The sequence below is a fragment of the Actinomadura sp. WMMA1423 genome (genome assembly GCF_006547145.1).
In the GTDB taxonomy this organism is placed as follows: domain Bacteria; phylum Actinomycetota; class Actinomycetes; order Streptosporangiales; family Streptosporangiaceae; genus Spirillospora.
Genome location: NZ_CP041244.1, coordinates 5,514,697 through 5,628,775, shown reverse-complemented (window position 1 = coordinate 5,628,775; position 114,079 = coordinate 5,514,697). Strand labels below are relative to the sequence as shown.

The window sequence follows — 114,079 nt, the reverse complement described above, 5'->3', positions numbered from 1 at the left end:
AGGTGGTGGTGCGGGCGGGTGCCGTCCGGGGCGCGGAACCGCCTGCCGCCGCCGAGCAGGGTCCCGGCGCCGTTGGCCTGGGCGCCCGGCCCGCACAGGGCGGGACGCCCCGCGACGCAGCGCTCGCAGTGCCCGCAGGCCGGGACGAACGCGAGGACGACATGGTCGCCCGGAGCGAACTCGGTGCCGGGCCCGGTCTCCACGACCTCCCCCGCGGCCTCGTGCCCGAGGGCCATCGGGAGCGGGCGCGGCCGGGACCCGTTGATGACCGACAGATCGGAGTGGCAGAGCCCGGCGGCACCGATTCGCACCAGCAGCTCGCCGTGGCCGGGCGGGTCGAGGCGCAGCTCGGCGATCTCCAGCGGGCGGGACGCCGCATAGGGGGCGGGGCGTCCCGGCTCCACGAGGACGGCGGCGCGGGTCCCGGTCATGCGGCGAGCAGCTTCTGCATCTCGGTGCGGACCGCTCCGGTGATCTCGACCGGGCGGCGGGTGTCCCGGTCGACGAAGACGTGCACGAAGTGGCCCTCGGCCACGAGCGCGCCGTCCGAACCGCGCAGCATGCCGACCTCCCACCGGACGCTGGAACGGCCGAGCTTCCCGACGCGCAGCCCGACGCGGATCATGTCGGGGAACGCCACCTCGGCCTTGTACTCGCAGTGGGACTCCACGCAGAGCGCGATCGAACCGGACGACGCCGGGTCGAAACCGGCGGTCCGGATCATCCACTCGTTGATGACGGTGTCCATCAGCGAGTAGTGGACGACGTTGTTGACGTGCCCGTAGACGTCGTTGTCCTTCCACCGCGTCGGGACGTTCTCCCAGTACAGGTACTCGCCGGTCATGAGGAGCAGCGTAGGGGCGGTGTCCTGGCGTCGCCGCATCGGCCGGGCACAACGGTGCCCCCGCAAAATGTCACCCGCCCGCGCAAGTGCCCCCGCCCAACAGGCGCGCGGCCGGAGAGGGGGAAGCGGCGTTCACCAGGCCGCGAGGAAAGGTTCTGAGCACGATCCCGGCCAGGTGAACGCCGCCCCTCAGCGGTGCCGCACGGACGCCGCCGTCTATCGGGCCGCAGCGGTACCGGACGGGGTGCGGGCCGCGTCGAAGCGGGCCTTCACGTCCGTCCAGTTCACGAGCGACCAGAGCTTCTCCACGTAGTCCGGGCGGACGTTGCGGTATTGGAGGTAGTAGGCGTGCTCCCAGGCGTCGAAGACCAGCAGCGGGGTCGCGCCCATGCCGACGTTGCCGTGGTGGTCGTAGACCTGCTCGACGACGAGGCGCCCGCCCAGCGGCTCCCATGCGAGGACGCCCCAGCCGGAGCCCTGCACGGTGGAGGTCGCGGTAGTGAGCTGCTTCTGGAAGGCCTCGAACGTCCCGAAGTGCTCGTCGATGGCCGCCGCGAGCTCCCCGTCCGGGCGGTCGCCGCCGTCCGGTGACAGGTTGTCCCAGAAGATCGAGTGCAGGACGTGGCCGGAGAGGTTGAACGCGAACGTCTTCTCCAGGCCGACCAGCCCGCCGAACTGCTCCTTCTCGCGCGCCTCGGCGAGCCTCTCCAGCGTGTCGTTGGCGCCCTTGACGTAGGCGGCGTGGTGCCTGGAGTGGTGCAGCTCCAGGATCTCGCCGGTGATCGCCGGCTCCAGGGCGGCGTAGTCGTAGGGCAGGTCGGGAAGCGTGTAGTCGGCCATGCGGCCACTATTGCAAATAAGTTGCAGTTACGTCCAGTGCGCAACACGAGGCGGACCCGCCCCCGGGGCGGGGACGGGTCCGGTGCTCGGTGTCAGATTTCGGGGTCGGGTCGGTCGGGGCCGGGAGGCCGGTCGTCCTCGGTCAGTAGCGGCGGCCGCCGCCCCGGCCGCGGCCGCGTGACAGCAGTCCCCGGACCTTCGCCTGCGTGCGGGGGTCCCGGGCGAGCCGTTCCGCCCGCGCCCGCGCCTTGCGCCCCTGCGGGCTCCGGGCGAATCGCATGATCTTGTCCATGAGCGGCACGTGCTTCCTCCTTGGGCTGGCCTTTACCGTCCAACGACTGCCCGTTCTGGAAGGTTCAGAACGCCTCGTCGAGCGCCACCGTCCCCTCGACCCCGATCTGGTAGGCCGAAACGCGCCTTTCGAAGAAGTTCGACAGCTCCTGGACGTCCTGCAACTCCATGAACGCGAACGGGTTCGCGGTGCCGTAGCGCGCCGGCAGCCCGAGCCGGACGAGCCGCTGGTCCGCGACGTACTCGAGGTAGGCGCGCATGTCGTCCGCGCTCATTCCGGGCAGGCCCTCCCCGCACAGGTCGCGGGCGAAGGCGAGTTCCGCCTGGACGGCCTCCTCCACCATCGTGGCGACCTGCGCCGTCAGCTCGGCGTCGAACAGCGCGGGCTCCTCCGCCCGGACGGTGTCGACCACGGAGAACGCGAACTCCATGTGCATGGACTCGTCCCGGAACACCCAGTTGGTCCCGGACGCGAGGCCGTTCAGCAGACCCCGCGACCGGAGCCAGTACACGTAGGCGAACGCACCGTAGAAGAACAACCCCTCGATGCACGCCGCGAAGCAGATGAGGTTCAGCAGGAACGCCCGGCGGTCGGCGGCGGTGCGGAGCTCGTCCAGGGAGCCGAGCGAGTCGATCCAGCGGAAGCAGAACTCCGCCTTGGCCCGGATGGACGGGATGTGCTCGATCGCCGCGAACGCCTTGGCGCGCTCGTCCGAATCGGGCAGATAGGTGTCCAGGAGGGTGAGATAGAACTGTACGTGCACGGCCTCCTCATATAGCTGCCTCGACAGGTAGAGCCGGGCCTCCGGCGCGTTCACGTGCCTGTAGAGGTTGAGCACGAGGTTGTTCGCCACGATCGAGTCGCCGGTGGCGAAGAACGCGACGAGCCGGTTGACCAGGTGCAGCTCGGCGGGGGTGAGCCGCGCGAGGTCCGCCATGTCGGAGGCGAGGTCGACCTCCTCGACCGTCCAGGTGTTGCGGATCGCCGCCCGGTACCGCTCGTAGAAGTCGGGGTAGCGCATCGGCCGCAGCGTCAGGTCCATGCCGGGGTCGAGGAGCATGCCCCGCCCCTCCGATCGCTCGTTCACTGGCACGCCTCGCAGGTCTCGGGGTTCTCCAGGGAGCAGACGGCAGCGGCGACCGTCGTCTGCGCGATCCGCGTCGCCGGACGGGACCGCAGGTAGTACGTCGTCTTGAGCCCGGCCCGCCACGCGTAGGCGTACATCGAGGAGAGCTTGCCGATCGTCGGCGTCTCCATGAACAGGTTCAGCGACTGCGACTGGTCGATGTACGGGGTGCGGGCGGCGGCGAGGTCGATGAGCGCCTTCTGCGGCAGCTCCCAGGCAGTCCGGTAGAGCGACAGCATCTCCTCCGGCAGGTCGACGAGCCCCTGGACGGACCCGTTCGCCTTCTTGACCGCCTCGCGGACGGCCGGCGTCCACAGCCCGAGCGACTTCAGGTCCTCCACCAGGTAGCGGTTGATCTGCAGGAACTCGCCCGACAGCGTCTCGCGCTTGAACAGGTTGGACACCTGCGGCTCGACGCACTCGTAGCAGCCCGCGATGGACGCGATCGTCGCGGTCGGCGCGATCGCGACGAGCAGCGAGTTGCGCAGGCCCACCTCCGCGACCCTGGCGCGGAGCGCGTCCCAGTCGGCGCGGCGGGACGGCTCCGCGTCCGGGAAGTGGTCCGGGTGGAGGCTCCCGCGCGCGGTGCGGGTCATGCCGTAGGCGGGCAGCGGCCCGTGGACGGCGGCCAGGTCGGCGGACGCGTTGTAGGCGGCCAGCGCGATCTCCTCGGCGATGCGCGTGGACAGCTCGCGCGCCTCGTCCGAGTCGAAGGGCAGGCGGAGCATGAAGAACACGTCCGCGAGGCCCATCACGCCCAGCCCGACCGGCCGCCACCGGCGGTTCGCCTTCTCCGCCTCGGGCGTGGGGTAGAAACCCCGGTCGATGGTGCGGTCCAGGAACCGGACGGCGGTGCGGACCGTCGAGCGGAGCCGCTCCCAGTCGACGCCCGCCGGCCCGACGTGCGCGGCCAGGTTCACCGACCCGAGGTTGCAGACGGCCGCCTCGCCGTCGCCCGTCACCTCCAGGATCTCGGTGCAGAGGTTCGACAGGTGGACGACCTTGCCCGGCTCGGCGGTCTGGTTGCAGGCGCGGTTGGCGGCGTCCTTGAACGTCATCCAGCCGTTGCCCGTCTCGGCGAGCGTCCGCATCATCCGCCCGTACAGCTTGCGCGCCGGGATCTGCCGGACGAACCGGCCCTCCCGCTCCGCCGCCCGGTACGCCTCGTCGAACTCGTCGCCCCACAGGTCGACCAGCTCGGGGACCTCCTTCGGGTCGAACAGCGACCATGTCGCGTCGGCCTCGACGCGGCGCATGAACTCGTCCGGGATCCAGTTGGCCAGGTTCAGGTTGTGGGTGCGGCGCGCGTCCTCGCCGGTGTTGTCGCGCAGTTCCAGGAACTCCTCGACGTCGGCGTGCCACGGCTCCAGGTAGACGCACGCGGCGCCCTTGCGGCGACCGCCCTGGTTCACGGCGGCGACGGACGAGTCGAGCGTGCGCAGCCAGGGGACGATCCCGTTGGAGTGCCCGTTGGTGCCCCGGATCAGCGAGCCCCGCGACCGGACCCTCGTCCAGGAGATGCCGATGCCGCCCGCGTACTTGCTGAGCCGCGCGACCTGCCCGTACCGGTCGTAGATCGACTCCAGCTCGTCGCGCGGGGAGTCGAGCAGGAAGCACGACGAGAGCTGCGGGCGGCGGGCCCCGGAGTTGAACAGCGTCGGCGAGCTGGGCAGGTACGAAAGCGTGCTGAGCAGCCCGTAAAGCTCCGCGGCCTCATCGACGGTGTCGCCCGAGGGGGGCCGACCCCCCACGCCCCCCGGCCCGACTCCGTCGGGAACAGTGTCGCCCGAGGGGGGCCGACCCCCCACGCCCCCCGGCCCGACACCGTCGGGAACTGCGAGCCCGCAAGCGACCCGTAGGAAGAAGTGCTGCGGCCGCTCCAGGACGAGCCGCGACTTCGGGTGCCTGAGCAGGTACCGGTCGTAGACGGTCCGGAGCCCGAAGTACTCGAACCGGTCGTCGGCGCCGAACGCGCCCTCCGAGCCGGCACGTCCCCCCGTGCCTCCCGAAGCCGTGTCGATGAGCGCGTCGAGCGCCGCGGCGTTCGCGGCGACGAAGGCGGCCAGGTCGTCGGCCAGGAGGCCCTCGCGGTGCGCGGCGGCGACCGACTCGGCGAACGTCCGCACGCCGGCGGAGGCGGCCTCGTCCCGGATCCGGCCGCCGAGCAGCCGCGCGGCCACCTTGGAGTACCCGGGCTCGGCGGGGATGAGCGCGGCGGCCTCCCCGATCGCGAGGTCCCGCAGCGCTGCCGCGTCCAGCCCGTCGGCGGAACGGACCGCGGCCAGCACCCGTCCGGCCTCGGCCCCCGGTACCGCCTCGCAGGCCGCCTGGACCTCGGTCGTGATCCGCGCGGGCGGCGCGGCCAGAGCCTGTGTCACGTGCATCTCCCCTCGCATGCCGCCTCGCGGAGGCATGCGAACGGCGCGCGGCGGCAGGCCGCGCTCCGCCCCCGGCCCACCCGCGAGGCCTGGACGTGTCGATCCGGGACGCCCCGGATGAGGCCGGTCACCCGGCCTCGCGTGCGGGCAGGTCTTCGGACTCGCGGGCGCCGCCTCTCACGAGGCGTCCTACTGGCCGTCGCTTCCCGGGCCTTGCGGCCCAGTGCTCATGACGGCGGTCGTTCCCGCTCACCGCTGCGGGGCAGTCCCGGACTCGCACCGGGTTCCCTCTCACGCCGCCCCCGCCGCGAACGGCGGGGGCGGACCAGCACGGGGTTGAACCCTACATCTAGTTGACGATCAACGCACAACCCCAAGATGTTGGGCGTGTCAGCGGAATGTCCGGGGGCGGCTGCGCATCCCGCGCGGGGGATGGGACGATGGTCACCGCCATGACCCCCCATGCGCCGCGGCCGCTGTTCCGGGCAGCGCGCGCGGTGGTGTTCGCCACCGTGTGCGCGACGCTCGCGACCCTCGGGCACGTCCTGGCGGGCGGCGCGGCGGTGCCGGCCTGGGCGGCGATCACGGGGTTCTGCGCCGTCCTCGGCGTGACGCTGATACTGGCGGGCCACGAGCGCTCGCTCGCGACCATCATGGGCGGGCTCCTCGGCGGGCAGTTCGCCCTGCACACGCTGTTCACGGCGGCCACCTCCTCCGCCCACGCCGCGCCCGACACGCACGCGGCGATGACGGGCGCGATGGAGCCCGCCGCGATCCCCGCCGGGCACGGCGGGAACGGCCTGGTCATGACGCTCGCGCACTGCACGGCCGCGCTCGTGGCCGCGTGGTGGCTGCGGCGCGGCGAGCGGGCCGCCTGGTCGCTCGCCCGGCGGGTCGCCGCGCTCGCCGACCGCCCGATCCGGCTTCTGCTGGCCCTGCTCGCCGTCGAACCGGCCGAGCCTCCGGCCCGCCCCTGCCGGACCGCCCCGGCGGCCGCCGCCGTCACCGCCGTCGGGCGGGTCCTGCGGCACCAGGTCGTCCGGCGGGGACCCCCGACGCGTTCGAGGGCGCTCGCTCACCTCTGAGCGGAGCGCCGTACGCCACCGGACGCCGGCTCGCGGCGCCCGGTCATTCCCGTACGACTCGAACGGAGTTCCGCAATGTCCTTCATTCCGCATGCCCGGCGCGCCGGCGCCGTCGTGTCCCTCGCCGCACTGTCCGTGGCCGGCCTGGCGACGGCGGCGGCCGCGCACGTCAGCGTCAACCCCAAGACCGCCGAGCAGGGCTCGTACTCCAAGGTCTCGTTCCGCGTGCCGAACGAGCGCGACGACGCCTCCACCACCAAGCTGGTGGTGAACCTGCCGGTCGACCACCCGCTGTCGTCGGTGTCGGTCCGGCCGCTGCCGGGCTGGACGGTGAAGGTGGAGAAGTCCAAGCTGCCCGAGCCTCTGAAGACCGAGGGCGGCGAGCTGACCGAGGCCGTCACGAAGATCACCTGGTCCGGCGGCAAGATCGAGCCGGGCCGGTTCGAGGAGTTCGACGTCTCGATGGGGCCGCTGCCCACCGACACCGACCAGCTCGTGTTCAAGGCCGACCAGACCTACTCCGGCGGCGAGGTCGTCAAGTGGGACCAGCCCCCCGCCGAGGGGGCGAACGAGCCGGAGCACCCCTCGCCGGTGCTGAAGCTCCTCCCCAAGGGCGCGACGGCCGCGGCCGGCCTGACCGCGCAGGTGAAGCCCGCCGCCGCGGCGTCGTCCGCGTCGCCCGACGACGGGACGGCCCGGCTGCTCGGCGGCATCGGCATCGCGGCCGGCGCGGCCGGCATCGCGGTCGGCGCCTACGGCCTGAGCCGGGCGCGGAGCCGGGCATGATCCGGGCGCTGCTCCGCGGGGCGGCGGGCACCGCGGCGCTCACGGCCGTCCTGGCGACGACCGCGGTCCCGGCGTCGGCGCACACCGCGCTGGCCTCGGCCGCCCCGGAGAAGGGCTCGGCCGTCGCGCCCCCGTCCCAGATCGTCCTGACGTACACCGATCCGGTGCGGCTGCCGCGCGTGGTCGTGACCGACGGGTCGCGCAGGCAGTACCAGGCCGGTTCGGCGCGGGCGGTCGACAACAGGGTCACCCAGGCGGTGAACGGCGCGCTGCCCGACGGCGAGTACACCGTGGGCTGGCGCGTCGTCGCGTCGGACGGCCATCCGGTCGAGGGCACCTACACGTTCACCGTGAAGGGCTCGTCCGCTTCCGGTCAGCCCGCCGCTCCGGCGCCGGCGCGGACGAAGGCGGCGTCCACCGGGGATTCGGGCGGTTCGTCGGGCTGGCTCTGGATCGGCCTGATCGCCCTGGTCCTCGCGGCCGCGGCCGGCACCGTCGCCTGGCTGCGCCGCTCCTCCGCCCGGGATTGATCGATTCGCTTCCGGTCGGGTGATTACAGGATTACAGTGATTACCCGACCGGAAGCAGCCTGGGGGCGCCGTGATCGTCGAATACATCCGCTACAGCATCGATCCGCAGGACGCCGAGGAGTTCGAGGCCGCCTACGCGCGGGCCTCCGTCCCCCTCGCCGCCGCTCCCCAGTGCGTCGACTACGAGCTGTCCAGGTGCGTCGACGAGCCGTCGTCCTACATCCTGCGCATCTGCTGGACGTCGGCCGACGACCACATGCGGGGCTTCCGGGGCGGCGAGCACTTCGCCGCGTTCTTCGCCGAGATCAAGCCGTTCCTCCAGCGGATCGAGGAGATGCGGCATTACGAGCGGACGGCCGTGCGCGGCGCCGGCTCGTCCGTCCCGACCATGTACGACTGGGCGGGCGGAAGCGAGGCGCTGGAGCGGCTCACCGAGCACTTCTATACGAACGTCCTCAAGGACGACCTGCTCCGTCCCCTCTTCCAGCACATGGCCCCGGACCACCCGAAATGGGTCGCGGCGTGGCTCGGCGAGGTCTTCCGCGGCCCCGACCGCTACAGCCGCGAGCGCGGCGGCTACCACGAGATGGTCCGCCACCACCTCGGCAAGGCCATCACCGAGGCGCAGCGCCGCCGCTGGGTCTCGCTCCTCATGGACGCGGCGGACGAGGTCGGCCTCCCGGACGACCCGGAGTTCCGCGCCGCGTTCACGTCCTACATCGAGTGGGGCACGCGCATCGCCCTCGCCAACTCCCAACCCGGCGCCGAGCCGCCCCTCGAAGCCCCCATGCCCCACTGGGGCTGGGGCGTCGCCCCGCCCTACATCCCCTCCAAATAGCCGGACCACGCGCCGTCCTCCCACCCGGAGGGCGGCGCGTTCCCGTGTCCGGGCGGACCGTGCCGGACACCGTGTAGGCTCCACGCGTTCCTGCGACAGGGGAGGTCGATGAATATGGCCCGCGCGGCGCTTCGTCAGCATGCCCTTGTCCGGGCCGTGCACGGTTGAGCGCGGCCCGGTCGTCCAGAACGACCAGGAGCCACACTTGTCATCTTCCGACCTGACCGCATCGGGCCCCCACGACTCGGACCCGGCCGGCGCGGGCCTGCCGAGCGCGGATCTCACCACCGCCCGCCTCGTCCTGCGCCCGTGGACGCGCGACGAGATCGCCGCCGTCCTGTCCGGCGACAGGCGCGCCCACTGGGCGGACGACTTCCCCGCCGAAGGCGACCGCGACATCGCCGGCTTCATCTCCGAGCACCCGTCCGTGCTCGGCCGGCACTGCCAGCGCCAGATCGTCGAACGCGCCACCGGCCTGGTGGTCGGCACCACCGGGCTGTTCTGGCCGCCCGCCGACGGGGCCGTCGAGTTCGGTTACGGCGTCGTCCCGTCCCGCCGAGGCCGCGGGTACGCCACCGAGGCCGCCCGCGCCATCGTGGCGTTCGCCCTGGCCGCACCGGGTGTGGACGCGGTGGTGGCGACCGTGGAGCCGCGCAACCCCGCCTCGTCCCGCGTCCTGGAGAAGGCGGGCCTCCGCCACGCCGGCACCACCGAGGACATCGCCACCTACACCACCGCCTGACGGCGGCCCGGGTCCGGCCGCGGCCGGACCCGGGCGGTCCTGCGTTCACCCCTCCCTGTGGCCTGCGTGCCGTCCTTCTCGCCGAAGGGCGGCACGCTCGGTCTCCGTCGCCTGCTTGACAGATAACGCTAGTGAACTAACACTTCATATCTCACTAGCGAATTGAGGTGAGGGCATGGCGGTGTTCCTGGCCCGGGTCGGCCGGTTCTGCTTCCGGCGGCGGTGGACGGTCGTCCTGGCGTGGACGGGGCTGCTCGTCGCCGCACTGGCGGGCGCGGCCGTGCTGTCCGAGCCGGGCCCGGACTCGTTCTCGGTCCCCGGAACCGAGGCGCAGCGGGCGAGCGACCTGGTCGCGCGGCGGTTCCCGCAGGCCGGCGCCGACCGGGCGAGCGCCAGGATCGTGTTCGCCGCCCCGGCCGGCCGGTCACTGGCCGGCCGGCGGGCGGACATCGAGCGGGCGCTCGCCCGGATCGGGGCCGCTCCGCAGGTCGCCGAAGCCGCAGATCCCTACGCCCGGCGCATGGTCTCGGCGGACGGCCGGGTCGCGATGGCCGAGGTCGCCTTCCGCGTCCCCGCGTACGAGCTGACCGGCGCCGACCGCGACGCGCTCCGCGGGGCCGCGCGCGTCCCCGGCCTGCGCGTGGAGATGAGCGGCGACGCGGTGGCACCCCCGCAGGAGGGCGCCGGGGAACTCCTCGGCGTCGCCGTCGCCGCGATCGTGCTGCTCGCCGCGCTGGGCTCGTTCGTCGCCGCCGGGCTGCCGCTGCTCACCGCCGCCGCGGGCATCGCCGTCGGCCTGTCGGCGGTCGGCGCCGCGACCGCGTTCGTCGAGATCGACTCCGACGCCCCCGCGCTCGCGCTCATGCTCGGCCTCGCCGTCGCGATCGACTACGCGCTGTTCATCATCTCCCGGTACCGCCAGGAGGTCCTGGACGGGCGCGACCTCGCGGACGCGGCCGGACGGGCCGCGGGCACCGCCGGGTCCGCCGTGGTGTTCGCGGGCCTGACGGTCGTCATCGCCCTGGCCGGCCTCGCGGTCGTGGGGATACCCGTGCTCACGCAGCTCGGCCTGGCCGCCGCGTTCACCGTGGCCGTCGCGGTGGCCGTCGCGCTGACTCTGCTGCCCGCGCTGCTCGGGATCGCCGGACGCCGGGCGCTGCCCCGCCGCCGCGCCGCCGGGGCCTCCGCCGGCCTGCGCTGGGGCCGCTTCGTCACGGCGCGGCCCGTCACGGTGCTGCTCGCGGCCGTCGCCGGGCTGCTCGTCGCCGCCGCGCCCGCGCTGGACCTGCGGCTCGGCCTGCCCGACGACGGCACCGCACCGCCCGGCACGACGCAGCGCCGGGCCTACGACCTGCTCGCGGACGGGTTCGGCCCAGGGATCAACGGGCCGCTGCTCCTCGTCGTGCAGGCTCCCGGCGACGCGAAGGCCGCCGCGCGGCGCGTCGCGAGCGAGGTCGGGTCCCTGGGCGGCGTCGCCTCGGTGGACTCCCCGGTCGTCGACCGGGCCGGCGGCACCGCTCTCGTACGCGTCGTCCCGGACGGCGGGCCGACCAGCGAGGACACCGAGGACCTCATCCACGCCATCCGCGACCGGTACCGCTCCGGAAACGGAGTCGCGGTGGCCGTGACCGGGCAGACCGCGATCGACATCGACATGTCGGACAAGCTCGCCGGTGCGCTCGTCCCCTATCTCGCGGTCGTCGTCGGCCTGGCGTTCCTGCTGCTGGCGCTGGTGTTCCGCTCGGTCCTGGTACCGCTGAAGGCGACGCTCGGGTTCCTGCTCAGCGTCGCCGCCACGTTCGGCGCGGTCGTCGCCGTGTTCCAGTGGGGCAGCCTGGACGGCCTTCTCGGCCTCCACTCCTCCGGCGTCATCGTCAGCCTGCTGCCGGTCATGCTGATCGGCATGGTGTTCGGCCTGGCCATGGACTACCAGGTCTTCCTCGTCACGCGGATGCGCGAGGAGCACGTCCGCGGCGCGGCGCCCACCGACGCGGTCGTCACCGGCCTCGCCCAGGGCGGCCGCGTCGTCACCGCCGCCGCCGTGATCATGATCAGCGTGTTCTCCGGGTTCGTGCTCTCGGACACCCCGATGGTGCAGTCGTTCGGCTTCGCGCTCGCCGCCGCCGTCCTCTTCGACGCGTTCGCGGTGCGCATGACGATCGTCCCCGCCGTGATGGCCCTGCTCGGCCGCGCCGGCTGGTGGCTGCCCGCCCCGCTCGCCCGCGTCCTGCCGCACATGGACGTCGAGGGCGCGCGGCTCGCGGACGCCCCGCCCAGGGTGGCAGTAGGCTCCTCGGTCGAGTCGGAGTAGCGAAAGGCTGGGGAGCGTGCCGCCGAAGCAGGGCCTGCGCGAGATGAAGAAGGCGAGGACCCGGGCCGCGATCCAGCGGGAGGCCCTGCGCCTGTTCCGCGAGCGGGGCTATGAGGCGACGACGGTCGAGCAGGTGGCGCAGGCGGCGGAGGTCGCGCACACCACCGTCTTCCGCTACTTCCCGACCAAGGAGGACCTGGTCATCAGCGACGACGCCGACCCGGTCGTGTTCGCGTCGCTGCGCGCCCAGCCCCCGGAGCTGTCCCCGCTGCGGGCGCTGCGCGCCGCGCTGCGCGAGGTCCTCGGCGGGTTCTCGGCCGACGACCTCGCCGCCGGACGCGACAGGGCCGTCCTCATCCTGTCCGTCCCCGCGCTGCGCGGCGCCGCCTTCGGCAGCTTCGTCGACACCATGCGCACGGTCACCGGCATCCTCACCGAACGCACCGGGGGCGAGTCCGCCGAAGTCCGCGCCCTCACGGGCGCGGCCTTCGGCGTGATGCTCGACCTCATGATCCGCTGGGCGGAGGACCCGTCACTGGACCTCCCCGGGGCCCTGGACGACGCCCTGGCCGCCCTCGCCCCGATCGACCCGGCCGCGCGGTGACCCCGGCGCCGGGGCCGGTCAGCCGAACTGGCCGGGCTCGTAGGACCCGGCGGGCTGGCGGGTGATCACGTTCATGCGGTTCCAGGTGTTGATGAGGGCGATGAGCGAGACCAGCCCCGCGAGCTGCTCCTCGTCGTAGTGCTTGGCGGCGTTCGCCCAGACCTCGTCGGAGACGCCGGCGCCGTCGGCGAGGCGGGTGCCCTGCTCGGCCAGCTCCAGGGCGGCGCGCTCGGCGTCGGTGAAGACCGTGGCCTCCCGCCAGGCCGCGACCAGGTTGAGGCGCAGCGAGGTCTCCCCGGCGTGGGCGGCGTCCTTGCTGTGCATGTCCACGCAGAAGCCGCAGCCGTTGATCTGACTGGCGCGCAGCTCCACCAGGTGCGCCGTCGCCGTCGGCAGCCCCGAGCCCGCGACGGCCTTGGCCGCCGACAGGAGGTGCTTCATGACCTTTCCGCCGGTCGCAGTGCTGTAGTAGTCGAAACGGGCGTCCATGGTCGTCTCCTTGCGTGTGGAGGGGTTACACATGATTGACGGATCAGCCCCCCGCGGTGTGACACGGTCCCCCCTGCCGCGCTCAACCTTCGTCGCGGGCGGGTAGGACCAACCCCACTACCCCCGTTCGGGGGTGGCGTCGGCCACCCGGATGGCGAACGATCCTTCTGACCGGGTGCCCGTGCGGCTACGAGGGAGAGACCATGCCCGCAGTCGAGTTCCGCGCGGCGCGCGACTTCCTGCTCGCGCACCGCGACGACTACGCGACGGCGTACGAGAAGTTCCGCTGGCCGGTGCTGACCGGTTTCAACTGGGCGCTGGACTGGTTCGACAAGATCGCCGAGGGCAACGACTCGCCCGCGCTGTGGATCGTCGAGGAGGACGGCGCCGAGGCCAGGTACTCGTTCTCGCAGATGTCGCGGCGGTCGAACCAGGTGGCGAACCTGCTGCGCCGCGCGGGGGTGCGGCGCGGCGACCGGATCATCCTGATGCTCGGCAACCAGGTGGAGCTGTGGGAGACCGTGCTCGCGGCGATGAAGCTCGGCGCGATCATGATCCCGTGCACGCCGCTGCTCGGCACGGCCGACCTCCAGGACCGGCTGACGCGCGGCAAGGCCCGGCACGTCGTGACCGCCTCGTCGGAGACCGGCAAGTTCGACGGCGTCGAGGGCGAGTTCACGAAGATCGCTGTGGGCGAGCCGGTGGAGGGCTGGCTGCGGTACGCCGACGCCTACGAGGAGGGCGAGTCCTTCACCCCGTACGGCCTGACGATGTCGCGTGACACGCTGCTGCTCTACTTCACGTCCGGGACGACGGCCAAGCCGAAGCTGGTCGAGCACACCCACGCGTCCTACCCGGCCGGGCACCTCTCGACGATGTACTGGATCGGGCTGCGGCCCGGGGACGTCCACCTGAACATCTCGTCGCCGGGGTGGGCCAAGCACGCGTGGAGCAACATCTTCGCGCCGTGGGACGCCGAGGCCTGCGTGTTCATCTACAACTACACCCGCTTCGACCCCGACCGGCTCCTCGACACCCTCGAACGGTGCGGCGTGACGAGCTTCTGCGCGCCGCCGACCGTGTGGCGGATGCTGATCCAGTCCGATCTCGGACGGCTCGGCCGGCCGCCGCGCGAGGTGGTCGCGGCCGGCGAGCCGCTGAACCCCGAGGTCATCGAGCGGGTGAAGCAGGCATGGGACCGCACGATCCGGGACGGCTTCGGGCAGACCGAGACGACCGTCCAGATCGCCAACACGCCCGGCCAGCCGGTCAAGCCCGGTTCGATGGGGCGTCCCGTCCCCGGCTACAAGGTGGTGCTGATCGACCCGCTGACCGGCGAGCCGGGCGACGAGGGCGAGATCTGCCTCGACCTCGAGGACCGCCCGCTCGGGCTGATGACCGGCTACCACGGCGACGACGACCGCACCGAGGAGGCGATGGCCGGCGGCCACTACCACACCGGTGACATCGGCTCCCGCGACGAGGACGGGTACATCACCTATGTCGGGCGCGCCGACGACGTGTTCAAGGCGTCCGACTACAAGATCTCGCCGTTCGAGCTGGAGAGCGTGCTGATCGAGCACGAGGCGGTGGCGGAGGCCGCGGTCGTGCCGTCGCCCGACCCGGTGCGGCTGGCCGTCCCGAAGGCCTACGTCACGCTCGCGAGCGGCTGGGAGCCGGACGCGGAGACGGCGAAGGCGATCTTCGCGCACTGCCGCGAGCAGCTGTCGCCCTACAAGCGGGTCCGGCTGCTGGAGTTCGCCGAGCTGCCGAAGACGATCTCCGGCAAGATCCGCCGGGTCGAGCTGCGGGCGAGCGAGATCGACAAGCACCCCGGCCGGGACGACCGGCCGGCGGGCGAGTTCCGGGAGGAGGACCTGCGATGAACCTCTCCTACGCGTCGGGCGTCTCGACCACGCCGCTGCTCGGCGACACGATCGGCGCGAACCTCGACCGGACGGTGGCGGCGCACGCGGAGCGCGACGCGCTCGTCGAGCGGGCGTCCGGCCGCCGCTGGACCTACGAGCAGTTCTCCGACGACGTGGACGCCGTCGCGCTCGGCCTCCGCGACCTCGGCGTCGTCAAGGGCGACCGGGTGGGCATCTGGGCGCCGAACTGCGCCGAGTGGATGCTCGTCCAGTACGCGACGGCCAAGCTCGGCGCGATCCTCGTCAACATCAACCCCGCCTACCGGGTGCACGAGCTGGAGTTCGTCCTCAACCAGGCCGGGATCCGGACGCTGGTGGCGGCGCCGGTGTTCAGGACGTCCGACTACGCGGCGATGATCGAGCAGGTGCGGCCGAAGTGCGCGGCCCTGCGCGACGTCCTGCTGATCGGCACGCCCGGGTGGGACGCGCTGCTGGAGGCCGGCCGCAACGGCGAACCGGGCTTCCTCGCCGAGATCGGGCGGACGCTCACCGCCGACGACCCCATCAACATCCAGTACACGTCCGGGACGACGGGGTTCCCCAAGGGCGCGACGCTGTCGCACCACAACATCCTGAACAACGGCTACTTCGTCGGCGAGCTGTGTGGCTACGACGAGGAGGACCGCATCTGCGTGCCGGTGCCCTTCTACCACTGCTTCGGCATGGTCATGGGCAACCTCGCGGCGACGAGCCACGGCGCGTGCGTCGTGGTCCCGGCGCCCGCGTTCGACCCGAGGGCGACGCTGGAGGCGGTCGCGGCCGAGCGCTGCACGTCGCTGTACGGCGTGCCGACGATGTTCATCGCCGTCCTGAACGAGCCGTCGCTGACCGGGCTCGACCTGTCCTGCCTGCGCACCGGGATCATGGCCGGGTCGCCGTGCCCGGTCGAGGTGATGAAGCAGGTCATCGAGCGGCTCGGGATGAGCGAGGTCGCGATCTGCTACGGCATGACCGAGACGTCGCCGGTGTCGACGCAGACCCGCGCGGGCGACTCGCTGGAGCGCCGCGTGTCCACGGTCGGGACCGTCCTGCCGCACCTGGAGATCAAGGTCGTCGACCCGGAGACGGGCGTGACCGTCCCGCGCGGCGCGGCCGGGGAGCTCTGCACGCGCGGCTACTCGGTGATGCTCGGATACTGGGACGAGCCGGACAAGACGGCGGAGGCCGTGGACGCCGCCCGCTGGATGCACACCGGCGACCTCGCGGTGATGGACGAGGAGGGCTACGTCAACATCACCGGCCGCATCAAGGACATGGTGATCCGGGGCGGGGAGAACATCTACCCGCGCGAGATCGAGGAGTTCCTCTACACCCATCCCGACATCGTGGACGCGCAGGTCATCGGCGTCCCCGACGAGAAGTACGGCGAGGAGCTGATGGCCTGGGTGCGGCTGCGCGAGGGCGTGCCGGGCCTGACCGCCGGGGAGCTGCGCGCGTTCTGCGAGGGCAGGCTCGCCCACTACAAGATCCCCCGCTACGTGCACGTGGTGGAGGAGTTCCCGATGACGGTCACCGGCAAGGTCCGCAAGGTGCAGATGCGCGCCGAGGCGGTCGACATCCTCGGCCTGGAGGAAGTGACCGCCGCGCGGCACGCCTAGGAGACTGCTGAAGATCTTGTGAGGGGCTGTCCGGCCGTGGGCCGGACAGCCCCTGTGTGGTCATGCTTCGGCCGTGGACAGGTGCCAGGTGCCGTTGGTTCGGGTGAGTCCGAGGTTGATGAGTCGGCGGAGGTTGAGGACGGCGGCTCGGGTGTGGAGCCAGGCGTCGGCTTTGATGGTGCCGCGGTGGCGGAGGCGGCGGTTGCCGTGGTGGACGAGCCAGGCGACGGCGCGTTCGACCGGTGGTCTCCAGCGGCGGTAGTCGGCTTGCCAGGCCGGGTCGTGGGCCGATTGGCGGCGGGCGGCGGCTTGGAGGTCGTGGTGGGGGCGGATGGTCAGGATCCGGCCTGCCTTGGCGTTGGTGCACCGCTCGCGCAGGGGGCATCCGGTGCACCGGTTCCCGAACACGGCTTTGCGCTGGTGGTGGCGTCCGCCGGGGTCCGATAAGGGGGCGGTGTGCCCGGCGGGGCAGGTCACGGTGCCGTTGGTGGTGTCGATGGCGAAGTCGTCGAGGGTGAAGCCGCCGGGGACGGCGGGCCGCAGCGGGGCGGGCTTGATGAACAGCCGGTGCCCGGCGGCGGTGAGGGCGTGGCGGGCCTGGCCGGTGGAGTAGGCGGTGTCGCCGAACACCTGCACCGGGGTGTCCTCGCCGGCGAGCAGGTCCAGGCCGACGACGGCCTCGTGGTGGGCGGCCCCGGCGCCGGGCCGCAGGGCCACCGCGGTGAACAGGCCGGTTTCGGGCTCGACGGCCAGGTGGGCTTTGAAGCCGTCCTGGCGGTGGCTGCGGGTCTTGTGGACGTGCCGGGCTTGGGGGTCGACGGTCGAGATCACCCGGTCCGGGGCGGTGCCGTCGGTGATGCGCCAGCGCCCGTCGCGGCCGTCGGACCCTTCGGCCGGTTCGACGTCCTGCCCGGCGACCAGGGCCAGCAGGCCCACCGCGTTCGCGGCCCGCTCGCCCAGTTCCTGCTCGGGCAGGTGCCCCAGCAACCTGAGCGCGTCGGTGACCAGGGCGTCCACCAGCTCGGCGCGGGCCTGCTCGTCGTTCCAGGCGATGCGCGGTTTGCCCGGGTCGGTGTAGTCGTGGGCGGTGCACGCCGCCGCGGCCACCTCGGCCGCCCCGGGGACATGGCGGATCACTGAGCGGACGGCGGCGATCAACTGGGTGACGGTGTCCTGGGTGGCGACCGCATCGTCCAGCACCGTGGAGTCCAGCGCACGGCGATGCCTGCCGGTGAGCACCCCGGTCGCCCGCACCACCTCCCGCACGGCCTCGAAGATCCGGTCGGGCCGGGCCGAGCGTGCCAGCCGACGGCGGAAGTAGGCCAGCAGCGACGCATCGAACGCGGTGTCGTGCAGGCCCAGCCCGCACGCGGCCTTCCAGCGCAGGTCACACCGCAACTCCTGCACCGTCTCAGAATCCGACAGCCCGTGCAGGGCCTGCAAAGTGATCGCCGCGGCCAGGATCTGCGGCGGCATCGACGGCCGCCCGTTCGCCGACGGATACATGTCCGCGAACATCACCGCCGGGAACAACGCGCCACGGTGCTCGGCCAGGAACGCGAACACGCTCCCCGCTGGGATCAGCTCCCGGCACGTCTCCCACACATCCGGACCGACCGTCTCCCCGGCCCACTCACCCATCACCACACCACAACACACTGGCCCCGCCGCATCCGCGGCGGGACCAAAACCCCAAGATCTTCAGCAGTCTTCTAGGCTGTGTTTCAGCAGTCCCGGCCCACTTCGCTCGCCTGGCGGCTCACTACGTGACCGTGCCTGGGCGAACGCGGCATCGCTTCGCGATCTGCCCGGTGCCGCTCGCCTCCGGCTTCGCGGCACCGGCCAGGTCACGCGTTCGCGCGCGCGGCCGAGGCCGTCTCGCGACCGGCCCCAGGTTCGTTCGCCTCCGGGCTTTCGGGCCGGGGGCCCGGCAGGGCATGCTTCGGAAGCATGGGCGATGACGTGGGAGCCGTCCGGTCCGCGGTGCTGACGCTGCAGCGCACGACGGGCCTGCCCATGGTGTTCGGGGGCGCCCTCAGCGGCCAGGACCGGCTGGTGATCACCGAGCTGGTCGGCAACACGACCGACTCCCTGAGCGGTCTCGTCGTGCGGCACGGCAACGGGCTCGGCGGCAAGGCGATGGCGATGGGACGCCCCGCCTGGGTGAGCAACTACCCGTGCTCGGCGTCGATCAGCCACGACTACGACAAGCCCGTCGGCCGCGAGGGGCTGCTGTCGATCGTCGCGGTCCCGATCGTCGTGCGGCGGCGCGTCCGGGGCGTCCTCTACGGAGCGCTGCGCGAGCCCCTCTCGCTCGCCGACCGCGTCGTGGGCGCGGCCGTCGAGGCGGCCCGCGACCTCGAACAGGACCTCGCCGTCCAGGACCGGGCCGACGAGGCGCTGGCGCGGACCCCGCCCGGCACGTCGGCGGCGCGCTGGGAGGAGGTCCGGGCCGTGCACGCCGAGCTGCGGGCGCTCGCCGAGCAGGTCAGCGACCTGCCGACCCGCGACCGGCTGCGGGAGGCGTCGCTGCGGCTCGCGGCGGCGGGGCTGGACGAGCCCGACACCTCGCCGCGCCCCGTGTTGTCGCCCCGCGAGCTGGACGTCCTGTCGTACGTCGCGATCGGCTGCACCAACGCGGAGGCCGCCGCGCGCCTCGGGCTGCTGCCGGAGACGGTGAAGAGCTACCTGCGGTCGGCGATGCGCAAGCTCGACAGTCACACCCGCCTGGAGGCCGTGACCACCGCCCGCCGCGCGGGGCTGCTCCCCTGATCCTCGCGCCGTGCGGCCCGGCGCCCGGCGGACGAGGCGGCGGCCGCGGCGAGGGCCGTCCCGCCGAAGCCGAGCATCACGGTGCTGAACGCCTGCGCGTGGCCGCCGGGGACGCCGAGGTACAGGGTCCCGAAGACGGCGACGCCCGCGACGCCCGCGAGCTGGAAGTTCATGTTGACCAGCCCGCTGATGTCCGCGGCGTACCGGTCCGGGACGTGCGCCGTCAGCCGCGCGAGCTGCGGCGCGAACCCCAGGCCGAGTCCGAGCCCGCCGAAGCCGAGCAGGGCGGCGAGCGCCGTCCCGTCCACCCGGGTGAGCCCGGCCGTGATGTATACGGCCGCGAGCAGCAGGTAGCCGGCGACGGGCGCGCGGCCCGCCATCCGGGCGGGGAGGCGCGGTGTGAGCGGCCCCGCGATCCCGAAGGCGGCGACCCACGGCACGAGCACCAGGCCGGAGAACAGGGCGCTGCGGCCCAGCCCGTCCTGCAGGTAGAGGGCGAGGACGAACATCATCGCGTAGAAGGTTCCGGTGGCCGCGCCGAGCGCGCCGAGCGTCCACGCCACGACCGGGCTGCCGAGCACGCCGGGCTCCAGCAGCGGCGACTCGACGCGCCGCTGCCGCCTGACGAACAGGGCGGTCACCGGCGGGCAGGCCGCGAGCGACGCCCAGGTCCACGGCGGCCATCCCGCCTCGCGCCCGAACAGCAGCGGGACGACCACCAGCAGCGCCGCCGCCGACAGCAGTGCCGCCCCGCCGAGGTCGAGGCGGGCGCGGCCGCCGCCCGGGTCCGCCGGCAGCAGCCGCAGTCCGGCCGCGAGCAGCACGACCCCGGCCGGGACGTTGACCAGGAAGACCGGACGCCAGCCGAGCCCGCCCAGATCGGCCGAGACCAGCACGCCGCCGAGCACCTGCCCCGCGACCGCGCCGCCGGACAGCGCCACGGCGAGCAGCCCCTGCGCCCGCGCCCGCGCCGGACCGGTGAAGTGGAGCTGGATGCCCGACAGGACCTGCGGCACCATCAGCGCCCCGGCCGCGCCCTGCACCAGCCGCGCGGCGACCAGCGCGCCGGTGGAGGGGGCGAGGCCGCACGCGAGCGAGGCAGCGGTGAACGCGCCGAGCCCGAGCAGGAACATCCGCCGGTGGCCGCGCGCCTGCCCGAGCCGGGCACCGGTGACCAGCAGGACGGCGTACGCGAGCGTGTAGCCGGAGACGACCAGCTCGAGGGCGCCGCCGGACGGCCGCAGGTCCTCCTTGACGGACGGACCCGCGACGTTCACGACCGCGATGTCGACGTTGACCATGAACTGCCCGGCGAGCAGCACCGCGAGCATGAGGGCGGGCCGGCGGGGCCCGGTGGCCGGGGATCCAGTGGCAGGGGGGAGATCGGTCGAGGACATGGAGGGACAACACCGGCCGCCGCCACCGGGTTGCGGTGGGGCGTGCCGACGGGGGCCCGCACGGGCGGGCCGGTGAACACCGCGGGGCCGCGCGGTCTTCGGCGGATCGGGCCCGGCGACGGGGTCAGCGGGCGTGGGGCGCCGTCCAGTACAGATCGGCCCCCGCGGCGCACTGCCTGGTCGCTCTCACCGCACGCCTGCTGCGCCGGGCCGTGATCGCTCGGCCGTCCCGCCTCGTTCCGGGCAGGGACGTCCGGCCCCCGATTCGCACTGAAGACGGTACACCTCCGCGAAACACGATCGGCGCCGTCGTCGGCTCGCCCCGCGCACGGGTCTGCGACCTTCCCGCGGGACCGGCGCCGCCAGATGGACGACCATGATCAGTGGCCCGACCTGCGACGCTGTCCTCGGGTCCGAAATTGGTCCACTCAGGTGAGCCGATTGTGATCCCTTAGCACCCCCGACCCCGTCCAAAACCCCGATAGCGTGGGACTTGTGGAGGTTGAGGACTCTGGTGGGACATCCCGCCGCAAAGCTCTCTGGCTCGTCGGGGCGGCCGCGGGTCTGGCCGCCCTCGGCGCGGACGGCGCGCGCCCGCCGCACGGGACCGGGAAGCCCGCGTGGGCCGTCCCCACCCCCCGCGCGCGGCCGGTCATCCATCCGACCCCGACGCCCACCCCGACGCCGACCCCCCGGCCCGCCCCGTGGACGTCGGGAAAGCTCACGGCGCTGGAGAAACCCGTCCGGGAGCTGACGCAGCTCTCCCCTCCGCCGCCCCCGGAATCGATCGCCCTCACCATCGACGACGGCCCCAGCCCCCTGTGGACGCCCCGCGTGCTCGACCTGCTGGCCGAGCACGGGATCCACGCGACGTTCTTCGTCATCGGCGAGCAGGTGAAGGAGTTCCCCAAGCTCACCCGCCGCATCGCCGACGCCGGGCACCAGATCTGCAACCACACGCAGACGCACCCGATCAGCATCGGGAGCATGGGGAGGAAGCGGGTCCGCAAGGAGATCGTCGATGCGCACGACCGGATCGCCGACGTCACCGGCGTCGTCCCGCAGTTCTTCCGCTCACCCGGCGGCGCGTGGTCGAAGACGATCCTGGACCTGGTGGAAGAGCACGACATGCTCCCGGTCGACTGGGCCGTCGACCCGCGCGACTGGGCACGCCCCGGCGTCGGCCACATCCGCCGCACGCTCATGAAGGGCAAGGCCGGCAACATCATGCTCTGCCACGACGGGGGCGGCGACCGCTCCCAGACCCTGAAGGCCCTGGACACCGTCATCCCGAAGATGAAGAAGCGCGGCCTGGCCTTCGTCGCGCTCTGACCGCCCCGCCGTCCGGCCGCCGGCGGAGCCCGGCGAACAGGTCGTCCTCGGGGAGATCCGTGCCGACGCGGGAGCGCGCGAGGTGGTAATCCTCGGTCGGCCAGACGGCGCGTTCGACGTCGCGCGGGTGAGCCATGAAGCCCGCGTCCGGGTCGATCTGCGTCGCGTGCGCGAGCAGGGCCTGGTCCCGGACGGCGAAGTAGTCCTCGCAGGGGACGCGGGTGGTGATGTCGAGCTTCGGCGCGGTGTCCGGCCACTCTGCGAGGATCGGCCCGATGCCCGACTCGAGGCCGCGCCGGGCCATCCCGTCATGCAGGGCCTGGAACCACTCCTTCGAGAAGGCTCCCTGGTAGTAGAGCTTCTCGGGCAGCCACGGCTCACCCGTCCCCGAGTAGCGGGACGGGTCGCCGGACGCGTCGAAGGCCTCCGCCGTCACCTCGTGCGTCCTGACGTGGTCCGGGTGCGGATAGCCGCCCGTCTCGTCGTAGGTGACGACCACGTGCGGGCGGAACTCGCGGATCAGCGCCACGAGCGGGCGGGCGGCCTCGGCGAGGGGCGTCTGGGCGAAGCAGCCGTCCGGGAGGGGCTCGCCGGGGGCGGGCAGACCGGAGTCGACGAAGCCGAGGAACCGCTGCCGGACGCCGAGGATCCGGCGCGCCGCCTCCATCTCCGCCCGGCGGACCGCCGGCAGGTCCGCCCGGATCTCGGGCCGGTCCATCGCGGGGTTGAGCACGTCGCCGCGCTCCCCGCCGGTGCAGGTCGCGACCAGGACGTCCACCCCCTCGGCCGCGTACTTGGCGAGCGTGGCGGCGCCCTTGCTCGACTCGTCGTCGGGATGCGCGTGCACGCTGAGCAGCCGGAACCTCATCGGTTCTCCTTCCTGGACGGGTAGAACAGGGCGGGAACGAGGGTCAGGGCGGACAGGCCCACCGCCCACCAGAAGGTGCGGCCGTAGGCGACGGCGGGGGCGTGGCCGTCCAGGGAGCGTTGCAGGACGACCGCGAACACCGCGATGCCCAGCGAGCCGCCGACCCGGTTGACCGTGTTGACGGCCCCGGCGGCGCGGACGACCTCGTGGCGCTCGATCCCCGCGTAGACCGCGGCCATCCCGGGCGCCATGACGACTCCGAGTCCCGCGCCACGCACGACCAGCGACGCGACGAGGAGCCACTCCGCCGGCGAGGAGCCCGTCCGGGTGAAGGCGACCGTGCCCGCGAGGGTCAGCAGGATGCCGGTGAGGATCAGCGGCCGGGGCGCCATGCGGTCGGCCAGGCGGCTCGCGAGGAACGTGGCGGCGGCCGTCCCGAGGGCCTGCGGGGCGAGCAGGAGACCCGCCTCCAGCGCGGACGCGTGCTCGACCTGCTGGTAGTAGAGCGGAAGCAGCAGCATGGAGCCGTAGAGCGCGGCGCCCTGAAGGAACGAGTTGGCCGTGGCGACCGCGAAGCCGCGCCGGGCGAACAGGCGCGGGTCGATCAGGGCCGCCGCGCGGCGGCGCAGGGCATGCGCGACGTAGCCGAGCACGAGCACCGCGCCGGACAGCAGCGGGAAGGCGACGCCGGGGGCCCCGAAGCCCTCCTCGCCGACTGCGGAGAAGCCGTAGACGAGTGCGGCCAGCCCCGGGGACAGCAGCGCCAGGCCGAGGACGTCCAGGCGGGCGCCGCCGGTCGCCCGCCCCGGGTCCGACGGGACGTAGCGGACCGCCAGCAGCAGTGTCAGCAGGCCGATCGGCACGTTCACCAGGAACATCCAGCGCCAGTCGAACCGGTCGACGATCGCTCCGCCGAGGACCGGGCCGAGGACCGGGGCGAACGTCAGCGGAAGGACGGTGATGCCGAAGACGCGGCCGAGGCGGCCGGGCCCGGCGGCCCGGACGACGATGGACTGCCCGAGCGGCTGGATCAGCCCCCCGCCGACGCCCTGGAGGACGCGGAACAGGATCAGGCTCCCGGCCGACCACGCGACGCCGCAGAGGGCGGACCCGGCGGCGAACAGGGCGACCGAGACCAGCCACATCCTGCGGGCACCGAACCGGTCGCCCGCCCAGCCCGCCAGCGGCATCACCATCGAGACGGCCAGGAGGTATCCGGCCGACACCCATTGCAGCGTGGCGGGCCGGCTGTGGAACTCGCGGGCGACCGAGTCCAGTCCGACCGTCACGATCGTCGTGTCGAGCAGGGCGAGTACCGGGCCGAGGACCAGGACGAACGACGCCTTCAGCAGCGCCGGATCGAGCCTGTCGGCCGGCCGGGGCGCCGCCGGGGCGCGCACGGGGGCGGTCATGGGAGGTCTCCAAATCTGTTGAGCGGGCCTAAATTTAGGTTCGCTCCACTTCATTGGTCAAGACTATTTTTATGTTCGACCTACCAACCGGGGTGAGGGCGGAGGGCCCGGGGTGTACTCAGGTACACCTCGCGCTCGGGTTGCGGGCACACTGTGCTCCAGGGGCGCCGCCAGAAGACTGGACTCCAGACGGCAAGCGACCCGCGGAGGATCCGGTGGACGGTGGACTGGTGCAAGAGACTCGGCTGCAACGGCATGTGCGGGCGCCCTGGCGGGGGCTGGCGCTCTGGCTGCTCTCCATTCCCGCGATGCTCGTCGGCCTGTGGTTCATCACGGTCATCTCGATGATCACGAGCTTCGTCGGGGTGCTGCTGTTCCCGTCCGCGACGATGCTGCTGCGCGAGCGGCTCGACGCCTACCGGGTCCGCCTCAACCGCTGGACCGACGTCCGGATCGCCCGGCCGTACCTGCCGGAGCCGGAAAAGGAGCCCGGCGTGCACGGGGTGTTCAAGCGGTTCATCGCACTGATCAGCGATCCCGCCACGTGGCGGGACTACCTGTGGGTCGTCTCGGACCCGTTCGTGGCGGTGTTCACCGCGGCGCTGCCCGGCCTGCTGATCCTCTACGGGGTGTGGGGATACGCGGTCGCGATCTTCGCCGGGGACATGATCGGGCACTACGGCGGCAGCGACTGGTACGCCTACGTCCACGTCACCGAGGGGTACGGCCGCGACACCGGGCGAATCCTGTCCACGGTGGCCGTCGCAACCGCGTGCATCGCCGCCGGGTACCTCATCGGCCCGTGGATGCTGTCCTTCTACGGGGAGTGGGGCCGCGCCATCCTCGGCCCGACGAAGAAGTCCGAGCTCGCGCTGCGCGTCCAGCACCTCACCGAGACCCGGTCGGAGGCCGTGGACGCCTCCGCCGCCGAGCTGCGCCGCATCGAGCGCGACCTGCACGACGGCGCCCAGGCCCGGCTCGTCGCGATGGGCATGAGCCTCGGCGCCATCGAGCACCTGCTCGACAAGGACCCCGAGAAGGCCCGCATCCTGCTCGCCGAGACCCGCGCCTCGTCGGCGAAGGCGCTGCACGAGCTGCGCGACCTCGTCCGCGGCATCCACCCGCCGGTGCTCGCCGACCGGGGCATCGGGGACGCGGTCCGGGCCCTCGCGCTCGACCACCCGCTGGACGTCGAGGTGTCGGCCGACCTGCCGGCGCGCCCCGAGCCGCCGGTCGAGTCAGCCGCCTACTTCGCGGTCTCGGAGATCCTCACCAACGCGGCCAAGCACTCCGGCGCGTCCCGCGTCTGGGTCGACCTGCGGTACGCGGACGGCATGCTGCGCATCAGCGTCACCGACGACGGCCGGGGCGGCGCGAACCTCGAGGGCGGCTCGGGGCTGCGCGGGATCGAGCGGCGGATCGGTACATTCGACGGCGTCCTCGCCATCAGCTCGCCCCCGGGCGGCCCGACGATCGTCACCATGGAGCTGCCGTGCGCGTTGTCCTCGCCGAAGATCTCGCCCTCCTGAGGGAGGGCCTCGTCAGCCTCCTGGAGTCGCACGACTTCGAGATCGCGGCGGCCGTCGACAACGGGCCGTCCCTGCTGAAGGCACTGCTCGACCACCGCCCGGACGTGGCGGTGGTCGACGTGCGCCTGCCCCCGTCCTTCACCGACGAGGGACTCCAGGCGGCGCTGGAGGCGCGGCGGCAGGTCCCGGGCCTGCCCGTCCTCGTGCTGTCGCAGTACGTCGAGCAGCTCTACGCCCGCGAGCTGCTCGCCGACGGGACCGGCGCGATCGGCTACCTGCTCAAGGACCGGGTGTTCGACGCGGCTCAGTTCGTGGACGCGGTCCGCCGGGTCGCGGCGGGCGGCACCGCGATGGACCCCGAGGTCATCTCCCGGCTCGTCGCCCGGGGCACCCGCGACACCCCGCTCGCCCGCCTCACCCCGCGCGAGACCGAGGTCCTGGAGCTGATGGCGCAGGGGCGCTCCAACGCGGCGATCGCGGAGCGGCTCGTCGTCACCGAGCGCGCGGTCACCAAGCACACCGCGAACATCTTCACCAAGCTCGACCTCGCCGTCACCGGCGACGACAACCGGCGCGTCCTCGCCGTCCTCGCCTACCTCAACCGCTAAACCGAGCGGAGCGAGCCCGGGGGGTGTGGGGGGTCGGCCCCCCGCAAGGGCACTAAACCGAGCCGAGCTTCGAGGGTCGTCCCCAGCGCGGTGCTGAGCCCGTTTCCGTCCCCTGACCGGCCTAGGGACTGTCTCGAAGTGGCCGAAGCCACGCGCGCGAACGCGTGACCTGCCCGGTGCGGCGAAGCCGGAGGCGAGCGGAACCGGGCGGATCGCGAAGCGATGCCGCGTTCGCCCAGGCACGGTCACGTAGCGAGCCGCCAGGCGAGCGAAGTGGGCCGGGACTTTGAAACACAGCCGAGTCGTTCCGCCGGGGGCCCCGCGGTGGCATAGTCTGCCCCGCGAGCAGGCCCGGGGAGGGCGCTATGACGGTGGTTCTGGTTCTGCTGTGCCTGGCGATCGCCGGGCGGGAGCTGTACCTGGCGTTCGAGCGCGGGCGGACGCCGGGCGCCCCGGAGATCGCCGACATCCGCACGCAGCTCCGCGCCCTCAAGGGCACCCGTGACGAGCTGGAGGAGTTCCGCGCGTCCCAGCGCGAGCGCCTGGACCGGCTCGCCGCCGACGCCGAGCGCGACCGCGCGGCGCTCGGCGAGACCGACGCCCGGATCCGCTCGCTCGTCACGCAGATCAACGACCGGCTGGTGCCGGACGTGAGCGGCCGGCTGAAGGAGCAGCGGGACGCGGCCGAGGAGCAGCGCGCGGCCGTGGAGCGGCTGGCCGCCGAGACCGCCGCGCTCCGCAGGCACCTCGTCGGGCGGCTCGACCAGGCGGTGGCGGCCTCCCTCGGCGCCGACCCCGCCGACCTGGTCGCCGGGACCCTCACCGTCGCACCGGCCGGGGAGCGGCCCGCCCTGACCGGCCCGTTCGAGCGGTTCGCCGCGCACCACGGGCTGCGCGTCGAGCTGGCCGACGGCGACCGCTACTACCTGTCCGGCCGCAGCCCCCGCGCCCTGGAGCTCGACTTCATCGACCTGGTGACTGCGCTGCGCGAGCACTGCGTGGAGTCCACCGGCCCGGCACGGGCCCTGCTGGGCACGCTGCGCGACGTCGACCGGGGCGGCGCGCAGATCGGGCCGCTCCTCGTGGTGCGGACGCCGGAGTCGCTGGTGTGCGGGGTGCTGCCGCTCGCCGAGCTGCGCCGTCCCGGAGCCGCCGGGCTGCTCGACGATCCCGACGCCGCCGCCGGACGCCTCCACCGCCTCCCCGAGGGCCGGTTCTGCGACGTCTCCGCGTGGCCCGCCCTCAACTCCTAGGGACGCAGGGGCGCCGTCCATGGGAACTCGGGCGCGCGGCGTTCGAGGAACGCGGCGATGCCCTCCTCGACCTCGCCGCTGGCGGCCACCTCGGCGAGCCACCGCTGCGTCCTCTCCGCCACCGGGCCGGCGGCGACGATGGCGTCCACGATGTCCTTGCTCGCCTGCTGGGTGAGCAGGGAGCGGGACGCGAGGGTCTCGGTGAACGCGGCGACGCGGTCGTGCAGGCCGCCCTCGGGGACCACCTCGTCCAGCAGCCCGATGCGCAGGGCGTGCTCGGCGTCGACCAGGTCGGCGGAGTAGAGCAGGTACTTGGCCGCCGACGGGCCCACCAGCCGGACGAGCCGCGCCGTCGCGGCGGCCGGGTAGACGATGCCGAGCCTGGCCGGCGTGATCCCGAACCGCGCGCCCCGCGCCGCGAACCGCAGGTCGCAGGCGGCCGCGAGCTGGCAGCCGCCCCCCACGCAGTAGCCCTCGATCGCGGCGAGCGTCGGCTTGCGGAACGCGGCGAGCGCCCGCTCGGCGACCGTCGACAGGTGCGAGTCGTCGTCGCGGTGGATGTCGTCCAGCTCGGAGATGTCGGCGCCCGCGCAGAAGTTCCCGCCCGCCCCCGTCAGCACCACGACCCGGACGGCGGGGTCGGCGGCGAACCCGTCCAGGATGCCGGGCAGCGCCCGCCACATGTCCGCCGACATGGCGTTCCGCTTGGCCGGCCGGTCGATCACGACCGTCCCGACGCCGCCCGCGACCTCGAACCGCAGCCCCTCGCCCATCGTCCCCCCTCGCCCCTGACCGGCGCGGCTCATCGTATTCGCCCGGCGCCCGGAACCGATCACCGGACGACCGCCGGAACCCGGAGGCCGATCCGGTAGTCATAACGGTCGTGAGCATGGAGACCGGCGGCGCGGGCGGGGGAAGGCCGCGGAGCCGGACCGGACGCAGGGGGTCACCCGTATGAGAGCGGTCACCGACCTCGGGGAATGCGAAAGCGGCCCCGATTGCTGTACTGTCGTGGCAACGTCCTTGGATTCTCACGACTCGCGTCGAGGACGTCTCTTCCCCGCCCGGGCCATCTGAGCGCCCGGTGACTTTCCGGTCCGGCACGCACACGGCGTGCGGGGCCGCCGCACAAGGGAGCCGACGTCAGCCCGGTGGACCGAGCTGCATTCCTCGCATTCCTCTCGCGTACGCGCCGCGGGTTCCGCCGCCGTACGCGGACTTCGACTCCGGGCGGCGCCGACCTCCGCGCGCCCGCCTGAGAAGGGACCCGTATGTCCACCCCCACCCTCGAAACCGAACCCGCCGCGGGCGGACGCAAGGCCCCCGCCCGCGGCGCGCACGCCATGTCCGCGCAGAGCGCCCGCAAGGACGCGCGGCAGCAGGGGCGGCGCCCGGCCGACGACGCGCCGACCATCCCCTTCCAGGGCCTCCTGTCCGTCCAGGACAAGCACGCGTTCGTCCGCACGTCCGGCTACCTCGCCGGCCCGGAGGACGTCCACGTCTCCCTCGCCCAGGTCAAGGCGCACCACCTGCGCCCCGGTGACGCCGTCGCCGGCCTCGCGCGGGCACCGAAGCAGGGCCGGGGCGACTCGCCCACCCTCGCCCGCGTCGAGACCGTGAACGGGCTCCCGGCCGAGGAGGCGGCGGGCCGCCCCGAGTTCGGCGCGCTGACCCCGCTGTTCCCCGAGGAGCGGCTGCGCCTCGACACCGGCCCGCTCGCGACCCGCGTCATCGACCTGGTCGCGCCGATCGGCAAGGGGCAGCGCGGGCTGATCGTCTCGCCGCCCAAGGTCGGCAAGACGATGGTGCTGCAGGCCGTCGCGAACGCGATCGCGCAGAACAACCCCGAGGTCCACCTGATGGTCGTCCTCATCGACGAGCGGCCCGAGGAGGTCACCGACCTGCAGCGGACGGTGCGGGGCGAAGTGATCCACTCGACCTTCGACCGCCCCGCGCGCGACCACACCGCGCTCGCCGAGCTCGCCGTGGAGCGGGCCAAGCGCCTCGTCGAGCAGGGCCACGACGTGGTCATGCTGCTCGACTCCATCACCCGGCTCGGCCGCGCCTACAACCTCGCGGCGCCCTCCAGCAGCCGCATCCTCGCCGGCGGTGTCGCGACGACCGCGATCTACCCGCCGAAGAAGTTCTTCGGGGCCGCCCGCAACATCGAGAACGGCGGCTCGCTCACCATCCTCGCCACCGCGCTGGTGGAGACGGGGTCCCGCATGGACGACGTCTTCTTCGAGGAGTACAAGGGCACCGGCAACATGGAGCTGAAGCTCGACCGGAGCCTCGCCGACCGCCGCGTCTTCCCCGCCGTCGACATCGAGGCGTCCGGAACGCGCCGCGACGAGCTGCTCATGTCCCCCGAGGAGCTCGCCCTCTCCTGGCGCCTGCGCCGCGCCCTCCAGGGCCTGGACAAGCAGCAGGCCGTCGAGCAGCTCCTGGAGAAGATGAAGGGCACCTCCTCCAACGCCGAGTTCCTCCTGCGCCTCCAGCAGACGACCTGACCCGCCCCCTGCCCGAACACTCGCCGGACACGAATCTGGTCACAGGACCCCTGCACGACACGGGCCTGCTCGACACGGGCCTGCGACGACGGCGCGGGCTCCGGTCGTCCGGGTCTCAGCCGCCCTTCTCGGGTCTGAACGACTTGAGGATCTTGTCGTAGAGGCGCTGGCCCGGGGTCCACTCCGGATCGGGCGCGTGGAAGCAGAACTCGTACCCGGCCGCGCGGCCGCACAGCACGTGGCGGACGGCGTCGTGCTCCCCGTCCCGCCAGGTGAACTCCCACTCGGCGGCGCCGTCGACGACCTCGGGCACCGGTTCGAGCCGCAGCCGCTGGTAGCCGGGATAGCGGTGCTCCTTCACGGCGCCGCGCTCCTCGGCGCGCAGCCCGGTCAGCGGGTCGCCGGGAGCCGGGGCTATGCGCAGCCCCCGCCCGGTTCCCTCGTCCTTCCAGGTCATCACGCCGCCGCGCCGCTCGGCCTGCCAGCCCGCGGGCACCCGCACCGAGTAGGCCCCCGCCTCGTGGTACCTCGCCGTCTTCATCGAGACGCCCGCCGCCGGACGCAGCGCGACCGCGTCGCCCTTGCCGATCGACGTCCACCGGGCCGTCCAGGTGCCCGCCCCCGCCGCGAGCGCCGCGAGCAGCGCCACGCTGGCGACCGCTCCCGGCCTCAGCCGCCGCGACGACAGCATCGGGACGCGCCACCGGCCGCGCGGCGAACCGCACGACGGGCCGCCGGACGGCGCGCCGGGCGAGCCGCCGCGCAGCGCCCACGGGACGCGCGGACCGCGCCGCGCCGGCGTCCGCGATCCGTCCCGCGAGACCCAGGCGCCGCTGAGCGCCCACGGAACGCGTCGCCGCGGTCCCTCGGCCCGGTGCGTGGAAAGGCGGCGGGAATGCGGCACCTGGGCCCTGGTGAAACCGGATTCCGGGACCGTTCCCATTACCTTTTGCAGCATTTCCGTGGTGGCCTCGGCCGTCAATCTGTCCTCGGGCCGCTGCCGCAGCAGCCCCTCGATGACCGGGGTCAGCGGCCCGGCCCGGACCGGGCGCGCGTAGTCGCCCAAGAGAACCGCCACCATCGACGCCAGGGCGTGGCAGCGCAGGAACGGCGAGAAACCCTCGACCGCCGTGTAGAGCGTCGCGCCGAGCGACCAGAGGTCGGAGGCCTCCACGCTCGGCAGGCCGTTCACCCGCTCGGGCGGGAGGTAGGCGGGCGAGCCCTCGATGCCCGAGAGCAGGGTGTCGGCCGGCTGCGGGCCCTTGCCGGTGTGGACGGCGAGGCCGAAGTCGCCGAGGAGGACCCGGCCGTCGTCGCAGAGCAGGACGTTGCTGGGCTTGACGTCGCGGTGCAGGATGCCCGCCGCGTGCGACGCGCGCAGCACCGACAGCACCGCCGCGCCGATCTCGGCCGTCCGGCGCACGCCGAGCGGACCGTCCTCGCTGACCAGCCTGTGCAGGGAGCACGCCTCCAGGAACTCCATGACGATCCAGGGACGGCCGTCCTCGATGATGAGGTCGTGCACGGCGACGACGCCGGGATGCCGCAGCGCGGCGGTCGCGCGGGCCTCGCAGAGCAGGCGCCTGCACATCACCCTGCGCTCGCCCTCGGTGATGCGCGGGGGGAGGTGGACCTCCTTGACCGCGACGTCCCGGTCCAGCATCTCGTCATAAGCCCGCCAGACGGTGCCCATGCCGCCTCTGCCGACGACAGAGAGCAGGCGATACCGTCGCGCGAGCGGTATGAGCCGATCCCCACTCATGGGGCGGTAATCGCCGGAACGCGCCCAAGGCACGCTCCCACGCCATCAATTGATTCTTGACTGGCGTCCATCGAGGAAAATGGGCCCCCACGTGGTAATGACCACACAGGGTAACGTTACCGGTACGCTACGCGAGCAAACTCCTGGCCCACTTGTAATCCGACTTGCCGACGGCAGTTCGCTGTACCTCGTCCACCAGCGTCATCTGCCGTGGAAGCTTGTAGCCGGCGAGGCGGTCGCGGCAGTACTCGGTCAGCTCCTCGAGCGTCACGGTCGCGCCGGGGCGCGGCGCGACGACGGCGGCGACGCGCTGCCCGAAGCGCTCGTCCGGCAGGCCCACGACGACCGCGTCCTCCACGGCGGGGTGGTCCTTGAGCGCGACCTCGACCTCCTCCGGGTACACCTTCTCGCCGCCGGTGTTGATCACCAGTGAGCCGCGGCCGAGCAGCGTGATCGTCCCGTCCTGCTCCAGGCTCGCGAAGTCGCCGGGGATCGACCAGCGCGTCCCGTCCGGGGCGGTGAAGAACGTCGACGCCGTCTTCTCCGGGTCGTTGTAGTAGCCGAGCGGGATGTGGCCGCTGCGCGCGAGCCTGCCGATCTCGCCGGGGCGGACGACGTTCAGGTCATCGTCGAGGACGGTGATGCCCGGCTTCATCATGAACCGGGCCGTCCCCTCCTTGGCGCCGACGGACGGGCCGCACGCGCCGGTCTCCGAGGCGCCGTAGTTGTCGAGGAACATGATGTTCGGGAGGTGCTCCTGCAGCGCGGCCTTCGCCCCCTCGGTCAGCGGCGCGCCGCCGGACGCGATCGCCATCAGCGAGGACGTGTCGTGGTCACCGGAGGCGAGCGCCTTCGCGACCGGGCGCGCCATGACGTCGCCGACCAGCATCATCACGTTCGCCTGCTCCTCGGCGAGGAGCCGCAGGGCCTTGCCGGCGTCGAACGCGTGGTCGGTGTAGAGGACGACCTTGGCACCGCTGAACAACCCCATGAACGCGACCCACTGCCCCGCGCCGTGCATGACCGGCGCGCAGTCGAGCACGGCCATCGCGGGCTGGTCGGCGTTGGCGGCGAGTTCCTCGGGGCTGCCGATGGGGTCGCCGAGGACGTTCCCGCCGCCGAGCGCGCCGAAGAAGATGTCCTCGCAGCGCCACTCGACGCCCTTCGGATACCCCGTCGTGCCGCCCGTGTACATGATGTAGCGGTCATCGCCGGAGCGTTCGGGGAAGTCGTCGTCGGGGGCGGCGCCCGCGAGCGCCTTCTCGTACTCGACCGCTCCGGGGATCTCGGCGGCGGAGCCGTCCTCCAGCACGATGACGTGCCGCAGCTCCGGCAGCCCGCCGCGGATCTCCTCCACCTTCGCCAGCAGGGACCGCTCCCCGACCAGCGCCACCGAGTCGGAGTCGGCCAGGACGTGCCGCAGCTCGGCCGCGACGTAGCGGAAGTTCACCGGGATCGGGACCGCGCGGACCTTGAAAGCGCCGAGCATCGCCTCGATCCACTCGGCCCGGTTGTAGGCGAGGATCGCCACGTGCTCGCCCGGCCGCACGCCGGCCTCCGCCAGATGGTGCCCGAACCGGCTCGCCCGCTCGCTGAGCTGCCGGTACGTCCGCCGCTCGTCTCCGGCCACCAGGGCGGGGCGGTCCGGCCCCGCCGCGGCCAGGATCTCGAGCAGGTCGGCCAGGTTGTAGCTTCGCGCCATGCCACGTCCTCGCGTGTCGGGGTGGGGACTGACCCCGATCCTCCATGCGGAGGGCCGCCGACTCAATCCTTGTCGACATTCCGTCCAATGAGATGAGTCACACCTCACGTCGCCTGATCCGGCCAAGCGGAAGGTTCTTACACGGCTCTTATCTGGGTACCGGCATGCTTGGCCGTAACGATTGAATATCAGACGGGGGTAGTGGTGAGCGCAGGTGCGATGGCGTGGACCCCGCCGACGTGGGACGAGATCGTCAGCGAGCACTCGACCAGGGTGTTCCGCCTGGCCTACCGGTTGACGGGCAACCGCCATGACGCCGAGGACCTGACCCAGGACGTCTTCATCCGGGTGTTCCGCTCCCTGTCGTCCTACAGCCCCGGCACGTTCGAGGGCTGGCTGCACCGGATCACGACGAACCTGTTCCTCGACCGCGCCCGCCGCAAGCAGCGCATCCGGTTCGACTCCCTCGGCGACGAGGCCGCCGAGCGCCTCCAGGGCCGCGAGCCGGGCCCCGCGCAGGCCTACGACGACCGCCACCTCGACCACGACATCCAGAAGGCGCTGGACGGCCTGGCCCCCGAGTACCGCGCCGCCGTCGTGCTGTGCGACATCGAGGGCCTGTCCTACGAGGAGATCGCCGCCTCGCTGAACGTCAAGCTCGGCACGGTCCGCTCCCGCATCCACCGGGGCCGTGCCCAGTTGCGCACCGCCCTGGAGCACCGCCGCCCCGCCGAATGCACGCAGTGACGAGCGCGCGTGCCGAGCGGGCATGACGAGCTGACGCAGTGACGAGCGTCACTAGTGACCGCTGAGTAACTTCCGGCCTACCCTTCGCCCGTGGACAACGCGCGGGTGAACATCGCTTTCGAGCGCCGCGGCGAGGGGCCGCCCCTCGTCCTGCTGCACGGCATCGGCCACCGCCGCCAGGGCTGGGAGCCGGTCATGGACCTGCTCGCCGCCGAGCGCGAGGTCATCGCGGTCGACCTCCCCGGCTTCGGCGACTCCCCTCCGCTGCCCGCCGGCACCCCCTACACGCTGGACGCGGCCGTCGCCGCCCTCGCCGACGCCTTCGGCGCCCTCGGGCTGGACCGCCCGCACATCGCGGGCAACTCGCTCGGCGGCCTGTTCGCCCTGGAGGCCGCCGACCGCGGCCTCGCCAGCTCGGCGACGGCCCTGTCCCCGGCCGGGTTCTTCAACGCCCTGGAACTGCGCTACGGCATGTCGGTGCTGCGCGCCTCGCGGCTCGGCGCCCGCGTCCCGGAGACGTTCCTCACCCGGCTGGCCCGCTCGCCGCGCCGCCGGAACCTCATGTTCGGGATGATCTACGGCCGTCCCGACCTGATGGACATCCAGACCCTCGCTGGGGACGCCCGCGCCATGCGGGACGCCCCGGGCTTCGAGCCCACCCTCCGCGCGGGCCGCGCCACCCGGTTCCTCGGTTCCTGCGCGGACGTCCCGGTCACGATCGCGTGGGGCACCAAGGACCGCCTGCTCCTGCGCAGCCAGGCCATCCGCGCCCAGCGTCGCCTGCCCCACGCCCGCTTCGTCTGGCTGGAGGGCTGTGTTTCAACAGTCCCGGCCCACTCCGCTCGCCTGGCGGCTCGCTACGTGACCGTGCCTGGGCGAACGCGGCATCGCTTCGCGATCTGCCCGGCTCCGCTCGCCTCCGGCTTCGCTCCACCGGGCAGGTCACGCGTTCGCGCGCGTGGCCGGGGCCACTTCGAGACAGGCCTTAGGTCGAAGGCGGATCGAAGCGGTCGGTGGTCCCGGTTCATGCCTCGCGTCGGCATCCGGCTAGGAGGACGGCGACCATGTGCCTGGCTTCGGCCTGGCCGTAGTCGGGGCCGGTGATGCAGAGGTTGCCGATGGCGCGCATGAGCGTGTAGGCGGTGATGTCGGGGCCGAGTTCGCCGGCGGCGGCGCATGCCTCGAGCAACGTCGCGCAGGCCGGGACCAGGGTGTCGAGCATCAGTGCGTGGAGGTTCTCCAGCCCTGGATCACCGGACCCCAGGGCGGCTCCGAGGCCGTGCTTGGTCACCAGGAACTCGACGAACGCGTCCACCCAGCGGGTCAGGGCGGTGAACGGGGAGGCCGACTCCTCCAGGAGCCGGGGGGCGAGTGCGGTGGCCGTGTCGATCTGGTGCCGGTAGACGGCGGTGACGAGATCCGCCCGGGTCGGGAAGTTCCGGTAGATCGTGCCGACGCCGACGCCGGCGCGTTCGGCGATGTCGCGGACGGGGGCCTGGACGCCCTGTTCCACGAAGACCGCCGCCGCGGCCGCCAGCACGCCGCTGCGGGTGCGCTGCGCCTGTGCCCGGCGCACTCCGACGGGTTCCGGCACGGGGCCCTCCTTTTGCTCGCGGAACAATGTTCCGCTAGTTTGGCGGAACAACGCTCCGCCAAAGTATGGCAGAGCGGTCCATGGAGGAAGCGCATGTCTCCCATGTCCCACCGCCGGCTCGACCCGCGGATCGTCTCGGTCAAGCCCATCACCGTTCCCGCGCCCGGCCGCGGCGTCGACCTTCAGGTGAAGGTCACCGTCCCGCTGTCGGGCCGGAACCTGCCGGTCATCGTGTTCTCCCACGGCAACGCGTGGTCCCTGGACGCGTACGAGCCCCTCGTCGACCGGTGGGCCGCAGCCGGATTCCTCGTGGTGCAGCCCACCCACCTGGACTCCCGCCGCAACGCCATCGGCTGGGACGACCCGCGCTTCGCCACCGTCTGGCGCGTCCGGATCTCCGACCTCCACGCGGTCCTCGACGGCCTCGGCGACATCCTCCTCCAGGCCGGCGGCCTGGAGACCCGCGTGGACCGTGAGCGCATCGCGGTCGTCGGCCACTCCTGGGGCGCCCAGACCGCCGGCGCGGTCCTCGGCGCGCGCGTGCTCGACGCCGACGGCGTCCCCGGAGAGGACTTCTCCCACTCCGCGGTCTCGGCCGGCGCGCTGATCGCCGCGACCGGGACCGGCGACTCGCTCACCCCGTTCGCCGCCGAACACCTCCCGTTCATGAGGCCGGACTACTCCACCATGACCACCCCGGCCCTGGTCGTCGCGGGCGGCGAGGACAGGTCGCGGCTCTCCACCCGGGGGCCGGAGTGGTTCACCGACGCCTACCGCCTCAGCCCGTCCCCGAAGAGCCTGCTCGTCGTCGCCGAGGGCGAGCACACCCTGGGCGGCGTCGCCGGCGAGGCGGTCGCCGAGACCACCGACGAGAACCCCGCCCGCGTCGCCCTGGTCGCCGATGCGATCTCCGCCTACCTCCTCGACGCCCTCAAGGTCGACGACGCCGCGTGGACCGCCTTCGACAACGCCGCCGCGGCCGGCGAGGGCGCGTGGAGCATCTCCAGCAAGTGAACCCGGCGTGACCGGCGCGTTCGGGACAGTGCGTCTAGGGCTTCAGGCGTTCGGCCAGATAGGCGAGGATCTCGTCCCTGGCCTGGAGCGTGGGGTGCCCCTCCTCGTCGACGAGGTGGGCGGTGACCACGCTGTGCGGTGACCCGACGACGTCGCGGAAGAACGGCGTCGGGTCGGTGTTCGCGGCGGCGTCCGGGAGCACGCGGCCGTCGAAGGCGTCCCCGAGCAGGGCCCGGTAGGCGGCGAAGCGCTGCCCGGTGCACCAGCGGTCGCCCTCGAAGCGGTAGGCGAGGACCTTCAGGCCGTCACGCGCGATGCGCTCCTTGACCGCGCGGGCGTCCTCCTCGCCGATCTCCAGGCCGGCGGGGTCGTCCAGCGGCAACGACGGGTGGTTCACGACCGGCGCGATGACGGCCGGTTCCAGCGCCATGGTGAGCGCGAAGTTGCCGGTGAAGCAGAGCCCGATCGCGCCGACCCCGGGGCCGCCGCACTCGGCGTGGGCCTGCCGGGCGAGCCCGCGCAGCCATGCCGTGACGGGGCTGGTGCCGCCCCCGGCGAACGCCCGGAACTCGGCGCTCACGCACGTCCGGCGGACGATCCGCTCACCGTCCTCGGCCGTGGGATGGGCGCCGTCGCGGCCGAAGAGCGACGGGACGTGGACGGTGAAGCCCGCGTCCCGCACCCACCGCGCCAGCCGCAGGACGTCCGGGCTGATGCCGGGCATCTCGGGCATCAGCACGACGGCGGGACCGGTGCCCGCGACGTAGACCGCCTTCACCACGCCGTCCACGTCCACGTACCGGCGGGAGAAGTCCGCGAGGGGGTCGTCGAGATGGCGGGTGTCCGTGTTGCTCGCGTTGGTGCTGGCGTCGTCAGTTTCCATGGGGTCAGCGTGCCCGGGGGCCGGCCGGTATCGGGAGAGGCCGGATCGCCATGTTCAGGGGTAATCTCGCCACTGGCGGGCGGACGTGAGGGAGGCTGGTGTGAGCGCGTTGCGGGTCGGTGTGCTGGCCTATCCGGGGTGCTTCGCGTCGGAGGTGTTCGGCGTCCCCGACCTGGTCACGATGGCCGGACACGTCGCCGGTCCGGAGCACGCCGGTTACGAGGTGACGGTCATGTCGCCCCGCCGCCGGGTCGTCGCGTCCGGCGGCGTGGCTCTGAGCGTGTCCCCGCTCCGCGACGCCGACGTCCTCGTGGTGCCGGGGTTCGAACTGCATCCGGGCCTCGACGTGGACGCCGGGCTCGCGCGGCTCTCGCCGGAGATCGCGGCGATCCGGTCGCACGCCGACGGCGGCGGGGCGGTCGTCTCGATCTGCGTCGGGGCCTTCCTGCTCGCCGAGGCCGGACTGCTCGACCGGCGACGGGTCACGACGGCCTGGCTGTTCGCGGACGAGCTGGCCCGGCGCTGCCCGGACGCCGACGTCCGGCCCGACCTCCTGGTGGCCACCGACGCGGGGGTGACGACGACGGCGGCCTTCAGCGCGATGTACGACTTCGCGCTCGAACTCGTCCGCCGGCACAGCGGCAGGGGCGTGGCGCGGGCGACCGCCCGGATGGCGCTCGTGGACGACGCGCGCACGTCCCAGGCCCCGTACGTCGACGCCCGCCTCCTCCCGCAGCCCGGGCACGAGTTCTCCCGCAGGGTCATGCGGTGGCTCGACCAGAACCTCGCCGACCGCTACGACCTCGCCGCGCTGGCGGACGCGTTCAACGTCAGCACCCGGACGCTGCTGCGGCGTTTCGCGAACGAGACGGGCCGGAGCCCGCTCGAGTACCTCCAGTCGGCCCGCGTCCGGCGCGCCCGCCATCTCCTGGAGACCACCGACCGGACGGTCGCCGCCGTCGCCGCCGCCGTCGGGTACCGGGACGCCGGGACGTTCGCCGCGCTCTTCGCCAAGCACACCGGGCGGCGTCCCAAGGACTACCGCGTGGCCTTCGGTCGTCCGGTCCGCTGACGGCGGAGAACCGGGGCCGGAAGCGAGAGGCCGGGGCCCGCGCGCCGCACCGCGCGGGCCCCGGCCCAGGGGTTCGCTCGGCTCAGCCGGTGACGGGGAGGTCGCCGGGGACCGGGGTCGGGGCGGGGGCCTCGCCTGGCGGAGTCGGAGCGGGCGTGGGCTTGCCCGGCTGCGAAGGCTGCGACGGCTCGCCGGGCTGGCCGGGCTGACCGCCCCCGCTCTTGCCGCAGGTGGCGGACGCGATACTGATCGTCTGCGTCTTGCCCGCCAGGGTCGCCGACACCTCGATGGCGGTGACCGTGAGGTTCCCGTCCTGCCCGCGGACCTGCTTGTTCAGCGTGACCGTGACGTTGCCGAGGCCCTTCAGGTCGGTGGTGACGGTGGTGTTGGGCGTCGCGCCGACCTTCAGCGCCCGGGCGCCCAGCGTCGCACCGGCCACGTGGGAGACGCCGGCGCCGTTCTCGCACTTGGCGGAAACCGCGTGCGCGGACAGCCCGAGCCTGGCCACCCGCAGGTCGGTGACGGACGCGCGGCCGTGCCCGGCCCAGGCGGAGCCGTTCAGCAGCCGCGCCTCGATGAGCGGGTTGGCGGGCAGCTCGGCCACGCTCTTGCTGGCGGGCCGCTGCGCGGCCGACGCCACCGAGGACGTCGGCGGGACGACGACGGAGCCGGTGGCGGCGATGGCGACCGCCGAGCCGGCGCCGCCCGGGCCGGCGGCCGGGGCGGCGGAGGCGGGGGCGGCCGACAGGGCGAACGGCAGGGCCAGCGCGCCGGCGACCGCCGCGCATTTGGTGAGTGCCTGCAAACGCACGGTTCTCTCCTTCAGGGGGTTCATGTTGGCGGGAGTGGAAAGCGGGTGGTGAAGGTCGGTGAGGTGGTGAAGGTGGGTGAGGCGGTGGGCGGACCGGCCGCGGGGCCGGGTGACCGGACGGCCGTCAGTCCGTGATCAGGACGGTCGTGCCGAGCGGGACCTCGGCGAGCTGCTTCAGCGCGCCGGCGGGCACCCGCACGCAGCCGTGCGTCACGGCCTTGCCGAACACCGCCTTGGACGGCCAGCCGTGGAACGCGACCGTCCCTGGGCCGCCGCCGAAGGTGTCGAGGGTGGCCGAGTGCGCGCCGACGGGCAGGATCAGGGGGCTGTAGGCGGGCTTCTCAGGGGCGAGAGAGGCGAGCAGGAACGTCCGTCCGGTGGGTGTGGGGGTCTTCGGCGCACCGACCGCCACGGACCACGCGCCCACCTGGCGGCCGCCGCGGAACAGGGTCAGCTTCCTGTCGCCGAGGTCGACCCTGACGGAGCTAGCGCTGCGCGCGGTCTTCAGACCGGAGTCGGGGATCCAGCCGGTCACGCCGTTCGGCCGGCTCGGCAGCAGCACGCGCCGCCAGCCGGGCCGGCTCTCCACGACGGGCACCCAGGTGGGCCCCTTGAGCTGGGTGCTCGGCAGTTCCGCCATGGCGGGGGCGCCGGGCTTCGCCGACACGGGGACGGTGTCGTGCGGGTGCACCACGGTCCCGTCGCCCTTGGCGGACGGAGCCTCGTCGCGCGGCAGGTCGTCCAGCGTCGTGTACGTGGTTGCCTGGGGCAGCTTGTCCAGGCCGCCGGCGGGGGACGCTCCGGCGGACGCCCCTTTGTGCCCTCCCCCGCATCCGGTCACGAGCAGGGCCGTCACCAGCAGGGCCGGTGCCGCCGTCCGTGCCGTCCGGCCGGCGGCGCGCGGTGGTTCGTCGCTCACGAAGACTCCAAGTGATCCCGCCGGAGAGGGCTCCGGCTCGCCTCTGTGCCCGCTCTCTACGCACGAGGGCCCGGAGGGGTTGCACGATGTGCGCACCGGATCGCGGCCCGTGTTCCACGGCCCTCCTCCGAACGGCACCGCGGGGGCGGGAACAACCCGGGATTGACATCTGTTTGAACCCTCAACTAACCTTCGACAAGTCGTTGAAGATTCAAGCATTAGGGACGGAGACCCCGTGAGCATCGCCACCGTCGCCCCCGGTCTGACCGCAGGCACCTGGAACATCGACCCCGCCCACTCCGAGGTCACCTTCGTGATCCGGCACCTGATGACCAAGGTGCGCGGCACGTTCACCGACTTCACCGGCACCGTGCAGATCGCCGAGGACCTGGCCGCGTCCACCGCCAGGGCGGACATCCAGGTCGGCTCGATCGACACCCGCCACGCCGACCGCGACGCCCACATGCGGACGGCCGAGGTCCTCGACGTGGAGAAGTACCCGACCATGACGTTCGTGACCAGCGGCGTGCGCGAGGAGGGCGGCGAGTACCTCCTGGACGGCGAGCTCACGATCAAGGACGTCACCCGTCCGGTCACGCTCACCGTCGAGTTCAACGGCGTCGGCGAGGACCCGTGGGGCGGCACGCGCGCCGGGTTCTCCGCCGGGACCACCATCAACCGCAAGGACTGGGGCATCGAGTTCAACGTGCCGCTGAAGGGCGACAAGGCCCTCCTCGGTGACAAGGTCGAGATCCAGCTGGAGATCCAGGCCGTCCGCGCCTGAGCACTCCCATCGCCGGAAGGGCCGCCCGTCCCGGGCGGCCCTTCCGCCGTTCCGGGGCAGGTCGCTACCCCAGGGGGAGCAGGAGGGCGAAGCGGGCACCGGAGGGGTGGTCCTCCACCCGCAGCGTCCCGCCGTGGGCCTGGGCTATCTCGCGGGCGATCGCGAGGCCGAGGCCGGCGCCGCCCGCGTCGCGGCTGCGCGCGGTGTCCAGGCGGGTGAAGCGCTCGAAGACGCGCTCCCGGTCGGCCGGCGCGATGCCGATGCCGTCGTCGGTGACGACGAGCAGCGCCTGGCCGCCCCGCCTGCCCACCTCCACCGTCACGCGGGACTCCGCGTAGCGCTCGGCGTTGTCGAGCAGGTTGCACAGCAGCCGGACGAGCTGCATGCGCACCCCCCGGACCGTGACACCGGGGGCGAGCTCGGTGGCGATCTTCAGCCGGAACGTGCGGCCGCCGACCTCGGCGCCGGTGAGCGCGGCCAGGTCGATCGGCTCCTGCACCACGCTCCCGCCGGTGCCGATGCGGGCGAGCAGCAGCAGGTCGGTGACGATCGACTCCAGCCGGTCGGTGTCGCGCAGCGCCGACTCGATGACGCCCCGCAGGTCGTTGTCCTCCGGGTGCATTGAGGCGTCCTCCAGGTTGGCCCGGAGCCCGGCGATCGGGGTGCGCAGCTCGTGCGAGGCGTCGGAGGCGAACTGCCGCTGCCGCGCGACGGCCCGCTCCAGCCGGTCGAGCGTCTCGTTGGCGGTGCGGGCGAGCTGCGCGATCTCGTCCTGGCCGGGAGGCTGCGGCACCCGGCGGCTGAGGTCGGTGGCGCTGATCTCCGCGAGCTGGGCGCGGATCGCCTCGACCGGGCCGAGCGTGCGCCCGACGACGCGCCAGGTGATCCACGCGGCGACGGCGGCCAGCAGCAGCACGCCCGAGCCGAGCCCCGTCTCCAGCAGCCCGTTCACCAGATAGGACGGCTGCCGCGCCGCCGCGTACACGACCACGGAGTCGCGCGCGGTGCTGACCCGGATCGCCTCGACCACGAGGCACTCGCGTCCGGGCCACCGGCCGTGGCACTCGGTGAAGTCCTGGACCCGCATGTTGCTCGGCGGCCAGAGTCTGCTCACCGGTGGTCTGTCCGTTCCGGCGGGTGTGGCGTTCGTCACCCGTCCGCCGGGCTCGACGACCTGGACGAGGACCCGGCCGCGGGTGCCGCCGCGGATCGCGCCCTCCAGCGTCCCGTCGCGGACGCCGCCGCTCACCCGCCGCGCGTCCACCTGCGTCCGGCGGAGCAGTTCGGCCTTGACTGCGCTGCGCACGGCGACGTCCACGCCGATCGCGGTGACGCCGAGCGCCAGTGCGGCGATCACCGCGGCGACGAGCGTGTCCCTGGCCCGGATGGAGCGGGGGCGCATGCGCATGGGGCCTCCAGGACCGACGTACCGGTTTCCCGACGCGACGACACACGGTACCGGCCGGTCACGAAACGGGGAGCCCGAAACTGCGCGCCGTGTTTTCACCTTCCCTTACTGGGACATCCCGTTTTATGACGATTCCCTCCGGAGTACAGGGACGGACACACATGGGCAGGGACGTGGCTTCGGTCGCCATCAGCGGTGAGGACCGGCGTCGGTATCGCGACAAGGTGCGCAGGTGCCTGGACGTACTGGCCCGGATGCTGGGCGAATCCCAGTTCGACTTCGAGCGCCCCCATATCGGCCTGGAGATCGAGCTCAACCTGATCGACTCGCTCGGCGACCCGCTGATGCGCAACGCCGACGTGCTGAAGGCGATCGCGGATCCCGCATGGGCGACCGAGCTGGGGCAGTTCAACCTTGAGATCAACATCCCGCCCCGCGAGCTCGGCGGCGAGGGCACCGGCGCCCTGGAGACGGAGGTCCGCGACCATCTCGCACACGCCGACGACCGGGCCCGCGAGGTGGGCGGGCGGCTCGTCATGATCGGCATCCTGCCGACCCTGCGGCGCACCGACATCGGCGAGGAGACGCTGTCGTCGAACGCGCGCTACAAGATGCTGAACGACGAGATCTTCGCCGCGCGCGGCGAGGAGATGCGCATCGCCATCGACGGCCCCGAGCCGCTGCGCATGCACACCGACACCATCATTCCCGAGGCCGCCTGCACCAGCGTGCAGTTCCACCTCCAGGTGAGCCCCGACGAGTTCGGCGCGTACTGGAACGCGGCCCAGGCCGTCGCGGGCCCGCAGGTCGCGATGGGCGCCAACTCCCCGTTCCTGTTCGGGCACCGGCTGTGGCACGAGACCCGCCTCCCCCTGTTCGAGCAGGCCACCGACACCCGCCCGGACGAGCTGAAGACACAGGGCGTCCGGCCCCGGGTGTGGTTCGGCGAGCGCTGGATCACCTCCGTCTTCGACCTGTTCGAGGAGAACACCCGCTATTTCCCGTCCCTGCTGCCGCTGTGCGACGACGAGGACCCCCGCGAGGTGCTGGACCAGGGCGGCATCCCGGAGCTCGGCGAGCTCACGCTCCACAACGGCACGATCTACCGCTGGAACCGTCCCATCTACGCCGTCGTGAAGGGCCGCCCCCACCTGCGCGTGGAGAACCGCGTCCTGCCGGCCGGGCCGTCCGTCGCCGACGTCGTCGCCAACGGCGCCTTCTACTACGGCGTCGTGCGGATGCTGGTCGAGGAGGACCGGCCCGTCTGGTCGCGCATGTCCTTCGCCACCGCCGAGGAGAACCTCCACCGCGCCGCCCGCGACGGGCTGGAGTCGACCCTCTACTGGCCGGGCATGGGCGAGGTGCCCGCCTCCGAGCTCGTCCTGCGCAAGCTGCTGCCCCTCGCCCACGAGGGCCTCGACCGCTGGGGCGTCGACCCGGCCCGCCGCGACCGCCTCCTCGGCATCATCGAGCGCCGCTGCGTCACCGGCCAGACCGGCGCCGCCTGGCAGATCGAGACCGTGCGGAACCTGGAGGAGGAGCACGGCCTCGGCCGCCACGACGCCCTGCGCATGATGACCCGCGCCTACGTCGAGCACCTGCGCGACAACGACCCCGTCCACACCTGGTAACCCGAGGATCTTCACAGCTCCCGCACAAATCACACCCGGCGCCCCCAAACCGTCCTTCTAGAGTCGGGTGCCGTGACCGAGAACGAGACGCGCGTCCTCGTCGTCGAGGACGAGCCGACCATCGCGCGCGCGGTGGCCGACCGGCTGGCGGCCGAGGGGTTCGCCGTCGAGGTGGCCGCGGACGGACCGTCGGCGGTCGAGCGCGCCCGCGCGTACGAGCCGCACATCGTCGTGCTGGACGTGATGCTCCCCGGGTTCGACGGCCTCGAGGTCTGCCGCCGCGTCCAGGCGGAGCGTCCCGTGCCCGTGCTGATGCTGACGGCGCGCGACGACGAGACCGATCTGCTCGTCGGCCTCGGCGTCGGCGCCGACGACTACGTGACCAAGCCGTTCAGCATGCGGGAGCTGGTGGCGCGCCTGCGCGCCGTGCTGCGCCGCGTCGAGCGGCCCCCGATGGACGACGGCGGCGGGCCGGTGCGCGTCGGAGACCTGGAGGTCGACCAGCGGGCCCGCCGGGTGCGCCGCGACGGCGGCGAGGTCCACCTCACGCCGACCGAGTTCGACCTGCTCGCGTGCCTGCTGCGCAACCGGGGGACGGTGCTGACCCGGGCCGTCCTGCTGGAGCAGGTGTGGGACTGGGCGGACGCGTCCGGGACGCGGGTCGTCGACAGCCACGTCAAGGCGCTGCGCCGCAAGCTCGGGCAGGAGCTGATCCGGACCGTGCACGGCGTCGGGTACAGCCTGGAGGCCGCGCAGTGACCCGCACGGGGACCGCCCGCCCCGAAGGAGCCCGGTTCGCGCGCAGGCTGTGGGCGCGGCTGCCCCGCCCCCTGGACCCGCTCCAGTCGATCAAGGTCAAGCTCGGCGTCGTGGTCGTCGTGACCGCGTGCGTCGCCGTGCTGATCGTGCTGTGGGGGTACCCGCTGGGGTTCCGCGCCCGGGAGACGATGCCCGTCGGCTTGCTCATCTCGCTGGTCGTGACCCAGCTGCTCGCCCACGGCATGACCGCGCCGCTGCGCGAGATGACGGCGGCGGCGCGGGCGATGGCGCGCGGCGACTACAGCCGCCGGGTCCGCGCCACCTCCCGCGACGAGGTCGGCGAACTCGCGCAGGCGTTCAACCGGATGGCCGCCGACCTCGCCGAGGTCGACCGGCAGCGCCGCGAGTTCGTCGCGAACGTCTCGCACGAGCTGCGCACCCCCATCAGCGCACTGCGCGCCGTGCTGGAGAACGTCGCGGACGGCGTCACACCCGCGACGCCGGACGTCCTGGAGACCGCCCTCGACCAGACCGAGCGGCTCGGACGCCTCGTCACCCAGCTCCTGGACCTCTCGCGGGTCGAGGCCGGGGCGGCGGTCCTCGACGTGACCGACATCGACGTCGCCGCGTTCGTTTCCGACGTCATCGCGGAGGCGCGGGCGGGCCGCCCGGACGCGGTGTTCGAGGCGGACGTCACGCCCCGCCTGCGCGCCGCCGCCGACCGCGACCGGCTCCACCAGGTCGTCGCGAACCTGCTCGACAACGCCGCCCGGCACGGGCCGGACGGCCGCCCCGTCACCGTCACGGCCCGTCCCGCGAACCCGCCCGGCGGTCTGATCATCGAAGTAGCCGATGAGGGACCCGGCATTCCACCCGAGGAGCGCGCCCGCGTGTTCAAGCGCTTCTCGCGCGGCTCCGTGCCCGGCACCGGCACCCCCGGCGGCGGCACCGGCCTCGGCCTCGCCATCGCGAACTGGGCCACCGAGCTGCACGGCGGCGACATCACCGTCATGGACACCCCGACCGGCTGCCGGATCCGCGTCGCGATCCCCCCGATCCCCGGAGACCCCAGATGACCGACCACCCCAAAGCCCCGGACCCGTCCGACGGGCCCTCCGACCCCGAGAATCCCCCCGAACCACCCACCCCGGCCGAGACTCCCACGCCGAGCACGGCTTCCGTCCCTGATCCGGCCTCCACGCCCAGCGAACACCCCGCGCCCGAAACGGCCTCCGCACCCGATCCGGCTTCCGCGCCCGGCGCAGACCCCGCGTCCTACGCGGTCCCCGCAGCCGGAGCACCGCCCACGCCAGGTGCCGCTTCCGCACCCGGTGCACGCCCCGCCTCCGCACCCGGCACGCCTCCGATGCCAGGCCCAGCCTCCGCGCCGCGGGGGCCTTACGGAGCGCGAGCAGGGGGTTATCCGCCTCCGTACCCGGCGCGGGTCGGGCCTCCGCCGCCGCCCGTCATGTACAAGCCGACCAAGCTGGAGCAGGCGATCGTCGGGTGGAAGAGGCCCGCACGGCCGATGTCGCCGGCGCTGGCCGCGGGCGCTCTCGTCACGGGGCTGATCGGGGCGGTGACGCTCGGGCCGTCGCTGGCGCACGGCCTCGGCGTGGGCGTGCTCTTCACCGCGACGGCCGTCGCCTACGTGGCGGCCGCGTCGGCGTGGTCGGCCGGACGGGGGGTGCGCCCGTCCCGTCGGCGGCGCGGTCTCGCGTCGGTCAACCGGACCGGCGCGGCGTTCCTCCTGCTCTCGGTGGGCCTGGCCGCGACCGCCGCCTACCGGGACGCCGACTGGGTCGTCATCCCGGCGCTGCTGCTCGCGGTCGCCGTGGGCTCCTACGGGACGTCCGGCGGACGGTCCTGGGCGGAGGTCCTGTTCGGCGGCCTCGCGGTCGTGCCGGCCGTCGGCTGCATGCTGCCGTGGACGACGCGCGGCGCGTACGGGGCGATGACGTCGGGACGCGGCAACGCGTGGCCGATCCTGCGGACGGGCCTGATCGCGGGCGGGCTGGTGGCCGTGTTCGGCGGGCTGTTCGTCGGCGCGGACGCCGCGTTCGGCAGCCTCGCGTCCGGGCTCGTCCCGGACATCTCGCCCGGCACCATCATGCTGTACGTGTTCACGGGCGGCTTCACCCTGACCCTGGCGTGCGCCGCCGCCTTCCTCGGGCAGTCGCCGCCACCGCTGCACGTGCTGAAGCCGGAGCCCGCCAAGCCCGCCGGGCGCTGGTCGTGGGCCGTGCCGATCGCCGCGCTCGACCTGGTCTTCCTGCTGTTCTGCGCGATCCAGGCCGGCGTCTTCCTCGCCGACGACAAGGACGAGCTGCTCCGCTCGACCGGCCTCACCTACGCCGAGTACGCCCGGCAGGGCTTCTTCCAGCTCGTCATCGCGACGGTGCTCGTGCTGGCCGTGGTCGCCGTCGCCAAGCGGTACGCGCCGGCCGCCACCAGGGGCGACCGCGTCACCGTCCAGACCCTGCTGGGGCTGCTGTGCGCGCTGACCCTCGTGGTCGTCGCGGTCGCGCTGCGCCGGCTGTACCTGTACGAGGAGACCTACGGCTGGACGAGGCTGCGCCTGTGGGTGCACGCGTTCGAGCTCTGGCTCGGCGTCGTCGTGGTGATGGTCGCGCTGGCCGGGGTCGTCCGTGGGCGCGTGCCGTGGCTGCCCAGAGCGGTCGCCGGGAGCGGCGCCGCCGCGATGATCGTTCTCGCGCTGGTCGGCCCGGACGGGTTCATCGCCGAGCACAACGTCGCCCGGTACCGGCACACCGGCAAGATCGACATCGGCTATCTCCAGGGCCTGTCCGCGGACGCCGTCCCCGCCCTGGACCGGCTGCCCGAGCCCCTGCGCTCCTGCGCGCTGCGCGACATCGGCTACGACTTCGAGGAGGACGAGCCCGCGATGAGCGCCAACCTCGCGCGCAACCGCGCCCGCGAGATCCTCGGCGAGCGCCCCGCCACCGACCCGCGCGACTGCGCCTCTACCCGGTCCGATCCATGGTGAGCAGGGCGTACGCGGCGAGGGTCGAATCGTCGGTGATGCGGCCCTCCCGGATGAGCGCCTTGAACTCCTCCTCGCTCACCCACTTCTGCCGCATGTCCTGCTCCTCGGGCTCGCGGTCGGCCTCCCCGGCCTCCAGGTCGGACGCGAGGAAGATGGTGAAGCCCTGACCGCTCGTCCCGTGCGAGCAGTTCAGGTAGCCGAGGCGCCGCAGCGTCCCGGCGCGCAGCCCGGTCTCTTCGGCGAGCTCCCGCCGGGCGAGCTCCTCCGGGTCGGCCTCCCGCCGGCCCGGGAGCGCGCCCTGCGGGAAGTTCCACGTGCGCTTGCCGATCGGGTAGCGGTACTCCTCGACGAGGTGGAAGCCGTCGCCCTCCACCGGGATGACCAGGACGAAGTCGGGCTTGTCGACGACCCCGTAGATGCCGCGCGAGCCGTCCAGGCGCTCGACCTCGTCCTCCCGGACGACCATCCAGGGGTTCTCGTACACCACGCGCGACGCGACCTGGCGCACCGCGGGCCGCTCCTCCTCGCTCATGCGCCCGCCCCGTACCGGTAGACGAGTTCGTGCCGGTCGCCGACCACCACCCGGTGGGTGACCTCGACGACCCGGTCGTCCTGGTCGCAGGCGCGTCGCCACAGCGTAAGGACGGGCTGGTCGGGCCCTATCTCCAGCGTCCGCTGCTCGTCCACGCGGGGAAGGCGGCACGTCACCGACTCCTCGAACGTGATCAGGTGGCCCGCCTCCTCCAGCCGCGAGTAGATGCCGCCCGGGCCCGTGTCGACCTGGCGCAGCACCGGGATGGCCTCCACGACGTCGAGGAGCACCCAGGTCGTCGCGGTCTGGACGGGCGGCTCCCCCTCCACGCCCTGGACGCGCGCCCGCTCCAGCACCCGGGTCCCGACCGGGACGCCGAGGCGGGGAGCGACCCGTTCGTCGGCCTCGATCTCGGCGACGGACGTCCTGGTGAACGGGGTGCGGCCGTCGGAGCGGGCCGACACGTGGAACCCGCGCCATCCCCCGACCTGCCGCGTGATGTCGGCCGCCGCGCGCCGCACCCGCGGAGCCGTCCGCACCTGCGCGCCCGCGCCGTGCCGCAGCTGGACGAGGCCCTGTTCCGAGAGCAGCCGCAGCGCCCGCCGGACGGTGGAGCGGTCGGCCTCGTACACGCGCGCCAGTTCCCGCTCGGACGGCAGCCAGGCCGCGGGGTCCAGTTCGCCTTCGACGATACGAGCGGCGAGCGCGTTGCTGATCGCCTGTGCCTTCGCGGGGGGTCGCGGCATACCAGATCCTGCTCCAGGTCGGTGCATTGACCTCATACCGTACAGATCCCACTTGCTCCCGCACCCGTTTGGGGTTGCGACGAACGCATTGTGGCCAGTGTTTGGTGGTTCTATGGTAGACCTACCATAAACCGACCGAGGGAGCCCCGCGTCATGTCGGCGACCATGTGCATGCCGGGCTGGCACAGTGAACGCTCCGACGGCGGCCTGCGCGCGACCCGGGTCACCCCTCTGTCGGACTACCAGCTCCTCAACGGCTGCCTCGAGGAGATCGTCGCGACCGACGAGGGCGAACTGTGGCTGCTCTGCGACGCGCAGACCCGGCTCGCCGAGCGCGTCGCCACCGCCGAGCGGCTGCGGGTCCCCCACCGGGGCCGAACGATCAGCTCCGGCGGAGGCTGACGACCTCGCCCGCGTCCCCGACCGCCGCGCGGGCGGGCGGCATGAGCCTCTCCCCGGCGTTGTCGGCCAGCAGCGCCCGGGCGCGCAGCACGATCTCCAGGTCGAAGCGCAGGTCGGGGTCCAGCAGCTGGTCGCCGAACAGCTCCTCCAGCTGCCGCAGCCGGTAACGGACGGTCTGCGGGTGGACGTGTAGCCGCATCGCGACCTCGTTGGCGTTGCGGCCCGACTGGAGCCACGCCAGCAGCGTCTCGGCGAGCCGGTCCTGCTGGCTGGCCCGCAGGTGCGCGAGGGGCGCGAGCCGCAGGTCGGCGAGCGAGGTGATGAGCCCCTCGTCCTGGAAGAGGATCAGCGTGGACATGTGCTCCACGCTGCGGATCACGCCGCTGTCCGCCTCGATGACGCCGCGCTGGACGAGGCACAGCGTCTTGCGCGCCCACTGGATCGAGCGCGCCGCCTCCGTCAGCGGGACGGTCGGGCCGACCACGGCGAGCGTCCCGGACAGGGCGCGGTCCACGAGCTTGGCGCGGCCGGGGCCGTCCGGGTCGGGGATGATCAGGCTGGGCGTGCGGCGGGTCAGGTCGGCCAGCACGTCCGGGGGGAACGCGGGCTGGCGGGTGTCGGCGTGGTGCCGGCCGAGCGCGACGGCGGCGACCGTCCGCGGGACGGGCCAGTGCGCGGCGGCGGCGAGGTCGGCGATCGCCTCCTGCGCGGCCGGCGGGTCGGCGAACAGCAGGTCCAGCAGGCGCTTGCGGCGGCGCTGCATCTCGCCCGCGACGGCCGCCTTGGCCTGCGAGAAGCCCTCGGCGGCGGCATGCGCCAGCTCGTCCTGGAACTGCATCAGGACCTCGCCGACGGCGCCGAGCGTGCGCGGCGGAACCTGCAGCGCCTCGGCGCCCTCGGTCATCCGGCGCCACGCCACCATGCCGCCGACCCGCATCGCGGTCTGCATCGCGTCGAGACTGCGCCCCTCGCCCGCCTCGCCGCGGCCGATGGCGCGGAAGAAGTCGGTCACCGGGGCGGGATCATGGCCGGGATCGGACACCCGCTCCACGAAGAAGTGGAGCACGCGCTCGACGGCGAGCCTGAGGGTCCCCGAGTAGGAGCCGTCGCCGGGCCGGTCGTACTCCCTGACGCGCGTCTGGATCTCCTGGATCATGTCGTCCGCCACCTCGTCGAGATGGGGTCGCATGTGATCCGCCAGTTCCCTCGGCAGATCCGCCCACGGGCGCCCGCTGGTGGTCGAACCGTCGTTCGCCACAGAACCTCCCAGCTCCGTCCCCCTGCGTTGCGCGCCGTTCACACGGGGTAATTACTTACTTATGGGACCTGTGTGGGGCAAATCATGACCCGTGACGGGCCTGAGGCGCAAAGTCTAGGTCGACATACGACCAGCTTCGGCCGGGGAGATGAAAAATCTTCACAGTCTCGTCGGGGAGGCGATTCCGTGACTTCACCGAGACTCACTTGATCAACCGGACGCGCATGCTGGAGGCGCGGACGGCGCCGGTCGCGCCGCGCCGGACGCGCGACGACGGTGCCCTCGACCCGGAAGGCAGGTGAAGGTGCCGCCCGGTGGCGTGGGCGGGCCCCGCCGCGGGCCGGACGGGACCGGCCGACGTGTTCGCATACTTCGTGCGGCGCCTCATCGGCGCCGCCCTCATGCTCCTGCTGATCACGCTGGTGACCTTCGGCATCTTCTTCTGGATCCCGAAGCTGGCCGGGCAGACCAGCGACCAGATCGCCGCCGCCTACGTCGGCCGCGCCCCGACCCCCGAGTCGGTGGAGGCGACCAAGGAACGGCTCGGCCTCGACAAGCCGGTCGTGGTGCAGTACGGGAACTACCTGAAGGCCATCGTCGCGGGCGAGGACTACGACACCGGCCCGGTCACCGACCGCTGCCCGGCGCCGTGCCTCGGCTACTCGTTCCGCAGCAGCCAGCCCGTCCTCGGAACGCTGCTGGACCGGGCGCCGGCGACCCTGTCACTGGCCCTCGGCGCGTCGATCCTCTGGCTCGCCGGAGGCATCGCCACCGGCCTCCTGTCGGCGCTGCGCAGGGGCTCGGCATGGGACCGGGCGGCCATGATCATCGCACTGGGCGGCGTCTCGCTGCCCATCTACTTCACCGGCCTGGTGTCCCTCGCGCTGCTCTCCTACACCCTGAAGATCTTTCCCGGCGGGGGCAGCTATCGTCCCCTGACCGACGCCCCCGTGACGTGGTTCCAGGCCCTGGTGCTCCCCTGGGTGACGCTCGCCTTCCTCTACGCAGCCATGTACGCGCGGCTCACGAGGGCGGGCATGTTGGAGACGCTGAACGAGGACTACATCCGCACCGCCCGAGCCAAGGGCCTCCCGGAAAGGTCGGTCGTCGTCAAACACGCGCTCCGCGCGTCCCTGACCCCCATCGTCACGGTCTTCGGCCTCGACCTCGGGCTCCTCCTCGGCGGCGCCGTACTGACCGAGAACACCTTCAGCATCCCCGGCCTGGGCCAACTCGCGCTGACCTCGGTGAAGAGCGGCGACCTCCCCATGGTGCTGGGCGTCACCCTGCTGACGTCCGCCTCGATCGTCCTCCTGAACCTGGCCGTCGACCTGCTCTACGCGGTCATAGACCCCCGCGTAAGACTGACCTGACCCCGAGCGGCCCCCCGGGGCCGGATGTCAGGTGAAGAGGTCCTCAGCCGTGTCGGCGCTGACGGCACGCTGGATCCACCGCTCAATCTGCTCGGGATCGGTGCACCCCTCGACCCGAGCACGCACATCCTCAGGAACATCAAGCCCCCGAGCCTCCAACAAGAGCAGAAGCGCCTTGACCTCACCCTCGGCGCGGCCCTCGGCGCGGTGGGTCATGGCGAACTCTGACTGCCACTCGTAGTTGTCGAGCTTCACGGTGTCCTCCATGAGTTTGCGGGCGGCGTCAGAGAACCGCGACATCACGTAGTCATGATAGAGCGGCCCTATGTCACCGGACAGGGAACCGAGGGCGGCGGCCAGGCCGTGGAGGACGGCCTCCGCGTCGGGGCCCTCCACATGGGCCGGGGCGCTGAGTACCGCCAGTTCGGGGAGGCGGTGGGCCTGGTTCGGGTCGGTGATCGGCGGCAGCATCCCGGGATGGACGGTCAGGGGTTCGAGGATCCATCCAGGGTGGCCCATCTCGATCGGGACGGCGCACCCTCTCGCCGTGTTCTGGTCCGGGCACAGCACCAGAAGGATCACGGGGCAGCGGCGCCGCAGGCGCAATGAGGCCAGGTAGGCGGGCCAGCTGTAGGACTTCTGCTTCAAGGGGCGCAGCTGAGATTCCACCACGACGCCCAGCAGCGGAGAATGCGGGTCGCCGAGCAGGACAGTGGCGTCGCAGCGCAGTTCGGCCGGGTTGGCGTCGGCGTAGGACTCCGAGGCCAGCGTGGCTCGCGCGTGGCCGGACACGTCGAGTCCGAAGACGCTCCGCAACAGTTCGGGGACGAGCTGCGGCCTGTTGCGGACCATCTCCAGCGGCAGCTCGTGTTCGTTCGTAGGCACGGGAGTAAACTAGAGGTAATTATTTGACTACTTAGAGTTGATGCATTGGTTTCCTCCCAATGAGTCATGGAAGGCGCGGGGTAATGGCCCGCTCGGGTCATCGCCATGGTCAGCCAGGGGGAGGTTCGCGCGCATGCTTGACCAGTGCGCCGATGCGGCTGGTCAGGGGTGGATGTGGGTCAGGAGGAGGTAGGCGCCGAGGGTGGTCATGGCGGCGCCGGAGAGGCGGGTCGTCGTGCGGGCGGCGGTGGGGTGGGTTTCCAGGATGGTTCGGGTCAGGGTGCCGAGGCAGAGGTAGAAGGCGGCACAGGTCGTCATGAAGGTCAGGCCCAGGACGGCGAGTTGGGCCGGGACGGGCCAGGCGTCGCGCGGGTCGGTGAACTGGGGCAGCAGCGCCAGGAAGATCAGCAGGCCCTTGGGGTTGAGGCCGCTGACGCCGACGCCGCGCAGGAAGGTGTTCCAGCCGGTGGTGGCGCCGGCGCGGGCTTCCGGTGTCGTGGGGCGGGCGAAGGTCGTCGCGCCGTGCCAGATCAGGTACAGGCCGCCGACGACGGTGAGGCCGGTCAGGGCGGAGGGGGAACCGGCGACCAGCGCGCCGACCCCGGCAGCGACGATCGCGGTGATGGCGGCATAGCCGGCGACCAGGCCGCCCACGGCGGGCAGGACGGAGCCGCCGCGCAGGCCGGCGCCGATCGTGAAGGCCCAGTCCGCGCCCGGGACGGCGATGAGCAGCAGCGCCATCGCCCAGAAGGCGAGTACCGATTCCGTTGCCATCGCATTCCTCCCCTGGCGGCGGCTATTACGGGGAGAATACGATTGAATTGGCGGAAAGTGATTCCAACTTTTGCCGGGTGAAAGCGCATTTGTGGAAGGATCTGCTCCGTGGACGCCATCGACCGGAAGATCCTTGCCGTGCTCCAGGTGGACGGCCGGCTGACGGTCACCGAACTCGCGGCGCGCGTCGGGCTGAGCGTCTCGCCTTGCCACCGGCGGCTGCGGGAACTGGAGCGCGGCGGGACGATCCGCGGGTACCGCGCGGTCGTGGACGCCGCGGCACTGGGGCTGACCTTCCAGGCGCTGGTGTTCGTCACCATGCGGCAGGAGGACCGCGACACGCTGCTCGGCTTCGAGGCCGCCGTGGCGCGCGTGCCCGAGGTGGTGCAGGCCCAGCGGCTGTTCGGCGATCCCGACTACCTGCTGCGCATCGTCACCGCGGACCTGAAGGCCTACCAGGAGCTGGAGGACGACGTCCTCGCCGCGCTGCCGGGCGTGCAGCGGCTGAACTCGACGCTCGTGATGAAGCACGTGGTGAGCGACCGGCCGCTGCCCACCTGAATGCGTAGGGACGGGCCCCGCGCCGGGCCCGTCCCGCGGTCACGTCAGCGGCGGTAGAGGTTGAGCTTCTCCTCGCCGATGCGCTCGCGGAGCGCCGGGTCGTCGACGCCCTGGCCCTCGCCGGTGGCGCCGCACAGGACGGCGACCTTGCCGATGTGCTGGTTCGTCTGGACGGCCCGGGTCGCGTCCCCGGCCTGCTCCAGCGGGAAGACCGCCGACAGCGTCGGGTGGATCATGCCGAGGCTGAAGAGGCGGTTCACCTCGACGGCCTCGTGGTAGTTGAAGCCGTGCGAGCCGATGATGCTCTTCAGCCGCATCCACAGGAACCGGTTGTCGTACTCGTGCCGGTAGCCGGTGGAGGAGCCGCAGGTGACGATCTTGCCGCCGCGCTTGGCGACGTAGACGGACGCGCCGAACGTCTCGCGGCCGAGGTACTCGAACACGATGCCCGGGTCCTCGCCGACGAGCCGGCGGATCGCCTCGCCCAGCATCCGGCCGGCCTTCGGGTGCCGGAGGCCCTGCTCGCCGAGCTCCAGGTCGTTGCGGTTGATGACGTGGTCGCAGCCCTGCGAGCGGACGATGTCCGCCTTCTCCTCGGAGGAGACCACGGCGACGGGGATGCCGCCGCCGTTCTTGACGAGCTGCGTCGCGAACGAGCCGAGCCCGCCGGTGGCGCCCCAGATCAGGACGACGTCGCCCTGCTTCATGCGGGCGCCGTGGGTCCCGACGAGCATCCGGTAGGCGGTCGCGGCGCACAGCGTGTTCGACCCGGCCTCCTCCCACGTCAGGTGGGCGGGCTTGCGGATCAGCTGGTTCGCCTTGACGATGCAGTACTCGCCGAGCGACCCGAAGTTCGTCTCGAAGCCCCAGGCGAGCTGGCTCTCCGACATCATGCCGTCGTCGTAGGAGCCGTGGTCCTCCTCGTCCACGTAGGACGGGGAGAGCACGACCTTGTCGCCGACCTTCCAGCTCTTCACGCCGCTGCCGGTGCGGACGACGACGCCCGAGCCGTCCGAGCCGAGGATGTGGTACGGCAGGTCGTGCCGGGCGCCGTACCAGCCCTGCCGGCCGAACTTCTCCAGGAACGCGAACGTCGGGACCGGCTCGAAGATCGCCGACCACACGGTGTTGAAGTTGATCGCCGCGGACATCACCGCGACGACGCACTCGTCCGGCGCGAGTTCGGGCATCTCGACCTCGCCGACGTGCAGGGAGCGGCGCACGTCCTTGTCGGTCTGGCCCTCGAAGATGCCCACCTCGTCCTTGCGGGTGAACGCCGCGCGGAAGCGGGTCGGCAGGTCGATCTCCTGCAGCTCGGGGCCGCTCGCGCCGGACCGGACGGCGTCGAGCAGGGCGTGGGACGGGCCGGGGTGGGCCATGGGTGTGTCCTCCGTGGAACGGGTAAGGGACGGGGCCTCAGCGGGCCGTGATCGGCGCCCGGGCGGCGTCGCTCTCCCGCCGTCCGGAGAGCCTGGCCTCCAGGTGCGCGGCGAGGGCGCCGACACCGGGCGGGTCGAGCAGGTTGAGATGGTGCGCCCCGGGGATCGTGACGATCTCCAGGTCGGCGCAGAGCCCGCCGAAACCGTTGGTCCCGTCGAGCACATAACGCGCATCCCGGACGGCCCAGGGGGTCTCCTCGGGCGCGTAGTAGAGGATGACGTGCCCGTCGTAGGGCTCCGGCTTGTACGCCTCCAGGGAACGGGTGTCCTGGTGGGACGTGAGCTGGTGGGTGAGCGCCGCCGGGGGGATGTAGTCCACCAGCGGTGCCGCGCGCTCCATGACCAGCGCGAACTGCGACTCCTCGTCCAGCCCGGACAGCTCCTCGTAGGTGAGGGAGACCTCCAGGCCGTACGTCTCGTTGATGTAGTCGGCGAAGGCGGAGAAGCGGCGCGCGAGCGTGTCGGACTCGTCGTCCACCGCCAGCGGGAGGCCCGCGTCGAACAGCGCGACGAACTCGACCTCGCGCCCTGCCGCCTTCAGCTGCCGCGCCGTCTCGTAGGCGAGGACGCCGCCGAACGACCAGCCGCCGAGCCGGAACGCGCCCTCCGGCTGCGCCTCCAGCAGGTGCCGGACATAGCGGGCGGCGCGCTCCTCGACGGGCGGCGCGTCCTCGAACCGCTCCAGCCCGTACACCGGCTGGTCGTCGCCGAGCAGCTCGACGAGCTGGCGGTAGCAGGCGGTCGTGCCGCCGGCCGGGTGCGCGATGAAGATCGGCCGCCGCCCCCCAGAGGGTTTGAGAGGACGCACGGTCTGCCGCGCGGCCTCCTCGTCGGCCGCCCTGATGTACTCGGCGACGTTCTCCGCGGTCGGCGTCTCGAACAGCTCCCCGCGGGTGACCTCGCCGCCGAGCTCCTGCGCGACGAGCGCGACGACCCGGTCGGCGTCGTGGTCCTGCCCGCCGAGGTCGGCGAAGAAGTCGGCCGTGACGCCGACGCGGTCGAGGCCGAGGACGTCCTCGAAGATGCGGACGGCCAGGCGCTCGGCGGCGTCGCGCGGCATGACATATCCGGATTCGGCGTTCGAGACCGCGGTGGACGCGGGGGCGGGGGCGTCGGCGAGGCCGAGCTCACCGGCCGCCCACTCCTCGAACACGTTCACGCTGGCGCCCTGGAGCAGCACCGACGCCGGGACGGTCAGCCCGAGGTCGTGCTCGACACCGCTCTTGATCCGGACGGCGACGAGCGAGTCCAGGCCGAGGTCGGTGAGCGGGACGGCCGGGTCCAGGCGCTGCGGATCGAAGCCGAGCACGGCGGCGATCCGGTACCTGACCTGCGCGGCGATCATCTTGCGCGCGGTGGCCGGGTCGAGCTCCCTGAGCGCCTCCACGCCGGGCCAGTCGCCCGCGTCGCCCGCGCCCTGCTCGTCCGCCGCGGCGGTGAGCGCGGCGAAGTACGGCATGTTCCTGATCTCGGGGAACAGCCCGACCGCCGTGGCGGGGTCGAAGCGCAGCACGCCCGTCGCCGCCCGGCCGTGCACGAGCAGCGCCTCCAGCGCCTCCGCGCCCTCCGCCGGGCTGATCGGGTCGATGACGGTGACCGACGCCTCGGCGGCCCCGCCGACCTGTGACCAGGTGCCCCAGTTGATGGTGGTCCCGGGGCGCCCGTTCGCGCGCCGGTGCGCGATGAGCGCGTCGATCGCGGCGTTCGCGGCGGCGTAGGCGGCCTGTCCCGGCGAGCCGAGCAGCGCGGCGGCGGAGGAGTGCGTCACGAACCAGTCGAGGTCGAGGTCCCAGGTGGCCTCGCTGAGCCGCCGCGCGCCCTCGACCTTCGCCGTCCACACCCTGTGGAGATCGCCGGGGCCGAGGTCGGCGATCAGCCGGTCGTCGATCGCGCCGGCGCCGTGCACCACGCCGCACAGCCTGGCGCCGCCCTCCTGGGCGACCCTGATGAGGCGCTCGGCCGTGCCGGGCCGGGCGATGTCGCCGAGCACGACGCCGACGTCCACGCCGTCCTCGCGCAGGCGGGCGATCACCTTCTCGGCGTCGGCGTCGGGGCCGCTCCGCCCGGACAGGACGATCCGACCGGCGCCCCGGTCGGCCAGCAGCCGCGCCGTGACCAGGCCGATCCCGCCGTACCCGCCGGTGATGACGTACGCGCCGCCGCGCCGGACGACGCGCTTCTTCCTGGCCGGCGTCTCGGGCAGGGCCGCCTGCGCGAGGCGTGCCGCGCGCCGGGTGCCGTCGCGCCAGGCGACCTCTCGCGCCACATCGCCCGCGAGGAGCTCCGCGACGAGGTCCGCCGGACGGTCGACGTCCACATGGGTGGCGCGCTGGACGGTGCGTTCGAACGCCAGCACCCTGGTGAGCGCGCTGACGAACGCGTGGCCGGGAACGCCCTCGCCCGCCAGGGGCAGCGCGGAGCGGGTCGCGACGTAGAGGCGGGGGCCGTCCGGCAGCGAGCGGCTGACCCCGGCGACGGCGAGGACGAGGTCCTCGTCCACGAGATCGGCGGAAGGGACGAGCACGACGCCCTCGACCGGTTCCTCCATGGCCGGGTGGTCGTCCGGCGGCCGGTTCGTCAGGCGGTGCCGGATGACGCGCTTCCCGCGCTCCTCCAACCCGGCGGCCGTGGCGTTCCCCAGCGCCTCGTCCTCCTCGGCGAGCACCAGCCAGGTGCCGCCTTCGGACGGCTCGGTGTCCTCCGGAAGCGGAGCCTCGTCCCAGACGAGTTCGACGAGCTTGTCGGCCAGCGGGACGGGGATGTCGTGGCGCTCGACCCGGCGCAGCACGATGCCGGTCGCCTCGGCCAGGACCTGGCCGTCGGCCGCCAGCAGCACGACCGAGCCCGTCAATGTGGGGGGACGACCCCCCACGCCCCCCGGAACCTCACCGTCGTCACGGGTGATCTTCGCCTGGACGTGGCCTCCGCGGTGCGTCGGCCCGAACACGCGCAGGCTGCCGATCGTCTCGGCCTTCCACACGCCGCCGTCGCCGCCCGCCGCCTCGTCCGACAGGACGGACAGGCAGCGGTCGAAGACCTCCGGGTGCAGCCGGTAGTGGCGGCTGCCGCGCTCGGCGGCCGCGACCTCGGTGGCCGCGCCCGGCCCGGACGCGGCGGGGGGACGGCGGTCCTCCCCGACGTCCGCGCTGGCCAGCCGGACCCAGGTGCCCGCCGGGGTCAGTGCGTGGATCTCGACCCGCTGCTCCGCCTCGGTGAACGTCGTCGTCACGGTCGTGTGGTCGGCGAGGGCGAGCGGCCGCTCCATCCACAGGCTGTTGACGCGGACGTCCTCGGTGCCGAGCGCGGACGCCCCGGCGGCGAGCGCCATCTCCCCGAACGCCGCGACCGGCAGCGCGTCCAGCCCGTGGACGGCCGCCGCGCGCAGCCACGGCTGCGCGGCGAGCCCGACGTCGGCGCGCCAGGCGTGCCGGTCCTCGCCGGGAAGCTCCACGTGCGCGCCGAGCAGCGGGTGCTCGTCGTGCTTGCCCGACGTGCGGGACGACAGGTCGACCCAGTGCCGCTCGTGGCGCCACGGCGACTGCGGGACGTCGACGATCCGCCCGTCCGCGGGCCCGCTGATCGTGTGGCCGTGCGCGGCCAGCGTGGCGAGCTGCGCGTGGAAGGTCAGCGTGTCGTCGGTCTCCTGGCCCTTCGGGGCCCGCTTCAGCGTGTGGGTGACGAGCGCGCCCGTGCCCTCCAGTGTCTCGCCGACGGCGTGGGCCAGGATCGGGTGCGCGTTGACCTCGACGAACGTCCGGTACCCGTCCTCGGCGGCGGCGGCCACCGCGTCCGTCAGCCGGACCGCGTTGCGCAGGTTCGCGGCCCAGTGGTCGACGCCGAGCCCGGACGCGGAGTCGAGGTGGGCGCGGGGGTCGTCGAGCGCGGTGGTGTAGAGCCTGATGCCCTCGGCCAGCGGGGTGCCCGGCTCGGCGCCGACGTCGGCGAGGGCCTCGCGCAGCTCGGGCAGGAGCGGGTCGACCTGGGGCGAGTGGCCGGCGCCCTCGGCCTGCACCATGCGGGCGAGCCGCCCTTCGGCCTCCGCCCGCTTGACGATCTCGGCGACCTGGTCGGCGTCGCCGGTCACGACGGTCTGCTTCGGTGAGGAGTGCACGGCCGCGTAGACCTCGGGCAGGCCGCCGGCGAGGCGGGCGACCTCCGCGGCGGACGCGCCGAGGACCGCCATCGCGCCGCCGCCGACGAGCCGCGTCAGCAGGCGGGACCGGCGGCAGATGACGCGGACGCCGTCCTCCAGGGTGAGCGCGCCCGCGACGACGGCCGCCGCGACCTCGCCCATCGAGTGGCCGACCACGGCTCCGGGCGTGACGCCGTAGGAGCGCCACATGCGGGCGAGGGCGATCTGGATCGCGAACAGCACCGGCATCGTGTCGGCGGGGCCGCCCGGCTTGCGGCCCTCTTCGAGGAGCGCCCACAGGTCGGGGCCGCCCTCCTCGGCGAACAGGCCGTCGAGGTCGTCGATGGCCTCGGCGAACGCGGGCTCCTCCTCCAGGAGCCGCTGGGCCATGCCCGCCCGCTGCGCCCCGTACCCGGAGAACACCCACACGGGACGGCCGGGCGCTCCGAGCGCGGTCCCCGTCACCACACCCGGGTGCGGGCGGCCCTCCGCGAGCGCGGTCAGGCCCTCGACGAAGCCCGCTCGGTCCCTGGCGGCGACGGCGGCGCGGGCCCGTCCCCGGCCGGCGCGCCGGTGCAGGGTGCGGGCGACGTCGGCGAGCTCCACGTCCTGGTCCTGGAGCCACTCGGCCAGGAGGGCCGCGTGGTCGCGGATGCGGTCGTCGCCGGTGTCGGACAACGGGAACGTCCTGACCACGGCCGGCTGGACGGTCGCCTCCTGCGCGGGCGCCTCTTCCAGGAGGACGTGCGCGTTCGTCCCGCCGAAGCCGAACCCGGACACGCCCGCCCGTGCGGGGTGGCCCCTGTCGGGCCACGGCGTCTCCTCGGCCACGACCTCCAGGCGGAGCTCGTCGAACGGGATGTGCGGGTTGGGCTCCTTGTAGTGCGCGCTAGGCGGGATGACCCGGTGGTGCAGCGCCAGGACGGTCTTGATGAGGCCCGCTATGCCCGCCGCGGACTCCATGTGCCCGAGGTTGGACTTCGCGGAACCCAGCAGCAGCGGCTCTCCGGGCTCGCGGCCCGCGCCGAGGACCTCGCCGACCGCCTTGGCCTCGATGGGGTCGCCCAGGAACGTCCCCGTCCCGTGGGCCTCGACGTAGTCGACCTCCCGCGTGTCGATGCCCGCGCTCGCGTACACGTCCCGCAGCAGGGCGCGCTGCGCGTCGGAGTTCGGGGCGACGAGGCCGTTCGAGCGCCCGTCGGAGTTGACGCCGGAGCCGCGGATCACGGCGAGGACGCGGTCGCCGTCGCGCACCGCGTCCGACAGGCGCTTCAGGACGACGGCGCCGCAGCCCTCCGCGCGGACCATGCCGTCGGCGGAGGCGTCGAACGCCTTGCAGTGCCCGTCGGCCGCCGTCGCGTCGGCGAGGTCGAACGTCATCGTGACGGTCGGCGACAGCAGCAGGTTCACGCCCCCGGCCAGCGCCACGTCGGCCTCGCCGCCGCGCAGCGCCTGGACGGCCAGATGCGCCGAGACCAGCGACGACGAGCAGGCCGTGTCGACGATCATGCTGGGCCCGCGCAGGTCGAGCAGGTACGACAGCCGGCCCGCGATGATGCTGAGCGCCGCGCCCGTCGCCGTGAACGGTTCGAGGGACGCCAGGTCGGACGCGGTGAACGCGGCGTACTCCGGCGCGGACACGCCGACGAAGACGCCCGTCCGGCTGCCGCGCAGCGACGCCGGGCCGATTCCCGCGTGCTCGAACGCCTCCCACGCCACCTCGAGGACGAGCCGCTGCTGCGGGTCCATGGACGCGGCCTCGCGCGGGGTGATGCCGAAGAACTGCGCGTCGAACTCGGCGACGTCCCGGAGGAAGCCGCCGAGGCGCGTCGTGCTCTCCAGCAGGTCGCGGACCTCGGGGGAGCCGTCGTCGAAGGCGTCCCAGCGGCCGTCCGGCACCTCGCGGACGGCGTCGCCGCGACCGGTCAGGAAGCGCCAGTAGTCATCGGGCCCGGTCAGGTCGCGGTCTCCGCCGGGGAAGCGGAGGCCGACGCCGACGACGGCGATCGGCTCATCGCTCGCGTTCCGCCGCGCCACCGGCTCCGGTGCCGGGGCCTCCTCGGCGGCTCCGCCCGCCAGCGCGGCGGAGAGCTTGTTGATCGTCGGGTGTTCCCAGACGAGGGTGGCGGGGAGGGCCCGCCCGAGCATCTGCTCGAGTTCGCCGGCGATCGCGACGGCGTCCCTGGAGGCGAGTCCGAACTCCTCCAGCGGCCGGTCGGGGTCGATCTCGGCGGCGGTGGTCCTGGAGCGGCGCGCGATCTGCTCGATCAGGTGCCGGCGGACCGAATCCTCGCTGATCCGTGTCTCGTCCTGCGCGTTCTCCCGCGCGGCTCCGGAACGATCGTTGCTCTGCATGCGGTGGGTTCCCCCCATGAAACCGGGATCGTTCGTCGAAGCGGAGGGACCACTTTGTCTTACGATGACCGACTCACGATGCGCACCCAGACCACTTTTCTCCCCCACGTCTTGTCACGGTGATGACAAGACTCGGCAGTAACCAATGTGGCCTGATGGGATAGTCGAGTACCACGGCCCGCAGTCAGGGCTGAGTAACGAAGCGCAAACCAATAGTAACAATAGCGACGACTGTTTTTAGGGGGAACCGGCGGATTTCCGCGGCCGGTGCGGGAGTTCACGCCGTACGGACTGTTGACCCGGGGCCGATACCGATGGGCGCTGGCGGTGGTGGCCGTCAGCGCATTCATGATCACCATGGACAACACGGTGGTCGCGAACGCGCTGCCCACCATCATGAGCGACCTCGACATGTCCAACTCGGCCAAGGACTGGGTCGCCACCGGCTACATCCTGATGTTCTCCTGCCTGATGGTGGCGGGCGGGCGGCTCACCGACGTCTACGGCTGCCGCGTCACCTTCGTCTCCGGGATGGTCGTCTTCACCGCCGCGTCCGCCGTCTGCGGCCTCGCCCCCGACTCGGCGACCCTCATCCTCGCCCGCGTCGCGCAGGGCGCCGGCGCCGCCCTCGCCCTCCCCGCCACGCAGGTCATGGTCACCGTCGGGCGCACCGACAAGCAGCGCTCCCTCGGCACGATCGTCTGGGTCGGCGCCGGCTCCAGCGCCACCGCCCTCGGCCCGACCATCGGCGGCTTCATCGTCCAGCAGTGGAGCTGGGGCTGGATCTTCCTGATCAACATCGTGCCCGGCATCCTGGTCATCCTGCTCGGCATGGTCGTCCTCACCGGCAAGGGCGAGAACCGCGACGCCCGCGTCGACCTGCCCGGCGTGCTCATCTCCGCGACGATGCTGTTCGCCTTCACCTACGGGCTGGAGTCGGGGAACAAGCACGGCTGGGCCGACCCGTCCGTCCTCAGCGTCTTCGCCCTCGCGGTCATCGCCCTCGCCTGCTTCGTCCTCGTGGAGAGCTGGGCCCCCGACCCGATGATCAACCTGCGGTTCTTCCGCAACCGGGTCTTCGCCGGCGGCCTGCTCTCCCAGATGCTCTACGGCATCGGCTTCAACGGGATGATCTTCTACTCGGCGACGTTCCTGCAGCGCTTCCTCGGCTTCTCCCCGCCCCAGGCGGGCCTGGTGATGCTGCCGCCGTCCATCGCCATCATGGTCATGACGCCGGTCGCGTTCTGGCTGGCCGCCAAGCTCGGCCCCCGCCCCGCCATCGGCGGCGGCCTCGCCCTCATGGCCTTCGGCATGTTCCTGTTCTCCACGATCCAGCAGGGCGACGGCTACGCCGACCTCATGCCCGGCGTCATGATCGTCGGTGTCGGGGCCGCGATGGGCATGCCGCTCGTCATGTACGTCCTGAAGGCCGTCCCGGAGCAGCAGGCGGGCGTCGCGAGCGGCGTCATCAACGTCATCCGCGAGGCCTCGGGCGCGTTCGGCATCGCCATCGTCGGCCTGCTCATCCACCACGTCCCCGAGGAGGGCGCGAGCGCCGCCGAACTGGAGACGTTCCGCAGCGGCACCGCCTCCGGCCTGATCCTCGGCGCCGTCCTCGTCCTCATCGGCGGCCTGATCAGCGGGCTCACGCTGCCCAGCCGCCGCGGCTGGCTGGGCCCGAAGCACGGCAAGTCCGCACCGCTCGTCGACCCTTCGCCCCGCCGACCGGCCGCGACCCCCCGCGACCCGGTCCCCGTACTGGCCGCCCCGGTCGCCGCCGCCGCGCCGCCCAACGAGCCCCTCCCGATCCCCCTCACCTGGGAGGAGGACCCGGTTCCCGCCACCGCCCCGGGCCCCCACTGGTGGACCGACACCGACCCCAAGCCCCAGGACGACACCTACACCTGGACCACCGAGGCTCCCTGGCCGCCTCCGCCCAGTGGGAACCCGTGGAAGGACTGGCCGACCCCGGAGCCCGCGTCCCCCGGTCCGCCAGAGCAGACTGCCTCGCCTGCCCCGTCCCCAGGCGGCGTCCACGGCATCCCCGATCCGCCGCGTAGTGCCGCGCCCTCCCCGGGCACCGTTTCCGAAACGCCGACCGACGCCGTTCCTCCCCCACCGGCGGACGACGTCTCCCCAGGTCCCCACCCTGTCCCGCCGCCAAGCGGCCGCCCCGGCATCTCCGCCACCCCCGCGACCGAACCGCTGGCAGAAGACTCCGCGACACCGTGGTCCCCGATGACGACCGACCGTCCGCCCACCGAGGCCGCTGAACGTGTCGAGGACGAAGAGGCGGCGGCGGGCGAAGGTTCCGGCTTCGATGGCACTGTGGACGAGCTGGACGAGGACGGGGATGCGGCGCCGCACGGGCGTCCGATGGAGGCCGCGGAAGGCGCCGACCTCGGGAAGGTGACCGAGGATCCGCCCGCGGAGACTTCGAGCGCGTCGGCGGAGAGCGCCGAAGAGAGCCCGGCCGAGGAGGAGGGCGTGGATCCGGCGGAATCCGAGCCCCCCGCCGAGGACGAGGAGGGCCCCTCGGAGGGACGGCCGGCCCCCCCGAAGGGGTGGTACGAGCCTTATGTCCCCGAGGAGGAGCCGGCGGAGGAGCCTCCGATCGTTCCGCGTAGTGACGCCTGGTAGGAGGTAGCGTGAGCCGGATCGTGATCTTCGCGGCGGGGTCGCGGGGGGACATCCAGCCCTGCGTGGCGCTGGGCCGGGCGCTGCGGGCGCGCGGGGACGAGGTGCGGCTCGTGGCGAGCGCGCGCTACTCGCCGATGGTCGTCGCGGCGGGGCTGGAACTCGCGCCGCTGACGGCGGATCCGACCGAGATCCTCGAATCCGACGCCGGTCAGGAGTTGCTGGCCGGCGGGCGCAATCCGGTGAAGTTCCTGCGCGGCTTCAAGCGGATCCTCGGGCCGATGGCGGAGCGGCTCCTGGCGGAGTGTTCGGACGCCTGTAAGGACGCGGAACTGATCCTGGGGCCCACGCTGGGTTTCCTTCCCCGTCACATAGGTGAACATCTCGGTGTTCCTTGGGCGCTGATTCATTTCCAGCCGAGCGAGCCAACCGGGGCGTTCCCGCACCCGTTCGTGCCGCAGGCGCGCGCGCTCGGACCGTGGGCGAACCGGGCCAGCTTCCTCGCGGTCGACGAGATCGCGTGGCAGCTGTCGCGCCCGTTCATCAACCCGTGGCGGGACGGGGCGCTCGGGCTGCCCCGGCTGCCGCTGCGGGGCCGGCGGGCCGACGGCGGTCCGGTGCTTGCGTGCTTCAGCCCGGTGGTGGTCCCGAGGCCCGCCGACTGGGCCCCCAACGTGCACCTGACGGGCTACTGGTTCCTGGACGAGCCCGAGTGGGCCCCTCCCCAGGAGCTCGCGGAGTTCCTGGCGGCGGGCCCCGCACCGGTGTACGTCGGGTTCGGAAGCATGGTGCCGAAGGATGCCGAGATGACCGACATGGCCGTGCGGACGGCCCTGAAGCTCGCCGGCGTGCGGGGCATCGTGCAGGGCGACCCTGCGACGTCGGACGACACCGTGTTCGCCGTCCGCGACGTGCCGCACTCGTGGCTGTTCCCGCGCATGGCCGCCGTGGTGCACCACGGCGGCGCCGGCACGACGGCGGCAGGGCTGCGGGCGGGCGTCCCGACCGTGGTGTGCCCGTTCTTCGGCGACCAGCCGTACTGGGGCGAGCGTGTCGCCGCGCTGGGAGCGGGCCCCGCCCCCCTGCCGTTCCGCGCGCTGACCGTACCGAGGCTCGCCTCGAAGATCCGTCGCGCCGTCCACGACCAGGCCATGGCCGACCGCGCCACCGACCTCGGCCACCGCATCCGCGCGGAAGACGGCACGGCCCAAGCCCTGACCGTCATCGACTCCCTCCTGCCGCGCTAGGAACGGCGCGGCTTTCGGGAGGGTTCAGAGCGAAGGCCGCGCCGCGCCGCGTTCAGTCGTCGGCGGGTTCTTCGCCCCAGTGCCAGCCTGAGCCGTCCGGGTTGGGGACGATCACGCGCTTCGTGCGCGGGGCGGGCCGGGGTGCCGGTTCGGGCGGGCCGTCCGCCCAGGGGGTCCAAGGTTCCTTCGCGGGCGGCCTGCCGGGCTCCGCACCGTCCGGGGCCGTCCGGAAGACGAGGTCCGGCGGCTCGGGCGCGCCCGGCCTCGGGGCGGGGTGGAACGCGGTGTTCGCCTCGACGCGCGGGCGGGCGGGGGGCTCGGGTGCCCGGCCCGGCGCGGACGGTCCGCTGCCCTGGCGCGGCCGGGGCGGCTCTGGCGTGTCGGGGGGCCGCACAGTACCGGGGGACGGTGCCGGGGCGCTCGGTGGCCGGTGCCCGTCCTGGGGCGCGGCGGTGGGGGGCGGAGTCGGCGCCGCCCAGTTGATGGCGTAGGGGTAGGGCTGCTCGTCCGGGAGGCGCGGCGGGGCCGCGGTGGCGCCGACCGGGGCCAGGGCGGCGCCTTCGCGGAGGTCCATTCGGGAGTGCAGGCCGGCGAGGAAGCCCGGCAGCCACCAGTTGGCCGCGCCCATGAAGCGCATCGTCGCGGGGACGAGGAGGGAGCGCACGAGGGCGGCGTCGACGACGACGGCCACGAACATGCCGACGCCGATGAGCTTCACGACGGTGATCCCGGCCATGCTGAACGCGGCGATGACGAGGAGGAACAGCAGCGCGGCGCTGGTGATGATGCCGCCGGTGTGCTGCATGCCGGACGCGACGGCCACGCGGTTGTCGTGCGTGAGGTCCCATTCCTCGCGGATGCGGCTCAGCAGGAAGACCTCGTAGTCCATGGACAGGCCGAACACGACCGCGAGGATGAGGATCATGCTCGTGGCCTCGACGCCGCCGGTGGGCGTGAAGTCCAGCAGGCCGGCGAGGTGCCCGTACTGGAAGCCCCAGACGATCGCGCCGAACGAGGCGCCGATCGACAGGACGTTCATGACGATGGCCTTCAGCGGCAGGACGATCGAGCCGAAGAACATGAACAGCAGGACGAACGTGGCGAGGCCCACGACGAGCGCCATCTTCGGCAGGGATCTCATCAGGCTCGACATCAGGTCCATCTGCGCGGCGGTGCTGCCGCCGACGTCGATGTGCATCGGGTAGCCGTCCTTGGACAGGCTCATCCCGCGGATCTTGGTGACGAGGTCCTGGGCGTGCTGGTCCATCGGCTCGTACTTGTGCGTGACGGAGATCCGCACGCCCCCGTACGAGCCGGAGTAGCCGGTGAACTGGGCCTCGGTGACGCCGGGGAGGGCCGCGAGCTGCTTCCTGAACTGCTCCAGGTAGGGCGGGATGGGGTCGCCCTTGCCGGACGGCGTCCAGTCGCGGGGGATGAGGTCTCCGGAGACCACCACGTCGATGGGCTCGGCGGACCCGTTGGGGAAGTCCTTCTTGACCGTCTCCACCACGGCGCGGGTGGTGCTGTCCTTGGGCAGGACGCGGGCGTCGACGCTACCGAACTGGACGTTCAGGAACGGCACGAACATCACGCCCAGGATGACGAGCACGACCGCGAAGTACGGGAGCGGGTGCTTCATCACGCTGTGGCCGAGCCGGTACCAGAAGCCGCTCTCCGGGTCTCGCCGCGCGCGCTTGGAGTTGGGGCGCCGCCACCACATCTGGCCGATCTCGACGCGCGGCCCAAGGAGCGCCAAGAGCGTCGGCAGCAGGACCGTGGCTCCGAACACGGCGACCATGACGGTGGCTATGCCGGCGAGCCCGATCGTCCGGAGGAACATCTGCGGGAAGAGCAGGAGCCCGGCGAGAGCCGCCGAGACGGTGATGCCGCTGACCATGATGGTGCGGCCCGCGGTCGCCATGGTGGCGGACAGGGCGGTCTCGCGGACCGGCTTGAGCGCCGTCCGGTACTCCTTCTTGGCGGCCTTGCGCGCGGCCTTGTCTCGCTCCCGCTTCCACGGTTTGCCCGGTGCAAGCCCTTGGGCGGCCATGCCGCGTTGCAGTTCCTCACGGAACCGGCTGATGATGAACAGCGAGTAGTCGATCGCTAGGCCGACGCCCATCATCGTGACGACTTCCAGGGCGAAGGACGTCACGTCGGCCGCGTACGTCACCACGTGCAGGACGGCCAGGCCGCCGATCATCGAGAAGATGGCCACGGCCAGGGGCAGCACCGAGGCCATCAGCGCGCCGAACAGGATGACGAGCAGGATGAGCAGCGGCAGCGCGGTGATGGTCTCCGCGCGCACGATGTCGGCCACGACCTGCTTGCCGAACTCCTCACCGAGCGGGACGCTGCCGCCGTACCGGACGTCGAGCCCCGGCGCGGCCATGCGGTCCTTGATGAGGTGGTAGTTCTCGGTCTTGTCCGCGCCCTCCTTGCCCTTCAGCTTCACCGCGACGAACGTCGAGTGCCGGTCGTGGGAGGCGAAGGAGTGCGCGGCCTCGCCGTTGAACGACCAGTAGGAGACGACCTCCTCGACCTGGGCCTTGGGCAGGCGCGCGACGGTGGTGACGACGCTCGCCTCGAAGCGCGGGTCGTCCACCGTCATGGTGTCGCTGGAGTACAGGACGAGGACGTCGGGGTTGGTGCTGCCGAAGTAGGTGGCGCCGAGCTTGGCGACGAGCGTCGAGGACGCGTCGGGGTCCTCGAAGCCGCCCTCCTTGAACTTGGCGAAGACGCCGAGCCCCCACGCGCCCGCGACCGCCGTCATGACCAGGATCAGGACAAGGCTGGTCCAGCGTCGCCGGTGGATGAGACGCCCCAGCCCCGAAAGCATGATCCTCCTGTTTCAGCACGGCCGCCCGGGGGCCTCCCTGCCCCCGCGCGGCCGGTTTCCGTCGTTACTTGCGAGACGCCAGGCGGGCCGCCGTGGTCGGCAGGTCGCCGTCGAGGTAGCGCTGCCGGGTCGCGGCCCGTGCGATCTTCCCGCTTGAGGTGCGCGACACGCCACCCGGTTCGATCAATAGGAAGTCGTGGACGCTCATCTCGTGCTCCACGTTGACGGCCGCGCGGACCGCCGACTCGACCTCGTCCACGTCCAGCCGACCGAGGGGAACGCGCCGGTTGCGCTCCGCGACGACCACCAGCCGCTCGGTCTCCTCGCCGGTGAGCGCGAAGGCGGCCACGTGGTCGGGGCGGACCGCCGGGTGCGCCTCCTGCGCGGTGACCTCGATGTCCTGCGGGTAGTGGTTGCGGCCGTCCACGATGATGAGGTCCTTGATACGACCGGTCACATAAAGCTCACCCTCGTGGACGACCCCGTAGTCGCCGGTCTTCATCCAGGGCCCGGACGGCAGGTCGCCGGGCTCGGCCAGCTCGCCGCCGAACGTGTCCTGGCTCCGCTCGGAGTTGCGCCAGTAGCCGGGCGCCGTGTTGGGGCCGTGCACCCAGATCTCGCCGACCCGGCCGTCCGGCTGCTCGGCGCGGGCCTCGGGGTCGACGATCGCGACGATCTGCCCGCACGGGCGCCCGCAGGACACCAGAGCGCTCGTCCCCTCCCCGTCGTCCTCGCGGAGCCGCAGCTCGCCCTGGGTGAGCGCGTCCCGGTCCACGGAGATGATCTTGGGCGGGACGTCCTCGGCGGCGGCGGTGACGAACACGGTGGCCTCGGCCAGCCCGTAGCCCGGCGCCTGCGCGCCCGGCCGCAGCCCGGCCGGCGCCAGCGCGTCGGCGAACATCGACAGCGTGGAGGTGCGGATGGGCTCCGCGCCGTTCAGGCAGGTCGTCAGCCCGGACAGGTCCAGGTCGGCGATCTTCTCCGGCGAGGCCATGGACGCGACGTACTCGTAGGCGAAGTTCGGCCCCGCGGTGTAGACGTTCTTGCCGGGACGCTCCGAGATGAGCTGGAGCCACCGCATCGGGTTCATGATGAACGAGACGGGGTCGGTGTAGATGGCGTGGTCGCCGCGCACCAGCGGCAGCGCCATCGTCGCGATCAGCCCCATGTCGTGGAACAGCGGCAGCCAGCTCACCAGCTCCGGGTTCGGCTTCTCGGGCGACCACCCGGCCCACAGCTGCGCGGCGTTCGCCGTCACGTTCCCGTGGGTGATCTCCACTCCGGCGGGGCGGCGCGTCGAACCCGAGGTGTACTGCAGGTAGGCGATGTCGTCGAAGTCGATCGCCTCGTCCTGCCACTGGTCCGCCAGGGACAGGTCGACCTCCTCGGCGAACACGATCTCCTTCGGCTGCGGGACGTCGTGGTCGGCGAGGAACTTCTCCACGTGCGGCAGCGCGTTCCGCGTCGTGACGATCACCGCCGGCTCGGCGTCGGTGTAGGCGCCGATGAGCCGGTCGGCGTGCCCCGGCAGGTCGGGCGAGAACAGCGGGACCGCGATGACGTGGGAGTACAGGGAGCCGAGCATGGTCATCATGTACTCGAGCGTCTGCGGAAGCAGCAGCGCGGCGCGCTCTCCGGGACCGGTGACCCGGCGGAGCGTCACGGCCGTCGCGCGCGCCCGCCGGTCGGTCTCGGCCCAGCTCAGCGTGAGGTGCGCGCCGGACGGGTCGGCCGAGTAGTCGACGAAGGTGTAGGCCGGGGCGTCCGGCTTCTCCCTCGCCCACCGCGCGACCCGCTCGATCAGCGGGGTGCGGCCGGAGCCGCCGGGCAGGAGGTCGGGAAGCAGCGAGCCCAATGCCATTGATCATCTCCCGAGGGGACGGGCCGGACGGGGCCGTGGTCGATGCCGTGAAGGGGGTTGCACGCCGCCGGCGGAGGTGCGCCGCGCCTGCCGGACGATTCCGCCTGGAGGTCTCCGGTGACCGGCGATGATCGTCAAGCTACCGGATGGTAGTCAGTGTGCGATATTAGCTCGCGGTCACATTCGCCAAAGTCCGGTTTGTCACCCCCGTGACAAGAGGAAATCCCCTTTCACACCTGGGCGTTCGGCCGGTCACCGACCGTGCCCGGGGCTACTGCCCGGCGGAGAAGATCTGCTGCATGATGCCCCTGCGGTGCCGTCCCTGGTAGGTCGTCTCGGGGTTCACCTCGTCCGGAAGCGCGGCGAGGTAGCGGCTCTCCGCGTCGATGAGCTGCTCCAGCTCGCCGCGGTCGAGAAAGACCCCCTTGCATCCCGGGCATTCCTCGATCACGACACCGTGGCGTTCGTGGGTGTCGAGCCTGGACTCGCACTTCGGGCACTGGAACGTCGCGTCTGACATACCGGATCCCCTGTCCGTCACGCCCGCGTTTCCGTCGCCGGTCAGCTTACTGACACTCGGCCCTTTTCGGGGTGATAGCGGGACATCGGACCGCCGATTCGGATACGCCTGACCAGCACGTGTCCGTTCGCGTCGTACCGGCCCGGCCTCCGGCGTCAGCCCGTTCTGCCCCGGTCTGTACTGCCCTCCGCGCGGCTCAGGGCGGTCCTGCGCCGGGCCAGCACGATGCACGTGGCGCCCCACAGCAGGCCGATCTCGGCCACGAGGGCGGCACCGAGGACGAGCGCCCAGTCCGTCCCGTCGCTCTTCTCCAGTCCGGCCGGGGACATCAGGGCCGTGCGGTCGGCATCGGGCGCCTGCGGCGGCACCGAAGGCTTCACCGGCGGCAGGACCACCGGCGCCGACGGCGCCTGCCCGGGCAGTTTCGGCAGCGGAGCCCCGGCGCTCGGCAGACCGGCCCCGCCCGGCGCCTCCGGCACGCTCACGGCGGGCCCGCCCGGCGGTTCGCCCTTCCCGTCCGGCCGAGTGCCCGCGTTCGGTTCGCCCCCATGGCTCGGCTCGCCGCTTTCGCCCGGCTTGGCACTGACGCTGGGCTTAGCGCCGGCGCTCGGTTTCGTACCGGCGCCGGGCTTCGCCTCGTGGGACGGCTTCACGCTGGGAGGCGGCGCGAGGTTCTCGGGCGGCCGCACAGCGTGAGACGGCGGCGCCGCCTGGCTCGGAGTCGTGCCCTGGTGCGGCGTCCCCTGGCTCGATGTGCCCTGGGAGGGGACAAGGTCGTGAGGCGGCTTCGCACCGCCGCTCGGCTTCGTGCCGTGAGACGGCTTCGTGCTGTGAGGCGGCTTGGCGGTGTGAGGCGGCTTGGCGGTGTGAGGCGGCTTGGCGCTGTGGGACGTTCCGGCGGTCGTGGACGGCTTGGTACCGAACGTCGTCGGGCACGGCCATCCGCCCACGGTCGTGCTGCCTCCCACGCACGGCGTAGGCGGGCCACCCGGCCTCACAAGACGCGGGGAAGAACTGGAAAGCGGCTTGGCGCCGTCCACCGGCTCACCACCGGACGGGCACGGCTCGTCCTCAGCGCAGTCAGGCATGGACGGGCCGCCGCGCGGCAAGGTCTGGTCGTGCCCGGAGACCGCGATGACCATGCGGGTCGAGCGGGGCGGTGCGTTGGAGGCCTCCACCACGGCGAGAATGCTCGGCGGCTTCGCGGACGCCCCGGAAGCGGGGAGCCGAACCGTCCCGCCGCGTTGACGCCCGTCCGTCCCCACACTGCCCAGAGCGCAGCGCAGCCCGCTCCCGGTCACCGAGCAGTCGGGCGAGAGCCTCGTCCAAGACAGCGGCCGGTCGGCGGTGAAGCGCAGGCCGACGCCGCGCGCGACGCCGCCCGAGGCGCGGACACGGGCGGTGAAGCTCAGCGCGCGGTAGCGCCCCTGGGTCGTCACGCCGCCGGACGTCATGTCCACGAGGACCCGGACGCCGGACGGGCCTGGGGCCGGCGCCGCCTGCGCGGCAGGGCTCACCAGGGTGAGCGGGACGGCCAGCGCGCCGCCCACCGTGATCGCGCCCCAACGGGCCCTCGATCGCTCCTCTCGCACTCGCTCCCCCTCGCGTCTCCTCGTGGCTGCCCCCGGGGGCGGCGCCGAGGCGCCGGACACAATGGGTTATTGCCCGGTCGCTCAACGGAGTAACGTGCCTCATCCCGGCAACCCACCCTCTTTCGCACAGCGAAATCAAAGCTTCATAGAATCGGGTGGTCGCGAGGGAGAGGAGTCACGGGTGGCGGAGGCCGTTCGGTCGCTGGAGCGCGCGTTCGACCTGCTGGAGCATCTGGCGGACGCGGGCGGCGAGATGGCGCTGTCGGAGCTGACGGAGGCCTCCGGGCTGCCGATGCCGACGATCTACCGGCTGATGCGGACGCTGGTGAACCAGGGCTACGTCCGGCAGGAGCCGTCCAAGCGCTACGCGCTGGGGCCGCGGCTCATCCGGCTCGGCGAGGGCGCGAGCCGCCTGCTCGGCACGTGGGCGCGCCCGGTGCTGTCCCGGCTGGTGGACGAGGTCGGCGAGACGGCCAACATGGCGGTCCTGGAGGGGGACGAGGCCGTGTACGTCGCGCAGGTGCCGTCCAAGCACTCGATGCGGATGTTCACCGAGGTGGGGCGGCGCGTCCAGCCGCATTGCACGGGCGTGGGAAAGGCCCTCCTGGCGCAGCTGTCCGACCAGCGCGTTCGCGAGATCCTCGCCAGGACGGGCATGGACGCGCACACGCCCAACACCTTCACCGACGCGGAGACCCTCCTCGCGGAGTTGGAGCGGATCCGCCGGCAGGGTTACGCGCTGGACGACGAGGAGCAGGAGATCGGTGTCCGCTGCGTCGCGGTGGCGCTGCAAGGCGCGCCGACGCTGACGGCCATCTCGGTGTCGGGACCGTCAGGACGCATGACGCGTGAGGCGGTCCCGAACGTCGTGCCCGTCATGCGTGACGCAGCCGCCCGTTTCGCCAAGGAGCTCGGCCCGGCCTCGGCCTGAGGCCGGCCTTCCAAAGCGAAAGCCCCCGGACCGTGGTCCGGGGGCAGACGATCCGCGGTCGTCAGTCGACCGGCTCGCCGACGATGACGGAGGGACGGCCGCCGCGCTCCCACGCGACGAAGTCGCCGGCCGACTTCACCAGCACGGACGCGAGCCAGAGGGCCAGCCCGGTGTCGTCGGCGATGCCGACGACGGGGATGACGTCGGGGATGGCGTCGACAGGGGAGATGATGTAGACGAGGCCCAGGGCCAGCAGTCCGAGGGTCCCGAAGGACATCCCCTTGTACTGCCCCCGCAGGACCGCCTTCAGCATCCTGGGGACGGCTCGGACGCGCTCCCAGAAGCCGGGCGCGTCGGGTTCGAGCGTCTCGCGGTAGATATGCCAGGCCTGCCCGGCGGCGGCCGCACTGCGCTTCCTGTCCACCAGCACTCCTTTTGTGGGGGGTATGTGAGGGCGCGCCCCCGCAACGCCCACGTACGACTAGGACGCGATCAGTGCCGGATTTGTTCCCTCCGATCGGCCGTGAGGCGCGGGTCACAGCGGCCCGACCTGGGACGCCGCCGCCATGACCGCGGCGCCGACCCCGTCGCGCCACAGTCCGGGTGACCTCAGGTGAGGCATTCATCACTCTCGCGGTCGACGCCCGGCGGTTCGCGGCGTGTCGGCTGGCGTCCGCTGCGAACATGAGCCACCCCCTCCATTCGGCACGACCGGCATGGCCCGTCGAGGATCGCAGGAGCTGACGTACCGATATGAGCGGCGACGATACGAACCGCCCCGTCCACGGCACCGCGACAGGTGGCGCGTACGTCGCGCTGCCTCCCACCGCGGTCGACGCCGCCGCGTCCGGCCCCACCAGGCTGATCGTGGCCTGGCCCGGCTTCGATCCGCCCCGGACCGCCGCCGCGCTGGCGACGGCGATCCCGATGACCGGCGTGCCGGTATGGCGCGTCTACCTCGACCTGCCGGGCCGCTCGCCCGGGGGCCTCGGCTCCGGCGCGATCCTGGGGACGGAGAGCATCGAGGCGTACTGCGCGGCCGTCGAGGACGCCGCCCGGCGGCTGCCGGACGCGCTCGCGCAGGTCCGCCGCGACCTCGACCTGCCCGACGGTCCCGTCGGTCTCGCCGGGTTCAGCACGGGCGGGGCGGCCGCCCTGCTCGCCGTGGCGCGCGGCGCCGTCCCGGCGAGCACCGCCGCGCTCGTCGCGCCCGTCGTCTCCCCCGCGCGTGCCGCGCGGGCGGTCGAGAAGCGGTCCGGACGCGACCGCGCGTGGTCCGAGCACGCCGTCGCGCTCGCCGACCGGCTCGACCTCGGGTCCCTCGCCGCCGACATCGCCGGGCGGGACGTCCCGGTCCTGCTCGTCGGCGGCGCCAAGGACCGCGTCGTCCCCGCGCGGGAGATCACGGCGCTCCGCGACGAGCTGCGCAGGCACGGCGGGCACGCGGAGTCCACCACCTTCCGGATGGGGCACGCCCTCGCCGCCGAGCCCGGCACCGAGCCCCGGCCGCCGATCACCGAGGCGGTCCGGGTCGACGGCGTCCTCACCGACTGGTTCCGCGACCACCTCGCCACGCCCGTCCCCGGAGCCGCCGCCTCGCAGGAGGCGCGGCCCCGGCCCGGTACCGACGCCGCCGAAGCGAGCGGCGACACGCAGCCGATGGCGCGGCGGCACGGTTCGTGGACGTCCGCCCCCGAGGGCGCCGAAGAGCCTCGTGACGAGCGAACGGGTGCGGGGCTGGGCCACGGGTCCTGACCGCCCGGCGGGCACGCTGCGGCGCCCGCCGGGCGGGTGGGGACGTACGGGATCAGCCCTTGGACAGGACCTCGTAGCGGACGGGGATGACCCCCGACCCGGTGCCGCCGACCTTCTTCATGGCGGCCTTGGACAGGTCCAGGCAGCGTCCGCCCGCGTACGGGCCGCGGTCGTTGATGCGGACGACGACCGAACGGTCGTTGTTCTTGTTGGTCACGCGGACCTTCGAGCCCATCGGCAGCGTCTTGTGCGCGGCCGTCAGCTCGCTCGGGTCGAAGGCCTCGCCGCTCGCGGTCATCTGGCCCTCCCAGTAGTAGGAGGCCTCGCACGAGCCCGTCCTCAGGACCTTGTACCGCTTCTTCTTCTTGGGCTTCGCCACGTTCGCGGCCTGGCTCTCGGACTTCGACGACTTCTTCTTCTTGGAGGTCTTCGAAGGCGACGGCTCCGGAGAGCGGGTCGCGCCGCGGCCGGCCCGGGTCGGCTCGCCGTGCGGGCGGTCCGCCAGCGGGTCCGCGGGCTGCGGCGCGGTCTGCGCCGCCGGTGCCGACTCGGCGGGGCCGTCGCGCCCGGCCAGGGCGAACGCGCCCGCGGCGAGGACGGCGACGGCGGCGCCGGAGACGATCATGATCGTGCGTAGGCGCGCTCGAAGAAGACGCCTGACAGGGCTACCCACAGAGGAGTCCTTTGTTAGGGGACAGGACCCCGGACGCCCGGCGGATCTCGCCGCCGTGTCTCGCGCGGCATGGTCGGGCGAACGTAGGCCGTCCCCCGGATCCCCCGCCGCCTGCGGGCTCCTCAGCCCGCTCCGCGCCGCTTTCTAGAGGCGCGACCGCTTCATCGCGGATCGGCGTCCGGCAGGTGCGGCTGGAAAGGCATCTTCACTTTTCATTGCTGAAGAGCCGCACAAGTCCCTGACCGTACGTCGTGTCCCCGGCAGATCAAGACGTAGAGCCGGTGTTTGTGGGCTTTGTCACCTCACCTTTTGCCCTGCGGAGCTGATCAACTTCACAGAGTGACCGCATTTCAAGATCGTCTTTACTCCGTGCATACCGCTTATCTCGGACGGATAACAAAGGTCCGTCAAGAGCGGAACGGGGCGGTCCGGCGGAAGATCGTCTTCCGCTGGACCGCCCCGTGACCTGGGAGGACGGAGGGCGTGTTCAGCCGCGTCCCGACACGACCGGCAGGCCCGAGAGCTTCGGCAGGCCGGAGACTTTCGGCAGGCCGAGCGCGGAGGCGTTCGGCATGGAGAGCGGCCCGTCGCCGTTCCCGCGGGACCGGCGCTCCCGCGCTTTCAGGACGTCCACCACCTGGCCTTCGGTCTGGCCGAGACCCCGGGCCTTGCTCACGGCGCCGTCGACCTGGCCGAGCAGGTCGCCGGACGGAGGCGAAGCGGCGGACCGGCGGGCGGACGGCGGGAAGAGCACCTGGCCGACCGGCAGGCTGCCGGGGCTCGCGGCGCCCAGCAGGGATCGCAGGTCCTTCAGCCCGGGCAGCGGCACCGGACCGGCCATGCTGATGGGCGCCTCGGCGGCCCGGGCGTTCGGCAGGACCGAGCCCGCCGCCTCGGTCTGGGCGGGCTCGCCGGTGCGCAGGAGCTTCCCGGTGGGGAGCCCCTTGCCGACGCCGACCTTGGACAGGCCCTTTCCGAGGCTGCCGCCCAGCAGCGTCCCGGGGATGTCGCCCGCCCCGCCGGACAGGCCGGGCAGCGCCGCCCCCGGGCCGCGGTCGCCGGCGGTGCGCAGCCCCGGCCCCGCCGGAGCCGCCCGGAGCGCCCCGTCGACGGCGCCCGTGCCGAGTTCGGCGGCCGGGGCGGGGAGCGTCCGCATGACGCCGCGGCCCGCGGCGGTGGCCTCGTAGAGGAACTGCGTGGACGGGCCGGCCGCCGCGCTCGGCGCCGCCTTCGCGGGTACGGCCTCCGTCGGCGCGGCCGCCACCGCGAGCGCGGCGACGAGCGAGCCGAGAACGGATGTCCTGAGAAGGCCTCTGGCTGAGCGGTTCATTCTTTCCCCCGGGTTTTCTGATCGACCCTGCACATGTGGCGCGCGTCCGGGCGGCTGACATATCCCGGCGCACTGTCGAGCGGGGACGCTAGTACACGGCCGGGACCCGCGCGGGCGATTCGAAAAGGACTTGGGGAAACGAAAAAGATCTCCATGGGCTGATCATCGAACCCGTACAGAATGCTAAATGCTGACAACTCGCGACAAAACAGAAGCGGGGGCGCCCCGAAGGGCACCCCCGCCTGGAAGGCTCGCGGGCCTACTCGACCGCGCCGAGGGTGATGGCCTCGTCGACCTCGTCCTTGCGGGCGGCGAGCTCGGCCGCGTACCGCTCCTCGTCGACCTTCTCGGCGATCTCCTCGTCCTGCCTCATCAGGGCCTCGAGGTCGGCCTTGGCATTGTCGAGGACGCCCATGTCCGCGTAGGCGGCCTGCACCTTGTCGCCCCAGAGCCCCACATCACGGACACACGGGACGATGCGGCTGAAGAGCAGCGACTGGTAGAGCGTGAACATGTCGGAGTTGTCGACGAACTCCATGCAACGGTCCACCGGCATGTCGAGCTGCTCGAAGACCTCGCGCCCCTTGAAGCGGTCGCGCATGAGGTAGCAGCCCTCGACGACGAACTCCTGGCGCTCGGCCCGCTCCTTGTCGGTGAGCTCGGCGTAGTAGTCCTTGAGCGCGAGCCGCCCGAAGGCCACGTGGCGCGCCTCGTCCTGCATGACGTAGGCGAGGAGCTGCTTGACCAGGGGGTTGGTCGACATGTCGCGGTACAGCCCGAACGCGGCGAGGGCGAGGCCCTCGATGAGGACCTGCATGCCGAGGTAGGGCAGGTCCCAGCGGCTGTCCTCCAGCGACTCGGCGAGCAGCTTCGCCAGGTCCTGGTTGATCGGGTAGTACATGCCGATCTTCTCGTGCACGAACTTCGCGTACAGCTCGACGTGCCGCGCCTCGTCCATGGTCTGGGTGGCGGCGTAGAACTTCGAGTCGAGGTCCGGGACGGACTGGACGATGCGCGCCGAGACGTTCAGCGCGCCCTGCTCGCCGTGCAGGAACTGGCTGAACAGCCACGAGCCCTGGTGGCGGCCGAACTCGTCCCGCTCCTTCTGGGTCATCTTCTCCCAGATGTCGGACCCGAACAGCGGGTTGAAGTTCTCCGGCAGCCCGGCGACGTTGATCGGATCGACCTCGAGGTCCCAGTCGATGCGCTTCTGCGCGTCCCACTGCTTGTCCTTGCCCTTCTGGTACAGGTTCAGCAGCCGGTCGCGGCCGTCGTCGTACTCCCAGGTGAAGCGGGTGTCGCCCGCCATCGGGACGTTCCACGTGTCCGCGGGGACAGGCGTGGCGTAGAGGTCGTAGGAACTCACGGGGGGATCCTCCTCCAGGGGTGACGCCGCACGGTTCGCGACGCGGGTGTGCACCGCCCACGGGTTTACATACCTTCGTAACATGTAAAGCGGGCGGAAACCAGGGAGTCGCCGGAACCCGTCACGAAAGCGCCACCGAACACAGCCGCCCGCGACCTCCGCAGAGGAGGGCGCGGGCGAGCGGGCCGGACGGGTCCCGCGTCAGCGGGACTGGAGGGCGTCCAGGCCGACGGCCTGGGCGATGACGAGGCGGCGGTCCAGGCGCGGATCGTTGATCTCGATGACGTAGCGGTCGCGGAAGCCGAACTTCTTGTCGACGCTGAAGACCACCTGGTCGCCGGCGTAGAAGTCGAAGTGGTACGGCCACGCGAACGGCAGGTTCTCCACGTACGGGATGAAGTTCCAGACCCGCCGCAGCACGGCCACGAACTTGTTGCGCTCGCTACCGGTCGTCACGCCGAGGCCCGGCTGCTCGAGGTGCCAGGTGGAGGCGATCAGCGACTTCTTGAAGTCCTTGCGGAACACGCCGATCGGCTGCCCGTGCGCGTCCGTGATGTCGTACGCCGAGGCCAGGTCGATGCGCTTGCGCGCCTTGAACCCGAGGATCGGGCGCGACTTGGAGTCGTCGGAGTACAGGGTGACCTGCTCCTTGAACGCCAGCCGCTTCTGCTGCGCGAAGGCGAGCAGCTCGCCCTCCTCGCCGCCCGGCCCCTCCGCGTGCACCTCGTACTGGTTCACCATCAGGCGCACCCGCTGCCGGATCAGCAGCCTGCGCTGTGCCTGGAGTCTTTCCTCGTCCAGCGAACTCACCCGTTCCGTCTCGGTTTGCGGAGGGGAGTCTGCCACAGCGAGTCCCTTACATCCGATGTTTTCCGGATGCGTCCAGGGTCGGGTCAGGTCTCCTGGATGTGCGCGGCCAGGTAGCCGTGTATCAGCCGCTCGGCCTCGGCGACGATCTCCGGGTCGCCGTCCGGGCTGCGGCGGAACGCCATCTTCAGCACGGCGTCGCCCGCCTCGACCGAGATGGCGAGCGCGGTGGCGAGGCCGGGGGTGTCCTGGATGCCGAACGTGTCCACGATCATCCGGCGGAGCCGGTCGGCGACCACGGCGTTGTTGTCGGCGTCGGAGTCCAGCAGGTTGACGTCGGCGACGTCGCCGAAGCGCAGCACCCGGAAGCCGGGCACGGTCCGGTGCATCTGCACGAAGATCTCGATGATCGCGCCGACCGTGTCGGACCAGTCGGCGAAGCCGCCCCCGGCGAGCCGCGCGGAGATCCGGTCGCCGAACTCCTCCAGGTTGCGCAGCGCGAGCGCCTGCGCGACGGCGCGCTTGTCGGGGAAGAACTGGTAGACCGAGCCGATCGCCACCTCGGCGCGCTGGGCGATGCGCGTCGTGGTCAGGCCGTCGTAGCCGTCCTCGTCCAGGATGGCGGCGCAGGCGTCCAGCATCCGCTGGACGCGCTCGGCGCTGCGGCGCTGGGCGGGGCGGCGGCGGAGCGGCGTTCGGTTCTCGGTCACCTCGCCATTGTCCCCCGAACGCACCGATACTGAGCCTGCGCAGCGTGCCATACCCCCGGGGCCACAGGACTCTTCCGCCCGCACCACCCCGCCAGTAATATCCGAATACTATTCGCATTTCGGACAGACCGTCGGGGAGGGGTACGCGGATGGGTCTTCCAGAGGGCTTCCGCTGGGGCGTCGCCACCGCCGCCTACCAGATCGAGGGGGCGGTCGACGAGGACGGGCGGGGACCGTCCACGTGGGACACGTTCTCCCACACGCCCGGGCGGACCCGCGACGGCCACACCGGCGACGTCGCCTGCGACCACTACCACCGCTGGCCCGAGGACGTCGCGCTGATGGCGGACCTCGGCGTCGACGCCTACCGGTTCTCGATCGCGTGGCCGCGCGTGCAGCCCTCCGGGAGCGGGGCCGTCAACGCCAAGGGCCTCGACTTCTACGACCGGCTCGTGGACGGCCTGCTCGCGGCCGGCATCGCGCCCGCCGCCACCCTCTACCACTGGGACCTCCCGCAACCGCTCGAGGACGCCGGCGGCTGGATGGAGCGCGACACCGCCTACCGGTTCGCCGAATTCTCCTACCTGGCCGCCGAGCGCCTCGCCGACCGCGTCGACATGTGGATAACCCTGAACGAGCCCGTGGTCGTCACCGCCTACGGCTACGCCTTCGGCGTCTACGCCCCCGGCCGGACGCTCATGCTCGACGCGCTGCCCACGGCGCACCACCAGCTCCTCGGCCACGGCCTCGCCGTCAACGCCCTGCGCAGCAAGGGCGCGCGCTCGGTCGGGCTGACCAACCACTACTCCCCGGCCTGGGCCGCGTCCCCCGGCGACCAGCCCGCCGCCGACGCCTTCGACGCGTTCATGAACCGGCTGTTCACCGACCCCGTCCTGCTCGGCACCTACCCGGACCTGGTGGAGGACGACGCCCCGTTCATCCGCTCCGAGGACATGTCGGTCATCGCCTCGCCCCTCGACTTCCTGGGCGTGAACTACTACCAGCCGACGCGGCTCGCCACCCCGGCCGAGGGCCCGCTGCCGTTCGACATCGTGGACATCGCCGGGTACCCGACGACCGGAATGGGCTGGCCGATCGTCCCTGACGCCTTCCTGTCGCTGCTGCGCACCCTCGACTCCCGCTACGACCTGCCGCCGCTCTACATCACCGAGAACGGATGCTCGTTCGCCGACGAGCCCGGCCCGGACGGGACCGTGGACGACCCCTCCCGCGTCGAGTTCCTGGACGCCCACATAGCGGCCGTGCGGACCGCCGTCGAGGAGGGCGTCGACATCCGCGGCTACTTCACCTGGTCGCTCCTGGACAACTTCGAGTGGGCGGAGGGCTACCACCCGCGCTTCGGGCTCGTCCACGTCGACTACGAGACGCAGAAGCGCACGCCGAAGACGTCCTACGGCTGGTACCGCGACCTCATCGCGTCCTCCAGGAGTCGTTGACGGTCCCGGCGGACGGCTCCCCGCGCGCCCGTGCGGCATGCTGAGGCCTATGGAACCCCCTGAGACGCTCGAGGACGTTCGCGCCCGGATCGACGCCATCGACGGGCGCCTCGTCCGGCTTCTGGCCGAGCGCGAGGAACTGGTGCGCGCGGCCGCGGCGTTCAAGCGCGACGAGCAGGCCGTCCGCGCGCCCGACCGGGTGGAGCGGGTCGTCGGGCTGGCGCGGGAGAGGGCCGCGGGCGCCGGGCTCTCGCCCGAGGTCGCGGAGGCGGTATGGCGTGCGATGATCGGCGCGTTCGTCGACCTCGAGCTGACCGAGCACGCGTCCCGCCGCCGATAGGCTGCTTCCTCCGCCCAGTCGTGGAGGTTCCTGAATGCCGGAGACCCGCCCACTGCGCGCCACGGACCCCCGCGAGATCGGCGGGTTCCGGCTGACGGCCCGGATCGGCGAGGGCGCCCAGGGCATCGTCTTCCTGGGCGAGTCCAGCACCGGGCAGCGCGTCGCCGCGAAGCTCCTGCACGCCGACATCGGACGGGACGAGCGCGCCCGCACCCTCTTCGACCGGGAGCTCGCGGCCGCCCGCAGCGTCGCGCCCTTCTGCACGGCCCGCATCCTCGCGGCGGACGCCGACGGCGACACGCCCTACATCGTCAGCGAGTACATCGACGGGCCCTCGCTGCGCGAGCAGGTCCTGGAGGACGGGGCGGCGTCCCCGGAGGAGCTCGTCAGGCTCGCCATCGGCACCGCCACCGCGCTCGCCGCCATCCACGAGGCCGGCGTCGTCCACCGCGACTTCAAGCCCGCCAACGTCCTGCTCGGCCCGGACGGCCCGAAGGTCATCGACTTCGGCGTCGCGCGCCCGCTGGAGGCCACCTCCGCCACCCTGACCGGAGCCGTCGGCACCCCCGCCTACATGGCGCCGGAGCAGGTGGCGGGCACCGCGGGCGGCGCGCCGCTGGACATGTTCGCGTGGGGCTGCACGATGGCGTTCGCCGCGAACGGCGTCCCCCCGTTCGGCAGCGAGTCGGTGCCCGCCATCATGCAGCGGATCCTGTACGGCGAGCCGGACCTGGGCGCGCTGACCGGGGACCTGCGGACGGTCGTCGCGTCCTGCCTGGAGAAGGAGCCGGCGGCCCGCCCGACCGCGCTCCAGGTGCTCCAGCGGCTGCTCGGCCTCGGCCCGACCGCGAACCTCCTGGCCGAAGGCACCTCGGCCGCCGCGCGGCGGCCGGCGTCCCCGCGGGCCGCGAACTGGACGCCGCCGGCACCCGCGCCATCGGGCGGTGCGTACCCGCCGCCCGCGCAGCCGCCCCCGCCGCCGGGTGCCGCGGGCTGGGCGCCGACGCTCCCGTCCCCGCCGCCTCCGGGGACCTACCCGAACCCGGGGGGCCCCCGGCCGAGCGGGCGGGGCGGCCGGATCCTCCTCATCGCCGGAGCCGCCGCCGCGGTCGTCGTCCTGGCCGGCGGGTTCGTCGCCGCGACCCTGCTCAAGGGCGACGACGAGGCAAGGGGCAGCGGGGAGAGCGGCGGCGAGACGCCGGTCGCCCGGTCCGCGCCGTCCACCTCGTGCACGTACCGCCCAGCGGGCGGCACCGCCGACGCCACCGGCGAAAGGGAGGTCGGGCGGCCCCCGGCCCGGCCGTCGTCGCTCCCGTCCCGCGCCACCATCGAGACCGGGCGCGGCACGCTGCGGATCTCGCTGGACGCCGGGAAGGCGCCCTGCACGGTGAACTCCCTGGCCTACCTCGCGGCCAAGAAGTTCTACGACGGCACCTCCTGCCACCGGCTCACGACGGAACCGAGCCTCCGGGTCCTCCAGTGCGGCGACCCGAGCGGGACCGGGACGGGCGGCCCCACCTACCAGTTCGACGACGAGAGCCTGAGCTCCGCGCGCTACACGCGCGGCACCGTGGCCATGGCCAACGCGGGCCCGAACACCAACGGCAGCCAGTTCTTCATCCTGTACGGCGCCACCACGAGCCTTCCCGCCTCCTACACGGTCTTCGGCCAGGTCACCTCGGGCATGGACCTCGTGGACGAGGTCGCCAGGAAGGGCGTCGCGGGCGGCGGCAAGGACGGCCGCCCGGAGCAGGAGGTCACGATCAAGGCCCTCCGCACGTCCTGACCAGGGGGTCATGACACCCGGATTAGACCGGGCTCACGGGGCGTTGACAATGGTGAGGCAGACCCCCGACCGAGGAGGACGTTCAGCGATGGCCCTCAAGCGACCGTCCTTCCTGCCGTCCCTGGACGAGCTCGAACAGCAGGCGCAGAGCAGGTCGTCCCAGCGCGGGCGCCCCGGTTCCCACTTCGACCACCCCACCGCGAAGGCCCTGTTCGTGGCCGTCCTCGCCGTGACCGTCGCCGCCCACGTCGTCGGCGGCGTCGTCTTCCTCCTCCTGGGCCACTGACCACCCGGTCATCCAGGTGGCCCGATACGGCCCGCGCGAAGCGGGCAGGCCAAACCAGGTGCCGAGGGACGGCTGGAAGGGCCATGGTGAGGGGATGCTGGTCGATCACTTCCCGCCGCTCGGGCTGCGGCTGACGACGCCGCGGCTGGAGTTGCGCCTGCCCTCGTCCGAGGAACTCGCCGCGCTGGCCGACCTCGCCGCCGCGGGCGTCCACGACCCGGAGACGATGCCGTTCCTGGTGCCGTGGACGGACCGCCCGCCCGCCGAGGTCGCCCGCGGCGTCGTCCAGCACCACTGGAGGAGGCTCGCGGAATGGACGCCCGAGAAGTGGGAGCTCGACCTCACCGTGTTCCATGAGGGCGAGGTCGTCGGGCAGCAGTCGCTCTGGGCGCAGGATCTCGTCGTCCTCCGGCAGGTCGCGACAGGCTCGTGGCTCGGTCGCCGCCACCAGGGGCAGGGGATCGGCACGGAGATGAGGGCGGCCGTCCTGCACCTGGCCTTCGCCGGCCTGGACGCCGAGGAGGCCGTCTCCAGCGCCCTTGAGGAGAGCCACGCCTCGAACGCGGTGTCGCGCAAGCTCGGGTACCGGCCCAACGGAGTGGACCGCCATGTCGTCCGCGGGTCCATGACCATCGACCGGCGGTACCGGCTCACCCGGGAGGACTGGGAACGCCACCGCTCCGTCCCCGTCACGATCGAGGGCCTCGGCCCCTGCCGGACGATGCTGGGCCTTCCGAAGTGACCGAGCGGACGTTCGCCGACCTGGTCGCCGAGGCCGGCGCCGTCTCCGTGGCGGGCTGGGACTTCTCCTGGCTGGACGGCCGCGCGACCGAGCAGCGCCCGTCCTGGGGCTACCAGCGGCTGATGGGCGAGCGGCTGGGCCGTGCGCGGGCGGCGCTCGACATCGAGACCGGCGGCGGGGAGGTGCTCGCGGGAGTCGCGGAGCTCCCGCCCACGATGGCGGCGACCGAGTCCTGGCCGCCGAACATCGCCAAGGCCACCCGCCTCCTGCACGCCAGGGGCGTCGTCGTGGTCGCCGGTTCCGAGGAGCGGCCGCTTCCGTTCGCCGACGAGGCGTTCGACCTCGTCGTCAGCCGCCATCCGGCCACGGTCCGGTGGACGGAGATCGCGCGGGTGCTCGCGCCGGGCGGGACCTACTTCGCCCAGCACGTCGGCCCGGCGAGCGTCTTCGAGCTGGCCGAGTTCTTCCTCGGCCCCCAGCCCGGAGCCCGCCGCGAACGGGACCCGGAGGCCGAGAGCGCCGCCGCCCGGGCCGCGGGGCTCGACATCGCGGACCTGCGTTCCGAGCGCCTCCGCATGGAGTTCTTCGACATCGGCGCGGTCGTCTACTTCCTGCGCAAAGTGATCTGGATCGTCCCCGGCTTCACCGTCGACGGCCACCGCGAACGCCTGCGGGAGCTGGACGAGCTGATCCGGCGTGAGGGCGTCTTCACGGCCCACTCGTCCCGCACGCTCATCGAGGCGCGCAAGCCGTCGTGAGGCGCTACGCGGCGCTCAGCCGGTAGGCGGTGCCACTGCTGCCCTGCACCCAGGCGTCGGGCAGGGCGGCGGCCAGCGCGTGCTGTGCGCGCCAGCCGGTGCAGTGCCCCGGGACGACGAGCCCGGGCGCGAGGTCGGCCAGCGCGGCGACGGTGGGCGGGATGACCGGTTCGAAGGCCGGGCCGCCGAGGTGCAGCCCGCCGACGAGCGCGTGCAGCCGGTCGACCCCCGTCAGCCGCTGCGCGTGCCGGACGATGTTGATCGCGCCCGCGTGGCCGCAGCCCGTCAGCACGACGAGCCCGCGGCCCCGGACGTGGACGACGAGCGCCTGGTCGTCGAGGACGAGCGGGTCGTGCACCCAGTCCGCGCCCGTCCAGGCCTGGTGCGGGGGCGGCATGCCGCGCTCGAACTCGGTCGTCCGGTCCACCTCGCCGGTGATCAGGACGCTGCCGTCCAGGAGCAGCGAGGGCTCGCGGCGCTCGATGACCTGGAAGCCCTCCCCGTCGAGCGCCCGCCTGCTCAGCGTCGGCAGTTCCTCGGTCTCCCGGCCGGGCACGGCGAGGCGGCGCCTCGTCCACACCAGCGGGTGCAGCACCATCGGCATCGACCGCACGCCGCGCAGGCCGACCATCCCCGCCAGCCCGCCCGCGTGGTCGAAGTGGCCGTGGCTGAGCACCACGCCCTGGACGCCGCCGAGGTCGATGCCGAGCCTGTCGGCGTTCGTGACCATCGCGTCGGGCGACCGGCCGGTGTCGAAGAGCAGCGTGGTCGAGCGGCCCGCCCTGCGCACCGTCACCAGCGCGGCGAATCCGTGCTCGGCGATCATCCCGCCGGTGGTGCGGCCGCCCTCGAACTGCGGCGCGGCCACGACGCCCGCCCCGGCCCTCGCCCGGCGGGTGCGTTCGTCGTCGCCCAGCAGGGCGTCGTAGACGTTGTCGACCAGGGTGAGGATCTCGACCTCGTCGACCGGCTCCAGCGCGACGGGATCGACCGCCGCCCCCCGCGCCGGACGCGGCATCGACGCCACCGCCTCACCGGTCCCGCCGGCGGTCTCGCACATGACGGCAGCCTAACCGGCGGTCACCCGCGCGCGAGGCAGGGCGGCGTAAACTGAATGATCATGATTTGTACCGCCTAGGGAAGGTCGTGGCGACGGGATGGCGGACTCCGGAGAAGCCTCGTCCGTGCCCGGTGTCGACACCGGCACGCCGAGCGTGGCCCGCATGTACGACTACTTCCTGGGCGGCAAGGACAACTACGCCTCGGACCGCGCCGCGGCGGAGGCGGTCGCGCGGGCGCTGCCCACGGTCGAGGGGGTCGCCCGGGCGAACCGCGCGTTCCTCCAGCGCGCCGTCCGCTACGTCGCCGGACGCGGCATCGACCAGTTCCTGGACATCGGCACCGGCCTGCCCACGCAGGGCAACGTGCACGAGACCGCCCGCGAGGAGCGGCCCGGCGCGCGGGTCGTGTACGTCGACAACGATCCGATGGGGACCGTCCACGCGCGTGCGCTGCTCGCGACGGACGAGCTCACCACGATCGTCCAGGCCGACATGCGCGAACCCGGCACGGTGCTGGACGACCCGCAGGTGCACAAGCTGATCGACTTCCGGCGGCCGGTCTGCGTGCTCTTCGTCGCCGTCCTTCACTTCTTCCAGGAAGAGGAGAACCCGGCCGCGCTCGTCCGGCGCTTCACCGACGCGCTTCCCGCCGGCAGCCACGTCATCCTGTCGCACGCGGCGCTGGAGGAGCAGCGCAACGTGCAGGTGGGAGAGACCTACAAGTCGCAGTCGGCGAGCGCGAGCCTGGTGGCGCGGACGCGCGACCAGGTCGCCGCCCTCCTCGACGGCCTCACCATCGTGGACCCGGGCGTCGTCCGCCTGCACGAGTGGCGCCCCTACGGCGGCGAGTACGTCACCGACGCCGGCTGGACGGCCGTGGCCCGCAAGGACGGCTAGGCGCCCGCGTTCCCGGAGGTGAGGACGGCCTCGATCCCGTAGTGGTCGGAAAGGACGGTCGAGCGGCCGCCGGGGAGCCGGACCTCCTCCTTGAAGACCAGGCGCGTCTGCGCGTCGAGCCCCGGCGTGACCAGGAGCTGGTCGATGGCGCCGATCTGCGCGTACTCGGGGCGGAAGGTCGGTTCGGTGCCGCCGCCGAAGGCGTCCCGCAGGCCGGTGTGCGAAACGAACTCCGCGAAGTAGGAGGAGTCGCGCGGGACGTTGAAGTCGCCCATCGCCACCAGCGGCTCGGTTCTCGGGATCCGGTCGACGGCCGCCGCCAGCCCGCGCAGCTCCGCCCGCTCGATCCGCGCGTAGACATTGGACGGGGACCAGTCCATGTCCAGGTTCGCCGAAAGGTGGGTGTTCACAACGGTCAGATGGCCATCGGGCAGGCGGATCCGGGTGAAGAGGGCGCCCTTGCCCAGCAGCCATTCCGGACGGACCGGGCGGGCCGGAATGTACGCCTGGAAATGGCGGCGGGTCACCGGGTGCCGGGAGAGGGTCACCAGACCACCGCGCACCAGCGGGAACACCGGCACGCAGGCGACGTGGGGAAACGAGGGCGCGGCGCGGCGCAGCACGCGCAGGACCCTCCAGGAGACCACCTCCTGGAGGCAGACGACGTCGTAGTCCGACTTCTCGATCATCTCGGCCAGCACGCCCATCCGGGCCCGGGCCTCGCCCTTGAACAGGGCGTTGAACGTGAGGACGCGCGCCTGCATGGCGGCCACTCTATGTCACCGCGTTGCCCGGGGCGGCGACGCCTTCGGATACTGAAAGCGACGACCTGACCGGTAGTACCGGACGCGCCTGGACGGAAAGGTTCTGCATGGGATTCCAACTCGGCCTGTTCTCGCCCAACACCGAATCGGGGCTCGCCATCACGACCGCGCCGGAGCGGTGGCACGCGACCTGGGACGAGAACCTGCGGCTCGCACGGATCGCGGACGAGGCGGGCATCGACTTCCTCCTCCCGGTCGCGCGCTGGACCGACTGGGGGCCGGACACCGACTTCCACCGCAGCGCCCTCGACCCCCTGGTGTGGGCGTCCGGCCTCCTCGCCCAGACGAGCCGCCTCCGCGTGTTCACGACCGTCCACACCGCGTTCCACCATCCGGTCGTCGCGGCCAAGCAGCTCGCGACCGCCGACCACCTCAGCAAGGGACGGGTCGGGCTGAACATCGTGGCGGGTTGGCACGCTCCCGAGTACGAGATGTTCGGCCTCAAGCTCCCCGGCGACCACGACACGCGCTACGACCTCGCGCAGGAGTGGTGGGACGTCGTCAGGCGCATCTGGTCGACCGACGAGCCGTTCGACCACGAGGGGCGGTTCTTCCAGCTCAAGCACGTGGTGGGCAGGCCCAAGCCGTACAACGGGCACAGCCTGCCCGTCATCAACGCCGGGTCGTCCACGCAGGGGCGGTCGTTCGCCGCGCGCAACGCCGACCGCGCGTTCACCGTGGTCGGGGGCCCGGAGGACGGTGCCGGGATCGTGAAGGCCATCCGCGCCGAGGCCGCCTCCCACGGCCGGGAGGTCGGCGTCTTCACGCTCGGCCATGTCGTGTGCCGCCCGACGAGGGCGGAGGCCGAGGACTTCCTGCGCTACTACGCCGACGAGCACGCCGACTGGCCGGCCGTCGACGAGGTGATGCGCCTGCAGGGGCTGCACGCGCAGTCGTTCACGCCGGAGATGCTCCAGGTGTACCGGGACAGGTTCGCGGCCGGCCACGGCAGCTGCCCGCTGGTCGGCGACCCCGACGACGTCGCGGACGGCCTCGCGGAGTTCGCCCGTGCGGGATTCGACGGTATCGCTCTGTCGTTCCTCAATTACGCTGATGAACTGGGCCACTTCGCAGCCGAGGTCATGCCGCGGCTGCGCGCCCGAGGTGTTCTGCCCGTCGACCATCAGGAAACGGCTCCCCCACCAGGACGATGACATCAACCGCGACGACGCCGCCCCTGTCCGCCCATCGCCGTGTCACCAGCAGGGACATCGGGGTCCTGCACGACACGGTCGAGCCGTTCGCCGTCGGCCACGACCTCCAGGCGCTCGAACCGGACCGTCCGATGGACGGCCTGGTCAACGCCCTCGGGGTGGGCTCGGTGAACCTCGTCTGGGTGCGGTACGGGGGCGGCGGAGTCATCGTCGACACGCCGCCCACCGAAGGCCACTTCGCTCTGTGCGCGCCGCTCGCGCCCATGGGCGTGCGGTACCGGGCGTCCAGGCGGCGCGAGACCGCCGGGGGCAGCCTCGTCCTCTCCCATGACGAGGCGATGCGGATGACGCCGCATCCGACCGAGGGCTGCCTGGTCATCGCGACGAGCACCGGGCGGCTGGCCGACCATCTCGGCGCCCATCTCGGGCGCGAGCACACCGCGCCGCTGCGGTTCCACGACGCCGGCGAGCAGAGCCTCGTGCCGTCCTCGATCGTCGAACGCACCTGGCGCTACGTGTGCGACGTCCTCGACGACGCGGCGGCGCAGGGCGGGCTCCACCCGCTGGCCGAGCGCAGCCTGGAGGAGTCGCTGCTCACGGCGATCCTCCTCGGCCTGCCGCACACGGGGACGCCGAGCCTCGCCGAGCCCTCCGGCAGGGTCCCCCACCATCTGTCCGGGATCATCCGGGAGTGGGTCGAGGCGCACCACCACCGCCCGATCGGGGTCACCGACATCGCGGCGGCCGTGGGGCTCGGCGTCCGGCAGCTCCAGGCCGTCTGCCAGACCGAGTGGGGCATGACGCCCACCCAGCTGCTGCGCGGCGTGCGGCTCGACCGCGCCCGCGCGGCGCTCACCGTCGCCCGGCCCGGACCCCGCACGATCACCGACGTCGCCGGGGCCGCCGGATACTTCCACATGAGCCGCTTCGCCGCCCACTACCGGCAGCGCTTCGGTGAGACGCCCTCGCAGACCCTGATGCGGGCCTGAGTCAGCCCTCAGAACGTTCCAGGCCGGTGAGGATGCGGTCCCCGGCGCGGCGCCCGAGGCGGGCGAGGGCCCTGTTCGCGGTGGGCGACACGCGGGAGAGCGCGCGGCCGAGGCGCGCCTCGGCGGTCACGAGCACCACCGGCCTGTCCTGCCGGACGGCGCGCAGGATGGCCCGCGCGACCTTCTCCGGCGCGAAGCCCCGGCGCTCGGACGCCTGCCCGATCCGCTCGCGCAGCTCGGTCTCCGCTCCGGGCGCCAGCCCGACGAACCGGGTCCTGCCGACGATGGGGGTGTCGATCACCCCGGGGCAGACGGCCGAGACGCCGATCCCGTAGCGGTCGAGGTCGAGGCGGAGGCCCTCGGTCATCTGCAGGACGGCGGCCTTCGTGGCGCCGTAGGCGGGCATCTCCGGGCTGGGAAGGTAGGCGGCCATCGAGGAGATGTTGACGATGTGGCCCCACTCGCCGCGCTCCACCATCTGGCGGCCGAACAGGCGGGAGCCGCGGTACATGCCGTCCAGGTTGATGGAGCGGATGCGGTTCCACTCCTCCTCGGACGTGTCGAGCAAGGAGCCCGCGATGGCGATGCCCGCGTTGTTCACGACGATGTCGGGGACCCCGAAGGTGTCGCGGACGTAGCCGGCGAACCGCTCCATCGCCTCGGCGTCGGCCACGTCGACCCCGTAGACGTACGCCTCACCGTCGGCGGCCTGTATCTCCTCGACCGTGCGCTTGGCGGCGCCCTCGTCGATGTCGGCCGCCACCACGCGGGCCCCCTCGGCGGCGAAGGCATGCGCGGTGGCGCGCCCGATGCCACTGCCCGCCCCGGTGATGACGACGAGATCGCCGCCGAAGTCCTTGCCTGGACGTCCTGCCGCGCGCGCGTGGGCCAGGCCTGGGGCCTCCGGCCCGCCTTCGAGGTGCTCGACGAACTCGCCGATCCAGCGGGCGACGAGGTCGGGGTGGCTGCGCGCCACCCAGTGCCCCGCCGGTGCGCGCCGCACGTAGAGGCGCTCCACGGGCCCGCGCGCGGACAGCAGGAGCGACTGCGAGCCGTAGCGGTCCTTGACCGGGACGATGAGCTGGACGGGGACGTCCGTCCGCCCGTCAGCGGACGTGCCGGGGTCCGGGGCGGCGCGGCGCCCCGGCGCGGCGCGGCCGCGGCCCATGTTGGCGCGGTACAGGCCGAGCCCGTTGCGGGCGTCCGCGGCCAGCGTGCCGGCCGGGTGCCCGGGGCGCGGTTCGGCGCCCTCGCGCAGGCGCATCGCCCGGCCGAACCCGGCGGCGAGCGCCCGGGCCGCCGCCTCTCCTGCCCGGGGCGCCATCAGGACAGGCATGTACACGCTGCGCCGCGCCTGCCCGAGCACCTCCGCGACGCCCCGCGGCCCGGACCGGACGGCCTCCCGAACCCAGCGGGCCATGTGCCGCCGGTCCGGCCCGGAGATCGAGGTGAACGAGGCGACGCGGCCGCGCAGCCGGTCCCCGATGACGGCCTCCCACCCCTGCACCGAGCCCCAGTCGTGCCCCACCAGGTGGACGGGCTCGTCGGCGCCCACGCCGTCCAGGACCGCTTCGAGGTCGCCCATGAGCGCGTCCAGGCGGTAGTCCAGCGGGTCGGCCGGGCTGCCGGACGCGCCGGCCCCGCGCACGTCGTAGGCGACGACGCGGAACCGTCCGGCGAGCCGCTCGGCGACCTCGTCCCACATCGCGCTCGTGTCGGGGTAGCCGTGGACGAGCACGACCGTCGGCCTGTTCTCCACGCCGCGCACCCGCACGGCCAGCTCGATCTCGCCCGATCTCACCCGCTGGTCACGCATCAGCACGCCCACCTGTCCCCTAGGTACTCGTCTCCCGTGAAACTACGCCCCTGGGGCGGCGTGTCCAGCGGCTCAGGACGGGCCGGCGCTCAGCCCGGTGCACGAACGCAGGCCGTTCCACCGCCGGACCTCCGCCTTGGCGGCGGCGCCCTTCATCGGCACGGGGATGCCGCCGGAGATGAGGGCCGGGCTCCACTTGTCCTTGGCGACCTTGCCGTTCACGACCTTGAGGAACAGCACACCCGACTTAGCCGTCTGGCCCTGCGCGGAGGAGAACACGAAGTTGCCCATGCCGTAGTGGACGAAGGAACCGTTCATGTAGCCGCCGCCCAGCGGAATGTGCGCGTGTCCTCCGACCACCACGTCGGCGCCTGCCTCGACGAGCGCCTTGGCGAGTTCCTGCTGCCGGGGCAGTGGGCACCCCTTCAGCTCGGCGCCCCAGTGCAGGTGCACGATGACGACGTCCGAGCCCTGGCGCGCCTCCTTCACGGCCTGCACCATGCGGGGGATGTCCTTGGCCGACGCAAGGCCGCCCTTGGCGTCGGTGGCCGTCCACGCCTGGATCAGGTTGTCGTCCAGCACTTGCGTGGCGCCGATGATGGCGACCTTGTTGCCCTTCACGGTGACGCGGTACGGACGGTAGGCGGCGTCCGCGTTCTTGCCGATGCCGACCACCGGGAACCCGCTGCGCTTGATGGCGGCCAGGGAGTCGCGCAGGCCGCCCTCCATGTAGTCCATGCCGTGGTTGTTCGCCATGGAGGCCACGTCGACGCCCGCCGCCTTCAGAGCCGTGAACGCGGTCGGCGGCGCCCGGAAGGTGAACTGCTTGCCGGGGGCGGGCGTACCACCACCCGTCGTGATGGCCGTCTCCAGGTTCACCATGGCGAGGTCGGCCGCGCGCAGCTGCTTGGCGACCGGGCCGAGCGCGGTGGACGGGTCGGCCAGCCGCCCGCGCAGCGACCCCTCGAAGTGCGTGTCGCCGCCGAACGCGAGCAGGATCGGCTGCTTGGCGGCCTTCGGCTGCTGCGTCCCGCCCTGCGGCTTACCGGTCGGTGACGCCGGGGGCGTGGCGCCCTCCGCCGTGGTCTTGTCGGAGCCGCCGCACGCCGCCGCGGCCAGCGCCACCCCGGCCGTCACCAGAGCCGCCGTCCCCCGCAAGCCCGTCTTCCCCCGCATGGCCATCGCCTCGCCTCCGTCCGGCCCCCCATGAGCCTGTGCGTCGGGTCGGCCAAGCATGCCATGAGCACGCCGCGCCCCGGCAGAGACGCACGACTCTTTGTCTTGAACCGTTCTTGTTTACGGGGATAGGTTGACCCGCATGACCGCACCCGAGACGCCCCGCCGCTCGTCGAGGCCCCGCACCCGATGACCGTGGCGAGTCCGGCCCGGTCGGAGGGCCGCGTCGGCGACACCCGCCGCCTCGTGTGCCGGAGCTGCGGAGCGGCCGAGGACGCCGACCGCGCCGCGGCGCACGATCCCTGCCTGGAGCCGCCGGCCGGCTCCGGTTACCGGATCGAGGCGGCCGAGGTCACCTTCCGGGGCCTGTGCCCCGCCTGCCGTCCCCCCGCGGAGGGCGACTGACCACCACCGGAGGGGAGGCCCGGCCTCGGGGCCGCCCCTCGCCCGGGGAGCGGCCGGGCGTCCTCCCACCCGGTCGCTCCCCCTCCGTCCCTTTTCGTGGGTAACGTGCACGCCCATGACCCTCCGCTTCGACGAGACCGGCTGGCAGCCGCTCCAGCCCGGCGCCTACCGCAACGCGGACGGCGACGTCGCCGCCCTCTACGGCTTCGACCTCCCGCCCGACCTCCCGGCCCCGCTGGAGCGGCTGGAGGAGTTGCGGCGCCGCACCGCCGCCAAGACCGCCGAGGCCGGCGGCGGGCTCATCGAACTGGACGTGATCACGCTGGACGGGCTCCCGGCCGTCCGGCAGATCGTCAAGCTGCCGCTCCCCGACCGCCCGGCCGGCGTGGCCTACGTCGCCTCCTTCACCGTGCCGCGCGCGGACCGCAGCCTCGTCCTGAAGATCCAGTGCGTGGAGCAGGGCATCACCGGGCAGCGCGACAGCATCGCGCTGAACCACTTCCTGACCGAGTACGGGCAGGGCCGCGACCTCCAGGACATGATGCGCTGGTGGGCGCAGCACGCCTACGCCCCGGAGATCCAGGGCGGCCTCCCCCGCAACCTCTCCGAAGACCCCGGCTGGGACCCGCACTTCCCCCAGCACCCCTTGTCCCGGGCCCGCCGCGTCCTCACCGCCCTGGCCCCCACCATCGAACTCCACCCCACCTTCAAATCCGCCCCGCCCTTCGCCTGAACGGCTTGAAGGGCCGCGGCGGGGCGGCGCGGCGGCAAGCCCGGGGGCGCGGCAGTTGCCAAATAGGGCTTTGTGTCAAAGTAACTCCGATGTGCCTTTATGGGCCATGCCCGGCCATGGCGTCCGGCCGGAGGGGCGGGCCATGATGGGGAGACGGTCCCGTTCACAAGGAGTGTCCCGATGGGCGACCGCACGGCCTTCCGTACCTGCCCCCTTTGCGAAGCCCTGTGCGGGCTCGAACTGACCCTTGACGAGGCGGGGGCGGTCAAGCGCGTCCGCGGGGACGAGAAGGACCCGTTCAGCAAGGGTTACATCTGCCCCAAGGGCGCGACGCTCGGGAGCCTCGACGGCGACCCCGACCGGCTGGCGGAGCCGCTCGTGGCGGGCGAGGCCGCCGGGTGGGACGAGGCGTTCGAGGCCGTGCGACGGGGGCTGTCGGAGGTCGTCGCGCGGCACGGGCGCGACGCCGTCGCCGTCTACATCGGCAACCCGACCGCCCACTCGATCGCCGGGCCGCTGTACGGGGGCGCGATCGTGAAGGCGCTCGGCACCCGCAACCTCTACACGGCGAGCACCACCGACCAGATGCCGAAGCACGTGGCGTGCGGGCACATGTTCGGCGACCCCCTGGCGATCCCGGTGCCCGACCTCGACCGCACCGAGCACCTGCTCATGCTGGGCGCGAACCCGCTGGAGTCGAACGGCAGCCTCGCCTCAGCGCCCGACTTCCCGGGGCGGCTCAAGGCGATCCGGGCGCGCGGCGGCAAGATCACGGTGGTGGACCCGCGCCGCACGCGGACGGCCGCCCTCGCCGACGAGCACGTGTTCATCCGCCCGGGGACCGACGCGTTCTTCCTGATGGCGCTCGTCCACACCCTGTTCGCCGAGGACCTGGTGAGGACCGCCGAGCACCTGGCCGGGCGCGTCAACGGCCTGGACGACCTGCGCGCCCTCGCCGTCGACTTCGCCCCCGAGGACGTCGCCGGCGCCACCGGCGTCCCGGCGGCGGTGATCCGCAGGACGGCGCGCGAGCTGGCCGCCGCCGAGCGCGCCGCCGTCTACGGCCGGATCGGGACGTGCACGCAGGCCTACGGGACGCTGAACAGCTGGCTGGTGGACGTCCTGAACGTCCTCACCGGGAACCTCGACCGGCCGGGCGGCGCGATGTTCCCGCGGCCCGCCCACGCGCCGGTGTACCGGCGCAAGAAGCCCTTCACGACCGGGCGGTGGCGCAGCCGCGCGCGGGGGCTGCCCGAGGTCAACGGCGAGCTGCCGGTCGCGACGCTCGCCGACGAGATCGAGACGCCCGGCGAGGGACAGGTCAGGGCGCTGATCACGATCGGCGGCAACCCGGCCCTGTCGGCGCCGAACGCCGCCCGGCTCGACCGCGCGCTCGCCGGCCTGGAGTTCATGGTCAGCGTCGACCCCTACCTGAACGAGACCACGCGGCACGCCGGCGTGGTCCTGCCGCCGCCGCGGCCCGCGCAGACACCGCACTACGACATCGCGCTGACCGGGCTGGCCGTCCGCGACTACGCGCGCTACTCGCCGCCGGTCGTCCCGCTGCCGGACGGGCGCCCCAGCGAGGCCGACATTCTCGCGCGGCTCGCCATGGTGGCCTCCGGCAACGGCGGCGACCCCGGCCTGCTCGACGAGACGGTCATCATGACGACGCTGGAGAAGGCCGTCGCGATCGCCGGTTCCCCGGTGCACGGGCGCGAGCCCGAGGAGCTGCGCAAGATGCTCGACACCGGCACCCTCACCGAGCAACGGCTCGACATGATGCTCCGCCTCGGCCCCTACGGCGACGGGTTCGGCGCCGAACCCGTCGGCCTCACGCTCACGCGGCTGCGCACCGAGCACCCCCATGGTCTCGACCTCGGCGCGCTCAAGCCCCGCCTGGACGAGGTCCTGTGCACGACGTCGGGCCGCGTCGAGCTGTGCCCGTCCACGTGCGCCGCCGATGTAGACCGCCTGCGCTCCGCCCTGCGCGACCCCGGGCCGTCCGGCGGCACGGTGCTGATCGGGCGCCGCCACCTGCGGTCCAACAACAGCTGGCTGCACAACATCCCCGAGCTGGTGCGCGGCTCCAACACCTGCACCCTGCTGCTCAACCCCGCCGACGCCGAGCGCCTCGGCGTCGGCGCGGGCGACACGGTCCGCGTCACGTCCCGGGCCGGGACCGTGGAGGCCGTCGCCGAGCCCACCGACACGATCATGGCCGGGGTGGTCAGCCTGCCGCACGGGTGGGGCCACGACCGCCCGGGGACGCGGACGCGGGTCGCGAGCCGGCACGCCGGGGTGAACGTCAACGCCGTCACCGACGAGCGGGAGATCGACCCGCTCTCGGGCAACGCCGTCCTCAACGGAGTCCCCGTCACGCTGGAGGCGGCGCGCTGACCCGTTGTTTAGCCCCTCCCGGCACCAGGTAGGTATGACTGGCCGCGGAGGAACGCGGGAGACTAGGGTCGCAACAGGCGTCCCAGCAGGACCGCGGAGGAGGGGCATGAACCGACGGGTCAACATCTTCCGGCGCGGGACCAGCCCCCAGGCGACCGCGCGGCTGGCCGACGCGACCGAGGGCCTGGAGCACGCCCGCGCCCTGGACCGTCCCATCCGGACGCTCTCCGGGGCCGTACGGCGCGTGCTGCGCCCGGGACCGGTCAAGGACGCCCTCCACGGCGTCCCGGTCGGCCATCCCGCCCATCCGCCGCTCACCGACGTTCCCATGGGCCTGTGGATGTCGGCCGCCGTCCTCGACCTCATGCCCGGCACGCGCCGCGCCTCGCAGGTCCTGGTCGCCGCCGGGCTCGCCGGGGCCGTCCCGACCGTCCTCACCGGCATCGCCGACTGGTCGGCCCTGCACCGCGAGCAGCAGCGCGTCGGGCTCGTCCACGCCGCGGGGACCGCCACCGCGAGCATGCTGTACTCGGCGTCCTTCGTGGCCCGCTACCAGGGCCGTGACGCCGCCGGGCGCGCGTTCGGCTTCGCGGGCCTCGGCGCCCTCGTCGCGGGCGCCTACCTCGGCGGGCACCTGGCCTTCCGGCAGGCCGCCGGCGCCAGCCACGCCGACCAGCTCGCCCACCTGGTCCCCCTCGGCTGGCACGACCTGTGCGCCGTCGAGGACCTGCCCGACGGCTGGCCGGTGTCCCGGCGCCTCGGCTACATCGACCTGTTCGTGCTGCGGCGGGGCGAGGAGGTCCACGTCCTCGCGGACCGCTGCAGCCATCTCGCCGGACCGCTCCACCAGGGCCGCATCCTCACCGACGACGAGGACGACGCCTGCGTCGTGTGCCCCTGGCACGGCAGCACGTTCCGCGTCGCCGACGGCTCGGTCGTCCACGGCCCGGCCACCGCCCGCCAGCCGTCCTTCGAGACCCGCGTCACCGAGGAGGGCACCCTCCAGGTCCGCCCGGTCTGACGCCACCGGAGGAAGCCCTCTCTCCGGACGCCGGGACGGTCCGGTGCACGCCCGTTGTCTCCCTGGATGCCGCCATGCGCCCTGATCTTCACGGAGACACCCGGCTTTTCCGACTAACAACTTTAGAGATTATTATAGTTATATAGGAATTCCGGGCGTGCCACGAAGATCCTCATTGGCCCTTCCGCGGCAAAGTCTTCGCGGCGGACACTGATCATTATCCTCACTGTTTGCCACCTGGACGACATGCGCGAAATTCCCCCCGGGAAACGTGATCAAGGAACAATGCCGGATACCTCCGGCACCGAAGATCATTTCCTGGGGGAAGAATGAGGACAGGCATCCGAACCGGCATGGCTCTCGCCGTGGCCGGCGCGGCGAGCGGGCTGACGCTCCTGGCCGGCGGCACCGCCGCCGGCTCCGCGACCCACGCCAGGCCGGCCACACCGGTCGACCCCGATGCGCTGGTCTGCCGGTACGAGGTCACCGCCAAGGACGGCCTGGAGGTCCGCAAGACTCCCGGGGGCGCCGCGGTGGGCGCGTTGCCCTATGCGGCGCACATCGGCGCCGACTGCGAGACCACCGGGTGGACCCAGCTGCGCCAGGGCGTCAAGGCGGAATGGATCGGCGACTGGGTCTCCCGGACCTACCTCAAGCGCATCGGCTGCGGGCACACGGTGACCGCCAAGGACGGCCTGCCCGTCTACACGGATCCGGACGCGAAGTCCCAGCAGATCGGCACCCTGGATCCCGGTACCCGCATCAACACCTCCTGCACGAGCAAGAACGGCTTCTTCGGGCTGGAGGGCGGCGTCAAGCTGCCCCTGATCGGCGGCTGGGTCTCCGGCTCCGGCCTCACGGCGGGCAATCCGGTGGGCGGCGTCCTGGCCGGCGGGGGCGGCACCTCGACGCCGGGCCTCCCGCTGCTGGCCGGGGCCGGCCTCGGAATCCTCGCCCTGGGCGGCGGCATCGTCCTCGTGACCCGCCGCCGTCAGGCGAAGGCCGCCTCCTGACCGCCGGTCCCGGCGCCTCCTGCGGAAGGCGCCCGCCCTGGAGGGCGGGCGCCTTCGCGCATGCCCGCCGCCCGCCGGGAGGCCGTCCGTATGGTCCGGAGTCTGGCTAGATCAATAAGTTTTCCGTTAATCACCCCTGTTGGGGGAGAATAGTTGTCCAATATATGGCTTTCGTCGGCGGTATGGAGATTGCATTTGGTCGTTCCGCGCCAAAGCCTTCACGGTGCACACTGATCACTAAACCTAATGTTTGCGACCTGGACGACATGCGCGGAATTCCCCTCGGGAAGCGTGATCAAGGAAACGATGGCGGACACCTCCGGCATCGAAGATCATTCCGTTGGGGGAAGAATGAGGACGAGCACGCGAACCGGCATGGCACTCGCCGTGGCCGGTGCGGCGAGCGGGCTGACGCTGCTGTCCGGCGGCGCGGTCGCCGGTGCGGCCACCGCCGCGAACCACGTCGAGCCGGCGACCAGCGCCCAGCAGGTGGACGGAGTGGACGGCGGGCACCACAAGGTCTGCCGGTACGAGGTCATCGCCAAGCACGGCCTGGGCGTCCGCACGGGTCCGGGCCTCAAGTACAAGCGGGTCGGCACCCTGCACTACGGCGCCCACATCGGGGCCGACTGCAAGAGGCACGGCTGGACCCAGCTCCGCCAAGGCGTCCCGCACGCCTGGATCGGCAAGTGGGTCGCCGTGCGGTACCTCAAGCCGATCAGGCCCATCCGCGTCTGCCGGTACGAGGTCATCGCCAAGCACGGCCTGGCGGTGCGCCAGGGCCCCGGCCTCAAGTACAAGAAGGTCGGCACCCTGCCCTACGGCAAGCACATCGGCGCCGACTGCAAGAACAGCGGCTGGACCCAGCTCCGCCAGAGCGTCCCGCCGGCCTGGATCGGCAAGTGGGTCGCCGTCCGGTACCTCAAGCCGATCAGGCCGCACGGCGGCGCCGCGGCCGGCGGCGGCGGCACCTCGATGTCGTCGAACTTCCCGATGCTGGCCGGCGCCGGCCTCGGGGTCCTCGCCCTGGGCGGCGGCATCGCCGTCGTGGCCCGTCGCCGTCAGGTGAAGGGCGTTTCCTGAGCCCATGGACACGAGAAGGCGCGGTGGCCGGCCTAACCGGAACTCCTACCGGCTGGCCGCCGCGCTCATCGCGACGGGGACCGCGATGGTCGGCGTCGGGCTGGTGCGCGACCGCACCGACCCGCCGCCGCAACCACCCACCCCGGACCTCGCGCAGCCGGCTCCGAGAAGCCCGGCGCCGGCGCCGGAGATCGCCTTTCCGCCGTCGGTTCCGAAGCGGATCAAGATACCGTCCATCAAGGTCAACGCCCCGGTCCGTCCTGTGGAGACGCAGCGGGACGGGACGCTCGGCGTTCCGCCGCTCAGCCGGGTCCGGGAGGTCGGCTGGTGGGAGGACGGCCCGACGCCCGGCGAGAACGGCAACAGCGTGCTCGTCGGCCACGTCGACTCCAAGACCGGCCCCGGCGCCTTCTACAGCCTCGGAGCGCTCCGCCCGGGCCGCAGGATCGAGGTCGTCCGCGGGGACGGCACGGTGCCGGCGTTCCGCATCGAGCGGGTCAGGCGCGTCGACAAGGACAAGTTCCCGACCGACAGCGTCTACGGGCAACGGGGCGGGCCGGAGCTCCGCCTGATCACCTGCGGGGGCAGGTTCGACCGCAAGCGGGGGCACTACCTGGACAACGTCATCGTCTACGCGACCCTGATCCCCGGCTCGCGCAACGCCGTTCCGGGGACCCGGCGCAACTCCTGACCGCGGCCGCCGATCGCGCCGGTCCCGCCGGCCGGGGCAGGCCCGGACCGAGACCGGCGGCCACCGCCGGGCGGGGGTCAGCCGGGCGGCTCGGCGCCGTCGCTGGCCGTGGGGTGCTCCACCAGGGCCAGCACGCGGCTCGCCATGAAACGGGCCGTACGGACGGGGGTGCCCGTACGGGTGACCTCGCTGACCTCCACGACGCCCCGCCGCGTCGCGATCTCCACGCGGCGGCCCGCCCGGCTCGCCGCGACCTCGTACGTCCGCGTCCCCTCGCCGCCGGCGTCGATCACGATCTCGACCCTGTCGCCCTTCATCCGCGCGAACCTCCGGTAGTCGAACGTATATTCGACTTATACCCGGAGCAAACGGGCGGCAACCCTACCGAATGGTGCGAAACCCCTGGTCAGGCCAGAAGATTGACGATCGCGACGAGGCCCACGACGACGATGACGGCGCGCAGCACCACCGGCGGGATGCGGCGGCCGACCGAGGCGCCGATCAGGCCCCCGCAGGTCGACCCGGCGGCGATGAGCAGGACGACCCACCAGTCGACCTCGGCGCGGCCGAACAGCCACATGAGCGTGAACAGGATCGCGGCGGTCCCGTTCACGACGGCCGTCAGCACGATCTTGTCCGCGTTCAGTCGCTGGAGGTCGTCGTCCAGCATGATGCCGAGGAGGGCGATGAGGAGGATGCCCTGCGCGGCGCCGAAGTAGCCGCCGTAGACGCCCGTGAGGAGCACGCCGACCCACAGCGCCGGCCCCCCGTGCGAACGGTGCTCTCCCTCCCGGCGGCGCAGCATCCACTTCTGCAGGCGAGGCTGCACGACCACGAGGACCAGCGCGATGATGATCAGTGCGACGACGATGACGTCGAACGCCTCGGGGGGCAGGCCGAGCAGGAGCAGGGCGCCGATCACCGCTCCGGCGAAGGAGGCGGTGGCGAGCCGCGTCAGCAGGCCGCGCTGCCCCTTCAGTTCGCGGCGGTAGCCGTAGGCGCCCGTCACGCCGCCCGGGACGAGGCCGATGTTGTTGGAGATGTTCGCGACCACGGGCGGGTAGCCGAGCGCCACGAGCGTCGGGAAGGTGATCAGGGAGCCGGACCCGACGACGGTGTTGATGCCCCCGGCAGCCACGCCGGCCGCGAAGACGGCGACCGCGTCCAGCAGATCCACGTCCGCCCCATCCCTGTGCTACGAGTTCCCGACGGCGCACACATCGTAGGGAATCCGCCGCGGAACCCCGTCGATCGGGGGTCGGTATGGGGTGTCGTGCCCTGGTTCAGCGTGCCGAGCGGGCGTACCAGCGGCCGTTCTGGCGGTCGACGGCGAGCGGCAGCCCGAAGGTCTCCGACAGGTGCTCGGGGGTGAAGACCTCGTCCACCTTGCCCTGGGCGACGACCTTCCCGGCGCGCAGCAGCAGCGCGTGGGTGAAGCCCTCCGGGACCTCCTCCACATGGTGGGTGACCATCGCCATGGCTGGCGCGGCCGGGTCGTCGGCGAGGGCCGCCAGGCGGGCGACGAGGTCCTCGCGGCCGCCGAGGTCGAGGCCGGCGGCGGGCTCGTCCAGCAGCAGCAGCTCGGGGTCGGGCATCAGGGCCCGGGCGATCTGGACCCGCTTGCGCTCGCCCTCCGACAGGGTGCTGAACGTGCGGCGGATCAGGTCGGCGCAGCCGAGGGCGTCCAGCAGCGCGACCGCCCGGTCGAGGTCGGTCGAGTCGTACTCCTCCCGCCAGCGGCCGAGGATCGCGTACGAGGCGGTCAGCACCAGGTCGATGACCGTCTCACCGGCCGGGACCTTCTCGGCCAGCGAGGAGCTGGCGAGGCCGATGCGGGGACGGAGCTCGAACACGTCGGTGCGGCCTAGCTCCTCCTCCAGGATCTCGACGCCGCCCTCGGTGGGATGCAGCATGGCGGCGGCTATCTGCAGCAACGTCGTCTTGCCCGCGCCGTTCGGACCGACGATGACCCACCGGTCGCCCTCGTTCACCGTCCACGTGACGTCCTGCAGAAGGGCGGCCGCGCCGCGCCTGACCCCGACTCCCCGGAGCTGAAGTACCTCGCCTGCCATCGCGCGCCTTCGTCCCCAATCCGGTGGTCCGTGCTCCCGCTTGCAGGAAAGAACCTATGCGATTCGGGGCGTCCGTGGCCCCCCGGGACCGCACCCGGAGGCCACCTCCGGAACCCGCCCGCGACGCGAGAGGTCCCTTACGTCCGGTGGCACCGGCGATCGGAGCGCTTATCGTGGATCGCATGCCCATTACGGAACGCACGAGACCGAGAATGAGCACGGACGTATGAGCAGGGCCGTCGCGATCGCCCTCGTCGCCTGGGGCAACGCCTGGCTGACGGGGCACGTCGGCCTGGACGAGGCCGTCGACGAGATCGAGAAGAGCGCGGGCCCGCAGATCGTCGGCGGCGAGCCCGCCGAGGTGACGCTGCGCCGCGGCCTCGGCGACCTGCGCGTCGGCGGGCTGGCGGCGCTGCGGCTGGCGCTGCCGGAGCCGGGCGACCCGCTGGGGCTGACCGGGCCGCCGTCCTTCAACCGGGCGGCGATCGAGGCGGGCGCCGCCGTCGTCGCCGTGCTCGACGGGCGGGCGATGGGGCTCGTCCCCGCGGAGGACCGGCGCGGCTCGTCCTACGTCGGCGTCCGCTGGACGACCCACGACGCGTCGGCGGCGCCGCCCGACGTCCCGTCCCTGGCCGAGGCCGACCACCGCCTCACCCTCGCCATGCGGGACGCCACCGAGGCGCTGCTGGCCGTCGACGACTTCGCGGGCGTGCCCCCCGAGATCGCGGACGCGCTGGTCGACCTGCGCGACCCCGACCGCGGCGACCACCCGCTGGCCCCCGGCTACCCGCCCCGCGCCCACCGCGTCGCCGCCCTCGCCGGCCGCCTCTCCTTCGTCGTGGACCTCGCCCGGCAGATGGACGACCGCGGCCTGAGCGCCGACCAGATGCAGCGCCGCGGCGAGGCCCTCCGCCTCCTGGACGGCGCGGTACGCCGCGCCCTGGTGGCGGCCTGCAACAGCGCGTTCGACCCGGTCCCCGGAGCGGAGCGCTAGCGCAGCGCAGGGGACCGGGCCGAACCGCCCCTCCCGGGGGGGCCGTGGGGGGGTCGCCCCCCCACAAAGAAAACGCCCCGGTCCCCGGAGCGGAGCGCTAGCGCAGCGCAGGGGACCGGGCCGAACCGCCCCTCCCGGGGGGGCCGTGGGGGGTCGCCCCCCACAAAGAAAACGCCCCGGTCCCTGGTCCGGGGCGTTAGCGGGGTGCTTGTAGCGCGAAGCGGGGCGTCCCGGGTGGGGCGCCCCGCTCTCGTGGTTCGTGGGTCAGGCGCGGACCACGATGGTGTTGCAGATCTTGTCGGCGAAGGTCTGCTTGCGCTCGTCCCACAGCGGCCAGAGGAAGCCGAGGTAGCACACGGCGCTGTCGGCGAAGTGCGCGAGCTTGCGCACGAACGCCATGCCGAAGCCGATCGGCTGACCGGTCTGCGCGCTGACGAGGCGGATGCCCATCTGCCGCTTGCCGATGGACTGGCCGGTGGTGCCCTCCTGGTAGCAGATCCACAGGCCGCCCGCGATGGAGATGGCCAGGCCGATCAGCATGAGCAGGAGGCCGAACAGCGCCGCGCCGCTGCTGCCGGAGCTGCTGAGGATGATCATCAGGATGTACAGCACGAACACCGGACCGGCGAAGATCAGGTAGTCGATGACGTAGCCGCCCGCGCGCGAACCCCACTCGGCGAGCTGGCCGGTCGAGCCGTAGTGGTGGTGGTGCACCTCGTAGCCCGGCTGGGAGGGCTGGGAGGGCGCGCCGTAGCCGTGCTGGGCAGGGGACTGCTGACCGTAGCCGGGCTGCGCCGGAGGCTGGCCGTAACCGGGCTGACCGCCGGGCTGGCCGTAACCGGGCTGGGCCGGCGGCTGCTGGCCGTAGCCGGGCTGACCGCCGGGCTGACCGTAACCGGGCTGGGCCGGGGGCTGCTGGCCGTACCCGGGCTGTTGCTGCCCGTAGCCCGGCTGCTGACCGTACGGGTCGTAGGGGTTACCCACACTTGCTCCTTATAAATTGACCCTGTGGATATGTGACGCCCGCCGGACCCGGTGGGCTCCGCAAGTCTGACCGAGGACCGACCGAGGCTCAAACCCGCAGAACACCGAACCGGACGAGCTGCCACAGCTCCGACCCGACGAGGGCGGTGCCGAGCATCCAGGCACGGGTCTTCGGCTGGAGTGCCCACCACCGTTCACCCAGTCCCAGCGGTGCGGCGGCGACGGCGATGGCGCCGGTGAGCGCGACCGGGTTCGCGAGGACGGCCTGGCCGGGACGGCCCGAGCCGAACTCGATGAACACGGTCGTGCCCCCGCACAGGGGACACGGGATTCCGGTGAGCGCCCGCAGGGGACAGAGCACGCCGGGGTCGTTCACGCGATGGATCCATGACGCGCCGATGGCCGCTACGGCCATCGCCGCGACGCGCAGCACCGTACCCAGGGGTCTGTGCCGCGCTGCGGTGAGGGTCCGGCTGACGATCCCCCCGAGCACACCTTGCGGTGCACCGGCGGGCGCCGCCCCGGGCGCTCCCCCCAACGAATCCTCCGCCTCGATGACATACAGGTGAGTGACCCGTATATCGGGTGCACCCTATGGTGGGTCAAGTCCTGGCAACGATCCGCTGCGTGACCGTTACTCATCGCTAGGCGACACCACCTCTGGGGCAAGAGTAGGACAAATCGCCAGCTATATGGGCACTCTTTCGCGTTACGAGCATGAATGAATCGTCCGGTTCCGGCACTCGGACGACGCGACGTGCCCGCGATCCGGAGGGGCCCGGCCGGGCGAGGAAGAGCCGGGCGCGTGCTCGTGGCACTGCGAGACGGGGGATGCGCGCCCGCGCCGGACGGGACGCGCGGCGCCCGGACCGTGGGCGTGCGGGACGTGCGGCGGGCCGATCGGTCCACGTCCCGGCCCGGGAGCGGGGCCGGGGCCGGGGTCAGGCCTGGGCGGCGGCGCCGACGATGACGGGGCCCTCGGAGCCGGAGAGGTGCTCGGCCTCGACGACGTCGGCGATGACGGCGGTGATGTTGTCGGGGCCGCCGTTGTCGCGGGCCTGCTCGATCAGCCGGTCGACGGCGCGCTGCGGGTCGGCCTCGGCGGACAGCACCTCGTAGATCTTCTGGGCGTCGACCGGGCCGCTCAGGCCGTCGGAGCACAGGAGGTAGCGGTCGCCGAGGCGGGCCTCGCGCAGGCGCAGGTCGGGCTCGCGGTCCTCGCGGCCGTCCAGCACCCGGTACAGCACGTGCGAGAGCCGGGAGGTCTCGGCGGGGTCGGCCTGCTGGCCGGCCTGTTCGGCCTCCGCCTTGAGCAACTCGTCCATCGTGTGGTCCTGCGTCATCTGGAAGAGCTCGCCGTCGCGCAGCAGGTAGCCGCGCGAGTCTCCGACGTGCGCCAGCGCGACGGAGTCGCCGGACCAGAGCATGGCGGTGAGCGTGGTGCCCATCCGGCTCAGGTCGGGGCGTTCCTCCCGGACGATGCGCAACTTCTCGTTGGCCTCGGCCACGGCGCGGCCCAGCATATCGACAAGATCGTCCTTATGGGCATCGGTGTCGAGCGAGCGCAGGGAGCCGATGACGGTCGAGCTCGCGACCTCGCCGCCCGCATACCCGCCCATACCGTCCGCGACCGCGATCAACCGCACACCGGCGTACCCGGAGTCCTCGTTGTTCTCCCGGTTGCAGCCGATGTCGCTGCCTGCTGCGTACCTGATTGCTACGTTCATACCAATTTCGATGACGATCCTGTCAGAGGAGTTGTATCAGCCGCGGGCAGTGGTCTTCCCGGTTTCCCCGGCAGCACTCGTGTTTCCTACACCATGCCGGACCGCGTACAGCGCCGCCTGCGTCCGATCCTGGACTCCCAGTTTCATGAGCAGATTACTGACGTGCGTCTTGACCGTCTTCTCGGACACCACGAGGGCGCGGGCGATCTCGCGGTTCGACCTGCCCCGCGCTATGTGCACGAGCACCTCCCGTTCCCGTTCGGTCAGCGCGGCGAGGCCGCGGTCGTCCCCTCCCGCGCCGCCCGCCGTCCCGTCCCGCAGCATCGCCTCGGCCGCGTCGGGCGCGAACAGGACGTGCCCGTCGTGGACCGCCCGGATCGCCTGGACGAGCGCCTGCGGGTCGACGTCCTTGTACAGGTACCCGGCCGCCCCGGCCTGGACCGCCGGCAGCACGTGCCCGCGTTCCGTCACGCTGGTCAGGACGAGGACTCGTGCCGAGACCCCTCGAGCCCGCAACTCCGCCAGCGCGGTCAGGCCGTCGGCGCCCGGCATCTTGAGGTCCATGAGCACGATATCGGGCTCCAGGGATTCGGCCAGTGTCACGGCCGATGTGCCGTCCTCGGCCTCCCCCACGACCTCGATGTCGTCCTGGATGCCGAGGAAGGTGCGCAGCCCCTGCCGGACGACGGGGTGGTCGTCGGCGATCAGGACCCTGATCGTGCCCCGCGCGGCGCTCACAGCGGCACCTCCAGCCGCACGGTCGTTCCCTCGCCGGGCGCGGCCTCGATCGCGAGGTCGCCGCCGATCGAGTACGCCCTCTCGCGCATGGAGGTGAGCCCCAGCCCGCCCTGCTGCTCCCCCTCGGACGCGTCGAAACCAGCGCCGTCGTCGAAGACTTCTAGGACGGCCCGTTCGTCCTCCGTGCGAAGACGTACCTGCACAGTGTTGGCCCTGGCGTGGCGTAGCGCGTTGTAGAGCGCCTCCTGGGTGATGCGGAAGGCGACGGCCTCGTGCTCCTCCGGCAGGACGACGGCCTCGTCCGCGCGGAGGCGGACCGTGGCCTCGTGCGCGCGGTCGAGTACCTCGACGTGCTTGCGCAGCGACGCCACCAGACCGTCCGCCAGATCGGCGGGACGCAGCTCGAAGATGACGGCGCGCAGCTCGGCGAGGGCCTCGGCGGCGAGCCGCTCCACCTGCTGGAGCTCCCGGACGGTCCGGACCGGGTCGCGCTCGGCGAGCGCGGACGCGGTGCGGGCCGTCAGCCGCAGCGAGAACAGCTTCTGCGCGACGGCGTCGTGCAGCTCGCGGGCGAGCCGGTTGCGTTCGGCGACCACCGTCAGCTCGCGGTTGTGCTCGTAGAGGCGGGCGTTCGCCATGGCGATGGCGGCGTGCGCGGCGAACAGGGTGAGCAGGTCTTCGTCGTCCTGGGTGAAGCCGCCGGGACTGCGCTTGTTGGCCAGGAAGATGATGCCGAGGACGTCCTCGCCGTCGCGGATCGGCACGCCGAGGAAGTCCTTCAGGACGGGGTGCGCGACCGGCCAGCCCTCGAACTCGGCCTCCTTGCGGATGTCGCCGAGGCGCTTCGGCGCGTCGGCCTTCAGCATCGCGGCGAGCATGCCGTGCTGGCGGGGCAGCGGGCCGATCCGCTCCCACTCCTCCTCCGAGACGCCCTCGACGACGAACTCGGCGAACGAGCCCTCGTCGTCGGGCACGCCGAGGGCCGCGTAGCGGGCGTCCAGCAGCTGCGCGGCCGCCCTGACGATGACCTGGAGGACCTCGTGCACGGACAGGTGCCGGGTCACCGCGAGCACGGCGGAGCTGACGGCGTGCAGGGTCGCGCCCTGGTCGCCGCGGCAGCCCTCGTCCGTCACCATCCCGGCCTCTCGTTCTCCCCTCGTCGAGCGCCCTGCGGCCCTCGCATGTGAAGACCGTACTCTCTAGGCGGGTCTTCTCGAATCAACCGGCGGGAGTACGTGCCGCCGCGGCCCTCCCATCCCCGGGGGAGGCCGGTCCTAGGACCATCTGACGACCGCTCCGGGGACCCGTCGGCCGATGCCTCCGGACGCGCCGCCTCCTAGCGTCGAGGGCATGAAGACGGCACTGATCACCGGAGCCTCCCGGGGCCTCGGCCGGGCGCTCGCCCGCACCCTCGCCGGGGACGGCTGGAACCTCGTCATCGACGCCCGCGACCCCGACGACCTGCGGGCGGTCGCCCGCGAGACCGGCGCGACGGCGATCCCCGGGGACGTCGCCGATCCCGCGCACCGGGCGGCCCTCGCCCGCGCGGTCGAAAGCGGGCTCGACCTGCTGGTCAACAACGCGAGCACGCTCGGCCCGACGCCGATGCCCCGGCTCGCGTCCCTTCCCGCGGACGCCCTGGCCGCCACCTTCGCGACGAACGTCCTGGCGCCGCTGGCGCTGATCCAGGCCGTCCTGCCCGTCCTGCGGGAGCGGCGCGGCGCGATCCTGAACATCACTTCGGACGCGGCCGTGGAGGGCTACGAGACGTGGGGCGGCTACGGGTCGTCCAAGGCCGCGCTGGAGCAGCTGTCGAACGTCCTGGCGGCCGAGGAGCCCGACGTGGCCGTCTGGTGGGCGGACCCGGGCGAGATGAACACCGGCATGCTGCGCGCGGCGGGCGAGGACGCGGACGCGGCCCCGCCTCCCGAGGAGGCCGCCGCCGCGCTGCACCGGCTCGTCTCGGACCGCCTCCCCAGCGGCCGGTACCGCGCGGCGGACCTGGCAGCCGCGCGATGACGGCCGGCGTCGACCAGGAGCCGGCGAAGACGGCACGGGGCGTGCTGGGCGCGGGGTTCCGGGGCCCGACGCTCGGGATCGTCCTGGTCGTGACGCTGCTGGCGTTCGAGAGCATGGCCGTCGGGACCGTCATGCCCGTGATCGCGGACGATCTGAACGGCCTGTCCCTGTACGCATGGGGCTTCAGCGCGACCCTGATCACCACCCTGCTGTCCACGGTCCTCGCGGGCGGCTGGGTCGACCGGTCGGGGCCGGCCCGGCCGTTCCTGACCGGGCTCGGCGCGTTCGTGGCCGGGCTGGTGCTCGCGGGCGCGGCGCCGTCCATGTGGCTGTTCGTCGCCGGGCGCGCCGTGCAGGGCCTCGGCACGGGCGTCTCGCTCGTCGCCATGTACGTGGTGATCGCCCGCGTCTACCCGGAGGAGCTGCGGTCCCGGGTGTTCGCCGCGCTGTCGGCGGCCTGGGTGCTGCCGTCGCTGATCGGCCCGGCGGTCGGCGGCGTCGTCGCCGAGCACGCCGGCTGGCGGTGGGTGTTCCTCGGACTGGTTCCGCTGGTGATCCCGTCGACGCTGCTGCTGGTCCCCGCGCTGCGCGGCATCGCGCCGGCCGACGCCGCCCCGGCACCGGGCCGGTCGCGCTACCCGGCCGCCCTGTGCGTCGCCACCGGCACGGGTGTCCTCCTCTACGGCCTCGGCGGCTCGGGCTGGACGATGCTCCCGGTGGCCCTCGCCGGCCTCGCGGGCCTGGCGTTCGGGCTGCCCCGGCTGCTGCCCGCAGGGACGCTGCGGCTCCGCCGCGGGCTGCCGAGCGTCATCCTCGTGCGGGGCCTGCTGTCGGGAGCGTTCTTCGGCACCGACGTCTTCATCCCGCTGGCGCTGACGCGGCTGCACGACTTCAGCGCCACGCAGGCGGGGATCGTCCTCACGGTGGGCGGCCTCGGCTGGTCGGCGGCGTCCCAGATCCAGGGCCGGTCCGAACGGCCCCGCGAGTCCTACGCCCTGATCGGCGCCGTGCTCGTGACCGCCGGGATCGTCCTCGCCACCGTCGCCCTGCAGTTCTCCGGCTGGCTCGCCGCCCCCGCCTGGGTCGTCGGAGGCGCGGGCATGGGCTTCTCGATCGGCAGCCTCTCCGTCCTGCTGCTCGACCTGTCGGCCGAGGGCGAGCAGGGCGTCAACTCGTCCGCGCTGCAGATCAGCGACACCCTCGGCTCGTCCCTCGTGGTCGGGGTCGCGGGCGCGCTGGTCACCGGCTTCGGCGCCGCCCGGCTGGACACCGGGCTCGCCGTCGCGGGGGCGCTGTTCGCCGCGATCGCCGCGTTCGGCGTGATCGCCGCTCTCCGCCTGGAGGTCAGGCCATGACCGTCGACTTCACCCTCCCCGCCGCGCTGGAGGCACACGAGCCGCCCGAGGCGCGCGGCCGGACCCGCGACGGCGTCCGGCTCCTGGTCTCCCGCCGCGCCACCGGCGAGGTCTCCCACCACGGGTTCCGCGACCTGCCCGCGCTGCTCGACCCGGGCGACCTCCTCGTCGTCAACACCTCGGCCACCCTGCCCGCCGCCGTCCGGCTCGACCGGATCAGCGTGCACTTCTCCACCCCGGTGCCCGGCGCGGACGACCGGCTGTGGCTCGTCGAGCTGCGCCGCCTCACCGGCAAGGCCAGCCGCCCGTACTCGGGAGGCTGCCCTGGCGAGTGGATCCCGATGCCCGGCGGCGCCACGCTCACCCTTGTCGGACGGCACGAGCACGCCACCCGGGGCGAGTCCGACCGGCTCTGGCAGGCCCGGCTGAGCACCGACGTCGTCCCCTACCTGCGGCGCCACGGTGTGCCGATCCGGTACGGGTACGTCCGCCGCGACTGGCCCGCCGCCGCCTACCAGACCGCCTTCGCCCACGACCGCTCCGCCGGCGGCGCGGAGATGCCGAGCGCCGCCCGCCCGTTCACGCCCGAACTCGTGACGCGGCTGGTGTCGCGCGGCGTCCTGATCGCCCCGATCACCCTCCACACGGGCGTCGCGTCGCCCGAGGCCCACGAGCCGCCCTATGCCGAGCGCTACACCGTCCCCGAGGCGACGGCGGCGCTGGTCGGGCACGTCCGGGAGCGGGGCAGCCGGGTGATCGCCGTCGGCACCACCGCCGTGCGCGCCCTGGAGACGGCCGTGGACGCCGCGGGACGCGTCCAGGCGGCCTCCGGCTGGACCGAGCACGTCGTGACCCCGGAGGGCGGTGTCCAAGCCGTGGACGGCCTCCTCACGGGTCTGCACGAGCCCAAGTCGTCCCACCTGATGATGCTGACCGCCATCGCGGGCCGCGACCTGCTCAACGCCACCTACGAGGCCGCGCTCGCCGAACGCTATCTGTGGCACGAGTTCGGCGACCTGAACCTGATCGTCCCCGGATAGCGTCTCGCATGCCGGACCGCGCGGGCGGTGCGCCCGGCGCTGCCGGTACCGTTGTTACCAGCTATGGACGGGTCAGCAGAGCGCACGCTGCTCATCACACTCACCGGCCGCGACCGCCCCGGCGTCACGTCGCGCCTCTTCCGCACACTCTCGCAGTTCCCGCTGACGGTGGCGGACGTGGAGCAGGTCGTGATCCGCGGCCGCCTCGTCCTCGGCGTCCTGCTGGCCTACTCCGAGGGCGCCGACATCGGACGGGTGTGGAACGCCGCCGAACGCGTCGCGAACGACCTCGACATGGAGATCGAGCTGTCCACGGGCCGCAACAAGCGGATGCCGAAGCGCAGCGGGCGACTGCACGTCACCGTCCTCGGCAACCCGCTCATGCCCGCGGCCATGGCGGGCATCGCCGGACGCATCTCCGCGCACGGTGCCAACATCGACCGCATCGAGCGCCTCGCCCAGAACCCCGTCACCTGCATCGAGATGGACGTCTCCGGCGCCGACCCCGACGCGCTGCGCGCCGCGCTCACCGCCGAGGCCGTCGAGCAGCGGGTCGACGTCGCCGTCCAGCACAGCGGCCTGCACCGCCGCGCCAAGCGGCTCATCGTCATGGACGTCGACTCCACCCTCATCCAGGGCGAGGTCATCGAGCTGCTCGCCGAGCACGCCGGCTGCCTCGACGAGGTCGCCAAGGTCACCGAGGCCGCCATGCGCGGCGAGCTAGACTTCGAGGGCTCCCTGCGTGAGCGGGTCGCGCTCCTCGCCGGGCTGGACGCCTCCGCCATCGACGCCGTCCGCGACCGGCTCCGCCTCGCCGCGGGCGCCCGCACCATGGTCCGCACCCTCAAGCGCCTCGACTACAAGTTCGCGATCGTCAGCGGCGGCTTCACCCAGGTCACCGACGCCCTCGTCGAGGACCTCGGCATCGACTACTCCGCCGCCAACACCCTGGAGATCCAGAACGGCAAGCTGACCGGCCGCGTCACCGGCCAGGTCATCGACCGCGCCGGCAAGGCCGCCGCCCTGGAGCGCTTCGCCCGCGAGGCCCGCATCCCGATCAGCCAGACCGTGGCGATCGGCGACGGCGCCAACGACCTGGACATGCTCCAGGCCGCCGGCCTGGGCATCGCCTACAACGCCAAACCGGTGGTCCGCGAGGCCGCCGACACGGCCGTGAACGTCCCCTACCTGGACACGATCGTCTTCCTCCTGGGCATCTCCAGAGAAGAAGTAGAAGCCGCAGACGCTCTTGATCCCCAGGGGAGCGACCCCCTGGAACCCCCGTCACGAGCCGGGCGATCCTCACGCCACGGCTGAGCTGCGTCGTGCCCGTTCGGGTCGGCGACGTGGCGCTGCGGTCGCCCGGCTCGGCGGGCATGCGCGTTGCGCTCGTTGCGCTCGCTCCACGCGCCTGCCCGCGCTGTGTCTGCCCAGGGGGCGACCCGCTGGGAGAAAAAGGGTAGACAACCTCCTATGCTGCGGCGGGCGCGGGGGGCTTATGCCCAGGTTCATGGGCGGGCCGCGCCGTTCTACGGGGTCGCCGCGGCGGTCGCGGTGGCCGTGCCGTTGCTCGTCGGGGCAGTGACGGGGCGTCCCGCGCAGGGGTCGATGATCGCGCTCGGGGCCTA

100 protein-coding genes, 1 pseudogene and 1 riboswitch (2 of these 102 running past the window's edge) are annotated in these 114,079 nt (G+C 72.7%); of the genes and pseudogenes, 53 read left to right on the top strand and 48 right to left on the bottom strand.

Annotation, left to right across the window (positions count from 1 at the left end; genetic code table 11):
- The 6 genes from FKD65_RS26110 to FKD65_RS26090 all read right to left on the bottom strand — a co-directional run.
- Positions 1-431: the 5' end (the start) of a zinc-dependent alcohol dehydrogenase family protein gene (locus FKD65_RS26110; RefSeq protein WP_141579975.1), read on the bottom strand. 694 nt of this gene lie to the left of the window's left edge; only the first 431 of its 1,125 coding nucleotides appear in the window; it begins with the start codon at positions 429-431; its stop codon lies off the left edge, out of view.
- Positions 428-844, bottom strand: a complete 417-nt coding sequence (locus FKD65_RS26105) for a thioesterase family protein (RefSeq protein ID WP_141579974.1) — start codon at positions 842-844, stop codon at positions 428-430. The genes FKD65_RS26110 and FKD65_RS26105 overlap by 4 nt, the downstream gene beginning before the upstream one ends.
- A 216-nt stretch (positions 845-1,060) precedes the next feature.
- Positions 1,061-1,684 carry a superoxide dismutase gene (locus tag FKD65_RS26100; protein WP_141579973.1) on the bottom strand — a complete coding sequence of 208 codons (624 nt, stop codon included), beginning with the start codon at positions 1,682-1,684 and terminating at the stop codon, positions 1,061-1,063.
- Positions 1,685-1,826: 142 nt separating this feature from the next.
- A complete protein-coding gene (locus FKD65_RS44425) occupies positions 1,827-1,985 on the bottom strand; it encodes a hypothetical protein (RefSeq protein WP_168220885.1) in 159 nt (52 codons plus the stop codon).
- A gap of 55 nt (positions 1,986-2,040) precedes the next feature.
- On the bottom strand, positions 2,041-3,063 hold the full coding sequence (locus tag FKD65_RS26095) for a ribonucleotide-diphosphate reductase subunit beta (protein WP_240809609.1): 1,023 nt from the start codon (positions 3,061-3,063) through the stop codon (positions 2,041-2,043).
- Entirely contained in the window at positions 3,060-5,480 is a 2,421-nt protein-coding gene (locus FKD65_RS26090; protein ID WP_240809608.1) for a ribonucleoside-diphosphate reductase subunit alpha, read from the bottom strand. The genes FKD65_RS26095 and FKD65_RS26090 overlap by 4 nt, the downstream gene beginning before the upstream one ends.
- A 149-nt stretch (positions 5,481-5,629) precedes the next feature.
- A riboswitch (cobalamin riboswitch) is annotated at positions 5,630-5,772 on the bottom strand.
- Positions 5,773-5,932: 160 nt separating this feature from the next.
- Here FKD65_RS26090 and FKD65_RS26085 point away from each other — a divergent pair.
- The 7 genes from FKD65_RS26085 (at position 5,933) to FKD65_RS26055 (ending at position 12,376) form a co-directional block, all read left to right on the top strand.
- Positions 5,933-6,565 (top strand): MFS transporter, encoded by a 633-nt coding sequence (locus tag FKD65_RS26085; RefSeq protein ID WP_141579971.1) that lies wholly within the window; start codon positions 5,933-5,935, stop codon positions 6,563-6,565.
- 75 nt (positions 6,566-6,640) lie between these two features.
- Positions 6,641-7,351, top strand: a complete 711-nt coding sequence (locus tag FKD65_RS26080; protein ID WP_141579970.1) for a YcnI family protein — start codon at positions 6,641-6,643, stop codon at positions 7,349-7,351.
- A complete protein-coding gene (locus FKD65_RS26075; protein ID WP_240809607.1) occupies positions 7,348-7,881 on the top strand; it encodes a copper resistance CopC family protein in 534 nt (177 codons plus the stop codon). The genes FKD65_RS26080 and FKD65_RS26075 overlap by 4 nt, the downstream gene beginning before the upstream one ends.
- A gap of 70 nt (positions 7,882-7,951) precedes the next feature.
- A complete protein-coding gene (locus FKD65_RS26070; RefSeq protein ID WP_141579969.1) occupies positions 7,952-8,719 on the top strand; it encodes a group II truncated hemoglobin in 768 nt (255 codons plus the stop codon).
- Between the two features lie 205 nt (positions 8,720-8,924).
- Positions 8,925-9,461, top strand: a complete 537-nt coding sequence (locus tag FKD65_RS26065; protein ID WP_240809606.1) for a GNAT family N-acetyltransferase — start codon at positions 8,925-8,927, stop codon at positions 9,459-9,461.
- 175 nt (positions 9,462-9,636) lie between these two features.
- Entirely contained in the window at positions 9,637-11,772 is a 2,136-nt protein-coding gene (locus tag FKD65_RS26060) for an MMPL family transporter (protein ID WP_141579967.1), read from the top strand.
- A gap of 16 nt (positions 11,773-11,788) precedes the next feature.
- Positions 11,789-12,376 (top strand): TetR/AcrR family transcriptional regulator, encoded by a 588-nt coding sequence (locus FKD65_RS26055; protein ID WP_240809605.1) that lies wholly within the window; start codon positions 11,789-11,791, stop codon positions 12,374-12,376.
- Positions 12,377-12,394: 18 nt separating this feature from the next.
- Here FKD65_RS26055 and FKD65_RS26050 read toward each other — a convergent pair whose 3' ends face one another.
- On the bottom strand, positions 12,395-12,865 hold the full coding sequence (locus FKD65_RS26050) for a carboxymuconolactone decarboxylase family protein (RefSeq protein ID WP_141579966.1): 471 nt from the start codon (positions 12,863-12,865) through the stop codon (positions 12,395-12,397).
- A 203-nt stretch (positions 12,866-13,068) separates the two neighbouring features.
- Between FKD65_RS26050 and FKD65_RS26045 the strand changes: the two genes are divergently transcribed.
- Entirely contained in the window at positions 13,069-14,751 is a 1,683-nt protein-coding gene (locus FKD65_RS26045) for an AMP-binding protein (RefSeq protein ID WP_141579965.1), read from the top strand.
- Complete coding sequence (locus FKD65_RS26040; protein ID WP_141579964.1) at positions 14,748-16,391, top strand: AMP-binding protein; 1,644 nt, start codon at positions 14,748-14,750, stop codon at positions 16,389-16,391. The genes FKD65_RS26045 and FKD65_RS26040 overlap by 4 nt, the downstream gene beginning before the upstream one ends.
- Before the next feature lie 60 nt (positions 16,392-16,451).
- Here FKD65_RS26040 and FKD65_RS26035 read toward each other — a convergent pair whose 3' ends face one another.
- Positions 16,452-18,032: an IS1182 family transposase gene (locus FKD65_RS26035; protein WP_141579963.1), complete on the bottom strand. Its 1,581-nt coding sequence runs from the start codon at positions 18,030-18,032 to the stop codon at positions 16,452-16,454.
- A 309-nt stretch (positions 18,033-18,341) separates the two neighbouring features.
- On the opposite strand from FKD65_RS26035, the gene FKD65_RS26030 reads away from it, so the two are divergent.
- Positions 18,342-19,163 (top strand): helix-turn-helix transcriptional regulator, encoded by an 822-nt coding sequence (locus FKD65_RS26030; protein ID WP_141579962.1) that lies wholly within the window; start codon positions 18,342-18,344, stop codon positions 19,161-19,163.
- Here FKD65_RS26030 and FKD65_RS26025 read toward each other — a convergent pair.
- Entirely contained in the window at positions 19,109-20,560 is a 1,452-nt protein-coding gene (locus tag FKD65_RS26025; RefSeq protein WP_205718260.1) for an MFS transporter, read from the bottom strand. The genes FKD65_RS26030 and FKD65_RS26025 overlap by 55 nt on opposite strands.
- A 495-nt stretch (positions 20,561-21,055) precedes the next feature.
- Here FKD65_RS26025 and FKD65_RS26020 point away from each other — a divergent pair, with 495 nt between their 5' ends.
- A complete protein-coding gene (locus tag FKD65_RS26020) occupies positions 21,056-21,892 on the top strand; it encodes a polysaccharide deacetylase family protein (RefSeq protein ID WP_141579961.1) in 837 nt (278 codons plus the stop codon).
- Here FKD65_RS26020 and mca read toward each other — a convergent pair.
- Together mca and FKD65_RS26010 are read right to left on the bottom strand one after the other, a co-directional pair.
- Positions 21,846-22,760, bottom strand: coding sequence for a mycothiol conjugate amidase Mca (mca, locus tag FKD65_RS26015; protein ID WP_141579960.1), 915 nt, complete (start codon positions 22,758-22,760; stop codon positions 21,846-21,848). The genes FKD65_RS26020 and mca overlap by 47 nt on opposite strands.
- The gene (locus FKD65_RS26010) at positions 22,757-24,172 is read right to left on the bottom strand and encodes a DHA2 family efflux MFS transporter permease subunit (RefSeq protein WP_141579959.1); all 1,416 of its coding nucleotides are present in this window, start codon (positions 24,170-24,172) and stop codon (positions 22,757-22,759) included. Before FKD65_RS26010 ends, mca begins: the two co-directional genes overlap by 4 nt.
- Positions 24,173-24,402: 230 nt before the next feature.
- Here FKD65_RS26010 and FKD65_RS26005 point away from each other — a divergent pair, with 230 nt between their 5' ends.
- The 3 genes from FKD65_RS26005 to FKD65_RS25995 all read left to right on the top strand — a co-directional run bounded on the left by FKD65_RS26005 (position 24,403) and on the right by FKD65_RS25995 (position 27,562).
- Entirely contained in the window at positions 24,403-25,701 is a 1,299-nt protein-coding gene (locus tag FKD65_RS26005) for a sensor histidine kinase (RefSeq protein WP_240809604.1), read from the top strand.
- The gene (locus tag FKD65_RS26000) at positions 25,665-26,309 is read left to right on the top strand and encodes a response regulator transcription factor (RefSeq protein WP_141579958.1); all 645 of its coding nucleotides are present in this window, start codon (positions 25,665-25,667) and stop codon (positions 26,307-26,309) included. Before FKD65_RS26005 ends, FKD65_RS26000 begins: the two co-directional genes overlap by 37 nt.
- Before the next feature lie 365 nt (positions 26,310-26,674).
- Positions 26,675-27,562 carry a hypothetical protein gene (locus FKD65_RS25995; protein WP_141579957.1) on the top strand — a complete coding sequence of 296 codons (888 nt, stop codon included), beginning with the start codon at positions 26,675-26,677 and terminating at the stop codon, positions 27,560-27,562.
- On the opposite strand, the gene FKD65_RS25990 is transcribed toward FKD65_RS25995, so the two are convergent.
- Positions 27,559-28,335 carry an enoyl-CoA hydratase/isomerase family protein gene (locus tag FKD65_RS25990; protein ID WP_141579956.1) on the bottom strand — a complete coding sequence of 259 codons (777 nt, stop codon included), beginning with the start codon at positions 28,333-28,335 and terminating at the stop codon, positions 27,559-27,561. The genes FKD65_RS25995 and FKD65_RS25990 overlap by 4 nt on opposite strands.
- Positions 28,336-28,974: 639 nt before the next feature.
- Here FKD65_RS25990 and rho point away from each other — a divergent pair.
- Positions 28,975-30,072 (top strand): annotated as a pseudogene (gene rho, locus FKD65_RS25985) (transcription termination factor Rho); the annotation flags it as partial.
- 115 nt (positions 30,073-30,187) lie between these two features.
- On the opposite strand, the gene FKD65_RS25980 reads toward rho, so the two are convergent.
- Together FKD65_RS25980 and FKD65_RS25975 are read right to left on the bottom strand one after the other, a co-directional pair.
- On the bottom strand, positions 30,188-31,834 hold the full coding sequence (locus FKD65_RS25980) for a serine/threonine-protein kinase (protein ID WP_141579954.1): 1,647 nt from the start codon (positions 31,832-31,834) through the stop codon (positions 30,188-30,190).
- Between the two features lie 127 nt (positions 31,835-31,961).
- On the bottom strand, positions 31,962-33,536 hold the full coding sequence (locus FKD65_RS25975; RefSeq protein WP_141579953.1) for an acyl-CoA synthetase: 1,575 nt from the start codon (positions 33,534-33,536) through the stop codon (positions 31,962-31,964).
- Positions 33,537-33,755: 219 nt separating this feature from the next.
- Between FKD65_RS25975 and sigE the strand changes: the two genes are divergently transcribed.
- Both sigE and FKD65_RS25965 read left to right on the top strand, forming a co-directional pair.
- Entirely contained in the window at positions 33,756-34,283 is a 528-nt protein-coding gene (gene sigE, locus FKD65_RS25970) for an RNA polymerase sigma factor SigE (RefSeq protein ID WP_141587076.1), read from the top strand.
- Positions 34,284-34,373: 90 nt separating this feature from the next.
- Positions 34,374-35,387: an alpha/beta fold hydrolase gene (locus FKD65_RS25965; protein ID WP_240809603.1), complete on the top strand. Its 1,014-nt coding sequence runs from the start codon at positions 34,374-34,376 to the stop codon at positions 35,385-35,387.
- On the opposite strand, the gene FKD65_RS25960 is transcribed toward FKD65_RS25965, so the two are convergent.
- Entirely contained in the window at positions 35,308-35,877 is a 570-nt protein-coding gene (locus FKD65_RS25960; RefSeq protein ID WP_141579952.1) for a TetR/AcrR family transcriptional regulator, read from the bottom strand. The two genes, FKD65_RS25965 and FKD65_RS25960, sit on opposite strands and share 80 nt — an antisense overlap.
- A gap of 93 nt (positions 35,878-35,970) precedes the next feature.
- Here FKD65_RS25960 and FKD65_RS25955 point away from each other — a divergent pair, with 93 nt between their 5' ends.
- Complete coding sequence (locus tag FKD65_RS25955; protein ID WP_240809602.1) at positions 35,971-36,891, top strand: alpha/beta fold hydrolase; 921 nt, start codon at positions 35,971-35,973, stop codon at positions 36,889-36,891.
- A 34-nt stretch (positions 36,892-36,925) separates the two neighbouring features.
- On the opposite strand, the gene FKD65_RS25950 is transcribed toward FKD65_RS25955, so the two are convergent.
- On the bottom strand, positions 36,926-37,774 hold the full coding sequence (locus FKD65_RS25950) for a dienelactone hydrolase family protein (protein ID WP_141579951.1): 849 nt from the start codon (positions 37,772-37,774) through the stop codon (positions 36,926-36,928).
- 100 nt (positions 37,775-37,874) lie between these two features.
- On the opposite strand from FKD65_RS25950, the gene FKD65_RS25945 reads away from it, so the two are divergent.
- Positions 37,875-38,846: a GlxA family transcriptional regulator gene (locus FKD65_RS25945; protein ID WP_141579950.1), complete on the top strand. Its 972-nt coding sequence runs from the start codon at positions 37,875-37,877 to the stop codon at positions 38,844-38,846.
- A gap of 82 nt (positions 38,847-38,928) precedes the next feature.
- On the opposite strand, the gene FKD65_RS25940 is transcribed toward FKD65_RS25945, so the two are convergent.
- Positions 38,929-39,657, bottom strand: a complete 729-nt coding sequence (locus tag FKD65_RS25940; RefSeq protein ID WP_205718259.1) for a choice-of-anchor P family protein — start codon at positions 39,655-39,657, stop codon at positions 38,929-38,931.
- Positions 39,658-39,781: 124 nt separating this feature from the next.
- Positions 39,782-40,576, bottom strand: coding sequence for a L,D-transpeptidase (locus tag FKD65_RS25935; protein WP_240809601.1), 795 nt, complete (start codon positions 40,574-40,576; stop codon positions 39,782-39,784).
- Positions 40,577-40,811: 235 nt separating this feature from the next.
- Between FKD65_RS25935 and FKD65_RS25930 the strand changes: the two genes are divergently transcribed.
- A complete protein-coding gene (locus tag FKD65_RS25930) occupies positions 40,812-41,360 on the top strand; it encodes a YceI family protein (protein ID WP_141579949.1) in 549 nt (182 codons plus the stop codon).
- A gap of 64 nt (positions 41,361-41,424) precedes the next feature.
- Here FKD65_RS25930 and FKD65_RS25925 read toward each other — a convergent pair whose 3' ends face one another.
- A complete protein-coding gene (locus FKD65_RS25925) occupies positions 41,425-42,768 on the bottom strand; it encodes a cell wall metabolism sensor histidine kinase WalK (protein WP_141579948.1) in 1,344 nt (447 codons plus the stop codon).
- Positions 42,769-42,929: 161 nt separating this feature from the next.
- On the opposite strand from FKD65_RS25925, the gene FKD65_RS25920 reads away from it, so the two are divergent.
- From FKD65_RS25920 to FKD65_RS25905, 4 genes are all read left to right on the top strand, one after another.
- Positions 42,930-44,399 carry a glutamate--cysteine ligase gene (locus FKD65_RS25920; RefSeq protein WP_141579947.1) on the top strand — a complete coding sequence of 490 codons (1,470 nt, stop codon included), beginning with the start codon at positions 42,930-42,932 and terminating at the stop codon, positions 44,397-44,399.
- Positions 44,400-44,471: 72 nt separating this feature from the next.
- Positions 44,472-45,158: a response regulator transcription factor gene (locus FKD65_RS25915; RefSeq protein ID WP_141579946.1), complete on the top strand. Its 687-nt coding sequence runs from the start codon at positions 44,472-44,474 to the stop codon at positions 45,156-45,158.
- Positions 45,155-46,234 (top strand): HAMP domain-containing sensor histidine kinase, encoded by a 1,080-nt coding sequence (locus FKD65_RS25910; RefSeq protein ID WP_240809600.1) that lies wholly within the window; start codon positions 45,155-45,157, stop codon positions 46,232-46,234. The genes FKD65_RS25915 and FKD65_RS25910 overlap by 4 nt, the downstream gene beginning before the upstream one ends.
- Positions 46,235-46,626: 392 nt before the next feature.
- Positions 46,627-48,165 carry a DUF4153 domain-containing protein gene (locus FKD65_RS25905; RefSeq protein WP_168221194.1) on the top strand — a complete coding sequence of 513 codons (1,539 nt, stop codon included), beginning with the start codon at positions 46,627-46,629 and terminating at the stop codon, positions 48,163-48,165.
- Here the strand turns inward: FKD65_RS25905 and FKD65_RS25900 are convergent.
- Together FKD65_RS25900 and FKD65_RS25895 are read right to left on the bottom strand one after the other, a co-directional pair.
- Complete coding sequence (locus FKD65_RS25900) at positions 48,143-48,697, bottom strand: NUDIX hydrolase (RefSeq protein WP_141579944.1); 555 nt, start codon at positions 48,695-48,697, stop codon at positions 48,143-48,145. The genes FKD65_RS25905 and FKD65_RS25900 overlap by 23 nt on opposite strands.
- Positions 48,694-49,443 (bottom strand): GntR family transcriptional regulator, encoded by a 750-nt coding sequence (locus FKD65_RS25895; protein ID WP_141579943.1) that lies wholly within the window; start codon positions 49,441-49,443, stop codon positions 48,694-48,696. The genes FKD65_RS25900 and FKD65_RS25895 overlap by 4 nt, the downstream gene beginning before the upstream one ends.
- 153 nt (positions 49,444-49,596) lie before the next feature.
- Between FKD65_RS25895 and FKD65_RS25890 the strand changes: the two genes are divergently transcribed.
- The gene (locus tag FKD65_RS25890; protein ID WP_141579942.1) at positions 49,597-49,845 is read left to right on the top strand and encodes a hypothetical protein; all 249 of its coding nucleotides are present in this window, start codon (positions 49,597-49,599) and stop codon (positions 49,843-49,845) included.
- Here the strand turns inward: FKD65_RS25890 and FKD65_RS25885 are convergent.
- Complete coding sequence (locus FKD65_RS25885) at positions 49,826-51,034, bottom strand: PucR family transcriptional regulator (protein WP_168221193.1); 1,209 nt, start codon at positions 51,032-51,034, stop codon at positions 49,826-49,828. The genes FKD65_RS25890 and FKD65_RS25885 overlap by 20 nt on opposite strands.
- A 428-nt stretch (positions 51,035-51,462) precedes the next feature.
- Between FKD65_RS25885 and FKD65_RS25880 the strand changes: the two genes are divergently transcribed.
- Complete coding sequence (locus tag FKD65_RS25880) at positions 51,463-52,476, top strand: ABC transporter permease (protein ID WP_141587070.1); 1,014 nt, start codon at positions 51,463-51,465, stop codon at positions 52,474-52,476.
- Positions 52,477-52,503: 27 nt separating this feature from the next.
- Here the strand turns inward: FKD65_RS25880 and FKD65_RS25875 are convergent, their stop codons facing one another.
- The gene (locus FKD65_RS25875) at positions 52,504-53,361 is read right to left on the bottom strand and encodes a hypothetical protein (protein WP_141579940.1); all 858 of its coding nucleotides are present in this window, start codon (positions 53,359-53,361) and stop codon (positions 52,504-52,506) included.
- 162 nt (positions 53,362-53,523) lie between these two features.
- Positions 53,524-54,135, bottom strand: coding sequence for a LysE family translocator (locus FKD65_RS25870; RefSeq protein WP_141579939.1), 612 nt, complete (start codon positions 54,133-54,135; stop codon positions 53,524-53,526).
- Positions 54,136-54,243: 108 nt separating this feature from the next.
- Between FKD65_RS25870 and FKD65_RS25865 the strand changes: the two genes are divergently transcribed.
- Positions 54,244-54,696, top strand: coding sequence for an Lrp/AsnC family transcriptional regulator (locus FKD65_RS25865; RefSeq protein ID WP_141579938.1), 453 nt, complete (start codon positions 54,244-54,246; stop codon positions 54,694-54,696).
- A 44-nt stretch (positions 54,697-54,740) separates the two neighbouring features.
- On the opposite strand, the gene ccrA is transcribed toward FKD65_RS25865, so the two are convergent.
- Together ccrA and FKD65_RS25855 are read right to left on the bottom strand one after the other, a co-directional pair.
- Complete coding sequence (ccrA, locus tag FKD65_RS25860; protein WP_141579937.1) at positions 54,741-56,075, bottom strand: crotonyl-CoA carboxylase/reductase; 1,335 nt, start codon at positions 56,073-56,075, stop codon at positions 54,741-54,743.
- Positions 56,076-56,112: 37 nt separating this feature from the next.
- On the bottom strand, positions 56,113-62,622 hold the full coding sequence (locus FKD65_RS25855) for a type I polyketide synthase (RefSeq protein WP_141579936.1): 6,510 nt from the start codon (positions 62,620-62,622) through the stop codon (positions 56,113-56,115).
- 330 nt (positions 62,623-62,952) lie between these two features.
- Between FKD65_RS25855 and FKD65_RS25850 the strand changes: the two genes are divergently transcribed.
- Together FKD65_RS25850 and FKD65_RS25845 are read left to right on the top strand one after the other, a co-directional pair.
- A complete protein-coding gene (locus FKD65_RS25850; RefSeq protein WP_240809599.1) occupies positions 62,953-65,262 on the top strand; it encodes an MDR family MFS transporter in 2,310 nt (769 codons plus the stop codon).
- Between the two features lie 8 nt (positions 65,263-65,270).
- A complete protein-coding gene (locus tag FKD65_RS25845) occupies positions 65,271-66,506 on the top strand; it encodes a glycosyltransferase (protein ID WP_168221192.1) in 1,236 nt (411 codons plus the stop codon).
- Between the two features lie 52 nt (positions 66,507-66,558).
- On the opposite strand, the gene FKD65_RS25840 is transcribed toward FKD65_RS25845, so the two are convergent.
- From FKD65_RS25840 to FKD65_RS25825, 4 genes are all read right to left on the bottom strand, one after another.
- Positions 66,559-69,345 (bottom strand): MMPL family transporter, encoded by a 2,787-nt coding sequence (locus tag FKD65_RS25840; protein ID WP_141579934.1) that lies wholly within the window; start codon positions 69,343-69,345, stop codon positions 66,559-66,561.
- Between the two features lie 64 nt (positions 69,346-69,409).
- Positions 69,410-71,206, bottom strand: a complete 1,797-nt coding sequence (locus FKD65_RS25835; protein ID WP_141579933.1) for a fatty acyl-AMP ligase — start codon at positions 71,204-71,206, stop codon at positions 69,410-69,412.
- A 271-nt stretch (positions 71,207-71,477) separates the two neighbouring features.
- Entirely contained in the window at positions 71,478-71,726 is a 249-nt protein-coding gene (locus FKD65_RS25830) for a zf-TFIIB domain-containing protein (RefSeq protein ID WP_141579932.1), read from the bottom strand.
- 155 nt (positions 71,727-71,881) lie between these two features.
- Positions 71,882-73,318 carry a hypothetical protein gene (locus tag FKD65_RS25825; RefSeq protein ID WP_141579931.1) on the bottom strand — a complete coding sequence of 479 codons (1,437 nt, stop codon included), beginning with the start codon at positions 73,316-73,318 and terminating at the stop codon, positions 71,882-71,884.
- Between the two features lie 181 nt (positions 73,319-73,499).
- Between FKD65_RS25825 and FKD65_RS25820 the strand changes: the two genes are divergently transcribed.
- On the top strand, positions 73,500-74,249 hold the full coding sequence (locus tag FKD65_RS25820; RefSeq protein ID WP_302931550.1) for an IclR family transcriptional regulator: 750 nt from the start codon (positions 73,500-73,502) through the stop codon (positions 74,247-74,249).
- 61 nt (positions 74,250-74,310) lie between these two features.
- Here the strand turns inward: FKD65_RS25820 and FKD65_RS25815 are convergent, their stop codons facing one another.
- A complete protein-coding gene (locus tag FKD65_RS25815; protein ID WP_141579930.1) occupies positions 74,311-74,673 on the bottom strand; it encodes a YkvA family protein in 363 nt (120 codons plus the stop codon).
- A gap of 329 nt (positions 74,674-75,002) precedes the next feature.
- Between FKD65_RS25815 and FKD65_RS25810 the strand changes: the two genes are divergently transcribed.
- Positions 75,003-76,004, top strand: coding sequence for a hypothetical protein (locus tag FKD65_RS25810; RefSeq protein ID WP_205718258.1), 1,002 nt, complete (start codon positions 75,003-75,005; stop codon positions 76,002-76,004).
- 52 nt (positions 76,005-76,056) lie between these two features.
- Here the strand turns inward: FKD65_RS25810 and FKD65_RS25805 are convergent, their stop codons facing one another.
- The 5 genes from FKD65_RS25805 to FKD65_RS25785 form a co-directional block, all read right to left on the bottom strand.
- Complete coding sequence (locus FKD65_RS25805; protein WP_141579929.1) at positions 76,057-76,629, bottom strand: septal ring lytic transglycosylase RlpA family protein; 573 nt, start codon at positions 76,627-76,629, stop codon at positions 76,057-76,059.
- A gap of 535 nt (positions 76,630-77,164) precedes the next feature.
- On the bottom strand, positions 77,165-78,007 hold the full coding sequence (locus FKD65_RS25800) for a hypothetical protein (RefSeq protein WP_141579928.1): 843 nt from the start codon (positions 78,005-78,007) through the stop codon (positions 77,165-77,167).
- Between the two features lie 259 nt (positions 78,008-78,266).
- Positions 78,267-79,373: a ferritin-like domain-containing protein gene (locus tag FKD65_RS25795; RefSeq protein ID WP_141579927.1), complete on the bottom strand. Its 1,107-nt coding sequence runs from the start codon at positions 79,371-79,373 to the stop codon at positions 78,267-78,269.
- 201 nt (positions 79,374-79,574) lie between these two features.
- Positions 79,575-80,183, bottom strand: coding sequence for a hypothetical protein (locus tag FKD65_RS25790; RefSeq protein ID WP_240809598.1), 609 nt, complete (start codon positions 80,181-80,183; stop codon positions 79,575-79,577).
- 83 nt (positions 80,184-80,266) lie between these two features.
- Positions 80,267-80,890, bottom strand: coding sequence for a TetR/AcrR family transcriptional regulator (locus tag FKD65_RS25785; protein WP_141579926.1), 624 nt, complete (start codon positions 80,888-80,890; stop codon positions 80,267-80,269).
- Positions 80,891-81,039: 149 nt separating this feature from the next.
- Here FKD65_RS25785 and FKD65_RS25780 point away from each other — a divergent pair, with 149 nt between their 5' ends.
- The 6 genes from FKD65_RS25780 (at position 81,040) to FKD65_RS25755 (ending at position 86,259) form a co-directional block, all read left to right on the top strand.
- Positions 81,040-82,347, top strand: coding sequence for a GH1 family beta-glucosidase (locus FKD65_RS25780; RefSeq protein ID WP_141579925.1), 1,308 nt, complete (start codon positions 81,040-81,042; stop codon positions 82,345-82,347).
- A gap of 49 nt (positions 82,348-82,396) precedes the next feature.
- Complete coding sequence (locus tag FKD65_RS25775) at positions 82,397-82,687, top strand: chorismate mutase (RefSeq protein WP_205718257.1); 291 nt, start codon at positions 82,397-82,399, stop codon at positions 82,685-82,687.
- A 34-nt stretch (positions 82,688-82,721) separates the two neighbouring features.
- On the top strand, positions 82,722-84,473 hold the full coding sequence (locus tag FKD65_RS25770; protein WP_141579923.1) for a peptidylprolyl isomerase: 1,752 nt from the start codon (positions 82,722-82,724) through the stop codon (positions 84,471-84,473).
- Between the two features lie 88 nt (positions 84,474-84,561).
- Entirely contained in the window at positions 84,562-84,759 is a 198-nt protein-coding gene (locus tag FKD65_RS25765; RefSeq protein ID WP_141579922.1) for a hypothetical protein, read from the top strand.
- Between the two features lie 94 nt (positions 84,760-84,853).
- Entirely contained in the window at positions 84,854-85,501 is a 648-nt protein-coding gene (locus FKD65_RS25760; protein WP_141579921.1) for a GNAT family N-acetyltransferase, read from the top strand.
- Positions 85,498-86,259 carry a class I SAM-dependent methyltransferase gene (locus tag FKD65_RS25755; RefSeq protein WP_141579920.1) on the top strand — a complete coding sequence of 254 codons (762 nt, stop codon included), beginning with the start codon at positions 85,498-85,500 and terminating at the stop codon, positions 86,257-86,259. Before FKD65_RS25760 ends, FKD65_RS25755 begins: the two co-directional genes overlap by 4 nt.
- A gap of 4 nt (positions 86,260-86,263) precedes the next feature.
- On the opposite strand, the gene FKD65_RS25750 is transcribed toward FKD65_RS25755, so the two are convergent.
- Positions 86,264-87,319 (bottom strand): MBL fold metallo-hydrolase, encoded by a 1,056-nt coding sequence (locus FKD65_RS25750; RefSeq protein ID WP_141579919.1) that lies wholly within the window; start codon positions 87,317-87,319, stop codon positions 86,264-86,266.
- A gap of 124 nt (positions 87,320-87,443) precedes the next feature.
- On the opposite strand from FKD65_RS25750, the gene FKD65_RS25745 reads away from it, so the two are divergent.
- Positions 87,444-88,217: an SAM-dependent methyltransferase gene (locus tag FKD65_RS25745; RefSeq protein ID WP_240809597.1), complete on the top strand. Its 774-nt coding sequence runs from the start codon at positions 87,444-87,446 to the stop codon at positions 88,215-88,217.
- On the opposite strand, the gene FKD65_RS25740 is transcribed toward FKD65_RS25745, so the two are convergent.
- Positions 88,214-88,981 (bottom strand): endonuclease/exonuclease/phosphatase family protein, encoded by a 768-nt coding sequence (locus FKD65_RS25740; protein WP_141579917.1) that lies wholly within the window; start codon positions 88,979-88,981, stop codon positions 88,214-88,216. The two genes, FKD65_RS25745 and FKD65_RS25740, sit on opposite strands and share 4 nt — an antisense overlap.
- A gap of 107 nt (positions 88,982-89,088) precedes the next feature.
- Here FKD65_RS25740 and FKD65_RS25735 point away from each other — a divergent pair, with 107 nt between their 5' ends.
- Complete coding sequence (locus FKD65_RS25735; RefSeq protein ID WP_141579916.1) at positions 89,089-90,195, top strand: LLM class flavin-dependent oxidoreductase; 1,107 nt, start codon at positions 89,089-89,091, stop codon at positions 90,193-90,195.
- Positions 90,192-91,184 (top strand): helix-turn-helix transcriptional regulator, encoded by a 993-nt coding sequence (locus FKD65_RS25730; RefSeq protein WP_141579915.1) that lies wholly within the window; start codon positions 90,192-90,194, stop codon positions 91,182-91,184. Before FKD65_RS25735 ends, FKD65_RS25730 begins: the two co-directional genes overlap by 4 nt.
- Before the next feature lies 1 nt (position 91,185).
- Here the strand turns inward: FKD65_RS25730 and FKD65_RS25725 are convergent, their stop codons facing one another.
- Together FKD65_RS25725 and FKD65_RS25720 are read right to left on the bottom strand one after the other, a co-directional pair.
- Positions 91,186-93,000 carry an SDR family oxidoreductase gene (locus FKD65_RS25725; RefSeq protein ID WP_141579914.1) on the bottom strand — a complete coding sequence of 605 codons (1,815 nt, stop codon included), beginning with the start codon at positions 92,998-93,000 and terminating at the stop codon, positions 91,186-91,188.
- Between the two features lie 72 nt (positions 93,001-93,072).
- Positions 93,073-94,182, bottom strand: a complete 1,110-nt coding sequence (locus tag FKD65_RS25720; RefSeq protein ID WP_368367131.1) for a CapA family protein — start codon at positions 94,180-94,182, stop codon at positions 93,073-93,075.
- Positions 94,183-94,365: 183 nt separating this feature from the next.
- Between FKD65_RS25720 and FKD65_RS25715 the strand changes: the two genes are divergently transcribed.
- The 7 genes from FKD65_RS25715 (at position 94,366) to FKD65_RS25685 (ending at position 101,522) form a co-directional block, all read left to right on the top strand.
- Positions 94,366-94,581: a hypothetical protein gene (locus tag FKD65_RS25715; RefSeq protein WP_141579913.1), complete on the top strand. Its 216-nt coding sequence runs from the start codon at positions 94,366-94,368 to the stop codon at positions 94,579-94,581.
- A 115-nt stretch (positions 94,582-94,696) separates the two neighbouring features.
- Entirely contained in the window at positions 94,697-95,314 is a 618-nt protein-coding gene (locus tag FKD65_RS25710) for a hypothetical protein (protein WP_205718256.1), read from the top strand.
- Positions 95,315-95,494: 180 nt separating this feature from the next.
- The gene (locus tag FKD65_RS25705) at positions 95,495-97,714 is read left to right on the top strand and encodes a molybdopterin oxidoreductase family protein (protein ID WP_141579912.1); all 2,220 of its coding nucleotides are present in this window, start codon (positions 95,495-95,497) and stop codon (positions 97,712-97,714) included.
- Between the two features lie 106 nt (positions 97,715-97,820).
- Entirely contained in the window at positions 97,821-98,735 is a 915-nt protein-coding gene (locus tag FKD65_RS25700; protein WP_141579911.1) for a Rieske 2Fe-2S domain-containing protein, read from the top strand.
- A gap of 353 nt (positions 98,736-99,088) precedes the next feature.
- Entirely contained in the window at positions 99,089-99,748 is a 660-nt protein-coding gene (locus FKD65_RS25695; RefSeq protein ID WP_141579910.1) for an SH3 domain-containing protein, read from the top strand.
- A gap of 375 nt (positions 99,749-100,123) precedes the next feature.
- On the top strand, positions 100,124-100,831 hold the full coding sequence (locus FKD65_RS25690; protein WP_141579909.1) for an SH3 domain-containing protein: 708 nt from the start codon (positions 100,124-100,126) through the stop codon (positions 100,829-100,831).
- A gap of 4 nt (positions 100,832-100,835) precedes the next feature.
- Positions 100,836-101,522 carry a class F sortase gene (locus FKD65_RS25685; RefSeq protein WP_141579908.1) on the top strand — a complete coding sequence of 229 codons (687 nt, stop codon included), beginning with the start codon at positions 100,836-100,838 and terminating at the stop codon, positions 101,520-101,522.
- A gap of 77 nt (positions 101,523-101,599) precedes the next feature.
- Here FKD65_RS25685 and FKD65_RS25680 read toward each other — a convergent pair whose 3' ends face one another.
- From FKD65_RS25680 to FKD65_RS25670, 3 genes are all read right to left on the bottom strand, one after another.
- Complete coding sequence (locus FKD65_RS25680; RefSeq protein WP_141579907.1) at positions 101,600-101,839, bottom strand: hypothetical protein; 240 nt, start codon at positions 101,837-101,839, stop codon at positions 101,600-101,602.
- An 89-nt stretch (positions 101,840-101,928) separates the two neighbouring features.
- On the bottom strand, positions 101,929-102,699 hold the full coding sequence (locus FKD65_RS25675) for a sulfite exporter TauE/SafE family protein (protein ID WP_141579906.1): 771 nt from the start codon (positions 102,697-102,699) through the stop codon (positions 101,929-101,931).
- Between the two features lie 106 nt (positions 102,700-102,805).
- Entirely contained in the window at positions 102,806-103,594 is a 789-nt protein-coding gene (locus tag FKD65_RS25670) for an ABC transporter ATP-binding protein (protein ID WP_141579905.1), read from the bottom strand.
- Positions 103,595-103,820: 226 nt separating this feature from the next.
- On the opposite strand from FKD65_RS25670, the gene FKD65_RS25665 reads away from it, so the two are divergent.
- Positions 103,821-104,588: a hypothetical protein gene (locus FKD65_RS25665; RefSeq protein ID WP_141579904.1), complete on the top strand. Its 768-nt coding sequence runs from the start codon at positions 103,821-103,823 to the stop codon at positions 104,586-104,588.
- A gap of 264 nt (positions 104,589-104,852) precedes the next feature.
- Here the strand turns inward: FKD65_RS25665 and FKD65_RS25660 are convergent, their stop codons facing one another.
- The 5 genes from FKD65_RS25660 to FKD65_RS25640 form a co-directional block, all read right to left on the bottom strand.
- Positions 104,853-105,572, bottom strand: a complete 720-nt coding sequence (locus FKD65_RS25660; protein WP_141579903.1) for an RDD family protein — start codon at positions 105,570-105,572, stop codon at positions 104,853-104,855.
- 88 nt (positions 105,573-105,660) lie between these two features.
- Positions 105,661-105,948 carry a DUF2752 domain-containing protein gene (locus tag FKD65_RS25655; RefSeq protein WP_240809596.1) on the bottom strand — a complete coding sequence of 96 codons (288 nt, stop codon included), beginning with the start codon at positions 105,946-105,948 and terminating at the stop codon, positions 105,661-105,663.
- A 565-nt stretch (positions 105,949-106,513) separates the two neighbouring features.
- Positions 106,514-107,299 (bottom strand): PP2C family serine/threonine-protein phosphatase, encoded by a 786-nt coding sequence (locus FKD65_RS25650; protein ID WP_141579902.1) that lies wholly within the window; start codon positions 107,297-107,299, stop codon positions 106,514-106,516.
- A gap of 36 nt (positions 107,300-107,335) precedes the next feature.
- Positions 107,336-108,037 carry a response regulator transcription factor gene (locus FKD65_RS25645; protein WP_141579901.1) on the bottom strand — a complete coding sequence of 234 codons (702 nt, stop codon included), beginning with the start codon at positions 108,035-108,037 and terminating at the stop codon, positions 107,336-107,338.
- Positions 108,034-109,173, bottom strand: coding sequence for a GAF domain-containing sensor histidine kinase (locus tag FKD65_RS25640; RefSeq protein WP_141579900.1), 1,140 nt, complete (start codon positions 109,171-109,173; stop codon positions 108,034-108,036). The genes FKD65_RS25645 and FKD65_RS25640 overlap by 4 nt, the downstream gene beginning before the upstream one ends.
- 214 nt (positions 109,174-109,387) lie before the next feature.
- Here FKD65_RS25640 and FKD65_RS25635 point away from each other — a divergent pair, with 214 nt between their 5' ends.
- The 5 genes from FKD65_RS25635 to FKD65_RS25615 form a co-directional block, all read left to right on the top strand.
- Positions 109,388-110,056 carry an SDR family oxidoreductase gene (locus tag FKD65_RS25635; protein WP_141579899.1) on the top strand — a complete coding sequence of 223 codons (669 nt, stop codon included), beginning with the start codon at positions 109,388-109,390 and terminating at the stop codon, positions 110,054-110,056.
- The gene (locus tag FKD65_RS25630; RefSeq protein WP_141579898.1) at positions 110,053-111,411 is read left to right on the top strand and encodes an MFS transporter; all 1,359 of its coding nucleotides are present in this window, start codon (positions 110,053-110,055) and stop codon (positions 111,409-111,411) included. The genes FKD65_RS25635 and FKD65_RS25630 overlap by 4 nt, the downstream gene beginning before the upstream one ends.
- Entirely contained in the window at positions 111,408-112,451 is a 1,044-nt protein-coding gene (locus tag FKD65_RS25625) for an S-adenosylmethionine:tRNA ribosyltransferase-isomerase (protein WP_141579897.1), read from the top strand. Before FKD65_RS25630 ends, FKD65_RS25625 begins: the two co-directional genes overlap by 4 nt.
- 63 nt (positions 112,452-112,514) lie before the next feature.
- Positions 112,515-113,768, top strand: a complete 1,254-nt coding sequence (gene serB, locus FKD65_RS25620; protein ID WP_141579896.1) for a phosphoserine phosphatase SerB — start codon at positions 112,515-112,517, stop codon at positions 113,766-113,768.
- A 156-nt stretch (positions 113,769-113,924) separates the two neighbouring features.
- Positions 113,925-114,079, top strand: partial view of an FUSC family protein gene (locus FKD65_RS25615; RefSeq protein WP_141579895.1) — the beginning only. The gene runs 2,098 nt beyond the window's last position; only the first 155 of its 2,253 coding nucleotides appear in the window; its start codon is at positions 113,925-113,927; its stop codon lies off the right edge, out of view.

Bases quoted from the DNA above. Each gene is read 5' to 3' on its own strand.
- FKD65_RS26105 (WP_141579974.1), bottom strand. From the start codon at position 844: ATGACCGGCGAGTACCTGTACTGGGAGAACGTCCCGACGCGGTGGAAG.
- FKD65_RS26100 (WP_141579973.1), bottom strand. From the start codon at position 1,684: ATGGCCGACTACACGCTTCCCGACCTGCCCTACGACTACGCCGCCCTG.
- FKD65_RS26085 (WP_141579971.1), top strand. From the start codon at position 5,933: ATGACCCCCCATGCGCCGCGGCCGCTGTTCCGGGCAGCGCGCGCGGTG.
- FKD65_RS26080 (WP_141579970.1), top strand. From the start codon at position 6,641: ATGTCCTTCATTCCGCATGCCCGGCGCGCCGGCGCCGTCGTGTCCCTC.
- FKD65_RS26075 (WP_240809607.1), top strand. From the start codon at position 7,348: ATGATCCGGGCGCTGCTCCGCGGGGCGGCGGGCACCGCGGCGCTCACG.
- FKD65_RS26060 (WP_141579967.1), top strand. From the start codon at position 9,637: ATGGCGGTGTTCCTGGCCCGGGTCGGCCGGTTCTGCTTCCGGCGGCGG.
- FKD65_RS26050 (WP_141579966.1), bottom strand. From the start codon at position 12,865: ATGGACGCCCGTTTCGACTACTACAGCACTGCGACCGGCGGAAAGGTC.
- FKD65_RS26045 (WP_141579965.1), top strand. From the start codon at position 13,069: ATGCCCGCAGTCGAGTTCCGCGCGGCGCGCGACTTCCTGCTCGCGCAC.
- FKD65_RS26040 (WP_141579964.1), top strand. From the start codon at position 14,748: ATGAACCTCTCCTACGCGTCGGGCGTCTCGACCACGCCGCTGCTCGGC.
- FKD65_RS26035 (WP_141579963.1), bottom strand. From the start codon at position 18,032: ATGGGTGAGTGGGCCGGGGAGACGGTCGGTCCGGATGTGTGGGAGACG.
- FKD65_RS26030 (WP_141579962.1), top strand. From the start codon at position 18,342: ATGGGCGATGACGTGGGAGCCGTCCGGTCCGCGGTGCTGACGCTGCAG.
- FKD65_RS26025 (WP_205718260.1), bottom strand. From the start codon at position 20,560: ATGTCCTCGACCGATCTCCCCCCTGCCACTGGATCCCCGGCCACCGGG.
- mca (WP_141579960.1), bottom strand. From the start codon at position 22,760: ATGAGGTTCCGGCTGCTCAGCGTGCACGCGCATCCCGACGACGAGTCG.
- FKD65_RS26010 (WP_141579959.1), bottom strand. From the start codon at position 24,172: ATGACCGCCCCCGTGCGCGCCCCGGCGGCGCCCCGGCCGGCCGACAGG.
- FKD65_RS25995 (WP_141579957.1), top strand. From the start codon at position 26,675: ATGACGGTGGTTCTGGTTCTGCTGTGCCTGGCGATCGCCGGGCGGGAG.
- FKD65_RS25990 (WP_141579956.1), bottom strand. From the start codon at position 28,335: ATGGGCGAGGGGCTGCGGTTCGAGGTCGCGGGCGGCGTCGGGACGGTC.
- FKD65_RS25980 (WP_141579954.1), bottom strand. From the start codon at position 31,834: ATGAGTGGGGATCGGCTCATACCGCTCGCGCGACGGTATCGCCTGCTC.
- FKD65_RS25975 (WP_141579953.1), bottom strand. From the start codon at position 33,536: ATGGCGCGAAGCTACAACCTGGCCGACCTGCTCGAGATCCTGGCCGCG.
- sigE (WP_141587076.1), top strand. From the start codon at position 33,756: ATGGCGTGGACCCCGCCGACGTGGGACGAGATCGTCAGCGAGCACTCG.
- FKD65_RS25955 (WP_240809602.1), top strand. From the start codon at position 35,971: ATGTCTCCCATGTCCCACCGCCGGCTCGACCCGCGGATCGTCTCGGTC.
- FKD65_RS25950 (WP_141579951.1), bottom strand. From the start codon at position 37,774: ATGGAAACTGACGACGCCAGCACCAACGCGAGCAACACGGACACCCGC.
- FKD65_RS25925 (WP_141579948.1), bottom strand. From the start codon at position 42,768: ATGCGCATGCGCCCCCGCTCCATCCGGGCCAGGGACACGCTCGTCGCC.
- FKD65_RS25920 (WP_141579947.1), top strand. From the start codon at position 42,930: ATGGGCAGGGACGTGGCTTCGGTCGCCATCAGCGGTGAGGACCGGCGT.
- FKD65_RS25905 (WP_168221194.1), top strand. From the start codon at position 46,627: ATGTACAAGCCGACCAAGCTGGAGCAGGCGATCGTCGGGTGGAAGAGG.
- FKD65_RS25900 (WP_141579944.1), bottom strand. From the start codon at position 48,697: ATGAGCGAGGAGGAGCGGCCCGCGGTGCGCCAGGTCGCGTCGCGCGTG.
- FKD65_RS25895 (WP_141579943.1), bottom strand. From the start codon at position 49,443: ATGCCGCGACCCCCCGCGAAGGCACAGGCGATCAGCAACGCGCTCGCC.
- FKD65_RS25890 (WP_141579942.1), top strand. From the start codon at position 49,597: ATGTCGGCGACCATGTGCATGCCGGGCTGGCACAGTGAACGCTCCGAC.
- FKD65_RS25885 (WP_168221193.1), bottom strand. From the start codon at position 51,034: ATGCGACCCCATCTCGACGAGGTGGCGGACGACATGATCCAGGAGATC.
- FKD65_RS25870 (WP_141579939.1), bottom strand. From the start codon at position 54,135: ATGGCAACGGAATCGGTACTCGCCTTCTGGGCGATGGCGCTGCTGCTC.
- ccrA (WP_141579937.1), bottom strand. From the start codon at position 56,075: ATGGCCCACCCCGGCCCGTCCCACGCCCTGCTCGACGCCGTCCGGTCC.
- FKD65_RS25855 (WP_141579936.1), bottom strand. From the start codon at position 62,622: ATGCAGAGCAACGATCGTTCCGGAGCCGCGCGGGAGAACGCGCAGGAC.
- FKD65_RS25840 (WP_141579934.1), bottom strand. From the start codon at position 69,345: ATGCTTTCGGGGCTGGGGCGTCTCATCCACCGGCGACGCTGGACCAGC.
- FKD65_RS25835 (WP_141579933.1), bottom strand. From the start codon at position 71,206: ATGGCATTGGGCTCGCTGCTTCCCGACCTCCTGCCCGGCGGCTCCGGC.
- FKD65_RS25830 (WP_141579932.1), bottom strand. From the start codon at position 71,726: ATGTCAGACGCGACGTTCCAGTGCCCGAAGTGCGAGTCCAGGCTCGAC.
- FKD65_RS25810 (WP_205718258.1), top strand. From the start codon at position 75,003: ATGAGCGGCGACGATACGAACCGCCCCGTCCACGGCACCGCGACAGGT.
- FKD65_RS25805 (WP_141579929.1), bottom strand. From the start codon at position 76,629: ATGATCGTCTCCGGCGCCGCCGTCGCCGTCCTCGCCGCGGGCGCGTTC.
- FKD65_RS25800 (WP_141579928.1), bottom strand. From the start codon at position 78,007: ATGAACCGCTCAGCCAGAGGCCTTCTCAGGACATCCGTTCTCGGCTCG.
- FKD65_RS25780 (WP_141579925.1), top strand. From the start codon at position 81,040: ATGGGTCTTCCAGAGGGCTTCCGCTGGGGCGTCGCCACCGCCGCCTAC.
- FKD65_RS25775 (WP_205718257.1), top strand. From the start codon at position 82,397: ATGGAACCCCCTGAGACGCTCGAGGACGTTCGCGCCCGGATCGACGCC.
- FKD65_RS25770 (WP_141579923.1), top strand. From the start codon at position 82,722: ATGCCGGAGACCCGCCCACTGCGCGCCACGGACCCCCGCGAGATCGGC.
- FKD65_RS25765 (WP_141579922.1), top strand. From the start codon at position 84,562: ATGGCCCTCAAGCGACCGTCCTTCCTGCCGTCCCTGGACGAGCTCGAA.
- FKD65_RS25760 (WP_141579921.1), top strand. From the start codon at position 84,854: ATGCTGGTCGATCACTTCCCGCCGCTCGGGCTGCGGCTGACGACGCCG.
- FKD65_RS25750 (WP_141579919.1), bottom strand. From the start codon at position 87,319: ATGTGCGAGACCGCCGGCGGGACCGGTGAGGCGGTGGCGTCGATGCCG.
- FKD65_RS25740 (WP_141579917.1), bottom strand. From the start codon at position 88,981: ATGCAGGCGCGCGTCCTCACGTTCAACGCCCTGTTCAAGGGCGAGGCC.
- FKD65_RS25735 (WP_141579916.1), top strand. From the start codon at position 89,089: ATGGGATTCCAACTCGGCCTGTTCTCGCCCAACACCGAATCGGGGCTC.
- FKD65_RS25730 (WP_141579915.1), top strand. From the start codon at position 90,192: ATGACATCAACCGCGACGACGCCGCCCCTGTCCGCCCATCGCCGTGTC.
- FKD65_RS25725 (WP_141579914.1), bottom strand. From the start codon at position 93,000: ATGCGTGACCAGCGGGTGAGATCGGGCGAGATCGAGCTGGCCGTGCGG.
- FKD65_RS25720 (WP_368367131.1), bottom strand. From the start codon at position 94,182: ATGGCCATGCGGGGGAAGACGGGCTTGCGGGGGACGGCGGCTCTGGTG.
- FKD65_RS25715 (WP_141579913.1), top strand. From the start codon at position 94,366: ATGACCGTGGCGAGTCCGGCCCGGTCGGAGGGCCGCGTCGGCGACACC.
- FKD65_RS25710 (WP_205718256.1), top strand. From the start codon at position 94,697: ATGACCCTCCGCTTCGACGAGACCGGCTGGCAGCCGCTCCAGCCCGGC.
- FKD65_RS25705 (WP_141579912.1), top strand. From the start codon at position 95,495: ATGGGCGACCGCACGGCCTTCCGTACCTGCCCCCTTTGCGAAGCCCTG.
- FKD65_RS25700 (WP_141579911.1), top strand. From the start codon at position 97,821: ATGAACCGACGGGTCAACATCTTCCGGCGCGGGACCAGCCCCCAGGCG.
- FKD65_RS25695 (WP_141579910.1), top strand. From the start codon at position 99,089: ATGGCTCTCGCCGTGGCCGGCGCGGCGAGCGGGCTGACGCTCCTGGCC.
- FKD65_RS25690 (WP_141579909.1), top strand. From the start codon at position 100,124: ATGGCACTCGCCGTGGCCGGTGCGGCGAGCGGGCTGACGCTGCTGTCC.
- FKD65_RS25685 (WP_141579908.1), top strand. From the start codon at position 100,836: ATGGACACGAGAAGGCGCGGTGGCCGGCCTAACCGGAACTCCTACCGG.
- FKD65_RS25680 (WP_141579907.1), bottom strand. From the start codon at position 101,839: ATGAAGGGCGACAGGGTCGAGATCGTGATCGACGCCGGCGGCGAGGGG.
- FKD65_RS25670 (WP_141579905.1), bottom strand. From the start codon at position 103,594: ATGGCAGGCGAGGTACTTCAGCTCCGGGGAGTCGGGGTCAGGCGCGGC.
- FKD65_RS25665 (WP_141579904.1), top strand. From the start codon at position 103,821: ATGAGCAGGGCCGTCGCGATCGCCCTCGTCGCCTGGGGCAACGCCTGG.
- FKD65_RS25650 (WP_141579902.1), bottom strand. From the start codon at position 107,299: ATGAACGTAGCAATCAGGTACGCAGCAGGCAGCGACATCGGCTGCAAC.
- FKD65_RS25640 (WP_141579900.1), bottom strand. From the start codon at position 109,173: ATGGTGACGGACGAGGGCTGCCGCGGCGACCAGGGCGCGACCCTGCAC.
- FKD65_RS25635 (WP_141579899.1), top strand. From the start codon at position 109,388: ATGAAGACGGCACTGATCACCGGAGCCTCCCGGGGCCTCGGCCGGGCG.
- FKD65_RS25630 (WP_141579898.1), top strand. From the start codon at position 110,053: ATGACGGCCGGCGTCGACCAGGAGCCGGCGAAGACGGCACGGGGCGTG.
- FKD65_RS25625 (WP_141579897.1), top strand. From the start codon at position 111,408: ATGACCGTCGACTTCACCCTCCCCGCCGCGCTGGAGGCACACGAGCCG.
- serB (WP_141579896.1), top strand. From the start codon at position 112,515: ATGGACGGGTCAGCAGAGCGCACGCTGCTCATCACACTCACCGGCCGC.